A 112,789-nucleotide genomic window follows, 5' to 3' on the forward strand; every position below is an offset into this window, starting at 1 on the left:
CACCACGCGTGCAGTGACTTTCGCCTCACCGTCGGCACGGGTGGCGCGCCGGGCCTGGTCGGCAGTGGCCGACAGCTTGACGATCACTACTTCGCGGCGCGGGTTGATATAGATTTTCTGACCGAAGCGCCCGCTGGCCTCGACAGAGCCGTCGCCATCGTTTTTCTGATACCAGTAGTTGCGATAAGCGTAGCCCGGGCGGCCGGGGGCAAGGTTGCCTTGGGCGAACGACGCCGGGTCAGCGGGCTGGAACGTGCTGCGCACCGCTTGGTTGAAACTGTCACCCTTGACGTCACGGGCCAGCTCACGGCGCACCCGTTCAGCGAAGCGCGCCGTGTCGCGCAGGTTGCAGCTGATACCGCCGCTGGCCATCTCGGTACCGAGCGGGTCGACTTGCACATAGGCATCGTCCTGGGCGAAGCGTGACCAGATACGTTGTTCAACCAGTTGCGCCCAGTTCAGCCCGGTGATGCGCCGCAGTGCCCAGGCCAACGCTTCGGGTGAGCCGTTCTGGTAGAAAAACAGCGGTTTGGCGCCTGAGTCGGGCGCCTTTCGTGCGTGCTGGAGGAAACTGTAGATATCCCCCGGCATGCCTTCGGCGCGAGGTATGAGCCCCGTGGCGGCAAACAGCCCCAGGTCCGGCGGCATCTGCGGCGGGTACTCCACCGCCACCTGCATGTCCAGGTTGGCCTGCACCGTCGCCTCGCCAAATGGCGTGCCGCTGAGTTCCGGCACGTAATGCGCCAATGTACGTTGCGGGTCCAGCGTGCCTTCGGCGATCAGTTGGGCGGCGATCAGGCCAGTCACGGACTTGGTCATCGAGGCCCAGATATGCGGCTGCCCGGGTTGGAAACCCTCCAGATAACGCTCGTACACCACCTGGCCACGGTGCAGCACGATGAGCCCGTCGGTGCTGGTCTGTTGCAGGTAGCTCGCCAACGTCAGGGGCTGCTCGCCGGCAGTGAACGCCACCTGGTCAAGCGCCAGCTCGGTGCCTGTCGGCAAGGCCAGCGGCGTGGACGCGCGGCCGATGCCCCGGGTCGGCGAAACCTCGCGGGCGTGGCGCATGGACCAGCGCAGGAACGGGGGCTGGAACGCGTTGGCCTGGTTCACGCGCAACTGCGGTGCAGGGGGAAACCCTTGCATCACGCCCTGCTCTGCCGGTGCGCTGCTGGCCACGCCCGGGGCAAGTGTACCGGCCAGCATCAAAGCGATGGCCGGCAGGTTGGCCGGTGATGGGTGTATGCTGCGTTTGGACATAGTCTTGCCTCCTTGAGTGGTCTAGAAGTTGGCGCCCACGCTCACGGCCACGTAGTCGCGGTCGCCGCGGGTGCCGTAATCGCCATCGAGATAATCGGTATAGGCAAGGCTTGCCCAGTACTTGCTGGCCAGCGCCACGTCCACGCCCAGGCTGATCGAGCGCGAGCCTTCATTGAAGCCCGACCCATCGGCAGGCGAATAGCCTTTCACGTCGTGGGACCAGGCCAGGTTAGGGCGGATGTCCAGGCCCGGGACCAGGTTCTGGTAGCTCCAGGTCGCCCGCAGCCGGTAGCCCCAGGAAAACGGCGTGACGAACCCTTCGCCGTTGCAGTCCGCAGGGCTTTTCGAGATCGCCTGGCAGAGGCTGTTATCGGCCAGCTCACCATTGCCGTAGGCCCCCGAGCGACCATAACGCGGCCCGAAACGCCCCTCGAGCCCGCCCACATAGGTTGCGCCCACCTCCCCCATCAGCAGCAGCTGGTTGGCGCCCATCACCTGGCTGAACGCCTGCATCGCCGACACTTGGGCCTGGGTCACTTCCTTGCGTCGATACCCGTCGAACAAGGTGTCGTCGGTGGGTGGGCGCAGGCCTTCGGCGTTGAGCGGGCTGCGGCCCGGGGCGTTGAGCAGCGACTGCAGCACATCGTTACCGTTGAGTTGCACCGGCTGGTTGGGGCGGTGGCTCAACTCCCCCTGCACGGCGGTGCCGTTGTGCAGGGTGGTGGCGAAGGTGATGCCGTAGAGCCGGATATCCTCGGGGTACTGCGCCAGGTACTGCGAGGTTCCCATGCGCAGGGCGCCGGCCAGGGACTGCCCGCTGCTCGACGCCAGGAAGGCACCGCAGCCAGACAGTGGCACGCCAACCGTGCTGCACAGGTCCCTGGCAAAACCGGTATTGGCGTAGTAGCGGCTGCTGACTGTGCCCAGGTAGGGAGAGCGGCTGTGGTAGTTGGCCGCGAACAGGCCAAACTCGGTATCCAGCGATTGCACATACCAGTGCAAGGCAAACCCCCATTGGCCTCCATTGCGCGCATCCTGGTCGGCCCCACGCGGCACGCGCACGCCCTCATCGGTGAGTGTCACACCCAGGGACGCCAGCGCTTGGGAAACACCCGGGTTGGCGACCATCTGCCCACCCACGTCCAGGCCTTGGCAGCCCTCGGGCATGAAGTCGTTGTTGGAGAAGAAGGTCGCACAGTTGTCCAACCGGGTCTGCTCCCAGTCCAGTTGGTAGAAGGCGTCGAATGACAGGGCCTGGTTGAGGTTCTGCGTGACATACAGAAGGTTGACCGGCGCCAGCGCGTCTTTGACCTCTGAGCCTGGCCGGCGCAACGCGGCCTGATTGAACGGGCTGATCACGTTCAGGCCACCCTGGATGAACAGGCTTTCGCCCCAGTTCACGACCTGTTTGCCCAGGCGCACCGAGCCGGGCTCGCCGTCGATGTCGTAGAGGGCATAGGCAAAGGCATCGAGCAGTTCCGCTGCGGCAGTTTTAGCCGATGCCTGGCGGTTGTGGTCGTCGATGTCGACTGCACGCTGGCTATGGTCGCGTTGCACCGTGTCATACCAGTAGGTGCCGCGCAGAAACACCCCAACGTTGTCCCGGTGCAGTTCCAGGTCATGGGTTGCTTTGAAAATGGCCGAGAACACATCACCCGAGCGGTAGTTCCGCCGCCCGTCATTACTGTTGGCGGCCTGCAACTGCTGCTTGTCGGGGTTGGCTGTGCTGACGGCAGTGCCGAACGACAGCGCCGTGTCGAACCGCCCTTCGAGCGGGCCGGCCTGGAACTGCAAGGCAGCCGCCGGGGCGGCTAGCAGGCAGCATAGCGCCGCCAGCGGCGCTTGGCGCCGGCAGATACGGATGTATTCGCTCACTCTTAACCTCTTGTTGTTTTATTCGAGAGTGAAAGGTGGGGTAGCACAGATGAACTGCCGGTCGCCGAGGCAGGCGGTACCGGTAATCTGGATTATCGGGGCAGTGAACGCGGGCTCACAAATAGCGTCTTCGGATCAGTGCCATGCCAGATTGTTATGGCCTGGGCGGGGCTTGAGAGAGGCGTTCGGGGCTGCCCGGGTTTATGGGGCGGCGCGAATCGAGCACCGCCCCGCAGGTGACCTCACACCGCCAACAGTTCCAAGGCCCTGCGCACCTTGCCTGGTATGGCAACCGCACGCTGCTCACGACGATCGACGAATACATGGGTGAAACGCCCGGCCGCGCACGCTTGAGGTTCCCCCTCGACGAAGACGGCCAGCGCGTAGTGCACCGAACTGTTGCCTATCCCCGTGACCGCGATACCCACTTCAATGCGCTGCGGAAAGGCGACCGCGGCGAAGTAGTCGCAAGCAGACCCGGCCACATAGGCCACCACCGGGTCGCGGTGAATATCCAGACCGGCATGCTCGATCAGCCAGGTGTTCACCGCGCTGTCGAAAAAACCGTAGTAGACGACATTGTTCACATGCCCATACAGGTCGTTGTCGTGCCAGCGCGTGGTGATCGGCTGGAAGTGGCGATAGGCGCCGCGTAGCGGGCGTTCCCTGGCCATGATCAGAACGCCGCCTGGTAAAGTTCGACGGCATCGGCAAGGGTGACCTTGCGCGGGTTGTTCACCAGCAGGCGCTGTTGTTGCAGCGCTTCTTCAGCAAGCTGTTGCAAACTGTGCCGGGGCACGCCGACATCCCGCAACCGGCTCGGCAAGCCGCAGCGAGGTGCCAATTGCTCCAGCTCGGCAATGAACTGGCTGCACAACTCATGGGGCCCGCCAGGCACCAGCCGCTCGCCCAACAAGGCCGGCGCCAGCGCCGCGTAGTCGGCGAATGCCTCGCTACGGTTGAAGCGCATGACATGCGGCAGGACCAAGGCATTGGCCAGCCCGTGCGGTACGTGAAAGCGCGCCCCCAGCGGGTAGGCCAAGGCGTGCACCGCAGCGACCGGTGCGTTGGCGAACGCCTGGCCGGCCAGGCAAGCCCCCAGCAGCATGGCCTGACGGGCCTGCAGATTACCGCCGTTGTGGACTGCCTGGTCGAGGTTGCCTGCCAGCAGTGTCAAGGCTTCGCGGGCCAGCAGGCTGGACAGTGGGTTGCGCTTGAACTTGCTGGTGCTGGCTTCGATGGCATGCACCATCGCATCGATGCCCGTGGCGGCCGTGATCGCAGGTGGCAGGCCCAGCGTGCGCTCGGCATCGAGCAGCGCCAGGTCTGGCAGCAGCAGCGGTGAAATCACCGCCATCTTGGCGCACTCGCCGGTGGTGATGACGGCAATGGGCGTGACCTCCGAGCCGGTACCCGCAGTGGTCGGGACCTGGATCAGGGGCAGGCGCTGGCCCTTGGCCTGGTCAATGCCATACACCGCCTCCAGGGTCTGGTCGCACCCTGGGTGGGCCAGCAGCGCGACCAGCTTGGCGACATCCATGGAGCTGCCGCCACCGAAACCGACGATCAGCTCGGCACCGATATGCCGGGCACGGCCGACCGCAGCCAGCACGCAGGCATGGCTGGGGTCGGCGCTGACATCACTGAAGATCGCCGCACTCAGGTTCGCCCGGGTGAAGCCAGGCAGGATGTCGTCAAGCATCCCCAGGCTGACCAGACCGGGGTCGGTAACGATCAGCACGCGGCGCACGCCGCGTTGCTGACACAACTGGGCCAGGCGACCCGCAGCGCCCGGTTCGCAGAGCAGGTGAGCGGTCGTGGCAAAACTGAATGGCTGCATGTTCAGGGTCCTTTTGTTCTTGTGGGTGAACGGCGCAGCGCTCAGAAGGCGAAGTGCGCTTCATTCAGGCTCATCAGGCACTGCGCGCCGCCACGCAAAGCCTCACAGTGGGCACTTGCGCGCGGCAGGATGCGCCGCCAGTAAAAGTCCGCTGCGTGCAATTTGGCCTGATAGAAAGCGCTGTCGCCGCTGCCGGCGGCCAGTGCCGCACGGGCCCGCTCGGCCGCCCGCAGCCACAGCGCAGCCAGCAGCACATAGCCTGAATAGGCAAGAAAATCGACCGACACCGCGCCAATTTCCTGGGGGTCGCAGCGGCAGGCATCGAGCACCTCGGCGCTCAGGTTGCGCCACTCCTGCAGGCGCAGGGTCACCGCCTCGGCCATCGCTGCCAGGTCATCTGCGCGGCACGCGTGCGCCGCCTCCAGCAGGTCATCGATCAACAGGCGCAGCTGTTCGCCACCATCGGCCAGCACCTTGCGTCGCACGAGGTCCAGGGCCTGAATGCCATTGGTGCCCTCATACAGCTGGGTGATGCGGCTGTCGCGCATCAACTGCTCCATGCCCCACTCGCGAATGTAACCATGGCCGCCATACAGCTGCACGCCCAGGCTGGCGACCTCCTGGCCGACATCGGTGAGGAAGGCCTTGACCACCGGAATCAGCAGCGCTGCCCGACGCCCGGCGGCAGCCTGCACTTCAGGCTGCGCCGCACCCTGCTCCAGGTCGAGCGCCTGTGCAGCATAGGCCGCCAGCATCCGGCAACCCTCGCTGAGGGTCTTCTGGGTCAGCAGCATGCGCCGCACATCAGGGTGGCAGATGATCGGGTCGGCACTGCGCTCGGGCGCCACCGGGCCGGCCAGGCTACGCGACTGCAAGCGCTCGCGGGCGTAGGTCAGGCCGCCCTGGAAGGCAGCTTCGGCAATGCCCAGCCCCTGCAGCCCCACCTGAAAGCGCGCATCGTTCATCATGGTGAACATGCACGCCAGGCCCTGGTTGGCTTCACCCACCAGCCAGCCGCGGGCGCCGTCGAAGTTCATCACGCAGGTGGCTGCCCCCTTGATGCCCATCTTGTGTTCAAGGGCACCGCAGCCCAAGGCGTTGGGCACCCCCGGCCCACCGTCGGCCGCGCACTCGAACTTGGGCACCAGGAACAGGCTGATGCCGCGCACACCGGCCGGCGCATCGGGCAGGCGCGCCAGCACCAGGTGGATGATGTTGTCGGTCAGGTCCTGGTCGCCGCCACTGATGAAGATCTTGCTGCCACTGATGCGATAGCTGCCATCGCCTTGCGGCTCGGCCCGGGTACGCAACAGCGCCAGGTCGGTGCCAGCCTGCGGTTCGGTCAGGCACATGGTGCCGGCCCACTCGCCGCTGACCAGCTTGCCCAGGTAGTCGCGTTTGAGCGCCGGGCTGCCATGGCGATGCAGCGCCAGCACAGCGCCTTCGGTGAGGCCCGAATAGATGCGAAACGACAGCGAGGCGCCCATCAGCATTTCGTGGAAACAGGCTGCGACCATCTGCGGCAGGCCCTGGCCATCGTGCTCGGTCGGGCCAGTCATGCCGCCCCAGCCCTGCTCGACATACAGCCGGTAGGCCTGGCGGAAGCCTTCGGGGGTCAGCACCTGCCCCTGTTCCAGGCGGCAGCCCTGCTCGTCGCCCTGGCGATTGAGCGGGGCCACCACCTCGCTGGCAAAGCGAGCGCCCTGTTCAAGGATGCCATCGATGGTTTCACGGTCCAGACCGTTGCCCAGGCGGGCGCAATGTTGCGCCACATCGAACACCTCATGCAGGACGAACTGCATGTCACGCAGGGGGGCTCGGTAGTTCATACGCGGCCCTCATTCACGTCAGCCAACTGTTTGCCAGCTGCCGCCAGCCGCATCAGAAGACCCGCCGGGCGCCAGTGTTCGCCAAACAGGCCTTGCAGCCGCTCCAGCCTCGCCAGCAGCAGCCCCAGCCCTTGCCGATCGGCCCAGGACATCGGCCCGCCCGTCTCTGCCGGGAAGCCATAGCCATGCAAGTAGACCCGGTCGATGTCCTGGCTGCTGCTGGCTATGCCCTGCTCGAGAATCTTCGCCCCTTCATTGACCAGCGCCAGCAGGCAGCGCTCACGGATTTCCTCATCGTCGATCGGACGCCGACGCACACCCAGGTCCTGAGCGACCTTGAGCACCAAGGCATCCACTTCGGGGTCATGCACGGCTTCGCGGCTGCCGGGTGCGTACCGGTAATAGCCCTGGCCAACCTTCTGCCCGAAGCGACCGAGCGCGCACAGGGCATTGTCGACCTGGACCAACGGGGCATCCATCCCCTGCCCGGCCAATTGACGTGCGCGCCACTCCAGGTCGATGCCTACCACGTCGTACATGCGGAACGGCCCCATGGCAAAGCCGAACCCCTGCAGCGCCTCGTCCACCTGCCGCGGCGTGGCACCCTCGAGCAGCAACTGGCGGGCCTCGGCGACATAGGTGCGCAACATGCGGTTGCCAATGAAACCGGGGCAGTTCCCAGCGACCACCACCTCCTTGCCGATGCGCTGGCCCAGCGCCACGGCCGCCTCCAGCACTGTGGGCGCGGTGCACTTCCCGCGCACCACCTCCAGCAGCTTCATCACATGCGCCGGGCTGAAAAAGTGCAGCCCCAACACCTGTTCAGGCCGCCCGGTGACGGCGGCGATGGCATCGATGTCCAGCGCCGAGGTATTGCTGGCCAGGATCGCTTCAGGCTTGAGTGTGCTGTCCAGGGTGCGGAAGATCTCTTGCTTGAGCGCCAGGTTTTCGTACACCGCCTCGATCACCAGGTCGGCCTCGGCCAGCTCGGTGTAAGCCGTGACCTGCCGCACGCGAGCCAGGCAGGCATCGGCCTGGGCCTGGTCGATGCGGCCTTTGGCGACCTGCTGCGCCCACGTCTGCGCAAGCATGGCCAGGCCTGCCTCGGTGGCGCTGGGGTCGTTGTCCAGCCACAGCACAGGCAGCCCGGCACGGGCCAGGCTGATGACGATGCCGCGGCCCATGGTGCCGGCGCCGATCACTGCAGCCTGCTGAACGTTATAGGAAGTACTCACGGGTGACACTCCTGATTCGGTGTAAAGGCATTGCCCCCACCCTAGTCAGGCGCCTACTATTTTTGAAATTCTAATTTTCCATCCCATGTATTTTTCGCATGAATATAGCCAACTTCGATCTCAACTTGCTGCGTGTGCTGGACATGCTGCTGCGTGAACAGAACGTGTCACGTGCTGCCGAGCGCCTGGCGTTGACCCAGCCGACGGTGAGCAACGCCCTGGCGCGTCTACGGGACATTCTCGGTGACCCGCTGCTGGTGCGGGTCGGCCGACGCATGCGCCCAACCCCCCGCGCCCTGGCCCTGGAAGGGCCAATTCGCGCGGCCCTGCAGCAGATCGAGCAGACCCTCGGCGCTGGCGACAGCTTCGACCCAGGCCGCAGCCACCGGCAACTGCGCATCGCCCTGACCGACTTCGCCGAACAATTGTGCATGCCCAGGTTGCTCGCCACCTTGCAAACCCAGGCGCCGCATCTGCGTGTGGACGTGCTGCACCTGGCACCCAACCTGCCGGCCGAAGCCCTCGACCGTGGCGAACTCGACCTGGTGCTGGGGCGCTTCGACGATGTGCCGGCGCGCTACGAGCGCCGCCACTGGCGCAGCGAAACCCTGCACGTGGCGGTGCGCCAGGGGCATCCAGAGGTCGATGGCGCGCTCGACCTGCAAGCCTTCCTGGGCTTGCGTCACCTCTGGGTGCACGGCGGCCAGACCCGGGGCATGGTCGACCAGTGGCTGGCCGAACAGGGCCTTGCGCGGCGCATCGCCTATACCACGCCCAATTACCTGCAGGCCGCTCACCTGGCGGCCAGCTCCGACCTGTGCGTGGTCTTGCCCACCGCACTGGCCCGCCATTTCGCCCAGCTACTGCCCTTGCAGGTCTTTGACCTGCCCTTCGCCCTGGAGCCCTTCGAGCTGGAACTGGTGTACCTTGCCCATCGTCAGCACGACCCGGCACTGGCCTGGCTGGTCGCGCGCATCATGGACATTCGCGCCGGCTGAGCCATCGCATTCAGGTATGGCCACCCATGCGAGAGTGGTATTGGTTCGCTGGCAATCGATGTCCTTAGAGTGGTGGCCCCCATAACAACAAGGACCACCCCTATGCGCCTACGCTACCTGCCCACCCTGCTGGCCCTCGCCCTGCCCTCTGCGGTGCTGGCCCAGGCACCGGCCAAGGATGCCACCGAGCTGACGCGCCAAAGCAACCAGCAGTGGCTGCAGCGCCTGCCCTTCGAGAACCGGGCAGACTTCGACAACGCCCGCCGCGGCCTGCTGGAAAGTGCCGACCAGGCGGTGCTCAATGCCGATGGCAAGACGGTCTGGGACCTGCAGCGCTACGCCTTCCTCAAGGGCGAGGCGCCGGCGACGGTCAACCCCAGCCTGTGGCGCATCGCCCAACTCAATACCATCGCCGGGCTGTTCAAGGTTACCGACCGCATCTACCAGATACGCGGCATGGACCTGGCCAACATGACCTTGATCGAAGGCGAACAGGGGCTGATCGTGATGGACCCGCTGCTGTCGGTGGAAACCGCCCGGGCCGGGCTGGCCATGTACTTCAGGCATCGCCCGCAGCGGCCGGTGGTGGCAGTGATCTACACCCACCCACACGTCGACCATTTTGGCGGCGTGCGCGGGGTGATCGATGAGGCCGACGTAAAGGCCGGCAAGGTTCAGGTCATCGCCCCTCAAGGCTTCTTCGAACATGCCATCAGCGAGAATGTACTGGCCGGGCCGGCGATGAAGCGCCGGGCACAGTACATGTATGGTGCGCCACTGCCACGCAGCGCCCGCGGGCAGGTTGACGCGGGCCTCGGCAAGGGCGTGCCGGCCAATGCCACAGTCAGCCTCATCGCCCCGACACGGCTGATCGAAAAGCCGTTCGAAACCCTGCGCATCGACGGCGTGGATATCGAGTTCCAGCTGACGCCCGGCACCGAAGCACCGGCCGAGATGAACCTGTGGTTCCCGGCGTTCAAAGCCCTGTGCATGGCAGAAAACGCCTCCCATGTGCAGCACAACATCCTCACCCTGCGTGGCGCGCAGGTGCGCGATGCCAAGGTCTGGGCGCACTACCTGGACCAGTCGCTGCTGCGTTACGGCGACAAGGCCGAGGTGGTGTTCGCCCAGCACCATTGGCCGACCTGGGGCGGCGCGGCGATCCGTGAATACCTGGCCGATCAGCGCGACATGTACGCCTTCCTCGACAGCCAGACGCTGCGCCTGCTCAACCGCGGCCTCACCCCTACCGAGATCGCCGCCGAACTGACCTCGCTGCCCCCCCGCCTGGCCAACAAATGGTACAGCCGTGACTACTACGGCTCGCTCAGCCACAACGTGCGGGCGGTGTACCAGCGCTACATGGGCTTCTACGACGGCAACCCGGCGACCCTCAACCCCTTGCCGCCGAGCGATGCAGGCCAGCGCTACGTGGCGGCGCTGGGCGGCAGCGAGCGGGTGCTGACGCTGGCGCGTGAGGCGTACGACAAGGGTGACTACCGCTGGGTGGCGGAGCTCACCCGGCACCTGGTGTTCGCCCAAGCCGACAACAGCGCTGCACGTGACCTGCAAGCCGATGCCCTGGAGCAACTGGGTTACCAGAGCGAGAACGCCACCTGGCGCAACGCCTACCTGACCGGTGCGCAGGAGCTGCGCAACGGCGTCGCGGCCGGTGCCAGCAAAGGCGGCAGCGCCGACGACTTGGTACGCGCACTGACCCCATCGCTGTTCTTCGACTACCTGGGTGTGCGCGTCGATGCCGCCAAGGCGGCTGAGCAGGACCTGACCATCAACTGGCGCTTCACCGACATCGATGAAGACTACGCCCTGACCCTGCGCAATGGCGTGCTGACTCACCGCGACCATGCACAGCACGCCCAAGCGGATGTGCAGATCAACATGAGCAAGGCCACCCTGGACCGCATCGCACTCAAGCAGACCGGTTTTCTCAAGGAAGCCAAGACGGGTGATATCGACATCAGCGGTGAGCGGGTGAAGTTCATGCAGTTCATGGCTGGGCTGGATGAGCCGGACGGGCGCTTCAATATCGTCACGCCCTGAGCCTGCAACGGCGCCGTGCTAAGCAGTGCGGCGCAACCACACGCCCAGCACCAACCCGGCCACCAGTAACGCAGCCAGCGGCACGGTGCGCACTGCAGCCCACCCCCGCTCGCTGCGCAACATGGCCAGGCCCCGGCGGTAGATGGCGCGTTCGCGGGCCCTGCCCAGTAGCGCCAACGACAGTGCCGCGCCGGCCACAGCCACCAGGCCGCCGCGCCAGGCCAGGCAAGCCAGTACCAGTAAAGCCAACTGGGTTCGCCGCCAGGCCAACACCGTACGCTCGGCCTGCAGCCCGGTATCGACCGGGCCGTCAGCCATGCCAACGTCCCCATAACAGCGGTATCAGTGCCGCGCAGGCCAGCGCGCAGGCCACGCTCAACAGCGGTACCAAGCGTGGCAGCGGCAATGGCGCAGCGCGGCGCAGGGCACGTTCCACCACCAGCCAGCGCCAACCAGCCCCCAGGCTTACCAGCAGGCTCGCCAGCAGCAACGCGAACTCCATGGCCAGGCGCCCGGATTGCGGCCAGGCATGCGCGGCAAAGGTTTCCAGGGCAATAGCACCGCCCAGCAATGCCAGGGCGGTGCGCAGCCAGGCCAGAAAGGTGCGTTCATTGGCCAGGGTGAAGCGCGGGTCAGGTGGCTTGCCAGGCCCCAGCAACCAGCGCTCCCAGGCGCTGTAATGGTGATCGGAACTCATCGGCTGTCCTGTGTGTGGCCCTGGGCGCTCAACGCAGCCCTTGGCTGCGCAGTGCCCCGGGCGAGAAGTACGAAGCGCTGGTGCGCAGGTCGAAGGTGAAGGGTTTGGGTTGCTCGTTGGTCAGGCCAGACAGCTGGTAACGCCCGTTGCGCAGGTCGTAGATCACCTCCATGGCGTTGACCAATGCCTGCCCGGTGACGTGGTAGTAACTGTGCGCCTGGGCCGTGCGCCACAGCCGCCCCTGGTGGTCGAAGAAGTCGGCTTCGACGATGGCCCAGCTGTCCTCGTCCAGGTAATAGCGGCGGCTGGCATAGATATGCTCGGCCCCGGGCTTGAGGGTACCGACCAGCTCCCATACCCGGTGCAATTCGTAGCGGGTTGGCTGCGGGTTGACGTGGCCCGGGCCGACCAGCGCGGTGTAGCTCAGCTGTGGCGAAGCCAGGCGATAACTGTTGTAGGGTACGTGCAGGGTTTTCTTGCCGATCAGGGTCCAGTGGTAAAGGTCCGGGGCACCGTTGAACATGTCGCGGCTGTCGGCGGTGCGCAGCCCGGCAGTCCCTGGGGTGATGCTGTCATAGGCCACGGCAGGCGCGCGCCGTACGCGTCGCTGGCTGCTGCTGTACAACCACGACAGGCGTGGCTGGGCGACCTGGTCGAGGGTTTCGTGCAGCACCAAGGCGTCACCTGCCAGGCGCGATGGCGCGGTCATGCGGTAGCTCAGGTAATACAGTACGTTGCTTGCCTGGCCGCCTGGCAGCACATCGGGCCGGGCGAAGGTTTGCTGCGCGCTGAACATGACGAAGCGACCATCACGACGCGGGGTGATGCTGTCCGAGGCCAGGCTGTAACTGCCGTTGCGTGGCCGCGTCAGGTGGTTCCACAGAACCTGCAGGCCATTGCGTGGCAGCGGAAACGCCAGTACTCCGGCAAAGCCCTGCACGCCATTGCCGTCATTGACCAGATGGGCGCTGGCGGCGTTGTGCCGGGCCCACTCGCTGACCCGAGCCGGCACCGCGACACTGCGGTGCGAGGGGTATACCGGCAGGCGAAAAGAGTCGGGAAAACGCTCGAGCAGCGCCACCTGGCCTGTCGTGAGCTGCTCGCGATAGCGCCGGTAGTTCTGCGCGGTGATGGTGTACAGCGGCTGCTCATCGGCGTAGGGGTCAAGCGGCGTGCCGTTGACCGCCAGTGAGACCTGCCCCGGTTGCAGCCCCCCGTTCCAGGCCGGTATGCGGCCATCACTGCTGGGTGCACGCTCGGCACCCACGGGTGTCAGTTGCGGGGGCAGTGGCGTAGCGCCAAGGGGGAGGGCCAGCAGGCTGGCATTGACGAGCAGGATACTTCGCAGCAGGGCGACAGCTTTCATGGGGTTGGCCTCTTGTTGTTGTTGGCTGACCTGGCCGTGCGGGCTTGCTTTGGCACGCCCCTTCCGGGTGATACTAGGAGCCACGCTTCGAACCCCACAAATAACGTGTTCGGATACGTGCCATATCAGTTCGGCATACCCTTGGAACCGCTGCGATGACCCTCAAACAGCTCCGCTACCTGATCGCAATCGTCGAAGCCGGCAGCTTTTCCTCGGCCGCGCGTCGTGCCTACATCGCCCAGCCGGCGCTGAGCAGGCAGATCGGCCTGCTGGAGAGTGAACTGGAAATGCAACTGCTCGACCGCCAGCACGACGGCATCGTCCTGACCGACGCCGGTCGGCAGCTTTACGAGGTGGCCCGCCAGGTGGTGCAGAAGCTCGATTCGGTGAAGGACGAGCTCAAATCGAGCCGCGGTGACCCCAAGGGCCACGTCGCCATTTCCATTCCCGCCACCGCCGCAGACATGCTGCTGCCAGAAATCATCAAGCGTGCCGAGCAGCGCTTTCCCGGCGTGACCCTGACCGTGTGGGACGGCCTGAGCCGCAACGGTGGCCAAGCCATCGAACTGGGCAAGGTCGACTTCGGCGTGGTGCCCAATGCCGAGGAGCTGGAGCATGTCGAGGCCGAGCCGATCTTCACCGAGGCGCTGTACTGGGTCGGCCCTTCAGCCGCTGGCGTCGCCGATACCATCACCCTGGCCGAAGCCGCCGCCACGCGGCTGGTGCTGCCACCAAGGGCACTGCACCTGCGCCGGCGCATCGAACAGGCGGCCATGGAAGCCGGCGTGCCATTGGCGGCCGCCTACGAGCAGCAGTCGGCCCCCGGCATCGCCAGCCTGGTCCGCGCAGGGCTGGCGGCGACCATCAGCAACTGGCCGCCGCTGTGCGAGCTGCTCGAACCGACCCAGGCGCGGCTCATCGTCGAGCCACGTATCAGCCGCACCATTGCCTTGGCGCACTCACGGCACAAGCCCCTGTCGTTTGCCGCCGGTTGCTTGCACGACCTGGTGCGCGGGCTGCTGATCGAGCTGGTACTCGGCGGCCGCTGGCGTGGTGAGCTGATCGGCGGCGATGACGCGCCGCTCGGGTCGGTGCCGGGGGTTCAGCTGGCTGTCTGAGAGCGCGCCGGCACGCCACGCGCCACCGCACGCGGTTCAGCCAAGCGCTTCAGGGTGCGCTGCGGGTTCAGGCTCACCAGGCCCACCAGCCCCGCCACGACCAGTACTGCGCCACACACCAGAAAGCCCTGGGCATACCCTGCGGGATGCGCGGCACCTGCGCCCTGCACCAGCAACCCGGTTACCACCGGCGCAGCCAGCCCGGCCAGCGAAGCGATACCGTTACCGATGGCAAGCACCCCGCCGCGCTGGGCCGTCGGGGTGAACTCGGCGAGCATGGCCGGCCCGACGGAGTACATCACCAGCGCCAGGCCACCGCTGAAGGTCAGTGCGCCAACCCGCACAGCGGTGCTCAGGCCTGGCAGCATCAGCGACGCGGACAGCAGCCCGGCAAGCACCAGGCACAGCGAGACGAACACGCCGCGCGCCACGCGCGAAGATACGCCACGGCGCATCAGGCGTTGGGACAACCAGGCCATGAACAGGCTCAACGGCGTGGTCACCACCACGAACATCACAAAGATCCGCCCGGTCTGCAACGGGTCTATGCCCAGGCCGACCTGCAGATAACTGGGCACCCAGGTCAGCGTCAGGGCCAGTGACCAGTTGGCGGCGAAGTGGCAAAGGTAGTTGCCCATCACGCTGGGGTCGCCCAGCAGCTTGCGGTACGGTATTGCCGGCTCATCGCTCTTGAGCTGGCTGGCACGCAGGCGCTCAAGGGTGCCCTCCTGCCCCAGCCGCCACCACAGCAGGCACCACACTACGCCGATCAATGAAAGGACGATGAAGTTGGTGCGCCAGCCATAGTGCAGGCTGACCCAGGGGATCATCGCGCCGGCCACCAGCAGCCCCATGGCGCTACCGGCATGCAGCAACGCCACAGGCAGGTTGCGACGGTCATTGGGAAACCACTTGTACAGCGCATGGGTGGCGACCGGCGATGCCGGGCCCTCACCGATGCCCAGCAACACGCGGCAGGCAACGATGGCCCACAGTGAAGTGGCGAACAGCATCGGCAACTGGATCACCGCCCAGAACAGGCCCATGCCCAATAGCAGCGTGCGGGTGGGGCGCCGGTTGGCCATGAAGCCGCCCACCACGGCGGACAAGGCGAAGAACCAATGCAAAGCGCCGCCAATCAGCCCGAACTCGGTTGCGGTCAGGCCCAGCTCGGCGCTCATCGGCACCGCAACCAGGCCAATCACCACCTTGTCGAGAAAATTGACCAGCATCAGCATGGCCAGCAGTACGGCCACCATCCAGGCGGTCCGTGGGTTGGGCAGGGAAGCATCCACAGTCATGGCGATTACTCTTGTTATTGTTGTGGAATGTAACAAAAGGCCGCCTTGGTGGCGGCCTGAGGGTCACGCGGGCATCAGCACGCCTTTGGCGATGGTGTTGCGCTGAATTTCACTGGTTCCGGTCAGGATGCGCATCATTCGGGTGGCACGGAAAATCCATTCCACCGGGTGGCCCTGCATCAACCCGGCACCGCCATGCACCTGCACGGCCTTGTCGGCAATGCGGAATGCAGCCTCCGAGACGAACAGCTTGCACATCGGCGCCTGGGTACGGATATCGCCGCCGGCATCGTTCACCTGCGCCGTGGCGTAGACCATGCTGCGTGCTGCATGCAGCTCGGTAGCCATGTCGGCGATCATGTGGTTGACCGCCTGGAACATGGCGATCGGCTGGCCGAACTGCTTGCGGCTACGGGCATGCTCGATCGACAGGTTCAGGGCCAGGCCGGCCATGCCCAGCAAGGTCGGGCAATGCAGCAGCCGGTTGAGGGTAATGCGCCCCATGGCCAGCTTGAAGCCCTGGCCCTGCTCGCCAATCAGGTTGGCCGCTGGCACGCGCACGTCATCCAGCACGATGTCGCCGTGGGCCCCGCCACCGGACATCACCGCATAGTCGCTTTCGACACGCACGCCCGGGGCCTTGAGGTCGACGAAGAACGCCGAAATACCCTGCGCGCCCTGCCCGGGCACGGTCACGGCCAGCAACACCGCCAGGTCCGCGTACGTGGCACCCGAGATGTAGCGCTTGCTGCCGCTCAGCACGTAGTGATCACCGTCGCGGCGCGCCTGGGTACGGATTGCAGTGGCGTCTGAACCCGCCTCGGCCTCGGTCAGGGCGAAGCACACGGCTTTCTCGGCACGGCACACTGGCTGCAGGAAATGCTCCACCTGATAGGGGCTGGCCACTTTGAGCAGGTGGCCCACCCGCGGCGGCCCGGACAGCTCGCCCAGTACGTGCGGGGCGAGCATCGAACCGGTCAGCACCGTGGCTTCTTTCACGGCGCACAGGTCAGCCACGCTCAAACCTGCACCGCCCATGGCTTCGGGCAGCATGAGGGTGTAAAGGCCCTGCTCGCTGGAGCGCTTCCATACTTCCCGCAAGACCGCCTGAGGATGTGGGCGCGCCCAATCCAGCTGCATCTGCTGCTCCAGCGGGCGAACCTGGTCGCGGACGAACCCTTCGATGGCTTCAATGATCTGCGCAGCTTTTGCACTTGGTTGATACATGGTCATGCTCCCTGTTCAGATACGACGATCGCTGTGTTGCCAGTAGGCTTCCCGGACCAGGCGGCGGACCACCTTGCCATTGGGGTTCTTCGGCAGTTCGGTGACGAAATCCACGCCTCGCGGCTTCTTGAAACCGGCCAGTGCACGGCCGCAGCGCTCGATGAGCTGGGCGGCGTCAAGCTGCGCGCCGGGCTTGAGCACCACCACAGCACGCACCGCTTCACCCCACTGCTCATCCGGCACACCGACCACTGCCGCCTCGAACACTTCTGGAAAGCCGTAGATCACCTGCTCCACTTCGCTGGGGTATACATTGAAGCCCCCGGAAATGATCATTTCCTTCTTGCGGTCGACGATGAACACGTAACCCTGCGCATCGACCGTGGCCAGGTCGCCGGTCAGGTAATAGCCGTCGCGCATGACTTCGGCGGTGAGCGCGGGCGCGCGCCAGTAGCCCTGCATGATGTCCGGGCCCTTGACCACGATTTCGCCGATCTCGCCCGGCACCACATCCTCGAATGCGTCGTTCACCACACGCAGGTCGGTCTCGAAATAGCAGCGCCCGCAAGAGGCCAGGCGTTGGTAGTTGCCGTCCTCGACCAGGTGGTCCTGCTCGGTCAGTACCGTGACCAGCGAGCAGGTTTCGCCGGCGCCATAACCTTGCACCAGAATCGGCCCGAACAGTTCGATGGCCTTCTTCACCAGGGTCGGCGCCATGGGCGCAGCGCCATACATGACCAGCCTGAGGCTGGACAGGTCGAAGCGCTCGACGTCGGGGTAATTGACCAGGCGGTTGATCATCGCCGGCACCAGGAACAACCGCGTCACCCGCTCACGTTCGATGGTCTCCAGCAACAGGCGATCGTCGTAGCGGTCGAGCAGCAGGTTGCAGGCGCCTACCGCCAGCAGCGGCATGATCTGCATGCCGCTGGCATGGGTGATCGGCCCCACATGGGCCATCACATCATCAGGGCCAGAGCGCCGCGTGGGGCTGGCGATGCTCTTGCGGACCAGCGCCTTGCGGTTGCCAAACGACAACATGGCCGCCTTGAGTACCCCGGAGCTACCGGAGGTGTAATGCAGCACTGCCAGGGCGTCGTCGGCAGGGTCAAGGCTGCACGGTGCCTCGCTGCCGCGCTCAAGCAGCGCGGCGTAACCCAGGTCACCGCCCTCGCCCTCCAGCGCGATCACCTGGCGCAACATCGGCAAAGCCTCGCGCCGTTCGGCCAGCGCCTGGGCGAAGGTGGCATCGGTGATCAGCGCAACGCTGCAGGAGTCTTCCAGTACCCGTACCACTTCATCCAGCGACAACCGCGCGTTGATCGGCACCTTGACCATCGCTGCCTTGTACAGCGCCACCTCTGCCTCTACCAGTTCCACGCGGTTGGCAGCGAGGATCGCCACATGTTCACCGCTGGCCACGCCCAGTGCGCCCAGCCCCGAGGCCAGGCGGTTGCTGCGCCGTTCCAGCTGGGCATAGGTCAGGCGCGTCTGGCTGTCCGCCACGGCAGTGTGGTCCGGCCAGTAGCGGGCACTGCGGGTAATGATCTTTCCAAGGTTCACGTTGTTGTTCTCGTCGACAGGAAGACATCGACGATGCTAAACACCCAGGCGTGGGCGGATGTAATACCAGTTTCCGATGCCGGCCATAACGAATTTGGCTGGGGTCATACAGCTGCCTGCAACCGTCGCCACAATGCACCCTGCACTGACGGGCTACAGGCCAGATTCACCAAATGGCGATGTCATAGGTCAGGTACAGGCGGTTGCTGTCCCGACCGCGGGAAAAGTCAGACCTGTAGACATAGTTGCGCAGCCGTATCCCAAGCCCTTTGAGCGCCCCGCCCTGCACCACATACGCAAGCTCGGCGTCACGCTCCCATTCACTCAGGCCCTGCGCCCCGGAGCGGCCGTTGTCCCCGCTCAGGTAGCGCGTCATGAAGGTCAGCCCGGGCACCCCTGCGGCGGCAAAGTTGTAGGCATAGCTTGCCATCCAGGTCTTTTCTTCTTCCTCGATGAACTTGCCGATGCCAACGTTGCTGAACGAATACACCGTTGCGCCACTGATGTACGGCAGCCCGGCTTCACCGTCCAGCACCTGGTACCCCGCGCCGAAGGTGTGCCCTGAATGGGCGTAGGACACTTGCGCACTGAACAGGTCGTTGTCGATGCTGCCGCCGTATGCGGCGCCGCTGTCACGGCTGGCGAAATACCGCAGGTCGGTGGTCAGTACCCCGCCGGCCAGCGCAAGGTCATGCACCAGGCCGGCGAAGTCCTGGCGGTAGAAGTGTTCGAGCTGACCGTGGAAGTAGCTCAAGCGCACGTGCTTGCTGAGCGCGTAGTCGGCGCCGGCGAAGTTGAAATCGCCCGACTCGGCGCCGCCATCACCGTCCAGGTACAAGCCGGTACTGTCGGACGAGTCGCGTTGTTTGAACCGGTCCAGATGCCCGGCGGTGAGTGTCAGCCGCTCGATGTCGGTGCTGGTCAGCTGTGTGCCCTGGTAGGTCTGCGGCAGTACTCGGGCATCGTTGTAGACCAATACCGGCGTCTTGGGCAGCAAGGTACCGTGCTTGACCACCGTACGGCCCAGGCGAGCCTTGGCCGTCACCCCGGCACTGGCGAATTCCTGGGCAGCGCGACCGTCGTCATGCACCGGCAACAGGCCCGTACCGCTGCGGCCACGGCCGGAGTCCAGCCTGACTCCCAACAGCCCCATGGCGTCGAGCCCCAGGCCCAGCGTGCCTTGGGTAAAGCCTGACTGATAGTCGAGCAGAAAACCCTGCGCCCACTCGGTTCGCTCGCTTTTGGCGGTGGCGGCGGCGCGGGCGCTCATGCCCTGTTCGTCGCGGAAATTTTCGTTGAAGTAAACGTTGCGCAGTTGCAGTTTGAGCGTGCCGTCATCGACGAATCCAGCAGCGCCGGCAACAGGCAGGCCGCCGCAGAGCAGGCCACAGGCGGCCGCCGCACGCAGAGCAGTTGGGGACATGGTCGGTACTCTGTTGTTGTTTTTGAATGAGTTGAAAGCGGGCGCCCGGCGGCGCCCTGGGCGGTTCAGACGAAGAAGGACAAGGCCCCGGTGGCCAGGGCCAGGGCGGTGATCACCAGGGAGGTGAGCACCGCCCATTTGACGGTGGCTTTCTGGAAATCGCCGATATCGCGGTCGACCATACCCACCAGCAGCAGGGTCGAGGCCACCAGCGGGCTCATCAGGTGCACAGGCTGGCCGAGCACCGATGCGCGGGCGATCTCTACCGGGTCGATGCCGTAGGCGGCCGCCGCGTTGGCCAGGATCGGGACCACGCCAAAGTAGTAGGCATCATTGGACAGCACGAACGTCAGCGGCATGCTGGTGATCGCCACCACCAGCGGGAACCAGTGGCCCCAGGACTGCGGAATCCAGTCCACCAGTGTCTGCGCCAGCGCATCGACCATTTTCGTGCCGGAGAAGATGCCGGCGAAAATCCCTGCGGCAAACACCAGCAGCACGACCGTCATGGCGTTGCCGGAGTGGGCCAGGATGCGCTCTTTCTGCACCTCCAGTTGCGGGTAGTTGATCATCAAGGCAGCAACGAAACCGATCATGAACAGGATCGCTGCGTGCATCACGCCCAGGACCAGCGCGACCATTACCGCTACCACCAGCAGCAGGTTCACGTAGGCAAGCCGCGGACGCTTGTGCGGCGTGTCTTCGAGAATCGCCTTGATGTAGCAATTGCCGCCACCAGACTCGAGCTTGATGTTGCCGATGCGTTTGCGTTCGGCACGGCCCAGCAGAAACGCAGTGAAGACCACCCAGGCAGCCCCACCGATCATGGTGGGCAACATCGGGATGAAGTACTCGGTCGCATCGAGCCCCAGCGCCGCGATGGCCCGCGTCGCCGGGCCGCCCCAAGGGCTCAGGCCGCTCATGATGCTCAGTGAAAGCATCGCCACCGTTGCCAGGATCATCGGGTTCATGCCGATGCGCTTGTACAGCGGCAACATGGCTGCGCAGGTGATCATGTAGGTGGTGGTGCCATCACCATCGAGCGCCACCAGCAGCGAAAGCAGTGCAGTGCCGATGGCGATCTTGATCGGGTCGCCATTGACGCGTTTGAGAATCTTGCGGATCAGCGGGTCGAACAGCCCTGCGTCGATCATCAGGCCAAAGAACAGAATGGCGAACAGCAACAAGGCAGCCGACGGGGCAACCATCTTCAGGCCGTCGAGCATCATCTTGCCGGTGGTCGGCGCAAAACCGCCGATCACGGCGAAAACGATGGGGACTACGGTGAGCGCAACGATCGGCGACAGGCGTTTGCTCATGATGAGGTAGGTGAATGTCACCACCATGATCAAGCCAAGCAATGCAAGCATGTTTGGGTTCTCTTGTTTTTATTCTAAGGCGTGGCCATCTGGCGCGCAGACGGCCCCCTGCCCCACTCGGCATCACAGTGATGCTGAGCGGAGTCCAAGTCAACGAAGGGGGTTAAGGGTGACGATCAGCCGTGACGACGGGGCTCTGCAGGCCAGCTGGACACCCTTGGCGTACCCTGCTCGGCGAGCGGCTCAGGCTCACCGTTCAGGGTGCGCATCAAGGTCTCCCGCTCACAGGCATTTTCCGAAAGCGAGACCACCACGGTGGCCACGGCATTGCTGGCCAGGCTGGTCAGGGCACGCGCCTCGGACATGAAACGATCGACGCCAATCAGCAGCGCCAAGCCAGCCAAGGGGATGTCGTGGATGACGGTCAGGGTCGAGGCCAGGGCCACGAAGCCACTCCCGGTGACACCGGCAGCGCCCTTGGAAGACAGCAGCATGATGGCGAGCATGGTGATGGTCTGGCCCAAGGTCAGATCGATGTTGCACGCCTGGGCGATGAAGATGGCCGCCAGCGACAGGTAGATCGCCGTGCCGTCCAGGTTGAAGGAGTACCCGGTGGGCAGCACCAGCCCCACCACACCTTTTTTGCAGCCCAGTGCTTCCAGTTTCTCCAACATGCGCGGCAACACCGGCTCGGTGGAAGAAGTACCCAGCACCACCAGAAACTCCTCACGGAAATAACGCAGCAGTTTCCACAGGCTGAAACCGTGCGCCCGGCAGATGCCACCCAACACGACGATGACGAAGAAGGCACAGGCGATGTACAAGGTGCCGACCAGTTTCGCCAGGGCGCCAAGGGAGCTGATTCCGTACTGGCCTACGGTAAAGGCCAGTGCACCGAACGCACCGATCGGCGCGAAGCGCATCAGGTAGCCGAAAATGCGAAACACCATGGTCGACGCGGATTCGAGCACATCCAGCACCGGCTTGCCCTTTTCACCCATCGACGACAGGGCAAAACCGCTGAGTACCGCGATGAACAGCACTGGCAGCACTTCGCCTTTGTTGAATGCGCCGATGAAGGTATCGGGAATGATGTGCATGAAAAAGTCGACCACACTCAGTTTCGCCGCAGACGCAGCATACTGGCTCAGCCCCTCGGTGCTGAGGGTGGCGGGGTCAATGTTCATGCCCTCGCCAGGCCGAAAGAGGTAGACCGCCGCAAGGCCGATGATCAGGCTGACCACGGTCAAGCCCAGGAACAGCAGCAACGTCTTGCTCATCAAGCGCCCCAGCGAACGCTTGTCGGTCATGCCGGCGATCCCGGTGACGATGGTGCAGAACACCACAGGCGCGATCATCATCTTGATCAGCTTGATGAAGGCATCGCCCAGCGGTTTGAGCGCAACCGCCTGTTGCGCCCAGAAATGCCCGACCACCACGCCCAGCAGGACGGCGCAGAGAATCTGGAAGTACAGTGATTTTGCGATCTTCATGAGGCATCACCCATTGTTGAAATTGTGCGGATGCGCTTGTGTTGCCTGGGTCACCACGGTTTGACGCTTGGCAGGTTTCAACCCGCCATGCGCTGAAAACCAGGGGCGTATACAAATCCGGAGAACAGCCGGCGGGCGGTGCGAACCACCGAGGCCTGAATGGTCTGGCCATCCGGGCCACCGCGCGAAAGCGCGACATCGATACCGCCGCTGGGATGTTCCAGGCGTACTTCGGTGAGTGCTTGGGCAGCATCACCGAGCATGTCCATCACGACGGTGCCTGGGCTGACGCAGGCAGTTGCCAGCCCGATGGATCCTGTGATGGCCAGCGCCCGGTGGCAATTGTGCGGCATGAAATACCTTACCTGCAGGGTACCGTCATAGCGCGGCGCAGAGATCAACACGGGCTTGGGGATCACCATGTTGCTGACGTCGCCCAGGCCCATGGCCTTGCCCGCTTTCAGGCGCAGGGCTTCCAGGCGCTGCAGCAGGTGCGTGTTCGCATCCAGTTGCGCGGGGGTTTCCGAACCTGTCACGCCCATTTGCGCGGCATCGACGATCATCATCGGCATGGCCATGTCGATGCAGGTGACAGGGATACCGTCGATCACATCCTTGGCCTGCCCGGTAGGGAACAGCTTGCCCGTCTTGCTACCCACGGCATCGAGGAATGTCAGGTGCACCGGGGCGGCAGTCCCCGGTACGCCGTCGATCGCCGTACGCCCTTCGTAGCGCACGATGCCGCCGGGGGTCTCCACCAGCGAATTGACGAACGTGTGGGTATTGAGGTTGCGGATACGCACCAGGGTCTTACCGTCATTGCCCTTGACCAGCCCTTGCTCGATGGCGAAAGGGCCCACGGCACACAGCATGTTGCCGCAGTTGGGGGCGGTATCGACGCGGCGCTGGGCAACCATCACTTGCACGAACAGGTAGTCGACGTCGGCGTCGGCATGCAGCGAAGGGCTGATGATGGCCACCTTGCTGGTCTGCGGGCTGCCACCGCCAATGCCGTCGATCTCCAGCTCGTGACCGGAGCCCATCAGGTTGATCAGCAGCTCGTCGCGCTCGACCACATTGGCTGGCAGATCCCACGCATGAAAGAACGGGCCTTTGGAGGTACCGCCGCGCATGAGCACACAAGGAATTCGTTGCATGACTACTGACTCTTGTTGATCAATTGGGGAAATTGATGTTCTGGACACAAGAGTGACAAAGTTTGATAAATCGATCCAATGCAAATATCGTAGCCATTGTTGCGTTTGACAAAACAATAAAGCGGTGAATTCCCTTAGGAAAACGTCATGGAATATGAGCTGCAAGACATTAGATCTTTCGTGAAAATCGCCGAACTTGGCAGCTTCCACGAGGCGGCTGAGGTGCTGCACCTGTCACAACCGGCGTTGAGCCGGCGGATAAAAAAGCTCGAAGAGGGCCTGGGAACGCCCTTGCTCGAACGGACCACCCGCCGCGTGAGCCTGACCACGGTCGGTCGCGACTTTCTGCCCAAGGCCAGGCGTCTGCTGGACGATTTCGAAGATTCGATCCTGAGCATTCGTGAACTTGCCGAGCGCCAGACCGGCCAAGTGACCCTGGCCTGCATCCCGACCGCTGCGTTTTACTTCCTGCCCTCGGTGATTCGGGACTACAACGAGCAGTACCCGAAAATCCGTATTCGGCTGCTGGACCTCAGTGCCAACGAGGGGCTGGAGGCGGTGCTGCGCGGTGAAGCCGATTTCGGTATCAACATGATGAGCGGCCAGCATCCGGATATCGAGTTCGTGTCGCTGGTGCAGGAGCGTTTCGTGCTGGCGTGCCGGCGCGATCACGAGCTGGCCGATCGCGCGTCGGTCACCTGGACAGAGCTTGCCGATTACAGGCTCATCGGCGTCGGGCGCCTGAGCGGCAATCGCATGTTGCTGGACCATGCGCTGTCCGGCCTCAGCTGGCGGCCGAAGTGGTTCTATGAGGTGCAGCACCTTTCCACCTCGTTGGGCATGGTCGAAGCGGGGCTGGGGGTGTCGGCCATGCCAAGCCTGGCCATGCCGGCTGCCGACCATCCGACGTTGGTGAGTGTTCCGCTGATGGAACCCGAGGTGACGCGTACGCTCGGGCTGGTGTATCGGCGTGGGGCCTCGCTTTCACCTGCGGCAGAAAAGTTCGTTTCCATTCTGCTGGAGAAATGGCCGAATCGCTGAGTAAGCTGCCCGTGAACGTCTCTGCGGCCGTGTGGGTCTGCAGATGGCGTCGTAATGATTGGAGTCACCCCAGGTTGCGAAAACAAGGGATGATAAGGAGTGCAAGATCGGCGCCACGCTGAACGTGCTCGGTTGATCTGCAACTTCCGGTAAACTGCGCTGCGCCAAGGAAATTCACAGGACATGGAATGCCCCTCTCTCCCGCTTCATCCCTGGCCAGACGCCGCCTGTATAGGGTGCGCTGGCTACAGACTGCCGCCCTGGCACATTTGCTGGTTGGCCTGGGCCTGACCTGGGCAGGGCACACCCCCCTGCTGAACGATTACCAACTGAATATCGAACAGGCTTTCTGGGGCCAGGCGGCACCTACGCCCGCGCGCAGCCAACAAGTCTGGTGGCTGGCCCTGTTCGGCGCCACCCTGCAAAGCTACTCGCTTTACATGCTCGGCCTTATCCACTTGGGTGATCGCCTTCGCAGCCACCTGGCATGGGCCTGGTTGATCGCCGGCATCGCGCTGTGGGCACCACAGGATGCGTTGGTTTCACTGCAGGCGGGTATCTGGTCGCACCTGCTGGTCGACGGGGTCGCCGTGCTTGTGCTGATTCCTCCATTGCTCTGGCTGTACCGCCATGACCGCTCAGTTTCCATAGTAAAAGGACTTGAACGTGGCTGAATTACCTCTTCTGCACTGGGCCATCACCCTGCTGCTGTTTCAAGGTTTTCTCGGGGCGCTCGATACGCTCTACCACCATGAGCTGACCGTCGCCCTGCCCCAGCGCCACAGCGCGCGTCTGGAGCTGACGATTCACGCTGTGCGCTCGTGTTTTTACGGTGTGCTGTTCTTGGGCATCGCACATGTTGCCTTCCAGGGACTGTGGGCGATCGTGGTGGCGGTTCTGTTTGCGCTGGAAATCGGCTTGACCCTGTGGGATTTCGTGGTCGAGGATCGTAGCCGCAAGTTGCCGGCGGTAGAGCGCATCATGCATACGGTACTGGCTATCAACGCGGGTGCGTTTTTCGCCCTGTATGGCACACAGTTGCTGGAGTGGTCGCGCCTCCCCAGCGGCCTGGCGGCGATCGACCTTGGTTGGCAAGGCTGGTTACTCACCCTGTTCGCCGTTGGGGTCACGGCATCGGGTATTCGGGATGGCCTGGCGGCGCTTCGCATGCAGCGCAAGGGGCTGCCGCCCAACCCGTTTGCAGGGACTGCTTACAAGCAGGTGCTGGTCACCGGTGGCACTGGCTTCATCGGCGAAGCGCTGGTCAGCCAACTGCTGGACGCCGGCCACACCGTCACCGTGCTGGCCCGAGACCCGCTGCGTGCTGCCTACCTGTTCGACGGCCGGGCCCGCTGCGTGCGCGAGCTGGGCAAGCTCGGCTACGGTGAACGCTACGATGTGGTCATCAACCTGGCCGGCGCACCGGTCGCAGGGCCGCGCTGGTCGGCACGGCGCCAGGCGCAACTGCTCGCAAGCCGGGTCGCCACCACCGAGGCGCTGCTGGACTGGCTGAAACATGCCGTGCACAAGCCGACCGTCTGGATTCAGGCATCGGCCATTGGTTATTACGGTGTGCGCGATGGCAGCGAACTGCTGGATGAAACCGCCAGCAAAGGTAGAGGGTTCATGGCCGAATTATGTGCCCGCTGGGAGGCCGCAGCTCGGCCCGCCGCCGCGATGAGCGTGCGCCAGGTTGTGCTACGCCTGGGCGTCGTGTTCGGCCCAGGTGGCGCTCTGCCGGCGCTACTGATGCCGTTGCGTCTGGGCTTTGGCGGACGCATGGGGGATGGTCGACAGGTCATGAGCTGGGTGCACCGCGACGATGTACTGCAGGTCATGGCTCGGGCCATGGACGACCCTTCACTGAGCGGCACCTACAACCTGGTCGCGCCCGAGCCCGTCAGCCAGGCCCAGTTCGTCGAGGCTGCCGGGGCACTGCTAAAGCGCCCGGTATGGCTGAACATTCCCGCAGCGCCGGTCCGCCTGTTCGCCGGTGAAATGGCTGAGTTGTTCTTCGATGGCCAGCGTGTTCAGCCAACCCGGCTGCAACAAGCCGGCCACTGCTTCAAGTACCCAACCCTGGCCAGCGCGCTGCGTGACCTGGCCTGAGGAGCAGCGATGAACAAGCCTTTGATGTACCTGCTGGCTGGTAATGGCAGTGCCGCTGACTGGTGGGAAGATACGCTTCCACATTTTCGCCATTACCGAGTGCAAGCACTCGAGCTTCCTGGCTTTGGCGACAACCCCCAGCCGCCGTGCACGGATCTGTCAGGCTATGCCCAGGCGCTGCTAGAGATGACCGAGCCTGGTCACGGGATCATGGCGGTGGGTGTGAATGCACTTGTCGTGCTGCATGCCCTACAACAGCGGCCAGGACACTTTTCCCGCAGCGTGCTGCTGGCGCCGGTGGGCGCTTTCCTGTGGCAGCGTCGCCTACCGGCACTCATGTCGCCACTGCCGCTGCGTAAGGCCATCCACTGGCTGCTCAGCCACAAGCCACACTGGTTCGCCGACAAGTTTTCCCGCCAGCGCTGGAGCGCTGCACACTATCGCCGCATGGGTGCCGGATATGCCCGCTGCCGAGCCTTCATACCCTACTGGGATCAACTGCGCGCCGATACCGCGCTGACGCTGCTGGAGTGGATCAGCGATCCCATCGAACTGGTCTGGGGGGACCAAGACCAGTTGCTCGGCACCGCCCAGGCAGCGGCCTGGTCTGCGATTCTGGCCCGCGCCGACTTGCGCATCAGCGTGCAACCAGGTTGGGGGCATTACCCTTGGATCGATACACCTGGCCAATTCGCGGCCTGGCTCGAATCAGGAACACAGGGTTTTGTCGCTCACACCAAGGGCGGCCGCTTGCGCCTGGCGGAACTCGCGGGGCAACCGGTGCCGCAGGCACTGACAATCACGCATGAGGCCGACCCGCGCCTTGCGCAGTTGCTCGCCAGTTCACCTTCCATGACCTGGGCTGTACGCTCTTCCAGCTATGACGAAGATCAGGCCGACGCTGCCAATGCTGGCCTTAGCACCACCTACTTGCGCGTGCCGCCCAGTGAAGTCGCGGCCCGAGTACAGAAGTTGCGTATGGCGGGTGTCGAAGAGGTTGTGGTGCAGCATTTCGTCAGCCCCAAAGTGTCGGGTATCGCATTCGTCCGCAACCTTGCGGTGGAGGTGGAGTGGGTCGAGGGGCATTTGGAATCGCTCGCCGATGGCCAAGCCACGCCCGAGCGGGCAATACTTTCGCGCCTCGGGCCGGCCTGGGAAAGCGGTCAATTCCAGAATAAGCACGGGCTCGCAGCCAATGCACTTTGGGATTTCCTGCAAGGCGTGCTCAAGGTATTTCACTATGTGCCTGGAGATATCGAGTGGGCCTGGGACGGCAAGCAGCTCTGGCTGCTGCAGTATCGCCCGATCAGTGAGCATGGATGGCGCAGGCACCTGACAGCGGCGAACATTTCCGAAATACTGCCGCCACAGCCCAGCTACTTCGTCGAATATGCCCAACGCCGCGCGGCTGCCAGTATCCCGGCGATAATGGCACGGTGGGACAGCCGCACGCTGGAAGACAATGAACCGTTTACCGCTGTTTTCAACGGTGCTTCCTATATCAACAATGACCTGTTTCTGGCTCGCTTGGCCGACTGGGGCGTATCGGCCAAAAATTATGCTGGCGAGGTTGGCGGGGCCACGCCAGCCTTGCCGTGGCGACCCGTACGCCTGTTGCGGTCGTTGCCGATGTTCTGGCGCATGCAGCGCGCCGCACGCGGACATCTGCAAACCTTGGACGCAGGTCTGCGACGCTTCGATGACGAACTGTCGCAACTGACAGCAGAGGGCGCCGATGGCCAGCAACTGGCGAACTGGTTCAGTCGCTTTTATGTGTTTGTCGTACAAGGCAACCTGTGCATCGCCACCGCGTTGGCCTGTAGCGGCGGCGCGCTGCTTGGTCGCCCCCCCACCGCCTACGACGACCTGCGCAACAGCCCGCATCGCCTGCCTTGGGAAACCGACCCGGGTACTGCACGCCCATGTCATGCCGAACTGCCCCTGCAGCCGCTGCCACACTGGCCCACGCCCATCACCATTGCCCACCGCCTGGGGCTTCCGGGTTTACGGGGCTACTACCTGCAAGTGCGCGAGTGGTATCGCGATAACCTGATGCGTATCTTCTCGCGCGTACACCATGCAATGCCTCAAGCCGATCGAGCGCACTGGTTCGCCCCCCATCCAGAGGTGCGCGACCGCTCGGGCAGCTTCTGGCAAGACGGCCGTGAAGGTCTTGAGCAAGCGATGGGGTTCATGATTTATCCCGGCCGCGTGCAGGGCATTCTCGGCCAGGACATTCTGCTTGAGGACAGCCTCGACCCTGGGCGCCATGCCCACTACGAGAAGGCTGGCGCGGTGATCGCGAGGATGGGGGGGCGGTTGTCCCACGGTTCCACGCTTTTGCGAGAGTTGCGCAAGCCATCGGCAATACTGCCTCAGCTTGACAATGAATGGCTGGGCCGTGAGGTCATTTATTGCGACGGAGAGCTACGGCTCGTGGACGTTGCCAGTAACGTCGGTGGGCGGCCCAGCCAATGAATGTCACTCGCTAGCGCTGCAGTTACCGACTGATGGGGGTGGCCCGATCGCTTGCCACCCACAGCAGCAGTGAGAAGCCCACCGCCAGCACTGCAATCAGCGCGCCCACCCAGCCCAGCGCAGCCAGCCCCAGTTGCTCGATGGTGAAGCCGCCAATCACAGCGCCCAACCCGATGCCCGCGTTCGCCGCCGAGACATTCAATGTGCCGGCCAGGGCCTGCGCTTTGGCGCCTGCGATCATCACGCGTACCTGGCAAACAGGGAACAACGCGGTATACGCAATACCCCACGCGGCCAAGGCCACCACCAGTAACCACCGCGTATCGACCGCAGGCGGTGCGCCTGCCATGCCGGCGCCCAGCACCGTCAGCAGCACGATGGTCGCGCCAAGCGGGCTGCGGTCGACCAGCCGCCCGCCGATGGCGTTGCCGATCATGCCCACCGCACCGAAGCCCATCAGCCACCAGCCGACCTGCGCGCTGGGCACGTGGGCAAGGCGCTCGAGCATGTCGGCCAGGTAGGTGTAGGCGCTGAACATCGCAGTGAACACCACCACAGAGAGCGCGACATGGAAGATGAATTTCGGGTCCCGCAGGATGATCGTCTGGCGTTCGCCGCCCGCCCTTTTGGGCGCCTCCGGCAGCTGTGGCAGGCACACCCACATCAGCAGCGCGATGATCAGGCAAAGGCCCGAGATCAGCCAGAAGGTGCCCCGCCAGCCGAGCGCATCGGCTGCCAGGGTGCCCAGCGGAATGCCGAACACGAACGCCGCCGTGATGCCCAGATAGACCCGCGCTACGGCCTTGCCTTCGTTGCCTTTACCCGCCAGCTGGCCTGCCGATTCACTGGCGGTGCCCCAGAACACCGGAAGCGTGGCAGCAGCCAGGATGCGCGACAAGGCCATGGTCCAGAAATCCGTAGCGACCGCCGACAGCGCATTGGATGCGGCGAAGATGATCAGCACCCCGAGAAACACCTTTTTGCGGTCCCAGTGGGATATGGCAGCGGTGAGAAACGGCCCGACCAGCATCACGGTAAAGGCGAAAACGGTGACCAACTGACCCGCTTTCGGCACAGAAATACCCAGATCACGGGCGAGCCCGGGCAAGATGCCGAGAATGATGAATTCGGTGGTCAGCACAGCGAACGCCGCCATCGTAAGGATCAGAATGCTGGTGCCTGCACGGGCATCTGCTGCCCCCGACAGGGACGCAGGGTTGGCATGCATGAGCGACTACTCCAGAAAAGGAAATTGGAGCAGGAGGGTATCCTGGAATAAAATTATCGTCTTTGGTATTTAAGAAAGGCCATTTGAGAAATTTATTCAACAATTGGAGGCGTCTTTGCTCAATGAACAACGCTTGAAGGGCATTGCGGTCTTCATTTGCGTGGCAGAGGCCGGAAGCTTCACTGCTGCGGCCGAACGCATAAGCCTGACCACCTCCGCCGTCAGCAAAAGCGTGACCCGGCTGGAGCAACGCCTGAACATGAAGCTCTTCGCACGCACCACACGGCGCTTGGCGCTGACCGATGCGGGAGCCAATTACTACCAGACCTGCAAGCAGATCCTGGCCAGCCTGGAAGAGGCCGAAATGCAGATGCACAGTGCCCAGGTCGAGCCCTGTGGCCGGGTGCGCATCGACCTGCCTGCTTCTTACGGCAAACTGCGGGTACTGCCCTTGCTCATCGAGCTGATTGCCGAGCATGAGCTGCTGATGCCACATATCACGCTCACAGACCGCTTCCTCGACCCCATCGAGCATGACATTGACATCCTGGTCCGCATTGGCGGGCCGCACATCTGGCCCCAAGGTGTAGAGCGGCGGCTGATTGGCGTGCAGCAGCACATCTTTTGCGCCGCACCGGGTTATCTGCAACGCCGGGGCGTGCCTGAAACGGAACGGGACCTCCATGAGCACGGTTGCGTGCTTTATGGCAGGACCGACGGCGGTGTGTATCCGCTGCACTTCCCAGGTGCCCATGCCAGCGACAGCGAGCAGCGCGTGGTCTCGGGCCGTATTGCCATCGGCAACGCAGAAGGCCAGCTTGCCATGGTGCTGGCCGGGCTGGGGGTGGCCCAGTTGCCCTCCTGGCTGGTGCAGGAGCATCTTGACGCGGGCTCGCTGGTCCAGATCCTGCCGCAGCTGAGCACCACCGGCCTGCCTATCAACGTCGCATGGCTGAAAAGCCGGCAGTCGCTTCCCAAAGTAGCCGCATTGGTCGATGCCATGTGCACCAGGCTGAGCGAGCAAGCAACAGCCAACGCCGGCTAGCGGGATTGCTCAGCGCTTTGCTTCCCTGGTGCAGGCTGGGTGGTCGAAAGCTCCAACGCCCCCCTGAGCAAGGCATTGAGCATCGCGCCGGCATCACCACCCTGCCCCTCCAGCAGGCGCAGTGGAATACCCTTGAGCGCAGTCGCCGATTCGGCCAGGCCATCGCCGAGCAGCGCCAATGGGCAGGCAATATCCATCTGCAAGGCGCGCAGACGATCTGCCAGGCCACGGCTCACAGGGGGCTGCACCAGCAGCACCAGCGCGGCAGGCGCAATGGCTGCACACAACAGGGGCAACTCCTCCAGTGGTTGGTCGCTGCTGAGCACCTCGATCCGCTGCTGCTCACCGCTCATCAGCAAGCCGTGGCACAGCAGTTCAAACTCAGCGCTGCCACCGGTGCCGGCCAACAGCACGCGAGGGGCGGCGGCCTGGTTCAACTGCAGACGTAGCAGCAAACGGGCGCGCAGAAAGGCATCGAGAAACAGCCACTGGCTACGCTGGCCGTATGTGCTGCCTGACTGTAATGTGCGCCACACAGGCATCAGTATGTCGAGCAGCACCGTGGATTTGGGAAACAGTGTGAACAGCTGGCCATGAATGGCTTCTAGCGCCTGGCCATCGAACGCCAGGGTTGCGCGGAGCACGGCAGCGCGCCACGTGGCATAGCCATCGGCAGCCGGTTCAACCGTTTGCTCATAGGCGTCTCGCCGCCTGGCCAGCATTTCGCTGACTTTGCTGATCGGTAGCCCGCTGGCGGTCCAGCGCAGTATGTCGCGGATGTGCTGCACATCCTGTGCGGTGTACAGCCGGTGACCACCCTCGGTACGCTGCGGCTGGATCAGGCCATGACGGCGCTCCCAGGCACGCAAGGTCACCGGGTTGACCCCGGTCAGGCTGACAACGTCACGCATTGGCAACAGGTCGGTGAAGGTCGCTTCGTTCATTGCGGCGGATCATCAGGGCGGTTACACATACTAAACCTATAGCTGCATGCAGGCTAAGCTGCGCATAAGCATACGCAACCACTTCAAGGAGGCCCCATGATCGACGCAAAACTCCTGCAATTGATGGTCGAGGCGTCCAACGACGGCATCGTCATTGCCGAGCAGGAAGGAAACGACAGCATCCTCATCTACGTCAACCCCGCCTTCGAGCGCCTGACCGGCTACGCGGCCGATGACATTCTCTACCAGGATTGCCGCTTCCTGCAGGGGCAGGACCATGATCAAGAGGCGCTGGACGCCATTCGCCAGGCCATCCGGGACGGGCGCCCGTGCTGCCAGGTGCTGCGCAATTACCGCAAGGATGGCAGCCTGTTCTGGAATGAACTGTCGATTTCGCCAATACGCAACGAGGCCGATCAATTGACGTATTACATTGGCATACAGCGTGATGTCACGGCCCAGGTGTTTGCCGAGGAAAGGGTACGAGAGCTGGAAGCAGAGGTGGCGCAATTGCGCCGGCAACTGGATGAAAGGGACATCTGACACGCCCATGCAAAACTGTACAAAAATATGACCCTGTATAGCTTTATACGGCGGGATCGACTATACCTGTACAAGAAACCATTTTTGTACAGGGCCGCGCATGTCAAGCTACCTGCAAACCTTCGCCGAACGCTTTGCCAGCCTCGATGCGAACAACCTCGACCGCTTGGGTGACTTGTACAGCGAAGATGTCACCTTCCGCGACCCCTTGCACAAGATCGACGGGCTGAGCGACCTGCGCGCGTACTTTGCAGAGCTCTACGCCAACACCCAGGAGGTGCACTACACCTTCGAGGGTACCGACGAAGTCCAACCCGGCCACGGCTACATTCGCTGGACGCTGAACTTCCGCCACCCACGCCTGGCCAACGGGCGCCTGATCAGTTTGCAGGGTTGCAGCCACCTGCGCTGGCATGAACGCGTGCACTTTCATCAAGACTACTTCGACGCCGGTGCACTGCTTTATGAGCATGTACCGGTGATGGGCAGCGCTGTGCGTTGGCTCAAGGGGCGGCTGGCATGAGCCGCTGTTGGCTGACGGGCGCCAGCAGCGGCATCGGCGCTGCGCTGGCGCAACAGCTGCTTGAGCAGGGGCATCAGGTGGCGCTGGGTGGCCGGCAAGCGGAAAAACTGGCGCCGTTGGCCGCCCAGTACCCCCAGCAGACGCTGCAGGCCATCGGCGATATCAGTGACCCTCGACAGGTCGCTGATGTTGCCGCGCACATCGAGCGCAACTGGGGCGCGCTCGACCTGGTAATCCTCAATGCAGGCACCTGTGAATACCTGGAGCCAGGCCATTTCGACCCAGAGCTGGTCGAGCGCGTGGTGCGCACCAACCTGCTCGGCGTCAGTCACTGCCTGCAGGCTGCCCTGCCCTTGCTGCGCCGTGGTCGACGCCCGCACCTGGTGGTGATCGGCAGCTCGGTATCCTGGCTGGCGCTGCCCCGTGCCGGGGCCTATGGCGCCTCCAAAGCGGCCGTGCGCTACCTGATCGAGTCCCTGCGCATCGATCTGGTCAACGAGGGCATCGATGTCACGCTGGTCAGCCCTGGCTTTGTCGATACGCCATTGACCCGCCGCAATGACTTCCCCATGCCCCAGATCTGGAGTGCAGAACGCGCCGCCAGGCACATTGCCGAGCGCATACCCAAGCGCCCGCTGGAAATCAACTTCCCCGGTGTCTTCACTGTGGTACTGCGCCTGCTGGGCGCAATGCCGGTGCGCTGGCGACTGAAGCTAGGCCAGCGCCTGGCACGTAAGCAACAGGACTGAAACAGACATGCGCATCGCAATCATCGGCAGCGGTATTGCCGGCCTCACCTGTGCCTATCTGCTGTCTCGGCGGCATGAAGTCACTGTATTCGAGGCCGCCGACTGGATCGGTGGCCACACCCATACCGTCGATGTCCAATGGGGTGGCCGGCAATACGCTGTGGACACCGGTTTTATCGTGTTCAACGACTGGACCTACCCGCATTTCATCCGCCTGCTCGACCAGCTCAAGGTTGCCTCCAGGCCCACTGAAATGAGCTTTTCGGTGCATGACCCGCGCAGCGGCTTCGAATACAACGGCCATGACCTGAACACGCTGTTCGCCCAGCGCAGCAACCTGCTATCGCCAGGCTTCTGGGGCATGCTGCGCGATATCCTGCGCTTCAACCGCAAGGCCATTGCCGACCTGGACAGCCAACGTATCGACGAGGCCACCACCCTGGGCGGCTACCTGCAGACGCAGGGCTATGGCCAGCGTTTCATCGACCACTACATCGTGCCAATGGGCTCGGCGATCTGGTCGATGTCACGCGCTGACATGCTCAGTTTTCCGCTGCAGTTCTTCGTGCGTTTTTGCCGTAACCACGGCCTTCTCTCGGTGAGCAACCGCCCGCAGTGGCGGGTGATCGAAGGTGGCTCGCGCAGCTACCTGGCGCCGTTGTGCAAACCCTTTGCCGAGCGCATCCGCCTCAACTGCCCTGTTGACCGCGTCAGCCGTGATGCAGGTGGCGTGACCGTGTTCAGCGCGGCCGGTAGCGAACGCTTCGACAACGTGGTGTTCGCCTGCCACAGCGATCAGGCGTTGGCCTTGCTGGAGGCGCCGAGTGCCGATGAGCGTGCAGTGCTCGGCGCCATCACCTACGCCAGCAACGATGTGGTGCTGCATACCGACACCCGGCTGCTGCCCACCCGACGCAAAGCCTGGGCCAGCTGGAACTACCGCCTTGGCGGGCCGCAACAGGCACCGGCTGCGCTGACCTACGCGATGAACATCCTGCAAGGTATCGAAGCGCCGGTGACCTTCTGCGTGAGCCTGAACCAGACCGCGCTGGTGGACCCGACGCAGATCCTCGCTCGCTTCAACTACGCGCACCCGCAGTACAGTCTTGTCGCCCTCGCCGCCCAGGCCCGGCAGGCTGAACTGCAGGGCCGCCAGCACAGCTACTTCTGCGGCGCCTACTGGGCCAACGGCTTCCACGAGGACGGTGTGGTCAGCGCCTTGAAAGTGGCCGAGTGTTTTGGGGAAGCGTTGTGATCAGCAGCCTGTGCCACGGCTGGGTCAGCCATCGGCGCCTGACCCCGCGCCAGCATGCCTTTCGCTATCGGATCGGCATGTTCTACCTGGACCTGGATGAGCAAACCCACCTGCTCAGCCTAAGCCGCTGGCTGGGGCGGTCGCGACTGGCGCCGCTGAGCTGGCGCGAGAGCGATTACCTGCCAGCGCTGACCGGCAATGGCACGCCACTGGCCCAGGCCGCTCGGCAATTGGTTGGCCAGGCGACCGGGCAAACGCCAGAAGGCGCCGTACACCTGCTGACCCAGCCGCGCTGCTGGGGCCTTTCGTTCAACCCGGTGAGTGTCTACTTCTGCCACGACCAGGCGGGCCAGTTGCAAGCCATCCTGCTGGAGGTGCGCAACACGCCATGGCGCGAGCGCTTTCATTACGTATTGCCGGTGCAGGATGGCCTGTCTACCGGGTTTTCCGTGGCCAAGGCGTTTCATGTGTCGCCGTTCATGCCCCTGGACATGGAGTACCGCCTGCGTTTCTTGCTCGATGCGCGGCGCGTGCACGTGCACATGGAGAACTGGCGCGAAGGGCAAAAGGTGTTCGATGCCGACCTGGCGCTGCAGCGCGGGCCGCTGGATCGCACCGCCCTGCACCGCCACATCCTGAATTTCCCCTGGATGAGCCTGCGTACCGTAGCGGCCATCTACTGGCAGGCCTTGCAGCTACTGCTCAAGCGCACGCCCGTCCACGACCATAGCGCCAGCCTGGGCAACCTGAGCCTGGGCCAAGCCGCCTCCAAGGAGTTAGATGATGACCGAGCCCACCCTGAGCGTTAGCAAGTCCACCGGCCTGACACCGCTGCTTGGCAACCTGGCCAGGACCGCCGTGCTGGCCCAGTTGCGCGGCTTGGCCCACGGCAGTTTGCGGGTCATCTGCAATGATCGTCAGTGGACCTTCGGTGAAGCCGGCAGCGCCCTGCAAGCCGAGGTCGAGATCGTTGACGAGGCCGCCTGGAGCCTGGTCGCCAGTAACGGCTCGATCGGCGCAGGGGAAGGCTATATCCATGGCTACTGGCGCACCCCCGACCTGGCCGCAGTCACCCGTTTGTTCGTCGCCAACCTTGAGGTGCTCGATGCCATGGAGGGCGGGCTGGCACGCCTGGCACGCCCGGCCCTGCACCTGCTGCACCGGCTCAACCGCAACAGCCGACGCGGTGCGCGGCGCAACATCCTGGCCCATTACGACCTGGGCAACGCCTTGTTCGAACGCCTGCTCGACCCAACCATGATGTACTCGGCGGCGCAGTTCGAGAGCGCCGAGCAAACCCTGGAGCAGGCGCAACTGAACAAGCTTGAACGCATCTGCCAGAAGCTCGAACTCAAACCTCACGAACACCTGCTGGAAATCGGTACCGGCTGGGGCAGCCTGGCTATCCATGCTGCCACCCGGTATGGCTGCCGCGTCACCACCACGACGCTGTCCGAGGCGCAGTACGCCCATACCCAGCAGCGGGTGCAAGCGCTGGGCCTCACGCAACAGATCACGGTACTGCGCGAGGACTACCGCGACCTGAGCGGGCGCTTCGACAAGCTGGTTTCGATCGAGATGATAGAAGCCGTCGGCCACCGGTACCTGCCCACCTATTTCCGCCAGTGTGCCGCCCTGCTCAAAGAGGATGGCCTGATGCTGCTGCAGGCCATCACCATTCGCGACCAACGATACGCCCAGGCGCGGCGCTCGGTGGACTTCATTCAGCGCTACATATTCCCGGGCGGTGCGCTGCCATCCTTGAGCGTGCTGCTGGACACCGCCAGCCGCAAGACCGGGTTGAACCTGGTGCATATGGAGGACTTTGGCCAGGACTATGCCCGCACCTTGCGCCACTGGCGCGATAACCTGCGCCAGGCGCGCACGGCACTCAAGGAGCTGGGTTACGACGAAACCTTCCAGCGCCTGTGGGAGTTCTACCTGTGTTACTGCCAGGGCGGTTTCGAGGAGCGTGCCATCGGCGTGGCGCAGTTGTTGTGGGCCGCGCCAAAGGCCCGTCGGGCGCCTTTGTCAGGTGCCTGAACATGTCCCGTACCTGGCTTATCGCCAACGCCGTAGGGTTGCAGGCTGGCTGGTGGGTGTGTGTACTCGGCGCCCACACGCCCTGGCTGCTTGCGCTGGTACCGTTGGGCCTGGCGCTGCACTTGGGTTATTGCCATGAGCGGCGGGCAGAAGTGCGTGCGCTGCTGGCGGTAGGGTTTGCAGGTTGCCTGCTGGACAGCATCCTGGGGGCACTGGGGGTATTCGCGTTTGCCCAGTGGCCCCTGCCCGGCTGGTTGGCCCTGATGTGGCTGGTGTTGGCCAGTGGTTTACGCCACAGCTTGGCCTGGGCTACCCACCCGCTCTGGCTTGGGGCGCTGCTGGGACTGTTCGGTGGGCCGTTGGCCTACCTGGCCGGGGCGCGGCTGGCCGGTGTGGAACTGCCGATGGGGCCCATGCCTACCGCCCTGCTGCTGGCAGGGGTCTGGGCGGTGGCATTTCCGATGATGCTACGCCTGGCAAGAGCAACCTGAGTCACGGCACAGCCGTTGGCAGGCGGCGGAAGAACAAGGTGATCTGCCCAACCTCCACACCCAGCTTGCGCATGCTCGAGCGGTTGATCAGGGTGTCCTCATCCATCAGGTACATCCAGTCATCGATGTCCATTTCCCAATGCCGACCGTCGACCGGCAGGTCCAGGCGGTAGCGCCAGTGCAGAGCATTGCCCGCAACCTCGCCGCGGGCTTCGCCGATCACGTCACCCGCACGCCCGCGCCAGCGCCCGGGGCCGTCCGGGGTCAGGGTCCAGGTGCGTTGCTGACGCGTACCGTCGCTGTACACGAAGTGCTCGTCAAGAATCAGCCGGTCCCCTTCGCGGCGGCTGTCGATGCGCACATCGAAACGTTTGACCACCTCCCCCGAGCGATTCTGGAAGATACCCCAAGCCTGCACCGGCCCGGAAAAGAATTTGACCAGATCCAGTGCGGGTTTTTCACGGGCGTAATGGTCGACTTCGACATTGCCGCAGCTGGCCAGCAGCAGGCAGCCGACCAGTAGCAAAATTCTTCGCATGTTCAATCTCCTGGTTCATTACCGGCCAGGCCGAGCAGGCGCTGGCGCAATTGGGGGTCACGGGCACGCGGGTCCAGCCAGATAGCAAAAAATGCCCGGGCAAATACCGGGTCGGCGATTTCGCGACGCAGTTGGCCATTGACATAGAACCGGCAGCCCTGCCCCGGCAGGTACACCCCGGTGATGCGCGTGCCCGGGCGCACATCGACGAACGCCCCATTCATCGCTTGCGCCCAACGCTCAAGCGTGGCCTCGGCCAGGGGACGGTCGCTCAAGCGCTGCATTTCATCGAGACTGGCCTGCACCAGCGTCTCGCGTGACAGCCCCCGGTGGTAGAGAAGTTCCAGGGCAAACGGCTCACTCCAGCCCTGCGGCGAGCCGGCGCTCCACAAACGGGCGGTATAGACACGCAGGCCAAACCAGGTGAACTCACCGCTGCCCACGCTGCGTGCGTCGGGCACCGCTGGCCGCCAGTCCGCCAGGGCGGGTGGCAAGACGGTAAGCGCCATGGTAAGCACGAACAGATTCAGGGCTGAGATAGAGCTGCGCATGGCCATACTCTGAAGACCGTGATACCCAAATATTGTACAAGTATATTTTCATGTACAACTTTATGCAGAGATATCGGTTTTCCCACGCTAAATAATGACGGACGGCGACTGTTCGGTTATCGAACGCTAGAGCATTCTCTGGCATTGACGGTCCTTGTTTCACTGCTCACCATGCCCCGGCCTTGCGAGTGCTCCCTGCCTTGAGCCAAACCCGCGGGCTAGAAGCATCCAGCAACTCATTACAATTTCAAGAAACAGGTACATCGGCCATGCCTCCTATTCCCCCTGCTTCCATGGGCAGCAAGATTCGCGACGCCTTCGCTGTCGGCAAGACGCGCTGGGGCATGCTTGCCCTGGTGTTCTTCGCCACCACACTCAATTACATCGACCGCGCCGCCCTCGGCATCATGCAGCCCATGCTGGCCAAGGACATGAGCTGGACGGCGATGGACTACGCCAACATCAACTTCTGGTTCCAGGTGGGTTACGCCATCGGCTTTTTGCTGCAGGGCCGGCTGATCGACAAAATCGGCGTAAAACGCGCATTCTTCATGGCGGTACTGCTCTGGAGCCTGGCCACCGGGGCCCATGGCTTGGCCACATCGGCCGCTGGCTTCATGGTCTGCCGCTTCATCCTCGGCCTGACCGAGGCCGCCAACTACCCGGCCTGTGTGAAGACCACCCGGCTGTGGTTCCCCGCAGGTGAAAGAGCCATCGCCACCGGGCTGTTCAACGCCGGCACCAACGTTGGCGCGATGGTCACCCCGGCGCTGCTGCCAGTGATCCTGGCTGCCTGGGGCTGGCAGGCGGCCTTTATCGTCATGGGCTGCCTGGGGCTGGTCTGGGTGGTGTTCTGGGGCTTGAAATACTTCAACCCCGAAGAGCACCCCACCGTGCGCCAGAGCGAGCTGGAGTACATTCAGCGCGAGGCCGAGCCTGAGGCGGTACGTGTGCCCTTCAGCCGTATCATGCGCATGCGCGGTACCTGGGCCTTTGCCGTGGCGTTCGCGATCACCGCACCGGTGTTCTGGTTCTACCTGTACTGGCTGCCACCTTTTCTCAACCAGCAGTACAACCTGGGCATCAGCGTGACCCAGATGGGCATCCCGCTGATCCTGATCTGGCTAACGGCCGACTTCGGCAGCATTGGCGGCGGCATCCTTTCATCCTGGCTCATAGGCCGTGGCGTACGCGCCATACGGGCCCGCCTGATATCGATGCTGATCTTCGCCTGCACCATGATCAGCGTGATCTTCGCTGCCAACGCCAGTGGCCTGTGGGTAGCGGTGCTCGCCATTGCCGTGGCGGTCGGCGCGCACCAGGCCTGGACGGCGAACATCTGGAGCCTGCTGATGGATTACACGCCCAAGCACCTGATAAGCACGGTGTTCGGCTTTGGCAGCATGTGTGCGGCCATCGGCGGCATGTTCATGACGCAGATCGTCGGCACGGTGCTGACTGTTACCAATAACAACTACGCCGTGCTGTTCACCATGATCCCGGCGATGTACTTCATTGCACTGGTGTGGTTGTACTTCATGGCACCGCGCAAGGTGGAAGCGGCGTAAGGGGCAGTTGCGTTCTTCTGGCAGGGCCTGCCGGCAGAGACCGTCAGTCAAGCGACTGGGGGCCGGGCTGCCGGCGAATGGGGCGCATCGCGCCCCCGCCTTGAATCAGCCTTCGGTCGCTTCACGCTTCATGCGTGCGCGGCGGGCCAGGATGTTGAGCACTTCGATCGCCGTCGAGAAGGCCATTGCCGCATACACATACCCTTTGGGCACATGGGCACCGAAACCTTCAGCGATCAAGGTCATGCCGATCATGATCAGGAAGCCCAAGGCCAACATGACGACGGTCGGGTTGTCGTTGATGAAGTTCGCCAACGGGTCAGCGGCCACCATCATCACGATCACGGCAGTGACCACGGCAATGATCATGATCGGCAGGTGCTCGGTCATGCCCACAGCGGTGATGATGCTGTCAACCGAGAACACGATGTCCAGCAACAGGATCTGGAAGATCGCGGCAGCGAAGCCCAGGGTGACTGTGGAGGACACCTTGGCTTCTTCCTTGGCGCCGTGCGGGTCGACGTTCTCATGGATTTCCTTGGTCGCTTTCCACAGCAGGAACAGGCCACCGACAATCAGGATCACGTCCTTCCAGGAGAAGGCATTACCGAACACTTCGAACACCGGGTCGGTCAACTGAACGATCCACGCCACCGTGCTGAGCAGCGCCAAGCGCATGACCAAGGCCATGCTGATACCGATCCGGCGTGCCTTGGAGCGGTATTCGACCGGCAACTTGTTGGTCAGGATCGAGATGAAGATCAGGTTATCGATGCCCAGTACCACTTCCATCGCCACCAGCGTGGCAAGTGCTACCCAGGCGGTGGGGCTTGCAGCGAGTTCCAGCAAATATTCCATTTTTCAGTCCTGCAACGTTTCTGGGTCAGATGTCCTGGGTTTTGTCTTGCTGGTCAGCGGCCTTGGGCTGCTGCCCTTCGGTGCCGATAGCGTCGCTCAACGCCTGCTGCGCCGCCTCGTTGGTGTCATCGATGGCCTGCTTGGCCGACTTGGCGGCCTGGTCGAGCATCTGCTGGGCAGATTTCTCGGCCTGGTCGCAGCCTGCCAGGCTCATCAGTGCCAAGGCTAGCACCAAGGGTGTGCCAATGGATTTGAATTGCAGCATGGGGTCCTCGCTTGTCGATATACCGGCGGCGCGCAATACGCCTGATGGCGTCGAATTCTAAAGATGACGATACATCAGGAAAATTCGTATTTTCACCGGGTATACTTCGGTTTTAACGAATCGGGAATCCAGTGATGCTCAACTATCGACAGCTTCACTATTTCTGGGCCGTGGCCAAGACCGGCAGCATCGCCCGCGCCAGTGAGCAACTGAACCTGACCCCGCAGACCATCAGCGGTCAGATCAGCCTGTTCGAGCAAACCTATGGCCTGGAACTGTTCCAGCGGGTTGGGCGGCAGCTGGAACTGACCGAAACCGGTCGCCAGACCTTGGCCTACGCCGAACAGATGTTCCAGATCGGCAGTGAGCTGGAGGCGATGTTGCGAGCGGGCCCGCAGGAGCAGATCCTGTTCCGTGTGGGGGTGGCTGACGTGGTGCCCAAGTCCATCGTCTATCGCCTGCTCGCGCCCACCATGGAGCTGGACGACGTGTTGCGCATCAACTGCCGTGAGGACAAACTCGAACGTTTGCTGGCCGACCTGGCGATCCAGCGCCTGGACCTGGTGATCTCTGACAGCCCGATGCCCAGCCACCTGGATATCAAGGGTTACAGCCAGAAGCTCGGGGAGTGCGGCTTGAGCTTCTTCGCTACAAAAGCGTTGGCCCAACGCCACGCTGGCGTCTTTCCTGGCTGCCTGCACGATGCACCCTTGCTGATCCCGGGCCAGGAGACAGTGGTGCGCAGCCGGCTGCTGCGCTGGCTTGGCGAGCAGCAGGTGCAGCCGCGGATAATCGGCGAATTCGACGACAGCGCCTTGATGCAGGCGTTCGGCCAGTCCGGCAGCGGTATCTTCGTGGCGCCCAGTGTGATTGCCGAGGAAGTGTGCCGCCAGTACGGGGTGGAACTGATCGGGCAGACCGAAGCGGTGCACGAGTCGTTCTACGCTATTTCAGTCGAGCGCAAGGTCAAGCACCCCGGCATCGTGGCCATTACCGAGGGGGCGCGCCGAGAGCTATTCCACTGGTGAGCGAAGAGGCCGGGACGACCCTACCAAGGTCTATGGTAAAGTCACGCCCTTTCAAGATACCGAGATAGCGCAGCACATGTCCCCCTTCCTCAGCCTCCTCAACCGCACCAGCCTGGTGACCCAGATCGTCATCGGCCTTATCGCCGGTATTGTCCTGGCCTTGCTTGCGCCAGCCATCGCCCTCGACCTGGGCTTTCTCGGCAAGGTGTTCGTCAGCGCCCTGAAAGCAGTCGCACCGGTGCTTGTGTTCATCCTGGTGATGGCCTCGATCGCCAACCATCGCCATGGCCAGGAAACCCACATCCGCCCGATTCTCTGGCTGTACGTGCTAGGCACTTTCTCCGCGTCAGTGGTGGCCGTTGTTGCCAGCATGCTGTTCCCTTCGCAGCTTGCGCTAAGCAACGGCGATGTCACCCTGAGCGCGCCTGGCGGCATTGGTGAAGTGCTGCAAAACCTGGTATTGAGCGCCGTCGACAACCCGATCAATGCCCTGCTCAATGCCAATTTCATTGGTGTGCTGACCTGGGCCATTGGTTTGGGCGTGGCCCTGCGCCATGCCGGGACAACCACCCGAACCGTAGTCGAGGACCTGTCCAACGGCGTAACCCTGATCGTGCGTGTGGTCATCCGCTTCGCCCCACTGGGCATCTTCGGCCTGGTCAGCTCGACACTCGCTCAGTCTGGCCTCGACGCCCTGCTTGGCTACCTGCACCTCCTGGCGGTGCTGATTGGCTGCATGCTGTTCGTGGCACTGGTGATGAACCCGCTGATCGTGTTCTGGAAGATCCGTCGCAATCCTTACCCATTGACGCTGCTGTGCCTGCGCGAGAGTGGGATCACGGCGTTCTTCACCCGCAGCTCAGCGGCGAACATTCCGGTCAACATGGCACTGTCCGAGCGCCTGGGGCTGCATGAAGACACCTATTCGGTATCCATCCCGCTGGGTGCGACCATCAACATGGCGGGCGCGGCCATCACGATCACCGTGCTGACCCTGGCAGCGGTGCACACGCTGGGCATCCCGGTCGACCTGCCTACCGCCGTGCTGCTGAGCATGGTGGCGGCGGTCTGCGCCTGTGGTGCGTCTGGCGTGGCCGGCGGTTCGTTGCTGCTGATCCCGCTGGCATGCAGCCTGTTCGGCATTCCCAGCGAGATTGCCATGCAGGTGGTGGCTGTGGGCTTCATCATTGGCGTGCTGCAGGACTCGGCCGAGACTGCACTGAATTCTTCGACCGATGTGCTGTTCACTGCGGCGGCCTGCCAGGCGCAAGAGCGCCGCAGCGCCTGAGACACGTGGGGCCGCATGGCGGCCCTTTCGCTGCAAAGCAGGCTCCCATAGCAGCCCCCAAGTGATTGCTTAAGCCAGGCGCTTTACCTACGCTAGTGGCCTTTTCCTCGCAATGAGAGTTGGCCATGTCAGAACATCAAACCGCAGACGAAGGCCGCTTCAGCAGTATCGAGATCCGCATTCTCGGCGCGCTGATCGAAAAACAGGCCACCAGCCCTGAAAGTTACCCACTGACCCTCAATGCCCTGGTGCTGGCCTGCAACCAGAAGACCAGCCGTGAGCCGGTGATGAACCTGACCCAGGGCCAGGTCGGCTTGGCGCTGCGTGCCCTGGAAGGCCAAGGCATGACCCGTCTGCAGATGGGTAGCCGCGCAGACCGTTGGGAGCAGCGGGTGGACAAGGCACTGGAGCTGGTACCGGCCCAGTTGATACTGATGGGCCTGATGTTTCTGCGTGGGCCGCAAACGCTCAACGAACTGCTGACGCGCAGCAACCGCCTGCACGACTTCGACGACACCGAGCAGATCCAGCACCAGCTCGAGCGCCTGATCTCGCGTGGTTTGGCGCTGCACCTGCCACGCCAGGCCGGGCAGCGCGAAGACCGCTATACCCATGCGCTGGGGAATCCGGCCGAAATCGAGGCGATTCTTGCGGCTCGCCAGCAGGAAGGCGGGGCGCGCAACAGTGGCGCCAATGTGTCGGAAGAAAGGATCGAAGCCCTGGAGGCACGAATTGCCGCGCTGGAGGCGCGCCTGGCCGAGCTTGAAGGCTAAGCCACTCAGTGTTCCGGTTCGGGGAAGTTGCGGCAGCTTTTGCGCTCGGCCATTTCCCGGTCACTGGGGCGCTGGTCGACGAACACGGTACGGCCGTCTGCGTAGATCTCCAGGTAACCCCAGTGCAGGTCCTGCTCCTGCTGCCCGGGCTGGGGTGGCACTAGCCACCAGGGTTCACGGCTGATCAGGGTCATGGCTAACAATTCCGGAGGGTGTCGGCACTAAGCATAGACACCCCCCGGTTGTCAGCGTTACGCCGGCGCCGAGGCGCGGATCAGGTGATCGAAGGCCGCCAACGATGCCTTGGCACCCTCGCCCACTGCAATGACGATCTGCTTGTACGGCACGGTGGTCACGTCCCCGGCTGCGAAGACGCCCGGGATGCTGGTAGCACCTTTGGCATCGACAATGATCTCGCCACGCGGCGACAGCTCGACCGTCCCCTTGAGCCAATCGGTGTTGGGCAACAGGCCGATCTGCACGAAGATACCTTCCAGCGCCAGGTCATGCAGCTCGTCGCTGGTGCGGTCCTTGTAGCGCAGGCCGGTCACCTTCTCGCCATTGCCCAGCACTTCGGTGGTCAGCGCGCTGGTGATCACCTTGACGTTCGGCAGGCTGTGCAGCTTACGCTGCAGCACGGCGTCGGCACGCAGCTGGCTGTCGAACTCGATCAACGTCACCTGGGCGACGATACCTGCCAGGTCGATCGCTGCTTCAACGCCGGAGTTGCCGCCGCCGATCACCGCCACACGCTTGCCCTTGAACAGCGGGCCGTCACAGTGCGGGCAGTAAGCCACGCCACGGGCGCGGTACTGCTGCTCACCCGGCACGTTCATTTCGCGCCAGCGGGCGCCCGTGGCGAGGATCACGGTCTTGGCTTTGAGCGAGGCGCCGCCGGCAAGGCGCACTTCGTGCAGGCCACCGTCGGTGGCAGGAATGAGTGCTTCACCGCGCTGAAGGTTCATGATGTCGACATCGTACTGCTTGACGTGCTCTTCCAGTGCAGTCGCCAGTTTCGGCCCCTCGGTTTCCTGCACGGAAATGAAGTTCTCGATGGCCATGGTATCGAGCACCTGGCCGCCGAAACGCTCGGCAGCGACACCGGTACGGATACCCTTGCGTGCTGCGTAGATGGCGGCGGCAGCGCCGGCGGGGCCACCACCGACCACCAGCACGTCGAAAGCGTCCTTGGCGTTGATCTTCTCGGCCTGACGGGCGCCGGAACTGGTGTCGATCTTGCCGAGGATCTCTTCCAGGCCCATGCGGCCCTGGCCGAACACTTCACCGTTCAGGTAGATGCTGGGCACGGCCATGATCTTGCGTGACTCGACTTCGTCCTGGAACAGCGCGCCGTCAATGGCCACGTGGCGTACGTTGGGGTTGAGCACCGCCATCAGGTTCAGCGCCTGGACCACGTCGGGGCAGTTCTGGCACGACAGCGAGAAGTAGGTCTCGAAGGTGAACTCGCCCTCCAGGGCCTGGATCTGCTCGATCACTTCGGCACTGGCCTTGGAGGGGTGGCCGCCGACTTGCAGCAGCGCCAGCACCAGGGAGGTGAATTCGTGGCCCATGGGGATGCCGGCAAAACGCAGGCTGATGTCGGCACCCGGGCGGTTGAGCGAGAACGACGGGCGACGGGCATCGGTACCGTCCGCGCTCAAGGTAATGAGGTTCGACAGACTGGCAATTTCCACCAGCAGGTCGTGCAGTTCGCGGGACTTCGCGCCGTCGTCGAGGGATGCAACGATCTCGATCGGCTGGGTGACCCGCTCCAGGTAGGTTTTCAGTTGCGATTTAAGCGTGGCGTCCAACATACGGGCGATTCCTTTTTCAATCTTCGGATACAAAAACGCCCAGGCAATAGCGCCCGGGCGTTTGGCGGGGCAGTGAGTACTTCAGCTTTGGCGGCTGCTCACCGCCCACGACTGGCGCACGGTCTTAGATCTTGCCGACCAGGTCCAGGGATGGCGCGAGGGTAGCTTCGCCTTCTTTCCACTTGGCTGGGCAGACTTCGCCTGGGTGAGCGGCGATGTACTGGGCAGCCTTGACCTTGCGCAGCAGCTCGCTGGCGTCGCGGCCTACGCCACCGTCGTTGATTTCGACGATCTTGATCTGGCCTTCCGGGTTGATCACGAAGGTACCGCGATCGGCCATGCCGGCTTCTTCGATCAGCACGTCGAAGTTGCGCGAAATGACGTGGGTCGGGTCACCGATCAGCGGGTACTTGATCTTGCTGATGGTGTCGGAAGTGTCGTGCCAGGCTTTGTGGGTGAAGTGGGTGTCGGTGGACACGCCGTAGATTTCCACGCCCAGCTTCTGGAACTCGGCGTAGTTGTCAGCAAGGTCACCCAGCTCGGTCGGGCAGACGAAGGTGAAATCGGCCGGGTAGAAGAACACGACAGACCACTTGCCCTTCAGGTCGGCTTCGCTGACCTGAACGAATTCGCCGTTGTGGAAGGCGGTGGCGTTGAACGGTTTGACCTGGCTGTTGATGATTGGCATGAGAGACGCTCCTTCATGGGGTTGGAATCAGTTGATGGAGAGAATCCTAACCGCTGGTCGCCATGAAGGCTCATTGGCAAACCTCATGCTTGCGATTGGTTTTGGCTATAAGCGAGGTTTATTAATAGAAGGGATTGGGCTGAGCAAAGGATTGCGCCCGCTTGTGCGGCCCTCTCCGGCAAGCCGACTGCCATTGCTAGGCGCCGGCTTCAGGGCTGGGCATACCCGGGAAGCCGGCTTGCGGGTTTCAGGGGGAGTGAGGTTCAGCGCGTAACGGTGCGCATGGTGACGAACTCTTCCGCCGCCGTCGGGTGCACGCCAATGGTCTCGTCGAACTGCTGCTTGGTAGCGCCAGCCTTCAGGGCAATACCCAAGCCCTGGATGATCTCGCCAGCCTCAGGGCCGACCATGTGGCAGCCCAGCACCTTGTCGGTTTCGGCGTCCACCACCAGTTTCATCAGGGTCTTTTCCTGGATGTCGGTGAGGGTCAGTTTCATGGCGCGGAAGCGGCTTTCGAAGACCTGCACCTTGTGCCCGGCTTCCAGTGCCTGCTCTTCAGTCAGGCCCACGGTACCGATCGGCGGCTGGCTGAACACTGCGGTGGGGATGTTCTGGTAATCCACCGGGCGGTACTGCTCGGGTTTGAACAGGCGCCGTGCCACGGCCATGCCTTCGGCCAGGGCGACCGGGGTGAGCTGCACGCGGCCGATCACATCGCCGATGGCCAGGATCGTCGGAGCGGTGGTCTGGTACTGCTCGTCCACACGGATGTAACCGCGGCCGTCCAGCTCCACACCGGTGTTTTCCAGGCCCAGATTGTCGAGCATCGGGCGTCGGCCGGTGGCGTAGAACACGCAATCGGTGACCAGTTCACGGCCATCCTTGAGGGTGGCCTTGAGGCTGCCGTCTTCAAGCTGCTCGATGCGCTGGATATCGGCATTGAACTGTAAGTCCATGCCGCGTTTTTCCAGCTCTTCCTTCAAATGGGTACGCACCGAACCGTCGAAACCGCGCAGGAACATGTCGCCGCGATAGAGCAACGTGGTGGCAGCGCCCAGCCCTTGGAAAATGCCGGCGAACTCGACCGCAATGTAGCCGCCGCCCACCACCAGCACCCGGCGTGGCAGCGCTTTGAGGTAAAACGCCTCGTTGGAGGTGATGGCCAGTTCCTTGCCCGGAATGTCCGGTACCTGGGGCCAGCCACCCGTCGCGATAAGGATGTGCCCGGCGCTGTAGCGCTGGCCTTGCACTTCCACTTCGTTGGCGCCGGTGATGCGCGCATGGCCTTGCAGCAGCGTCACGCCGCTGTTGACCAGCAGGTTGCGATAGATGCCGTTGAGGCGTTCGATTTCGCGATTTTTGTTGGCGATGAGGGTACCCCAGTCGAAGTGGCCCTCCTCCAAGGTCCAGCCGTAGCCGGCAGCCTGCTCCAGTTCATCCGCGACGTGGGCGCCATACACCAGCAGCTTCTTGGGCACACAACCAACGTTGACGCAGGTACCACCCAGGTAGCGGCTCTCGGCTACCGCCACTTTTGCGCCAAAGCCCGCTGCGAAGCGCGCCGCGCGCACACCACCGGACCCGGCACCAATCACGAACAGATCAAAATCGTAGGCCATGTATTCAGTCTCCTTGGCTGGCGTTCAGCATACCGCCGTTGGCCGCCACAAACAAAAAAGCCACCCAGCCGGGTAATGCACGGCAGTCAGCATTTTCAGGGCCGCTGTGCGGCTCCAAATCGCTTGACTGTAGTGCATTACCCCGAAGGGTGGCTCGTAGACCCGCGGTGGCTTATCAGTAAGCCTTGCCGGTCTTGTAGTAGTTCTCGAAGCAGAAGTTGGTCGCGTCGATGTAACCTTCGGCGCCGCCGCAGTCGAAACGCTGGCCCTTGAACTTGTAGGCGATCACGCAGCCGTTCTGCGCCTGCTGCATCAGTGCGTCAGTGATCTGGATCTCGCCGCCTTTGCCCGGTGGGGTGTTGCGGATGATATCGAAGATATCCGGGGTCAGGATGTAGCGGCCGATGATCGCCAGGTTCGACGGAGCGTCTTCCGGGGCAGGCTTCTCGACCATGTTGGTCACACGGAAGATGTCGTCGCGGATCATGTCGCCGGCAATCACGCCGTACTTGTTGGTTTCCTGCGGATCGACTTCCTGGATGGCGATGATCGAGCAGCGGAACTGGTTATACAGCTTCACCATCTGGGTCAGTACGCCGTCACCTTCCGGGTTGACGCACAGGTCATCGGCCAGCACCACGGCAAACGGTTCGTCACCGATCAGCGGCTGGCCGGTGAGGATGGCATGGCCCAGGCCTTTCATTTCGGTCTGGCGGGTGTAGGAGAACGAGCACTCGTTGAGCAGGCGACGGATGCCGACCAGGTATTTTTCCTTGTCGGTGCCCTTGATCTGGTTTTCCAGCTCGTAGCTGATGTCGAAGTGGTCTTCCAGGGCGCGCTTACCGCGGCCTGTGACAATGGAAATCTCGTTCAGGCCAGCGTCCAGGGCCTCTTCAACGCCATACTGGATCAGTGGCTTGTTGACCACTGGCAGCATTTCCTTGGGCATGGCTTTGGTAGCAGGCAGGAAGCGAGTGCCGTAACCGGCTGCCGGGAACAAGCATTTCTTGATCATAAACGTCCTTAAACAAAGGCGGAGCCTGTGGAATTCGGCGCAGTCTAATCAGGCGGCAGTCACCTTACAATGCCCCGCCTGGGGCCGACCGATGCCATGATAGAGATAACCCAGTGTAGATAGTTCCAGGGGATCGTAAATATTACGACCATCAAATATCACTGGCATGCGCATCAGCCCGCGCACTCGGCTGAAATCCGGTTGGCGGAACTGCTTCCATTCAGTCACCAGGGCCAGTGCATCGGCACCTTCCACGCAGGCGTAAGGGTCCTCGGTCAGCTTCAGTTGACCACTGGCCAGCGCCTGCGCATAGCGCTCGGCAACCCCGGCCAGCGCTACCGGATCGCAGGCCTGCACGCGTGTGCCTGCGGCCAGCAACGCATCGAGCAGCACCAGGCTGGGTGCCTCGCGCAGGTCATCGGTGCCCGGTTTGAAGGCCAGCCCCCATACCGCCACGGTACGCCCGCGTAGCACACCACCGAAATGCTGCTGCAGGGCGGTGAACAACAGGTTTTTTTGCTGATCGTTGCGGGCCTGTACTGCCCGCAGGATGGCAGGCTGATAACCTTGCTGCTCGGCTGTGCGCAGCAACGCACGGATGTCCTTCGGGAAGCACGATCCCCCATAGCCACAGCCGGCGTAGATGAAATGGCTGCCGATGCGCCGGTCGCTGCCAATGCCGTGGCGCACCTGCTCGATGTCCACGCCCAGGTGGGCGCACAGCCCGGCCAGTTCGTTGATGAACGATATCTTGGTGGCCAGGAAGGCGTTGGCGGCGTACTTGCTGAACTCGGCCGCACGCGGGGACATCACCAGGATACGTTCGCGGTTGCGCACAAAGGGCGCGTAGAGGCGTTGCAAGCACTGCCGTGCTGTCTCGTTGTCCGTGCCTATGATGATGCGGTCCGGGCGCATGAAATCGTCGACGGCGCTGCCTTCCTTGAGAAACTCCGGGTTGCTCGCCACCTCGACGGTAAAACCGGCGCTGCGCTCGCGCAGGCCCTGCATCACCTGCCGGGCCACGCGCTCTGCGGTGCCGACCGGCACGGTCGACTTGTTGACCACCAGGCAACTGCGCGGCAAATGGCGGCCAAGGCTGTCGGCCACGGCCAGGACGTGCTGCAGGTCGGCCGAGCCGTCCTCCAGGCTGGGCGTACCCACGGCGATGAACACCACCTGCGCCGTGGCCAGCGACGGCTGCCACTGGTCGCTGAAGCTCAGCAGCCCTTGCTCCATGCCCGCTTGCAGCAGTGCCTGCAACCCCGGTTCGTGGATCGGACACTGGCCCTGCCGTAGCTGTGCCAGGCGGTGCGGGTCACGCTCCAGGCACACCACCCGGTTGCCCATCCCGGCGAAACAGGCTGCCGTCACCAACCCTACATACCCTGCCCCGATCACACAGAGGTCCATGGCCGCGCTCCTTGAGTGAGATAGCGGACATTGCTACCGCCCGGGGGTTGCAAAGCGGTGACGGCGCCATGACAGAACAGTGCGGCCAACGGTGAGCGCGTCAGCTACCGGTGCCCTGCCCGATCAGCACCCCGTCGACCTTCTGCCCATACAGGTTGACGCCGTCGTTGGCATGGAACTTCAGCCGGGTCTTCTCGATAGAGCCCTCCACCAGCCGAGGGTCCTGCGGCCGTTCGTGGCGGTTGACCCAGGCTGCCACATCCCACGCCTGCTGATCACTCAGGCTGCCTGGCCGGCCCAGCGGCATGTTGTGCTTGATGAAGGAAGCCGCCGTATTGATCCGGTGCATGCCGGCGCCCCAGTTGTAGGAATCCTTGCCCCACAACGGCGGCATCACGTATTCGTCGGCCACCTTCTGCCCTTCGCCGTTGTCCCCGTGGCAGATGGCGCACTGCTCGCGGTAAACCTGCTGACCGCGCTTGAAGTCATAGCCACCCTTGGGTTGCGGTACTTCAGGGTACCCGCGCCCGGCGATCTCCACCCCTGTAGGGGCTTTGGTAGCCAACCAGTAGGCATAGACCGACAGCGCGGTCATCTGCGGGCTGTCGGCGGCCGGTGGCTTGCCGTTCATGCTGAACTGGAAGCAGCCTTGGATACGCTCGGCGAAGGTGTTGACCTTGTCATTTTTCTTGCGATATGCCGGATACATAGGGTAGGCACCCCACATCGGCGCAGAGTGCGCCAAGCGGCCTTGGTCCAGGTGGCAGTTGCTGCAGTTCATGCCGTTACCCACCGCCTCAGGCATCAGTCGGCGGGTGTCGACGAACAGCGCATGGCCCTCGCGCACCCTGTTGCCGAAAGCGTTGTCGGGCAGTTCACGCTCAGCGGGAGGCGCAAACTGCGCTGAGCCCTTGGCAGCAGTAACGTTCAACTGCGACTGGTCTTCCATGGCGATGGGCGCCGCAACTGCATGCCCCATGGCCGACAGCAGCAACGCTGGCATCAGTGCTTTCTTGGCTTTCTTGGCTGTCATGGCTTGACCTCCTGGCTGGCAGGGTTGGCAAAGAATGCTGCGATTGCCTGGACCTCTTGGTCGGTCAGGGCCTTGGCCACGCCGACCATCAGCTGATTGGGGTCGTTGCTGCGGCTGCCATCGCGCCAGCCATTGAGTTGCGCCGCCAGGTAGCTGGCAGGCTGACCTGCCAGGGGCGGAAAGTGCTCGCCCACACCACTGCCACCAGGGCCATGGCATTGCACGCAACCGGGAATGTTACGGCTCCAGTCACCGTAAAGCGCCAGGCGGGTGGTGGGGTCGTTAGCGATCTGCTGGCGGCGCACACCTGGGGCCTGCTCGCCTGGCAGGCTGGCCAGGTAGCTGCTGACAGCCGTGATCTCATCCTCGGTCAAGGCCTTGGCCAGCGGCTCCATCACCGCTTGTTTGCGGCTGCCGGCACGCCAGTCATGCAACTGTTTGCTCAGGTAACCTGCCGGCAGGCCGGCCAGGCGTGGGAAGCCAGCGGTGGCTATGCCCTTGCCGTCAGGGCCATGGCAGCCCAGGCAAGCCATGGCGGCGGGGTTGGCGCCACCCTGGGTGAAGATCTTCTGGCCATCGGCGGCGTGCGCCATGGGCCAGGCCACGATCAGCAGGCTGCCGATCAGGACTCGACTCAACGGGGTCATCACGAATCTCCATTTCTTTTGTTATAAGCTTAGGCTTAAAACACATAAGCAAATGGATACTAGCCCCGCCTGGGAACTGCCAACAACGGCAACACGACCAGCACATGGCAATTGGCCTTGTTAACCGCGTTTTACTTGAGCCAGATCAACCGCCAGAGATGCACTTGGTCGCCGCGGTGCGCACATCCCCCAGACGCAGTGGGAAGTTGTTCAAGCGTTCATGCAGCTTGATGCTGCTGCCGCTGCCACGTTCATCGATATCCACCAGTGCCGCTGGCCCGGCGCCGGCCGTCAGCTTTTGCGGCACGATCAAGCGCAGGCCATCGCCGCGCTGCTCTTCGACCAACGGATCACGGGTGTTCGCCAGCTCCTTCTTGACACAGTCGGCATACTCGCGGGGCGTCTTGCCAGAGATCACATCCATCGTTTCGTGCGACTGCTCCAGCTCGGCAACGCTGACACAACCACCCAGCGTCAGGGACAACGCCGCCACCATCCACTTCATTTGGCATACCTCAGCTATCAGGAATGCATCAGACCACGGCCAGGCACTTTTGCTCCGTGCTTTGGCAGATTTATCTAGCCCCACGCCATCCGGCGCGCCAGCCAATCCCGACATCGTGGTATCGTTCGCGTTTGCTGAACCCGACTTTGCGGAGCACCCCATGAAATTCGTACACCAGCGCGAGCATCTGAACGAGGACGACATCGTCGTCATCGAGTGCTCTCAACGCTGCAACATCCGCCTGATGAACGACGCCAACTTCCGCAGCTTCAAAAACGGCGGCCGACACACCTACCACGGCGGCCACTTCGAGCGGTTCCCGGCCAAGATCACGGTACCTAGCACCGGTTTCTGGAACATCACCATCGACACCGTGACCACGCGCCCGATCTCGGTAACGCGCAAGCCAACCTTGTCCCACAAGATCAAGATCATCCGTCGTTCGTCGTCCAAACTCAGATAAGACCGCCATGAACCAGAACATCAAGTACGTCATCAAATACAAGCTCGACGGCGAACGCCGCTGGGACTTCGCCGTCATGTCCGATGCCTCGCACGAGCAGGCACTGGAAGCCCTGCGCAAGATCCACGGCGACGACGCCGACAAGATCAGCGAGATCCACGTCAGCAAGGCCCTGTAAAAACCGCTGGGAAAACCGCTGGGAGAACTGCATGAGCAACTGGCCCGACCGTCGTATTCTCGATCTGCTGGGCATCGAGTTGCCCATTCTCCAGGCGCCCATGGCCGGCGCCAGCGGCTCGGCTCTGGCCATCGCCGTGGCCAACGCCGGGGGCCTGGGCGCCCTGCCCTGCGCCATGCTTACCGGCGAGCAGGTGCGCGACGAGATCGCAGCCTTTCGCAGCGCTTGCCCGAGCGCCCCGCTGAACCTGAATTTCTTCTGCCACCAGCCGCCAGCCCCTGACGTCGACCGCGACAAGCGCTGGAAGCTGGCACTCAAGCCGTACTACACCGAACTGGGCGCCGACTTCGAGGCTCCCACCCCGGTGTCCAACCGCGCCCCCTTTGACGAGCACAGCTGCCAGTGGGTCGAACAACTGCGCCCGGAGGTGGTGAGCTTCCACTTCGGCCTGCCCGACGCTGCGCTGCTGCAGCGTGTGAAAGCAACCGGCGCCAAGGTGCTGTCCAGCGCCACTACGGTGGAAGAAGCGCTGTGGTTGGAGGCCAAGGGTTGCGACGCGATCATTGCCATGGGCAGTGAAGCCGGTGGCCATCGCGGCATGTTCCTCAGTGAAGACATCAACAGCCAGATCGGCACCTTCGCCCTGGTGCCGCAGGTTGCCGATGCAGTCGGGGTGCCGGTGATCGCCGCTGGCGGCATCGCTGACCCTCGTGGCCTGGTTGCCGCGCTGGCCCTGGGGGCCAGCGCCGTGCAAATCGGCACGGCCTACCTGTTCTGCCCGCAGGCCAAGGTGTCTGCAGCCCACCGGCGCGCGCTGGACAGTGCTTCGGCCAGCGACACGGCCCTGACCAACCTGTTCACCGGGCGCCCGGCACGCGGCATCAACAACCGCGTCATGCGCGAACTGGGGCCGATGAGTGAACTGGCGCCACGCTTCCCCCTGGCTGGCGGCGCGCTGATGCCGTTGCGGGCAATCACCGATCCACAAGGCAACAGCGACTTCAGCAACTTGTGGGCAGGGCAAGCGTTGCGGCTGGGCAAAGCGATGCCGGCTGAACAGCTGACCCGGGAAATTGCAGAGAGGGCGTTGACGCTGATTGGCCGTTAGCCACTGACCTGGGGTGCCGCCCCTGAAGGGATTGCGCCAATTTCAGCTATCAAGCCAGGCAGCACCTTCCGGCTTCAGGGCTATCGCTATATAGTTACCGCTATAACGACAACCTGCACTCCTAAGGAGCTGTTTTCATGCGTACACGCTTGCCCCTCCTGGCCGCCACTGCCCTCGCCTGCATCCTATACGTCAACAGCGCCTGGGCCGACGAGGTGCAGGTTGCGGTCGCTGCAAACTTCACCGCGCCGATCCAGGCCATCGCCAAGGACTTCGAGAAAGACACCGGCCACAAGCTGATCGCTGCCTACGGCGCCACCGGGCAGTTCTACGCACAGATCAAGAACGGCGCGCCGTTCGAGGTGTTCCTCGCCGCCGATGACAGCACCCCGGCCAAGCTGGAGCAGGAAAAGGACATCGTCCCCGGCTCGCGCTTCACCTACGCCATTGGTACGTTGGCCCTGTGGTCGGCCAAGGACGGCTACGTTGACGCCCAAGGTGAGGTATTGAAGAAAAACCAGTACAAGCACCTGTCCATCGCCAACCCGAAAACGGCGCCCTACGGCCTGGCCGCCACGCAAGTACTGGCCAAGCTTGGCTTGGCTCAAGCCACCCAGGGTAAGATCGTCGAAGGCCAGAACATCACTCAAGCCTTCCAGTTCGTCTCCACCGGCAATGCCGAGCTGGGTTTCGTCGCCCTGTCGCAGATCTACAAGGACGGCAAAGTCACCCGTGGTTCGGCCTGGGTCGTACCGTCCGAGCTGCACGACCCTATCCGCCAGGACGCCGTCATTCTCAACAAGGGCAAAGACAACCCGGCGGCCAAGGCACTGGTTGAATACCTCAAAGGCCCCAAAGCCACTGCGATCATCAAGTCTTATGGTTATGAACGCTGATGCCACTGGACGCCAGTGACCTGGGTGCCATCTGGCTGACCGTCAAGCTGGCCAGCCTGACCACCCTGATCTTGCTGCTCATCGGCACGCCCATCGCCTGGTGGCTGGCGCGTACGCGCTCTTGGCTGCGCGGGCCCGTGGGCGCAGTGGTGGCGCTGCCGCTGGTGCTGCCGCCGACAGTGATCGGGTTTTACCTGCTGATCGCCCTCGGCCCGCATGGCTGGATAGGCCAGGCCACCGAGGCGCTGGGCCTGGGCAGCGTGGTGTTCAGTTTCACTGGCCTGGTGATCGGCTCGACGGTGTACTCCCTGCCGTTCGTGGTGCAACCGCTGCAGAACGCCTTCGCTGCCATCGGCCAGCGCCCGCTGGAAGTCGCCGCGACCTTGCGCGCCAGCCCGTGGGACACCTTCGTACATGTGGTGCTGCCGCTGGCACGGCCTGGTTTCATCACCGCCAGCATCCTTGGTTTTGCCCACACCGTAGGCGAGTTTGGTGTGGTGCTGATGATTGGCGGCAACATCCCTGACAAGACCCGCGTGGTCTCGGTGCAGATCTTCGATCACGTCGAGGCCATGGAATACACGCAAGCCCACTGGCTGGCCGGTGCCATGCTGGTGTTCTCGTTCCTGGTGCTGCTCCTGCTGTACGCAGGGCGCCGAGGCAAGCCTGGCTGGAGCTGAAATGAGCGGATCGATTGTGGCGCGCATCAAGCTTGCGCGTGACGACTTCACCTTGGATGTCGACCTGCAACTGCCAGGGCGCGGCATCAGCGCCCTGTTCGGCCATTCCGGCTCGGGCAAAACCTCGTGCCTGCGCTGCCTGGCCGGCCTGGAAAGGGCCGCGAGCGCCTATATCGAGGTCAATGGTGAAGTCTGGGAAGACAGTGCGCGCAACTACTTCCAGGCGCCCCACCTGCGGCCGGTCGGCTACGTGTTTCAGGAGGCCAGCCTGTTCCCGCATTTGTCGGTGCGCGGCAACCTGGCGTTCGGCTGGCGGCGAATTGCACCAGGCGAGCGCAAGGTCAACCTCGACCAGGCCTGCCAACTGCTGGGCATCGGCCATCTGCTCGAGCGCAGGCCGGCAACCCTGTCGGGCGGCGAGGCTCAGCGTGTGGGTATCGCCCGGGCGCTGCTCAGCAGCCCGCGCCTGTTATTGATGGATGAGCCCCTGGCCGCACTGGACGGGCCGCGCAAGCGCGAGATCCTGCCCTACCTGGAGCGCCTGCACGATGAACTGGACGTTCCCGTGATCTACGTCAGCCATGCCCAGGACGAAGTGGCGCGGCTGGCCGACCACCTGGTGCTGCTGGAGCAAGGCAGGGCAACGGCCAGCGGCCCGATTGGGCAAACCCTCGCGCGCCTGGACCTGTCGCTGGCCCAGGGCGACGATGCCGGCGCGGTATTAGAGGGCGTGGTGGTTGACCACGACGCCCATTACGGCTTGCTCGACCTGCGCCTGCCTGGCAGTGAAGCGCCGTTGCTGCGCATTGCCTACCCGGCGCACGAAACGGGCAGCACCTTGCGGGTCAAGATTCAGGCCCGCGACGTCAGCCTGACGCTATCGCCAGATGGCGCCTCCAGCATCCTTAACCGGCTGGCCGTGCGGGTGCGTGACGTGCACCCGGCAGACAACCCGGCGCATGTGCTCGTCAGCCTGGATGCCGGCGGCAATGCCCTGCTGGCGCGCATCACCCGCTTCTCGGCGGACCAGCTCGGCCTGCATCCGGGGCAGGCGTTGATCGCGCAAATAAAGTCGGTAGCGCTATTGGGCTGAGCATCACTCGCGCGGCCGCTGTCCATTGATCAGTGACCTGATCGAGGCCTGCCGCCCATGCTTGACTGCACCTTACCCGCCAGCCTGCATTACGTTGACGATAGCCAGCCCGGCCTGAGCCGGCGCCGCTGGCGCGACCGTTTCATCTACCTCGATGCCCAAGGCCAGCGGGTGCGCGACAGCGAAACCCTGGCGCGCATCGCCGCCCTGGTGATCCCGCCAGCCTACACCGACGTGTGGATTTGCGCCGACCCGCAAGGCCACCTGCAAGCCACAGGGCGCGATGCGCGTGGCCGCAAGCAATACCGCTACCACGCCCAGTGGCGTGAGCTGCGCGATCAACACAAATATGGACGCATGCTGGCCTTCGCCCAGGCATTGCCCAAGCTTCGCGCACAGCTGGAGACCCACCTGGCGCGCCCGGGGCTGGACCGGGAGAAGGTAATGGCACTGGTGGTCAGCCTGCTGGACCACACACTGATTCGCATCGGCAATCAGCGCTATTTGCGCGACAACAAATCCTACGGCCTGACCACGCTGCGCAACCGCCATGTGAAGGTCGAGGGCAGCACCATCCGCTTCCAGTTCCGCGGCAAGCGCGGCGTGGAACACAATGTCACCCTGCGCGACCGACGCCTGGCCAACCTGCTCAAACGTTGCATGGAGCTGCCGGGCCAAGCGCTGTTCCAGTACCTGGACGAAGAAGGCCAGCGGCACAGCATTGGGTCGAGTGAGATCAACCAGTTCCTGCAGCAACTGACCGGTGCCGATTTCACTGCCAAGGATTACCGCACCTGGGCAGGTAGCAGCCTGGCGCTGAGCCTGCTCAGGCCGCTGGCCTGGGAGCCGGAAAGCGAGGCCAAGCGCCAGGTTGCGAGTATCGTCAAGCAGGTGGCCGCGCGCCTGGGCAACACGCCGGCCGTATGCAGGCGCTGCTATATCCACCCTGCCGTGCTGGAGCATTACGCGTTGGGACGCCTGGCAGAGCTTCCTGGCCGCCGCGTGCGCAAGGGCCTTGATCCCGAAGAAGTGGCATTGCTGTTGTTTCTGCAGGCACTGGAGCAAGCACAAGCCAATTGAACGAGCCTATACCTGTAATCATGCAGAGAAATTTCCCATTAAGGCCGAAGCGCCCTATCCTTGCCACCGAGCACCTTCGCCGGACGCTTACCCGCGTTTCACCACGGCACCTGCAACTAAAGACACACAACAGAATTTGCTTTACGGGGAATTAATATCCGCCGAAAGCGTCTTTAATGAGAAGGAAGAGGGACAGGCTCCCACCACTGCGGCACTTGCCGGGTGGATTTCGATACCACCAAGGAGAACTACATGCTGATACTCACCCGTAAGGTTGGCGAAAGCATCGTCATCAACGATGACATCAAAGTCACCATTCTGGGCGTCAAGGGGATGCAGGTGAGGATTGGCATTGATGCACCAAAAGATGTCCAGGTGCACCGTGAAGAAATCTTCAAGCGTATCCAGGCCGGTAGCCCGGCGCCGGAAAAGCACGACGATTAACACTGATTGCGACACTTCAAGCCGCACGGACGCGCTTGATCGATTGCGTACCTACCGCAGCCCGAGCCTCAGGCGCCAAGCAGCTCGCGCACTTTGGCGATCAACTTGTCCACGTCGAACGGTTTGTCGAACGCCGCAGCGAACAGCTCCGGGCGTCCTTGGCTGGCCTGCGCGCCACTCATCAGGATCACAGGGAGGTCGGGCAACTGCAGCTCTTTGCGAATAGCCAGCACCAGCTCTTCGCCGTTGAGCACCGGCATCATGTAGTCGGTGATCACCAGATCCACGCGTTTTTCCTGTAACGCTTCCAGGGCCTTGCGCCCATTGCTCGCCTTTTCTACCAGAAAGCCTTCGTCCTCCAGGGCAAAGCCCAGGATATCGGCGATCAGGTATTCGTCATCGACGATCAGAATAGTGTTCATCCGCCGCCCTTCACCCGCTGCCTTGGGGCACGGGCGTACCCGAGAGCACACCGGATGCGCCCTCGAAAGCCTTGTGCAGGTGAATGCCCTGCGGGCCGATATGCAACTCATGCAGCGCAGGGTCGTGATGGCTGTCGCGCACCTTGAGCACTGACAACATGCGCCGCAGTTGCGAATCCAGTTCGACAAAACGCATCAATAACAGGTTATCGACGATGCTCGACAGGTCGGGAGCCGGGGCGGTGATTTCCGCGCCAAACAGGTCGCGCATCTCCCAGGTGAGCATGACGCTGACATCGCGTGCGCGCAGCTCGCCAGTCAAGGCGCGGAAAAACGCATTGAGCCGTGCCGGATCAGTCGCCAGGCGGCTGAATGCGCCCAGGCTGTCGATCAGCACACGCTTGCTACCCTGCTGCTGGACTTGTTCCAACAGGCGGGCACCGACCTGGTCGAGCAAGCCCTCGGTCGTCGGTTGCCAGCTCAGTTGCAAAGCACCTTGCCGCTCCAGCGCGTCGAAGTCGTAACCCAAGGAAGCGGCCTTCAGGCGTACCCTGGCAGGTGTTTCATAGAAGCCGAAATGCAGCGCAGGGCTTTCGGCGGTTGCTGCGCCAAGAAAGGCCAGGCCCAGCGACGTCTTGCCTGCACCGGAGGGGCCCATCAACAAACTCACCGAACCACTGGCCAGCCCGCCGCCCAACATTTCATCCAGCGCGGTTACGCCCGAGGTCACCTGGCTCAGCGTGGCCGAACCCAGCTGGCTGGGGTGGCTGTACAGCGCTTCCAGGCGCGGGTAAACATGGATCCCGTCCTCGTCGATCAGGCATTCATGGCGCCCGGACAGTGCCCCGCTACCCCGCGTCTTGCGCAGTTGCACATGGCGCACGGCGCGGCTACCCAGCAACTGTTCCCCCAGTTCGATCACGCCATCGACCATGGTGTGCTCGGGGCTGCCTTCATCGAGCCGGGCACTGGTCAGCAGCAGCACGGTACAGCCGGCAAAAGCGGCATGCCCCTGCAGTTCAGAAACGAACTTCTTGGTATCCAGTGTGGTTTCCGCGCGGACCCTGGCATTGAGCAGGCCGTCGACGATCAGCAGGCTGGCTTGCTGCCGGGCAATTTCCTGGCGGAGCAATTTGACCACCGCATCGAGCCCCTCCTTTTCGAGGGTATCGAAGGCACTGACGAACTGGATCTGGTCACCGATCAGCGCCGAGTCGAAGAACCCCATGGTCGCCAGATACTGAAAAAGCCGTTCATGGGACTCGCTGAGCAGGGTGGCAACCAACACTCGTCCACCCGTGCGTACATGACCACATGCCAACTGGTTGGCGAGGATGGTCTTGCCCGCGCCAGGTGGGCCCTGAACGATGTAGGAGCCGCCTGCGACCAGGCCGCCCTTGAGCAAGGCATCGAGCCCTTCGATCCCCGTCAACAGCCGCTTGAGTGCCTGAACCATGGGAGTTACCTGTGGGATTGAGGGGCCGCAGCGTGCTCCGACGCCGGCAGGTAGAGGCGCATGCAGGTGCCCTTGCCGACCGTACTTTGCACAGAGATTGCGCCGTTGCTTTGCTTGGCAAAGCCGTAGGCCTGACTGAGCCCGAGACCTGTACCCTTGCCAAAAGGCTTGGTGGTGAAAAATGGCTCGAAGATGCGTGGCAGCACGTGGGAGTCGATGCCAGCACCGGAGTCGCGCACTTCAAAGCACACGAACGTGCCGTGCAGCCCGTCTACTTCGCCCGTGAGCTCGACCGCATCAAGCGCAATACAGATCGTGCCGCGCTCACCGACGGCATCGCGGGCATTGAACAGCAAATTGAGCAGTACCATCTGCAACTGCCCGGCATCCACCTCGATCACAGGCAGGTCAGGTTGCAGGTGCTCTTGCAGTTCGATATCGCTCGGCAAGGCGTGCTCCAGCAAACTGCGCGTGGAAGCCAGTACCGTAGCGGGCGCCACCACCGTGACATCCATCTGCCGATGCCTGGCGAACGTCAGCAGTTGCTGCGTCAGCTCGGTACCACGCTGGCCTGCATCCAGGATGTGCTCCAGCATACGCTGCACACGCACCGGGTCCGGGCTGTTCAGTGCCAGCTTGGCCGAACTCATGATGATGGTGAGCAGGTTGTTGAAGTCGTGCGCCAATCCGCCCGTCAATTGGCCCAGCGCCTCGAGCTTTTGCGCCTGGAACAGCTGGGCACGCATGGCGTCCAGTTGCAGTGCCGATTCGCGCCGGTCGGTAATATCGCGCGTGACCTTGGCTAGGCCAATGATCTGTCCCAGATCATCGCGGATCACATCGAGGGCGGCCAACGCCCAGAATTGCGTACCGTCCTTGCGTACCCGCCAGCCCTCATCTTGCGCCACGCCCAGCTCGAGGGCTTGCTTGAGCAGATAGTCAGGGCGCCCTTCAGCGCGGTCTTGGGGTGTGAAGAACAGCGAGAAATGCCGGCCTATCACCTCGTCGGCACGGTAGCCCTTGATCCGTTCAGCGCCGGCATTCCACGACACCACGTGGCCAGAAGGGTCGAGCATGTAGATGGCATAGTCCACCACAGCCTGCACCAGCTGCTCGTAGCGGTTGGCGGTCATTGCAGGTGGGGCGATGCAGTCGGCTGAAACCATGCAAACTCCACTGGCACAGCGGTTGGGCGGTAATGAGTGCGGCCAGCGTAGCCTCAGGCATGGGCGGACGATGCACCCGTTAGCACGATGATGGCTGGCTAAGTACGCAGACGCTGCACTTATTGGATCCAGTAAGGAACGGCACAGTGGCCTAATGACAGCGAGGTGTCAATCGCCTGTGCAAATGCCACCCACTCCTTTGATCATAGGCGCTATGGTTGACTCAACTATAACAATGGGTTATAAAGCGCGCCTGATTACCAGCGCCTCTGCTCAGAGGCGTGCCGGTTTCAAGCGTGCGAGTGTGGTGGAATTGGTATACACAGCAGACTTAAAATCTGTCGGCGTGAGCCTTGCGGGTTCGAGTCCCGCCACTCGCACCATATTCCTCGAAAAGGCGCCCTTACGGTGATGCCCGTCAGTCAAGCGACGTGCTGCATAGCAGTCCTGACAACGCCAACTGACCGACATTAGCCATACGGCGCCTTTTTGCTGCCCGGCGGCAATTCGCCATGCAACTGCTAGAGTGGAGTTTGTCTGCACCCACTGGAACGCTACCATGCGCTACTCCCTGCTTGCTGGTCAACGCGACGTGATCATCCTGGTCGCCCGTGTGCTGTTGATGATCCTCTTCGTCATTTCCGGCTGGGCGAAGCTGACCGGCTTCGAGGGCACGGTCGGCTACATGACGTCGCTGGGGGCCCCCGCGCCCATGGTTGCCGCAGCGGTCGCCGTGATCATGGAATTCTTCGTCGCCATCATCCTGATCCTCGGCTTCTATACCCGTCCGCTAGCCTTGCTGTTCGCCCTGTTCGTACTGGGCACCGCGCTGTTGGGGCACCCGTTCTGGAATATGGTCGACCCTGAACGTGCCGCCAACATGACCCAGTTCCTGAAGAACCTCAGCATCGTTGGCGGTTTGCTGTTGCTGGCGGTGAGCGGCCCCGGGCGATTCTCGCTGGACGGGCGCTGAGTCAGTCGTCCAGGTCATCGTGCCAGGCTGGATGGTCGCGCTCGTCATCATCGAGGTCATCGAGGTCATCCAGCAGCGCATCATCCTCTTCGACCTCATCCTCGGCCCCCTGCGCATCCGCCTCAGGTTCAAAGCTGTCGTAGAGAAATTCGTGGTCGAGCAGGTGATCGTGTTCAGGCTCGTGCAGGTCGTCTTCGTCGCGCATGGTCGCTCCCGGAAAAATGGCACGCCTGTATAGGCGCATCTGCAGCCATGGTCAATGGAGGGTGGGTTAATACTGACTTAACCGGTTGCCCCCATCCTACAGGCTCTCCCTTCAAACGTGACTTGCCCGCCAGCATGGCGGGCTTTTTTCTCCCTGCGCCTCATCAGTGAAACCCGTCTTCGATGGAACTTCCCCCCTGCCTGCCAGGCTCGCAAACCTTGCAGGACTCGGAATTTTCAAGGAGAAATTTCATGGCCGTATACATCGACAATCTGATCATCACCACCCCGGTGCCGAAATCGCCCTCCAACCCGGTTGCCCTGGAGGTCACTGGCGCACAGGCCTTGGCCACCCTGACCAGCGTTATTGCCCGCCAGAGTGACGGCTCGATACGCATGACCGCCCCGACCAAGGGCGCGGCCAGCAAGAGTACTCACCGCACACGCTGCGAATGGAAAGAAGCCGTGTACTGGTCACTGGGCAGTGCCGCCCGCCACCGCAATCACCAGACCATGACCCTGGAGAAGGTCAATCTGGCGCAAAAGGTGGTCATTGCCCAATTGCATGTCAAAGATAACAACAGCCCACCAATCAAGGTGTTCTGGAACAAAGGCAAAATCACTGCAGGCTTTCGCTCAGACTTTAACCAGGCGACGTCTGTCAACAGCACTGTGTTGGCCGAAGTGCCGCTGGGTGTGCGTCTCGATGTGAGTATCGAGGTTATCGAAGACGGTGCTTGCAAGATCAGCGCGAACTGCAATGGCCGCAGTGGCACTGCGGTCGGGCTGCAACTGGGACCTTCCTGGGCAACGCAGACGCTGAATTTTCACGGCGGGGTCTACAACCAAGTGGACTTCAGCGATGACACGCCGGCAGAGGATGCTTCGGTGTGTGTGATCAGCGCACTTGAGCTGAGCCATGAGTAAGCCAGGCTTTGCAGCCCTTTGGTCATCTTTTTGTACTACTCAGTACATTTCATGGGTAAAATTCGCTCCCCACTTGGAATTGCCCTACAAACCTACGATCTGGTTATGGAGTGTATTGAGACGATGCAAACGGATTCAAATCGCCTGATGACCGCTCTGGAGCGCAAAATGCTGCTTGAGAGTTTCAGCATCAGTGCTACCCGGATTGAGGAGCAGTTGAAGTACATCGTTTGCGGGCAATCCACATCAGCCGAGCTAGAGCGACTGCTTGGCCCGTATGAAAACTGCGAGAGCCGGGGGGAGCTGAGATTGCTTCGGTGGGCGTTTGTCTACACAGAAGAGGGCCTGGGCCTGAGCGACCCTCAAGTGCTCACGGTGGCCATCGACGCAAAGGGCTGTGTCACTGATTTTGCCCTCGTGTAGCGCCAGACCTTAAGGACTCATTCACGAACGCCCTGACGCTCTGAATGCTATCTACTTCTCAATCGCGGGTTCAAATTATTGCTCGCGCCTCTCAGCTGGGGCGCCTTCAGAACCCTGAGATTCTGGGCATCGGCGAACTCCATCCAGTAATCGAACGCCTCACGGTGGCTGCGGCAGGTATCGTACCAATCGATGCTATCGATTTGCCCATAGGCGATCTTGGTCATCGTATCAGCCGTCAACTCGCTGAGCCTTTTGAGCGCTTGGTACGCATGATACTGGCGCTCTTGATTATCAGTGTCCATGAGAATTCACCCGCAAGTCCATGTTTCTTATCAGTACTACTTACACCGACTAGCACACCTGTCAGGTGTTTCTTACTGCTGGTGAAAACCCGACGAACGTATCACCTCTCCCCCCGCTGAACTCATTCTTAGCTGCCAAGATAAGCGCGAAAACGGGAGGCCTTAACCAGTCTTAGAGCGCTCCGACTGATCAATCTCTCCGGCCGCGATCCGGCGGGCACGCCCCACACCCCAGGCCAGCGCTCTGGTCATGGATTCACCGGGACGTGAATCGAATGCCTCCTCATGAAGGGCCATGCCGCCTGAGGCATACACCCCGATGAACATCTGCGTGTTACCTGTGCGCGACAGTCGTACCTGCACATCTATGAATGTTCCGTCATCGAGTCTTTCGTCATGAGTCCTACTGTGAAGCGTCGGGTCAGCCCAAGCCCAGAAAACTTCACCGCGTATCCTCATGGCGCTCTCCTAATACTTTGGTCTTATTCGGATGGTGTATTGCCACCATAGCCAAAGCCCGGCGCTAAGCAACCGAGTACCACCGGTTTGTGATTTGAATCGGACAATCGGTTGTAATCGTCTCCCCGCCATTCACTGCCGTGATATGGCGGGCACGGCGCATCAGGCATAGACCGTGCGATCGACCTGGGCATGGAGGCGCTCATGCCTTGGCACAGCGTCACCTGCCACCTGCTCAAATGGGGTCGGCATCGACTGCATCACCATCGAACGGGCGAAGACGGTTTGCAAACCGATACAAGAACGGCCTATAGCCCCCAGTCGCTTCGAGCGCCTCACGCTACCTCTTCACGCTCAAACAGTGCCCACAGCCGAGCAGACTCGGCGAACTCCAGCATCTCGACGAGTTGGTCTGCATCAACGTCGCTGCGCCGGTGCGCGGCAATCGCGAGTTCAGCAAGCACAGCTGCTCGACCATCGGGATCGGCCACCAGAGCCGATTGGTCATTGAGTTCGGCCAACCAAGCCGATGGCAGCCTCAACATTTGACCGTCCACAACTGGTCGATCCGCGTCGTATAGGATTGGCTCATCATCTCCCTCCTCATTGCCCAGTCCGGTGTCGCCGGCACACTGGCGGCGCGCATCGTCCCCCTCCCCCAGCGCTCGTTGATGCCATCCATCACCTGCATCAACCGGTCACATGCCACCGATTGCTTCAGCGCAAACAAGTCCCCTGAAAACTCACCTGATTGCCGCAGGTCCATCAGCAGCACCTCTGCCTTGCTGTAGCGAAAACCGGGCCTGAAGATACGGCCAACCGCTTCTGTGGCTAATCGGGTCATCAACAGCGTGTCGCAGGTAGGGTATGGAAGTTCAACCAAAGCCCCCTGTGCGTGGTGCGCCTCATCCGGGTTGAACATGCCGGTGCGGATGCTGACGCGCATGCGCTTGCACACCGAACCCTGGGCCCGAAGCTTTTCTGCAGCCCGACCGACGTAGGTGGCCACCGCCTGCTTGATGGGCGCCAGCTCAGTCAGCCGCTTGCCGAACATCCGACTGCAGCAAATTTCCTGCTTCGGCGGCTCAGCCTCGTCCAACTCCAGGCAAGGCGTGCCAGCCAGCTCGCGGGCAGTTTTCTCCACCACCACACTGAATTTCTGTCGCAGCGTCCAGGCGTCAGCCTTGGCCAGATCCATCGCCGTGTGAATGCCCATCGCTTCAAGGTGGGCAGTCATACGGCGGCCCACTCCCCACACCTCTTTCACCTTGGTATTGCGTAGCACCCAATCGCGCTTGAACGGCTCGGTAATATCGACCACCCCGCCAGTCTGGGCTTGCAAGCGCTTGGCCATGTGATTGGCGAGCTTGGCCAAGGTCTTTGTGCCGGCGATCCCAACCCCCACTGGTATGCCGGTGCACTGGAAGACCCTGGACCTGAGCTTTCGCCCGAACTGGGTCAGGTTTTCCTGGATACCGGACAGATCAGCGAAGCACTCGTCGATGCTGTAGATCTCGGCGGCAGGCACCATCGACTCGATCAGGGACATGACGCGCTCGCTCATGTCGCCGTAGAGCGCGTAATTACTGCTAAAGGCCATGATGCCGTGCCGACGCAGCTTGTCCTTGGCCTGAAAGTACGGCTCGCCCATCTTCACGAATGGCTTGGCGTCGTATGACCTGGCGATCACGCACCCATCATTGTTGCTCAACACAACGATCGGGGTCTTGGCCAGGTCGGGCCGGAATACTCGCTCGCAGCTCGCGTAAAACGAGTTGCAATCGATGAGTGCGAAAACTTGGTCACTGCGCATGGTCGCGAACGCTGTAACGCACAACGCCCCATATGACCAGATCATCGCCCTCCATGATGTACCGCGGCGGATACGCCGGGTTTTCCGACTTGAGGATCACCACGCCGTCGCGACGATGCAGGCGCTTGCAGACCGGCTCGCTGTTTACCGCGGCAATGACCACGTCGCCGTGCTCGGCCTCCCGGCCGCGATCTACGATGACAATGTCGCCGGAGTAAATCCCCGCCCCTTGCATGCTGTCGCCCTCCACTTTCACCAGATACACATGGGGTGCGCGGAGGTCGAACAGCTCATCAAGGGAGATATGGCCTTCCAGATGGTCCGCTGCCGGGGATGGAAATCCGGCCGGCACATGAAATGAATAGAGCGGTAGCGGCTCGGTAGTGCCAGATGGCGTACCCAAAATTGTGATGGTCATAATGGTGAGCCTGATGAATACTGTATGTGTATACAGTAAATCCGGCATCGGCCGCTCGGTCAATCCTGAGCGATGAAAATTCTGACGGGCGAGAGGTGGGCAATGTGCGGACGGTACTCGATCTACGAATCGATGGATCACTACCTGCGCCAGCTATCGCTGGACCTGGTCGTGATAAATGGCTATGACCACGAGCCAATAAGCCGTTACAACGTGGCGCCCTCCACCCGCGTCGAGGTCATACGCCAGGTAGACGGGGGGCTGAGCGTGGACCGGGTGAAGTGGGGGTGGTCGCCATTTTGGGCGAAGGGGAAGCGCCCCGACCCGATCAATGCTCGTGCTGAGACGGTCGTGACGGGGAAGTTCTTCAGAGACCTGTGGCCCGCCGGTAGAGCCCTGGCGCCAGCGAACGGGTGGTTCGAGTGGATACCCGACCCAGCAGAGCCAAAGCGAAAACAACCGATGTACATCACGAGCGTGGATGGCGCCCCGCTTTACTTCGCTGCGCTCGCTGAAGTGCACCAGGGCACTGAGCCGGACGAGCGCGACGGGTTCGTGATCGTCACGGCGGCGGCAGACCAGGGGCTGATCGACATCCATGACAGAAAGCCCTTGGTGCTGACGCCAGAGACCGCTCTAGAATGGCTGGCCCCTACCACGTCGCCTGAGCGCGCTGCGGCGATCGTGAAGACAGGATGCCGCCTGGCTGAGGATTTCAGGTGGTACCCGGTGGGCAAGGCCGTGGGGAATGTACGTAATCAAAGCGCTGAATTGATACGGCCGATTCGGTGAAGAGGCGGCACATCCTTTGCGCGGGCTTTAGCTGTCGCGCGAAGGTGGTGGTCGGCTACTGTCTGAAACAGCGACTAGCAGACCTTGGTCAGTTTACCGAGGCACTGCTGGAACGGCGAAAGCTGCACGGTGTGCACAACTCATGCCTCACCACCATGACTCAAGCCTGCGGAAACGATAGGGTTTTCTAACGCCCAAAGAAAAACCCCGCAGACGTTAATCTGCGGGGCTTTCGAATGTGGAGGCCGAGGTCGGAATCGAACCGGCGTAGACGGATTTGCAATCCGGAGCATAACCACTTTGCTACTCGGCCTCAAAGTTCGGATCTAGTTGCTTACGCTTCTATCTCCTTGAAACGTAGAACCTTTTTCAAAGTTTGCTGCGTTTCGATGGGCGCCATTATGTCTGCATTCATTCAACCTTGCAACCCCCTGAACAGAAAAAATATTCAAGAGGTTCAAGGTGTTAGCGCAAGCGGCCAAGTTTGCTCCACAACCCTACCACGGCGTTCTCCACCGCACCGCTCGCCGCCATGCCGATTCGCTCCTGAAGGCTTTTGCGTTCGGCATAGTGCACATGGAACAGGTTGGCGTTGCGAGCGCGCTCGCTGAGGTACTCGTCGCTGGTCTGCAACTGGTCCACCAGCTTGCGATTCAGCGCGGCGACACCCAGCCAGACTTCGCCGGTGGCCACTTCGTCGATGTGCAACTGCGGGCGATAGCGGGCGACGAAATCCTTGAAGAGCTGGTGGGTAATGTCCAGGTCTTCCTGGAACTTCTCGCGCCCCTTCTCGGTGTTCTCGCCGAACACGGTCAGGGTGCGCTTGTACTCACCGGCAGTCAGCACTTCGAAATCGATATTGTGCTTCTTCAGCAGGCGGTTGACGTTGGGCAACTGCGCCACCACGCCGATCGAACCGAGCACGGCAAACGGCGCGCTGACGATTTTCTCGCCGATACAGGCCATCATGTAACCACCGCTGGCGGCCACCTTGTCGATGCACACGGTCAGCGGGATGCCGGCCTGGCGGATGCGCGCCAGCTGCGAGGCTGCAAGGCCGTAGCTGTGCACCAGGCCACCACCGCTTTCCAGGCGCAGTACCACCTCGTCACGCGGCGTGGCGAGGGTCAGCAGTGCCGTGATTTCGTTGCGCAGGCTCTCGGTGGCGGACGCCTTGATGTCGCCATCGAAGTCGAGCACGAACACCCGGCCTTTCTCTTCGACCTTGCCTTTTTTCTGCTGTTTTTCCGCTTTGGCCTGCTGCTTGCGCAGGGCCTTGAGCTGGGCCTTGTCGAGCAGGCCGGATTCCAGCCGCTCGCGCAACTCTTTGTAGAACTCGTTCAGGCGGGTAACCTGCAACTGCCCGCCAGCCTTGCGCCGCCCCTTGCCGCGCAAGCCGGCGATGGCAGACAGCACCACCAGGATGGCAATCACCAGGGTGGCGGTTTTAGCGAGAAAGCTTGCGTATTCGGCAAGAAACTCCACGTTGACTCCTTATGAACCTGCGCCTGTACGGCGCGAAACTTTAGCAAGCATACCGGTGCGCCCGTGGCGCTGCCAGCTGCGGTAAACGCTGGCAACACAGTTCAAACGACCTTTTCAAACGCTTGTATGTTTTTTCGTTGACAGCCCGTGTGGCGCATCCTAACCTCGCAGCAACCTTCAAGCGGCCGGATACCTTCGTGGGCAACCTCTACCTCATCCGACATGGCCAAGCCTCATTCGGCGCAGACGACTATGACGTGCTGTCGCCGGTGGGCGTGCGGCAAAGCCAGGCACTGGGTGAGCACCTTGCCCGGCTGGACCTGCGCCTGGACCGATGCGTGGCGGGTGACCTGCGCCGCCAGCAAGACACTGCGCGGCTGGCGCTGGAGGCGTTGCACGCCAATGGCTGCGCAGTGCCCGCCATTGAGACCGACCCTGCGTTCAATGAGTTCGATGCCGACGGTGTTATCCGTGCCCTGCTGCCCGGCTTGCTGGCCGAAGAGCCACAGGCCCTGCACATCCTGCGCAATGGCGCGCAGAACCGCAGCGAATTCCAGCGCCTGTTCGCCGTGATGGTGCAGCGCTGGCACGACGGCGAACAGGCCGACGACGGCCTGGAAACCTGGCAAGCGTTCACCACGCGAGTCCAGGGTGGTTTGCAACGTGTGCTGGACAGCGCCGGCAGTGGCGACAACATCGCGGTGTTCACCTCAGGAGGCACCATTGCCGCCCTGCTTCACCTGACTACTGGAATTACCCCCAGCCAGGCCTTCTCGCTGAACTGGCAGATCATCAACACGTCGCTCAGCCAGCTGAAGTTCCGCGGCCGCGACGTGGCACTGGCTTCCTTCAACAACCAGGCCCACGTGCAGTTGTTGAAGGTGCCGGAGCTCATTACCTACAGATGAGCCCGGCTTGTTGTGTCCCGATCAGGGACGTAAATCACTCAATAAGGAATACGCCATGACCTCCGTAGCTGATGCCGTGAAAAAGATGCAAGAGAAGTTCAATCCGTCTGCAGCCGAAGGCCTGGACCTGGTGTTCGGCTTCGACATCACCGACGAAGACAAGAAATACGCCCTGATCGTCAAGGACGGTACCTGCGACCTGCAGGAAGGCGAGAACCCGAACGCCAACTGCACCTTGGTGATGGACAGCGACACCCTCAAGGGCATCGTCAGCGGCGAGACCGACGGCATGCAGGCGTTCATGAGCGGCAAGCTTCGCGTTGAAGGCGACATGATGCTGTCGATGAAACTCAGCGAGCTGTTCCCTTCCTGAGTGATGGGCGCACCGCGCGAGACGAAAACCGAAGCCAGACCGGCTTCGGTTTTTTTTTGCCCGCCGTGGCGTATTCGGTGCAGTGATCGGCCGGCAACACGCAAACCTATAGGGCACCTGGCACGCTTGTTCCAATGCCTCAAGGCCATTAGATTAGCCAATAATCCTTGCAATCGATAATAAGGTAAACGCATGACGCTCACCGATCAGTCCACTCAGGTACGCCCCGGCGAAGAACTCGACGCGGCCGTCATCGATCCTTACCTGAAGGCCAACATCGCCGGCCTTGAGGGCACACCACGCATCAGCCAGTTCCCCGGGGGAGCCTCCAACCTGACCTATCTGGTGGCTTACCCAGGCCGTGAGTTCGTGCTGCGGCGCCCGCCTTTTGGCCAGAAAGCCAAGTCGGCCCACGACATGGGCCGTGAGTTCCGTATCCTCAACCAGCTCAACAGCGGCTTTCCTTATTGCCCCAAGGCCTACGCCCACTGCACCGATGAAACGGTGATCGGTGCCGAGTTCTATGTGATGGAGCGGGTGAACGGCATCATCCTGCGTTCGGACATTCCCGCCGAACTGAACCTGGATGCCAGCCGTACCGAGGCCCTCTGCAAAAGCTTCATCGACCGCCTGGTAGAGCTGCATCAAGTCGACTACCAGGCCTGCGGCCTCGCCGACCTGGGCAAACCTGAGGGCTATGTGCAGCGCCAGATCGAAGGCTGGACCAGCCGCTACGAAAAAGCCCTGACACCCGATGCGCCGCGCTGGGAGCAGGTCATTGCCTGGCTGCGCGAAAAGATGCCGGCCGACCACCCTCGCCCAGGCATCGTGCACAACGACTACCGCTTCGACAACGTGATCCTCGATGCCGAAAACCCCATGCGCATCATTGGCGTACTGGACTGGGAGATGGCCACGATCGGCGACCCACTGATGGACTTGGGCAACAGCCTGGCCTACTGGATCGAGGCGAGCGACCCGGCGCCGGTGCAACTGATGCGGCGCCAGCCGAGCAATGCCCAGGGCATGCTGACCCGCCGCCAGTTCGTCGATTACTACGCCGAGCGTGCGGGCATCCGCCTGGACAACTTCGATTACTACTATTGCTATGGCCTGTTCCGCCTGGCAGGCATCGTGCAGCAGATCTACTACCGCTTCTACCACGGCCAGACCCAGGACAAGCGCTTCGCCCAGTTCATTCACATGAACCGGCTGCTGGAGCAGATGAGCCTGCAGGTAATAGCCAAGTCCACGCTCTGACGACAGACAACAAGGAAAACAGCATGTCCAAGACCCACCTGTTCGACCTCGATGGCAAGATCGCTTTCGTCTCCGGCGCCAGCCGCGGCATTGGCGAGGCCATCGCGCACCTGCTGGCCCAGCAAGGTGCTCACGTGATCGTTTCCAGCCGCAAGCTCGAGGGCTGCCAGCAGGTGGCCGATGCGATCATCGCGGCAGGCGGCAAGGCCACCGCAGTGGCCTGCCACATCGGCGAACTGGAACAGATCCAGCAGGTTTTCGCCGGTATCCGCGAACAGTTCGGCCGCCTGGACGTGCTGGTCAACAACGCCGCCACCAACCCGCAGTTCTGCAACGTGCTGGACACCGACGCGGGCGCCTTCCAGAAGACCGTCGACGTCAATATCCGTGGCTATTTCTTCATGTCCGTCGAAGCCGGCAAGCTGATGCGTGAAAACGGCGGCGGCAGCATCATCAACGTGGCGTCGATCAATGGGATTTCGCCGGGGCATTTCCAGGGGATCTACTCGGTGACCAAGGCTGCGGTGATCAACATGACCAAGGTCTTCGCCAAGGAGTGCGCGCAGTTCGGCATCCGCTGCAATGCCTTGCTGCCTGGCCTGACCGACACAAAGTTCGCCTCGGCGCTGGTGAAAAACGACGCCATCCTCAACGCCGCACTGCAGAAAATTCCGCTCAAACGCGTGGCCGACCCCAAGGAAATGGCCGGCGCCGTGCTGTACCTGGCCAGCGATGCCTCCAGTTACACCACCGGTACAGCGCTTAATGTCGACGGAGGCTACCTGTCCTGATCAGGCCTTGATCGCCTGCAGGGTGTAACTCAGCGGCAAGCGCTCAGGCCCCAGGCGCAGGCGCCATTCGCCGTCGGCGCCTTTGTCCATCTGGCCGGGTAACGCCTCCCAGGGGATGCTCTGGTGCTCGACCAGTGACGTCAGTTGCAGCCCTTGCGCCAGCAGGGCACTGACGACTTCGCCCAGACCATGGTTCCACTCATGGGTTTCGGTCTGGGTGAGGCGTTGATCGCTGTCGACGTAAGTCTGGTCGCTGTGCCAAACCGTCGGCGCTTCGTGCTCGAAGTAGGAATATTCCAGTTGCAGCCGGTCCTGATGGTCTTCATTGACGGCCATCAGCACCGGGTGGCCATCGCGCAGAAACAGCCGACCGCCAGGTTTGAGCAAGGCCGCCACTGCCCGGGCCCAAGGCTCGATGCGCGGTAGCCAGCACAATGCACCGATTCCGGTGTAGACCAGGTCGAAGGTGCCTGCCTGCAGTACCTGATCGGCCTCATAGACATCGGCTTCTACGTAGTCGATGGCTGTGTTGCAACGCCCGGCAAGGCGCCGCGCCTGCATCAGCGAGGCTGCCGAATAATCCAGCCCGCACACCAGCGCGCCCAAGCGCGCCAGCGACAAGGTGTCGGTGCCGATATGGCATTGCAGGTGAGCGGTGCGCAGGCCCTGAATATCGCCAAGGCGTGGCAGGTCGAAGCGTACGGTCTGGGAAAGGTGCGCCGGCTGCTGGACCAGCTGCTCGACCTCGTAGTCCTTCGAGGCAGCATGCAGCGGCGCGCGCTCATCCCAGCTGGCGCGGTTGAGTTGATGTGATCGGTCCATGCTGTACGTCCTTGTCGTTTGAGTTGCGGCCATCGGCACCTTGCCAAGCGTGCCCACGCAGGCGCCGGCAAAGCCCCTAATCCTGCAAGCGTTACAGGCAGGTAGTCGCCGCCGCCCGCCGCTGCAGGGCCACGCCGTCATTCTTCTGCGCGTAGTAATCCACCCGCGTGCCGCCCGCTTGAGGATAGACATCCACGAACGACTCCGCTTCGCGGGTATACACCGTCAGCCCACCTTGCTTGCGCGGCTGCAGATAGCCGCTGGCGTCGTCCCCGAACACATCCTCTTTCTGCCAACTGAACTGGATGCACTGGGCCACCAACTCCGGCGCCTTTTGCGAATCGAGCTGTGCAGTCGGCTTGCCAGCACGGGCCGTATCCATGGTCGCTGAAGCACAACCGACCAATACCAGCGCCGCAGCCATCGGCAGAATTGCTCGCATGTTCCATCCTCGGGACAAAAAGAAGGCGACTCTAGCACTGCGCAGCATCGCGAGTGAATTGTCGGATGGGGGCTGTTGTCGCAGATAAGGCATGCCATCTCAGGAGATTGAAATGAAAGTCCCTCGCCTTTTGCCTTCGCTGCTACTCGCCACCCTGCCCTGCCTGCCAATGATGGCGTCAGCCGCACCCTCGGCTCAAGAGAGCGTTACCGCACCAGAAACCCATAACCGCGAACTCAAAGTGGGCGACAAGGCCCCCGACCAGTACAAGCGCGACGAAGCAGCTGTGGCCGACTGGAAAGCCAAGGGCCTGCCAGCACCGGAGAAGGAAAGCCACTGGGTACGCATGGGCGACCACTATGTGCTGGTGCAGATCACCAACGGCGTGGTGCTGGCCATCCACCCGGCGTCCTGACTCAACTGGCAGCGGTCAACGCCGCCATGTACACCGTGTTGCGCCCGGCTGCCTTGGCCTGATACAGCGCCGCGTCAGCCTGGGCAAGCAGGCTCGCGGTAGTGTCGTGCGGGCCAGGCACGCCGCACCACAGCCCCACACTGAAGCGCAGCGTGATTTGGTCCCCGGCGAAGTGCGCCGGGCTGAGGGCAATGGCCTCCCTCAGGCCCTGCAGAGCTGCCATCGCGCCATTACGATCGGCTTGCGGCAACAGTAGCAGGAACTCCTCCCCCCCATAGCGGCCCAGACTGTCGCGGTGACGCAGGCGCTGCTCCAACTGCCGAACGCAATGGCATAACACCTCGTCCCCGGCCAGGTGCCCGTACAGGTCATTGATACGCTTGAAATGGTCGAGGTCGATCATCGCCACGGCCAAGCTGCTGCGCTCGCCACGGGCGCGGTCCAGCTCGACGGCAAAGCGCTCGAGAATCGCCCGACGGTTATAGGTGCCCGTCAGTACATCGCGCAAGGCCAGGTGCTTCAACCGCGATTCGCTGCGTTCCTTGGCCATCAGCACCAGGCCAATGGAGTACATCATCACCGTTACCGTACCGATAGCGACGGAAATGCTCTGCTTGAGGTTACTGCTGTCGTAGCGCATTTCCACGGCAGTGCCATTGATCACTGCCACCGCCCGCATGCCCAGCCCTACCAGGCTGACAAGGGCGCCAATCTGAAGCAACAGGTGCGCCCTGCCCGGCCGCTCCACGTGGCGCCGCACCCAGTACAGGATCAGCGTGCACTGCAGCATCAGCACCAGCGTCGCCAGCAGCATGCGCGGCTCCACGGTGTCGAGCAGCAGCATCAGGCCCACCAACATGCAGACGGGAATGATGAAGACCTGCCGCCAGGGCACAGCCTGCTCGCGCACGCGAAACAGGCTGGCCGAATAGAAAGCCAGGGCCAATGAAAGCAGGCTGTTACCCACCCCATAGCTGAGCCACAGCGGGGCGTGACCATAGACGGTGTAGCAAACGTAGGCCAACGCATGGGCGAGCAAGCCGCAAGCGGTAAGCCACTGGTTGTCGTGGCGATTGGACCGGCCGACCAGCAACAGGCAGAACGCCAGGATGGTCGCGACCAGTGCAACGGCGGCGAACAGCGTGGGTGTATGGGCGATCATCATGATTCACCGTGTGGCAGATGGCCGTCTTCTTTGCGGCCTGTGCGCAAGTCTAAGCGCCCAGCCACAGCCGAGCCATGACCGAGCGGGACAGAACAGCTGCCGGCAAGCACGCCATTGATCGTCACCGCAGCAAAAAATTGTCCGCTCAGGAAACCAAACGGATCGATCACAGTCTCAGCATGTGCCCCGTAAACCTAAGCGGATCAAGGACCTATATCGTGATGACCCGCCTTGCAAGTTTTTCTCTGATCGCCACTTTTCTATTGGTTGCCGGCTGCCACCATCATCACTACCACGATGACGAGGGTGGATGGCGCGATGGCGACCGTGATCACCGTCACCATCAGCGGCATGACCGAGACGATGATGATCGCCGCTACCGTGACCGCAACTACCGCTGACACTACTTTGCACCCCATTCTTAACCTGATGAATTTCCGAGGCTCCCTATCATGCGTCTGACTTTGCCTTCCCTTGCCCTTGGCCTGATGCTGTGCCAAGGCGCTTTCGCCGGTGACGGTACTGCCGCCATTGGCGGTGGCCTGGGTGGCGTCCTGGGTAATGTCGTCGGCCAACAGCTCGGTGGCAGCACGGGTGCAGCTGTCGGCGCAGGCCTTGGCGGCGCCGCGGGCAGCGCGGTGGCTGCGCGCAAAGGCAATCGCACCGAAGCCGCCATCGGCGGCGGCCTGGGCTCGGCGGGCGGTTCGCTGTTGGGCGGCAAGGTCGGCGGCTCGACCGGCTCGACCATCGGCGCCGGCCTGGGCGGCGCGGCAGGTGGCGCCATTGGCAACCACCTGGGTGACAACAACGGCAAGAAGCATCGCCGGCACCGTCACTGATTCAGCACAGCCTTTGCGGGGCCGGCTTGCCGGCTCCTGCTTTCCGGGCCTCATCGTTCCCGCAAGCTCCAGCGCCTGAACCAGGCAGCCCCCTCCACGCTGACCCTCATCAACACCCTCTTCACCACAAGCTGCCACACTGAATGCTACTGTCTTTCGTGCCCCCTTGAGTGAAGGAACACCCCCGCCCCATGAACCAGGAACTGCTCTGGGTCCTCGGCCTGCTGGCTGTCGTCATCGTGCTCTTCGTCATCAACCGACCACGCATGGACGTCGTCGCGCTGATGGTGATTCTCGCCCTGCCCCTGTCGGGCATCCTCACCGTGCAGCAGGCCTTGGCCGGCTTCAGCGACCCCAACGTGGTATTGATCGCAGCCTTGTTCGTGATCGGCGAAGGGCTGGTGCGGACCGGCATCGCTTACCGCATCGGCGAATGGATGAGCGACCGGGCCGGCAATAGCGAGGCACGCCTGCTGGTGTTGCTGATGGTATCGGTGGCCGGGCTGGGCTCGGTGATGAGTTCGACCGGCGTGGTCGCGATCTTTATCCCGGTGGTGTTGAGCATCGCCGCACGCCTGCAGATTTCGCCCAGCCGCCTGATGATGCCGCTGAGCTTTGCAGGCCTGATCAGCGGCATGCTCAGCCTGGTGGCCACACCGCCCAACGTGGTGGTGCACAGCGAGCTGGTGCGCCACGGCGAGCAAGGTTTCAGCTTCTTCAGCTTCACGCCCTTCGGCCTGGTGGTGCTGGTGCTGGGGATCGGCTACATGCTGCTGACACGCCACTGGCTCAATGGCGAAATACGCAAGGACGGCCGAGTGGAAAGCCGCCGCACCCTGCTCGACCTGGTGCTGGACTACAAGCTCAACGGCCGGGAGCGGCGCCTGCGTATTCGCCCGCGCTCCCCGCTGATCGGCCATACCCTCGGGGAGTTGGAGCTGCGCACCCGGCATGGCGCCAACGTGATCGGCATCGAACGCCAGCACAAATTCACCACCAGGGTGATCGCCGCCGATTCGAGCACCGTCCTGCAGCAGGGTGATGTGCTGCTGCTCGACCTGTTCGCCAATCGCGACGACCTGCGCAACCTGTGCCAGACCATGCAGCTGGAACCGTTGCACTTCAAGGCCGCGTATTTCATCGACCAGTCCCAGGAGCTGGGCATGGCCGAAGTGTCCCTGCCGCCCGGCTCGCAACTGGTGGGTAAAAGTATCCTGAGCCTCGCCTTTCGTACCCGCTACGGCCTTAACGTGGTGGGCTTGCGCCGTGAGCAGAAGGCGATCGACGAGCGCCTGGTAGAAGAGCCCCTGCGTCTGGGCGACACGCTGCTGGTTGTCGGCCCGTGGAAGGCGGTGCGCCAGTTGCAAAGCCAGCCAAAGGACTTCCTGGTACTGAGCTTGCCTGCCGAAATCGACCAAGTGGCACCGGCCCGTACCCGGGCACCCTATGCCCTGATCAGCCTGGCGGTGATGGTCGGGCTGATGGTCAGCGGCGTGGTACCCAATGTGATCGCCGCGTTGATCGGCTGCCTATTGATGGGGGCCGGGCGTTGCATCGATATGAACAGCGCCTACCGCGCCGTTCACTGGCCAAGCCTGATATTGATCGTCGGCATGCTGCCCTTCGCCCAGGCACTGCAGCAGACCGGGGGCATCGACCTGGCAGTGGGCGGGCTGGTCAGCCTGTTGGGCGACGCCGGGCCGATCGCCATGCTCGTCTGCCTGTTCATGGTCACAGCGGTGATCGGCCTGTTCATCTCCAATACGGCGACCGCAGTACTGATGGCACCCGTGGCGATCAGCACCGCGGCCCAGCTCGGCCTGTCGCCGTATCCGTTCGCCATGATCGTGGCCCTGGCCGCATCGGCGGCGTTCATGACCCCGGTTTCCTCGCCGGTGAATACCCTGGTGCTCGGCCCGGGCCAGTACCGCTTCGGCGACTTCGTCAAGGTTGGTGTGCCCTTCACTGTGCTGGTGATGCTGGTAGCGGTGGTAATGGTGCCGTGGTTCTACGGTCTATGAAGCGAGAGGTTATTGGCCGTTATCCTGCGCGATCGCGGCAGATTGACATGAAGCGGCCGCTGGAAACACACTGACACGTTATTGCTCCAGGTGCCCTAGGCCGTTGCCCTGGATTTCGTCTCCGCTTGTCGGTCGAGCCTATGGTTTATTCAGCCAAATCGCGCGTGTTGCCCTATGTCGCTCTGTTCGGCCTGACCTTCGCCCTGGCCCTGGGCGGTATTCTGGCGCGGCCGATCGAGTCCTTGTCGTTGTTCTGGCCCGTCAATGCGGTACTGACCGGCGTGCTCTTGCGCTACCCGCGCCAGGCCACCCTGCTGGGGTTCACCTTGGTCTGGCTGGGCATGGTCGCCGCCGACCTGGCCTGCGGCAGCGCCTGGCCGCCAGCGCTGTGGCTCAACCTGTGCAACCTGAGCGTCATAGTGACCGTGTGGCTACTGCTATCACGCTTGCCGCGCCTGCACCGGCGCATGCGCAGCCCGCGTGGGGTGCTCAGTGTATTCGGCGCCTGCGCGGCCGGTGCGACGGTGGCGGCGAGCCTGGCCTGTGCCATGGCTACACCCTGGTTCGAGCAATCGGTGCGCGCCACCTGGCTGGCCTGGTTCAGCGAACAATTCTCGACGGCGGTGCTGCTCCTGCCGGTACTACTGACGGCACCCTCCACACGGGCACTGGTGCGCAGCAGCGCCCAGGCGGTAGCCATGGCACCTTTATTGGTGCTGCTGGCCTCGCTGGCCTTCAGCATCGCCTTCGGCGGGCCAGGCGCGATTGCCTTTCCGATCGCGGCACTGCTGTGGTGTGCATGGACCTACTCACCGTTTCTGGTTTCGCTGCTGACCCTGATTGCCGGGAGCACGCTGATCGTCGCGGTGGCGCAGAACCTGATGCACTTCAGCGTGCCGCAAAGCGAGCTTGGGGTCACCACACTGATGTCGGCTCGCCTGGGCATCGCCATGCTGATCCTCGGGCCACTGGTGGTCGCCTGTGTCAGCCAGACCAATCGCAGCCTGCTCGCGCGCCTGGCGCATCAGGCCACCATCGATCACCTGACCGGCGCGCTGACCCGCAGCGCCTTCAGCCGCCGCGCCAACGCCCTGCTCGACAGCCGGCAAAAACATGCACAGGCGCTACCGCTGACCTTGATGATGCTCGATATCGACCATTTCAAGTCGATCAACGACCGCCACGGCCACGGCGTGGGCGATCAAGTGCTTCGCCTGTTCGCCCGGACCCTGCAAGACCAGTTGCACGGTGGCGAGCTGCTGGCGCGCATGGGCGGTGAGGAGTTTGTGGTACTGCTGCCAGGCCTGGCACCGGAGCGCGCCAGCTTCACCGCCGAACGCCTGCGCAGAGCAGTCCAGGACCTGCACCTGGCACAGGGCGACGGGCGCCTGCAGATCACCGTCAGTATCGGCCTGGACGGCTGCGCCGGGCACGAGCCGGCGCCGAACCTGGACGACCTGCTGGCCCGTGCGGACCAGGCGCTGTACCGCGCCAAGGCCTACGGCCGCAATCGTGTCGAAGTGGCGAAGGCGCAGCGCCAGGTGATTTGACTCAGCCTATCAGCAAGTCCCAGGACAGCTTGGCGATCAGCACGCACAGCAAGACCAGGAACAGCCCGCGCACAAAGCCTGCGCCCTTGCGCACGGCCAGCCAGGTCCCGGTCAGCGCTCCAAGCACGTTGCATGCGGCCATGGGCAAAGCAATGGCATACAGCACATTGCCCGAGGGCACGAAGAACACCAGCGCCGCGAGGTTGGTGGCGATGTTGACCACCTTGGCCGATGCCGAAGCGTGCAGGAAGTCCAACGCGAAAAAGCGAATGAACAGGAAGATCAGGAAGCTGCCGGTACCCGGCCCGAACAGGCCGTCGTAGAAACCGATGGCGCCACCGATCAGTACCGCCAGGCATTGCTCCTTGCGGCCGATCTTTGCCGGCGCGTGCAAGGTGCCGAAATCTTTCTTGCAAAAGGTGTAGATCGCCATCAGCACGATCAGCACCAGCACGGCTGGGCGCATCACGCTGGGCGGCACCAGCGACACCGTGGCGGCCCCTGCAAACGACATGATGAACGCACTGAGCGCCGCCGGCACGATCAACCCCCAGTCCAGGGTGACCTTGCGAATGAACGAGCGCGCTGCGAACGCCGTGCCGCATACCGATGCCAGTTTGTTGCTGCCCAGCAAGGCCGCAGGTTGCGCCGTGGGCAGTACATTGAACAGTGCCGGAATCTGAATGAGCCCACCACCTCCGACCGCAGCATCGATGAGGCCGGCGGCAAAAGCGAACAGGGAAAGTACGGCGATATCCATGATGGCGCGGGTTCCAGGCAGTGAAAGCAGACTGCAAGGCTAATCAAAACGGCGCGCCTGTGTTGAAATGCCATATTGCGAAAACTGCAACCAGGAGACACCCATGGCATTGGACATGCTGCGCGAAATCCAGGCGTTCGTCAGCGTCGCGCACAAACGCAGCTTCGTCGCCGCTGCGCGCGCCCTGGGCCGCTCGCCCAGCGCCGTTACACGGGCGGTGCAGGCCCTGGAAGACAACACAGGGTGCAAGTTGCTCAACCGCAACGCCAACGCGGTGACCCTGACCGATGCCGGCGAGCGACTACTCCCTCATGCCGAGCGCTTGCTTGATGTGCAACGTGATGCCACGGATGAATTGGCCGCACTCAGTGGCAGCGCCCAAGGCTGGATCCGCTTCGGCGTGCCGCAACTGCTTGGCGAACACGTGCTGCCGGCTGTGCTGGCGGCGTTTTCCCAGCGCCACCCACAGGTAACGCTGGACGTGCACTACCGTGACGAGGCGCTCGACCCATTGCTGGGCAAGCTTGATTTCGTGGTGCGCGGCGCGTTTCCACAATCAAGCGAGCTGATCGGTTATCCACTGTGGCGCTACCAGCGCCATCTGTATGCCAGCCCGGACTACCTGGCGCGCCATGGCATGCCCAAGCGGCCAGAGGATCTGGCTGACCATTCGCTGATCCTGCATACCGCCCCGCGCATTCTCAAGGCCTGGCACTTTTCCCGCGACGGCCGAATTACCAGCCTGCGCCCCCATCCAAGGCTGCGACTGAGCTCAGGCGATGCGGTCTATCACAGTACGCTGGCCGGTGCCGGCATTGCCCGCCTGGCCGACTGGGTGGGCGAAGCACAAGTCAGCGCCGGCCGTTTGGTACGTGTTTGCGCTGATTACCGGCTGACATCCAGTACCGGCCAAGACCCGCAAATGCACGCCGTGTATCCTGCCGGCGAGTTGCCAGCGCGGGTCCGTGAGCTGCTGCTGGCACTGCGCGAGGCAGGCAATGGGGGCAGCCGGCAGGCACGCTGACATCTGTTCAAAATCTGCTCAATTCAACAGAAGCCGCAAACGGCTTGGCTTACAGCATTTTATCCACAGACCTACCCACGTTTTTTGTGGACAGATTTCCCCGCGTAAAGAAGGACTTATCGCACGCGCAGTAGTGCTGCATTCGCCGCCTTGACCAGTTCGATCCACTCAACCGCACTGATCACGCCAGATTGTTCCAGCGCATCGGCACTGCGCAACGCCTGGTCGTATTCGTTTTCTTCGAGAATACCTGCGGCCAGGAAACGGCTACGCCACTCCAGCAGCGCTGAAGGGTCCTTCTTGCATTCCATCTATCTATCGACTCCAAGGTAAAAGGCCGGCCCACTGCCGCGACTCATTATGACGCGAGCGGGAGAGTACACGAGGCCTTTTCACTTGAGAATGACTTGCAGCTACCGCCAGTCTAACGGTATACCAAGGACCACTGGCGTGACGGCACGACGCGGGCCCGCGCGAGAAAATAGCCGGGCCGCAGGGAACGGTGTCAGCCGGGGGGGATGGTGCCCAGCAGGCCTATCAAAAGGGTCAGCAGCAGAAAACCACCCAGAAACAGCGCGAGCTTGCCCATCAGAACCTCTTCAATGTGATAGCGGGAATGAAGGCATTGTCGGCGCAGAGCTGATATGGATACAGAGTCAGGTCGGATGAAAAAAAGCGTATCAGATGCGCTCGCGGTCACCGCGACGCAGATACGCGCCCGGTCGACCGTGATCGCCAAGGTGGCAGTGGGTTCGTAGGCGTTCACAAGAGCGAGTTCGACCTGCCCGCCCCCGCACAATTGCAACTTTAAGTTTCAGCGCATGACTGGCCAGCCTGCCAACACCATCGTGCCTACTTGAACGGCTTGGTCATCGCCGGCTCAGCAATTACGGGCATCCGCCGCACGTCTGATCTACACGAATAGAAACAGCCCCTCGTTAATTTGTAGGAAGTTTTCCCCTCGGCTGTAGGCCGCATCTTGCTGCTGAGTATGTGCTGTATGAAACCTCAGTTTCCGTTGCGATATCGAACTGCTAGGGTCCATTTTTCCTACAACGGCACGGAAGCCTTCAGCATGAGGGAAACATGGACCAGTTCAATACTTCTGGCCTGGGTCTGCAAAAATGCCTGCTCGCATTACGCAAGGAGCGGGATCTTCTGAAAGCACAGGGCAAAGATGAGGAGGCGCAACGGCTTACACGTAAAATCGCGGGGATGGAGGCGACGCTGGCAGGGATGCCCCTGGAGATGAGGCCGGTGACACTGCAGTAGCGTACCTGTCCGTTTGCCAATGATCGCTCGTCACCACTGCGGGCTGGATATCGAGCGCCGCCCGCGCGGCGCTCGATACTTGAGTGGGTGGCGGACAGCTTCGGCCGCGTGGCCATCGACCCCTAGCTTTTGGCGCAGATGGCGCTGGAGACCCCAGCACTAAAAATCCACTTTGCCCCGCCCCGCCTTGACATTGCTCCGCCTGGCTTTGCCTTCCAGGCGACGGGTCTTCGAACCAAGGGTCGGCTTGGTGGGACGGCGTTTCTTCTCGGTCTTGCCGGCATTGATGATCAACTCGGCAAGGCGCGCCAGTGCGTCAGCACGGTTCTGCTCCTGTGTGCGGTACTGCTGCCCTTTGATGATCAACACCCCCTCGCTGGTGATGCGGCTGTCACGCAGCGCCAGCAACCGTTCTTTGTAGAACTCGGGTAACGAAGAGGCCGGGATGTCAAAGCGCAGGTGCACGGCGCTGGATACCTTGTTGACATTCTGCCCACCCGCGCCCTGCGCGCGGATGTAAGTCAGTTCGATTTCGGCATCCGGTATCTGTACGTTGTTGGAGATGGTCAGCATGATCAGGCCCTTGCAATTGCCCCCGATTATCGCAGGGTTCTCGCGAGAAGAAATGAGTGAATAGTCCTTCTGCATCATCTCCCCTGTCACACTCGGATTAACGAATGCCGGCGGGGCATGAGGACTGTGGGGGCGACATTGAATTTTCGTTGCCTGGAACAGCTAGGATCCACCGCCAGCAACCCGTCGCTGGCCAAGCGGTCCACCAATGTCGCTTCCTCACGCACATAGTCGGCCACCTCGTTCTATGGGGAACGAACACACCACCTATAGACAGGGGCCAGCGGCTCGTAGCGTCATTCCAATACAGCGGGTACACCACCACTCCACCTTGTGCCTCTTCCAGGAACCGCTCAGTGTCGGGTAGCAAGCCGGCCAGATCAGGCTCCAGAGTGACGCATAAAGCGATTCGCTTCGTTGAACGGTGGCACCCCTGGCGTAGGCACAAAAATTCAGCGCCTACTCGCTCTTCCGTTTGCATGAACTCCCTCTTTATAAACCTGCCTGCGTGCTAGCCCCCAGCTTGGGCGACTGTTGCAATAGCCCTCGTGGCAACTGGAAAACTTTATGAAGTGAAGTACCTCGGCCAACCTTATTGAATAAAAGTAATATCGCTCCGGCTTGAGACTGATTAACCAGCCTCGCCGCTAAGCACGGTGATAGCGCAAAGCAACTGATCGGCAATTTCAGGCATAAGAAAGAAGACCCTGAATTTTTTGCTCAGCGATAATCACAGTACAAAAGCTGCAACCGTTTTCAACAGAACCACGGTGCGCACAATACGTATTGTCCATCGACCGCGCCTACCTGCAAATTGAATGTTCCCAACCCTTATAATCATCATAGTCAATCACGATAACTTCTTTTTCAGGTTTCAGACAAAAGCGCCTGGAAAAACCAGAAACCGAGCTGTATGGATCTGAATAGCGAGCATTTATAAATACTTCGTAGACGGCCCCAGCGCTTAGCGCTTCTGCATCTTTTTCGCTGATCGCATCATTAGGGAGAACCCCATAACTCAGGCACTCCGAACTAAGCGCCGACTATTTTGTGCTGAAGTTTTTGAAGGCTCCAGGCTCAATCAATATGGGTAATTATTCCGACTCGTTATGGTTGTGCGAGGATGTTCTTGGTGAATTTATTAATGATCCGCGATTGGCGATTCATTTGCCGTAGTTCGGTTATTTGCTCGTCCATTTTTTTGATGGCATGTCTAAGTGACGTGCGTGTCTGGATACCCAAGTTGATGCTGCCATACATGTGTCATTTCGTGGATAAACCACCACTTAAGCCTAGTCCTTTCGATCGAGAAGTCTTCTTTGAAGTCCGCAGGATGAAAATATATATGACCATTAGGCGCGATGGCCATTTCCTTGGGATGAAATGCAAAATATTTGTTATTATAGACCCTTACAGACCCATAATTTATTGAGTCCCTGAATAGCAGTCTGGCGAGCCCAACTTCACCTTCGGTCAATGGTCTATAGCCTTTCTCGACCGTGACATGTTTCTCAGATTGCCCAAATCCTTCTTTAGATGTATGGACACCATTCAAATCCACCGAAAGCAAAACTTCTTCTGTATGTCCATCGCCGCAACATGGACTAAGATCCTCTACAAATATCTCAATTTTTTCAAAACCGATAGGTTCTGAACTCTTAATTCTCTCCGTGCATCCTGCATCATCGGTACAGCCGGAAACGATACGCCCATCCGCCAGTGTAATTATGTATTTACTACCGGCAGGCAGCATTTCACCCTCAGAGGTCAGCCTGATTTTTTCATCAAACAGCCTACACTGACACATCCAGCCCAAACCGTGCCGATCAAGTATCTCGCACCCGCTAATAGCTCCATTAAAATCTGCACCTACAATAGATTGGCCACTACTGGTTTGGAAGGACAGCTTGTCAAACTCAGTTCCAAACGACTGCTTGAATTTATTAATCACATCGAAATATGTAGCGCAGTGACTACCACGTTGTTCACTCATCTAGTATCCCCTCTGATCAACGAGAGCCTTTGGTTCTCACATGGAAACGTCATGCGCCTGTGCCATCTTCGGTATCTGCTGCAACAACCCACGAGGTAACCGAAAACCTTTGAACGGTTCCTGAGTAATGGGGTTGAATGCTTTTTCAGCGTTGAGCCTGTAGCGCATCACGCCATCGCCGGCCCTGAAGCTCAGGTCCACGCTGGCCGCCGTGCGTCCATTGAGCGAGCCACGGCTGAGCAAGCGGAACATCGACCAGGGGCCACGGTATTCAAGGCTGCTGCTGTTGCCGTTCTGCCTCAGCAAGGTCAGGTTGCTGCGCACCTGCTGCCCCAGGGTGTTAGGCCAGACGATGCCGGTGATTTGGCTCGGGCCATGGGTGTAGGCAATCAGTTGGCCGTCCAGGTCCAGCAAACTTGTACGCTGATTGGCACTCAGGCCCAACGGCTCGATGCTGAACTGCACGCTCAGGTTGCCGCGCTGATCGAAGAAGGTCTCACGGATACGGTCTGCCCGTTCCAGCTGTTCGATCACATCGCTACGGATCAGTGAATTCCCCTGATGGCCCGCTTGCAGGCTTTCGAGGTTTTCCTGCAGGAAGACCTTCAGGTATTGATCATGGAATCGCTGAAGCCGACCCTTCGGGCCAAAGAATGCCTCGAAGTCGTCCAAGGAGGCATCGGGCGCCCGCACCACGAAGGGGTAGCGCCCGGCCAGGCGCTGCTGGAAGAAGCTATAGACCTCAGCGTCCCAGCGCCGCTCCAACTCACGCAGGGCTTCGACATTCAGCACTCGCGCCGTTTGATCGGCGACCTTCCGGACCTGATGGTTGATGGGTTCCGGCAAGCCAGTAGCCACCCGCTGCAGGGTGCCTATCGGGTCCTGCCCCGTCATCGAGAATCGCTGATGCACGGCCTGCAGCGCCGCCTTGCCTCTGTCAGGGCTATCCTGCACCGACTTGGCATAGTCGTGCACGGCCGCGATCGCACCGAGGGTCTCATCGTAATAGCTGGGTTTCTCACCGGCTGCTTGCAGCATGGCACCCAGCCCAGCAAAGGCCCGTTGAATAGCCAATGCCTGTTGCTGCTCAGGTTTGCTATTTGCAGGCAGCAACGCTTCGGCTTGCGCAAGAGACTCTGCGCCCACGGCCGATGAAAGCGACGTATTGTCCTTCACAGCATCCAATAGCCGATGCAGGGGCGCCGCAGGCCCGGTCAGTTGCTGCAGGATCGCGACCCCATGATCCAGATCACGGAAGTCAGCCACCGCGAAGGCATTCAAGGCACGCCGCCAGCTGTCAATGAAATCGGCGCTGTACAAGTTACGCAGCCGTTCGCCTAGCGCCTCCCGGTCGGCATCCGAGTAATCAAGCTGACCGCGCTCACCCAGCGCCCACTGGTCGATCATCGCCATTTCCGCAAACCGCTGACTACGGGGTTCGAAGTACTCTTTGAAGCCTTTGGCGGTGAGCATGGGTGCTATCAGTACCCCCTCACCCTGCCCGGCGCGAGACGACAGCTGATACACCACATCGAACGCTGGCCCCACCTGATGACGCAGATCCAAGCCAACATGCAGCTGTTCCCCAGCCTGCTGTTTCAGGCTCGCATAGACTCGCTCTGGCAGGGGAATCTGGCGCAGCGTCTGCTGCACCTCGGCAATGCGCTGGCTGTACTGCGGCAGATCGGTATCGGCATAGGCCAAGGCATAGTTGAGGTGCCGCATCAGGTCGCGTTGCAGTTGCCCCTGGCCGGGATACTTCTGTTGCCACTGATGGGCGAACCAGTCCTCGACCCATTCGGGCCGGCGGTTCTGGCGGTCCTCCAGCATTCGATAAACACGAAGAGCAGCCATTTGCTGTTCACTGCCAGGTGGTGCAGCGTCCATTGCATCGATCACGCCACTTGCCAGGGCGGGCAAGAAACGCTTGGAAAGCAACGCCAGGTAGGCCTCATCGACGCGGGGGCCGATGGCGCGCCCCTGGTACAAACCAAGATCGGAAATACCCGGCCACGCATCACGGTAGTTGCCAAACACCGACACGGCATCGCGAATCTGGTCCAGGGGCTCCAACAGGTTGCGCCCGGAGGGGTCCAGACGCTGGTCCACTTGGTGATGGCTGTACTCACTGCTCTTGGCAAGCACGTTGGCGGCCTTGGCGCCATTGATGTCAAAGTAGCGCTGCCAACTGGCGATGGCGACGCAGAAGGCAAGCCCGCCTACTGCAGAACCCACCCACAGCAACCGCCGTTTGCTGCGTGCCACTTTGATGTTGTCTCCGGCAAGCCCGGCTTCCTGGTAGATGACACGCCGGAAGGCATGCTGAATGAAATAGACCAGCGCCGGCCCCTGCGACTTGCCCTCACGCAGCGGAAAGTCGGTGTTGTAGGGCTGCGCCGCCTCACGCACGAACGCGTTGAGCATGTCGCCCTGCTGCACGACCGAGGACCAGTAAACACCGCGTACCAGAGCCGGGGTGGTGAAGCGGTCACTCGCGAGGGCTTCTTTCAAGAAGCCAAGCAGTATCGGACGCAACCCGATCAGCTGCCCATGCAGTGTGAACAGACGCGAGCGCTGTGCTGCACCGTTCAGGACGTCCAGCCGTTCGACCACCTGTTCGAACAGATCGTTGATCAACCGACGGTAGTGTTCACCATATTCCTCCAGCCAATCGTCGAACGTGCCGGCAGCCTCCAGCTTGAACGTGAAGCCCAGCATTTTTTCCCGTGTGGCGGCAGGCAGCGCGGCGTATAGCTGGTCAAAACCGTCCAGCAGGTCGAATTTGGTCAGCACCACATACACTGGCAGGCGCGATCCCAACTGATTGCTTACCTCATACAACCGCGCGCGCAAGACATGCGCCAGTGCAACACGGTGCTCAGGTGCCCCCTGCAGCAGAGCAGGCAGGTCGACAACCAGCAAGAGGCCGTTGAGGGCTCTTTGGCTTCGGTTACGCACCAGCCAGCCCAACAGGTGTTCCCACAACCTGGCCGAGGTTGCAGGGGGTGGGTTCGATGTTTTCGATGCTTCGGACAACCCCGCCAACGCCCCCTGACGAATGAAGGCGCCCGGAGGGTCGATGATCACGGCGTCGTCACTGACCCACCAGCCTATCGGGTGTGCCAGTGCTTGCGCCTGTCGGCCCCGAGCTTGTGCTTTGTCGATACGGGTCAGGGAAAAGCTTTGTTCAGTACGGTCGATAAAACTGGTCTTGCCGGCCTGTTCGTCACCCACCACCAGATACCAGGGCAGCCGATACAACGCACGTCGGCCACCGGCGTTGTCCAGATAACGCGCCAGCCCTTGGTCTAATGCCTTTTCTTGTGCCTGAACGAAGGGCAATACATCGTCCAGCTCAGCGGCCACCGCCTGCTGGCGCTGCGCCTGCAGGCGGCGCGAACGCCCGTGCAAGACCACCAGCCAGCAGAGCAGCGGCACCAACACAAGCGTCAGGCTAGCCAGCGCGCGATGCGCCACGCTCGCCAGCGGCTGCTGCTCGCGCCAGGTCCATTGCGGGCCGAGCCACCAGATCGCAGCCAGTAGCAAGACGGCGCCCAGCCCAAGCAGCAGCGGCATGGCCAGGCCGACACCCGTCAGCAGCGGCAGGCCCCAACGTTTAAGATGCTTCCACACTCGACTCATCGTGACTCCCGTTTCTTGTTGCAATCAGCCCGCGAGGGATGGTGGATGCATACTGCTGAAGGCGTTGAAACACCTCAGGCTCCCAGGCGCTGGCGGAGGTTTCCTGCATCGTTCGAGCAACGCCTGCGCACAAATCCTGGGCCAGCCAGGACACACCCCGGGCAGCCAACAGATCAGCCGCGATCACGGTGGTATGGCAGCGCTCACGCAAACTACGGAAGTCCGCCTGCATTCCCTGCAGCCTGAGCAATACCGCTTCAACGCCGCTAGTTTCCAGCTGGCAGGCCAGTTCCTCTCGAAGCGTTGCGAATTCCTGAGAAGCCGCGCCCGAATCGGACTGCCCTTGTGCACCCCGGAGCCACGCCAGACATTGGTCGTCGACAAATACCCTGCCGTCGCTGAAGCACAGCTGCTGCAGCGCAGGTATGCGCTGCACGAACCGCGCACTCGCTGCGCGGATAGCCTCAGCCACCTCGCTCATCGCCAGGCGCGTGGCAGCGCTCGCTGCGAGAAAACTGCCACGTATCCAGTAGGGACTGGCCGTCACGCTCTTTTCGATCCGCTGGAGGATGGCCACGTCAACTGCAGTGCCGGCGATGGCATCTTCATAGTCCCCGGCGATCTCCTGCGGCACCGCCATCAGCTCAGTGCGATGGCCGTGCCTGGTTTCAGGCGCCGTCTGGATGTGGGCCCACAAGCCGAAACGACGCAACTGGTAGCCAGCAGGATCGTAGGGGTCCTGCTGGTTGATCAGCTCCGCCATGGTGAGCATGGCTCTTCGTGATTCACGCTCGTTGGCGAACGACACACGGGACATTGGCGTGGCGATGACCTCGGCCAACGACGCAGACTTGCTGCCTTTTGCAGGGGGCTTTTCCGTGGGGGCCTCAGTGAGCCCGTTAGCAAGCTCCATGTGCTTGCGTAGTAACCGATCCAGCTCGCTCAGGGCCGCTTCTTCGAGCTGCGCTGCATCGCGCTGCTGTTGCAGCCTTTGCAGTGCGCCCTGAGCCGCCGCCGCGTGCGCGGGGCTGAAGGTCAAGCGATCCAGGCGCGGTAATGCCTCGGCCAAGCGGATCAGTGTCAGGGCAACCAGCTTACGCTTACCGAGAAACCCTTTAGGGCCCGGTTTAGGATGTGCACTTTCCCAATAGGCTTCGACCATGCCGGCCAACAAGGCCAGGGTAAAACCCCAGTGCTCCCAGCATCGGCTACGTAGCCAAGCGACACTCAGGTGCGCGACGATGCGATAGTGCTTGCACGCTTGGCCCAAGTACTGGCGGGACGCTTCTTCGATGAATGCCCAATCGATGGAAGGCTCCTGCAGCCCACCCAGCTTGACCATCTCCTGGTCAATGGCCTGGTAGGTTTCGTCCTCCACGTCGAACAGGCCGGCAGGGTTCTGTGCGTCGATGGGGGCAAGCAGCCGGGCAATGTTCTGTGCGGTGACCTCTGCTACCAGCGACATGCTTTGCGCGCCTCATCGATGAGTGGGTCCAGCCCATGGGCATCGAAAAGCAGCCCGTCAACGGCCGGGCTATCGCTCTGGACCTGAATGCGATAGGCCTTTATCAGCTTTTTGATCTGCTCGATGGCCGGCAAGCCTCTGCCAGCGTCAAGCACCTGGCCGTTTTCCGTCACTTGCCAGAGGGTAGGGACAGTTGAACCCCGCTCGCCCTGCAACTGCACGTTCACCCGACTGGCCTCGATGGGTTGTGCTGTAACCAGTTGCAACCTGGAAATGTTTTGCACGCAGCTGATGACCAGGTAGGTATGCGGAGCGACCGAAGCAATCGCCGGCGCCGAGATCATCAGCCCATCATCTTCAGCCTTGAGGCGAAACGTCAGGTCCTCTGGGGGCCGCCCCACCTCGTTGGTCAACACACGACGCAACGTGGGCGAGTCTTGCTCCGGCGCGGACCATTGCACAGGCACAAGATGAGCAGGCGTTCCGGCCGATCTATCGAAACAGGCCAAACGCTCCAAATTGGAAACGATGCGCCGACAATCCTGATCGGAATACACGGACATCGATAGAAAGCTGAGCACCAGTGCAAGACTTACTATGTAAGAATTTTTACCAGCCATCGCAAGTAACTCCCTTTCAACAACACACACTCCTTGATCACCATCGAATCCAAATAACCATCAGGCACTTCAGAATCCGGAAATCGACAACAGCCTAGCTGATAAAATTCCTGTGCGACAAACAAATATTTTTTAACACTTTTGCACTCGACCAAACATGCAAACCAAGCGCATGTTTTTTTGGGCAACCCATACAGCCCGCCAGCTTGTTTAAAACCGTTGTTTTTTGTTTATACCGCAGACCAACATCAGGGAAATTTCCTACAAAACATACTGACGCACACCACATAACTTTTACGCACGCCCACAATTAAAAAGGGAGATATTCGGCGATGGCAAAAGCCACAGGGTCAGTTGCACCTAAAGAACGCATCAACATCAAATACGTACCCGCTACTGGCGATGAACAGGCCGAAGTAGAGCTGCCGCATAAGATGCTGGTGCTTGGTGATTTCGGGTTGAAAGATGCCCGCGCCTTGGAGGACCGCTCGGTCATGCGCATCGATAAACACTCCTTCAACAATGTGTTGAACGATGCCGATGTCAACCTGGTGATGTCCGTGCCGTCCGTGCTCAGCACGGCCCCCGACGCAGAGCTCGCGGTCAGCCTGCGGTTCAAGTCCATCAACGATTTCGGGCCCGACAGCATCGCGCGACAGGTACCGGAGCTGAACAAGCTGCTGGAGCTTCGCGAAGCGTTGGTCGCCCTGAAAGGCCCCCTGGGCAACGTGCCCACGTTCCGCAAGCAACTGCAGCACCTGCTGAATGACGAGCAAGCGCGCAAACAACTGGCCCAGGAACTGGACTTGGTGCTTGAAGCGCCGAAAGAAGACTGAGACAACGGAGCGTCCCTATGCCAAAGCAAAACAACACGACTGTCGCGGTTGAAACAACGACCGAAACGCTGAGCAACGCCACCCTGCTCGACCAGATCATGGCAGAAACCAAATTGGTTCCCAGCCAAGAGGGTTATCAAGTCGCTCGCCAAGGCGTGTCTGCCTTTATTACCGAAATCCTTAAAAGTCATGACCCAGATCAACTCATCAACAAACACCGGGTCGATCAGATGATTGCGGAGCTGGATCGAGTACTCAGCAAGCAGATGGATGCCATCCTGCATGAACCCGAGTTCCAGCAACTTGAATCCGCCTGGCGAAGCCTCAAGCTTTTGGTCGACCGAACAGACTTTCGCGAGAACATCAAGCTTGAAGTTTTGCACGTCAGCAAAGGTGATCTGCTCGACGACTTCGAGAACTCAGCCGACATCACCTGCAGTGGCATCTACAAACATGTCTACACCGCAGGTTATGGCCAGTTTGGCGGTGAACCGATTGCCGCGATGGTCGGCAACTACAACTTCGGCCCCTCCTCTCCAGATATCAAACTGCTGAGTTACATGGCCTCGGTGGGCGCCATGGCACACGCCCCATTTCTCGCGGCGCCGTCTCCTGAGTTCTTCAATCTCAGCAGCTTCGAAGAGCTGCCAAACCTCAAGGAGGTCAAGGACATTTTCGCCGGCCCACGGCATGCCAAGTGGCGTGCCTTCCGTGAAAGCGAGGATGCCCGGCATGTTGGGCTGACCGGCCCACGCTTCATGCTCCGCTCGGCCTATCATCCGCAGGAAAATCCGGTCCAGAGCTATCACTACCGCGAGGACATCGACGGGCAGCACGACAACTACCTGTGGGGCAACTCCGCCTTTCTGCTGGCCAGTTGCATCAACGACAGCTTCGCCCGCTACCGCTGGTGCCCGAACATCATCGGCCCACAATCGGGTGGTGCAGTCGAGGACCTGCCGGTGCACCTCTATGAGTCCTTAGGCCAGCTTCAGGCCAAGATCCCTACCGAAGTGTTGATTTCCGACCGCAAGGAGTTCGAGCTGGCCGAAGAAGGCTTCATCGCCCTGACCATGCGCAAGGACAGCGACAACGCCGCGTTCTTCTCAGCCAACTCGGTGCAAAAACCAAAGAACTTCCCCAAGACCCCGGAAGGCCTGCGAGCGCAGACCAACTACAAGCTCGGCACCCAGCTGCCCTACCTGTTCATCGTCAACCGGCTGGCTCACTACATCAAGGTGCTGCAACGCGAACAGATCGGCAGCTGGAAAGAGCGCAAGGACCTTGAGTCCGAGCTGAACAAATGGATCAAGCAATACGTCGCCGACCAGGAAAACCCGTCTGCCGATGTGCGCAGCCGTCGCCCGTTACGTGCTGCAAAGGTCGAAGTTTCGGACGTTGCCGGTGAACCGGGTTGGTACCAGGTTTCTCTCGCCGTACGACCGCACTTCAAGTACATGGGAGCGAATTTCGAAATCTCCCTGGTTGGCCGGCTTGATACCCAATGAGTGGATTTTTCGATGATTTGGTGACGAACCCGTTCGCAGGCCGGGCGCTGTCCAGGCAAGAAAACGCTACCCAGAAGTTCGCCGCCATCAAGCGCCACCTCGAAACGTTGCTCAACGCTCGCCAGGGTTGCTCACAAAGCAGCCCTGAGCTGGGCCTGCATGACTTCAACCGGCACGACGCAAGCAGCGGCGACCTCCTGAAGCAAGTGAGCGCAGACATCCGCCGCACCATTGAGCGCTTCGAGCCGCGCGTGCACGTGCGAACGCTCAAGGCAGTACCCGATTGTCATGCCCCCTTGGAGCTGCATTTCCGGCTGGACTGCCACGTGCAGGTCAACAACCACACCGAGCAGCTGCAACTGGAGCTGCTGGTCAACGGCCATAACCGCCACACCCGCGTGAGGTGACCCATGTCACTCAAGGATCGATTCAGCGAAGAGTTGCGTTATCTCCATGAACTGGGGAACGATTTCGCTCAGGACAACCCACAACTTGCCCGGCTGCTCGGCAAGGGTGGTAGCGACCCGGATGTCGAACGCCTGATGGAAGCCTTTGCCTTCCTGACCGCCAAGCTGCGGTTGAAGCTGGAGGACGACCTGCCGGAGCTGACGCACCCGATGCTGCAGTTGCTTTGGCCCAACTACCTGCGGCCTCTGCCGAGCGCCACGATCATCCAGTTCACCCCACGCAAGCAAGCGCTCAGCCAGTCGCAGCGTATTCCCAAGGGCTCGCGGTTGTTCTCCAAACCCGTGGATGGCGTGCACTGCGAGTTTCGGACCTGTACGGCGGTGGACATCCATCCGTTCGAGATCGAAGCGGTGAGTGCTACGCAGACGCTCGACAGTTCGGTGGTTCGGCTCGACCTGCGAACCTTGGTCGATCGGCCGTTGAACACCTTGGGCTGCGCCAGTCTCGATTTTCATTTGAGCGGTGATACGCAAACGGCCCGCACCCTCTATCTGTGGATTGCTCACTACCTCAAACATGTCGCGGTGACAGTCGACGGCGAGGTCCGCCGGCTGCCGGCCAGCAGCATCGTCCTCCCAGGGTTCAGCCCGGATGAAGCCTTGCTGCCGTACCCACCGAACGTGTTCGACGGCTACCGGATTTTGCAGGAGTACTTCATCTTTCCCGAGCGTTTCCACTTTTTCAGCGTTGCCGGCCTGGAGAAGGTCTGGCCCGCTGAGGCGGCTCAGGAGGTCTGCCTTGAATTTCACTTCACCCGGCAGTTGCCTGATTCGCTGCGGGTCGGCAGGGCAGACTTCAGCCTGTTCTGCACCCCCGCGGTAAACCTGTTCAGCCACAGCGCCGAGCCCATCGACCTGTCCCAACGGTTCGCCCAGGCTGAGCTTACGCCCCGAGGTGAGGAGCGCCACGCGTATGAAATATTCAGCGTCGATCGGGTCATCAGCACCCGCACGACAACAGACGGCAGCGCCGGCGAACACCTGCGAACCTTCCGAGCCTTCGAGTCGTTCGCCCATGAAATCGAGCACGTGCAGGGGCGCACAGCGCTGTATTACCGCTACATCATGGAACCGTCCCTGCGGGACGATAGCGTCACCCACCGTATCGCATTCGTACGCGCAGACGCCAACGCCTACATCGGCGAACTGGAAACAGCCTCCATCGACCTGACCTGCACCAACCGAGATCTGCCGCGGGCGTTGGCGGTCAATGACATCAATGTGATTTCCGAGATCACGCCTCCCCTGGCCACCTACACCAACCTCTGTGCTCCAAGCCGCCCCTGTCGGCCGGTGCTGGACGGCCAGTTGCAATGGGCCCTGATCTCCAACATGTCGCTGAACTACCTGTCGCTGCTCTCGGCCGAGCCGTTGAAAGCGGTCATCAATGCCTACGACTTCGCCGCCCTGCATGACATCCAGCAAACCCGTTCCACCCGCAAACGCCTGGACGGCATCCAGGATGTGCACACAGCCCCCCTGGACTGGCTGATCAAGGGCCAGCCCATTCGCGGCCTGCGTACACGGCTGAAACTGGACCAAAGCGCATTCCTCTGCGAAGGCGACCTGTATCTGTTCGGTTGCGTGCTCGCGCACTTCTTCGCCCTGTACGCCAGCATCAATTCCTTCCACCAACTGGAAGTGATCAACACCACCAACAACGAGCACTACACATGGCCAATCCAGACCGGCAAGCAACCGCTGATCTAGCCGACAAACTGCTCGCCGAGGCGCACCAGTACAACTTCTTCCAGTTGCTGGAGCGCCTGCACGGTTTGCACGGGGACAACCTGGAACCACGCTGGCCCGAACCGGCCACACGGCGGCGCGTGCGGCTTGCGAGCGACCCGCGGCTGACCTTTCCGGTGGCCGACGTGTACAAGGCCGAACGCATGCCAGACGCAGGAGACCGCTATCGCGTGTGCACCACCTTCATGGGGTTGCACGGCACTGACTCGCCCTTGCCAACCTATTACTTGGAAGAAGTGTCGTACGAGCATGCCCACGGCATCGGTGTGCGGCCGGCCTTCTTCGACTTTTTCAATCACTACCTGCTGAGCCTGTTGTACCGCATCTGGCGCAAGTACCGCTATTACATCCGCTTCCAGCCGGGTGCTACCGATGGCTTCTCGCAGTACATCTTTGCCCTGCTCGGGTTGAACGACAAACAGCTGCGCGGCCACACCGCCCTGCCCTGGAGCCGGCTGCTCAGCTTCGCTGGGGTCATTGCCAGCCGCAGCCGTGCACCGGGTACCGTTGCCGGCATCATTGCCCACTGTTTCGACTTGCAGCAGGTGCAGATCCGCGAATTCGAAACGCGCTCGGTCCTCACTGAGGCCAAGCAGCTGGTACGCCTTGGCCGCAGCAACGGCGAGCTTGGCAACTCCTTCATGGTCGGCAGCCGCACGCGAACCCGCAGCAGCAAGTTCACCATCGTGATCAGCGAGCTGGACCAGGAACAGTTGCGTGACTTTTTGCCCAGCGGCCTCAATTTCAATCGCTTGCGTGCACTGATCGATTTCCTGTTGCGCGACGGGCTGGCCTATGACTTGGAGCTGCGGATAAAGCGCAACGCGCTGTCATCCTTCTGCCTGCACCGCAGCCAAGGCGCCTATCTGGGCTGGACCAGCTTTGTCGATGACCGCCACGGCCAGATCAGCCCTGTGGTGCGGTTCCGGGGGCGCTCATGAGCACATTGACCTTGAGCATCACCAACCTTGATCAGCTGCAACACAACGTCACCGCCCGCCATCAGTTCGACTGCGCGGGCGGCACCATCGGCAGCGCCGGGTGCACTTGGCTGATCAATGATCGTGAGCAGACCGTTGCACCGGTCCATTGCGAGATTCGCTGGATCGAGGGCAGCTTCTGCGTAATCGACCGCTGTCAGCGTACCTACCTGAATGACAGCCGCGAGAACTTGGGGCCACTCGCCCCCAGGCGTCTGGTTGAGGGTGACCAACTGGGGGTTGGTGCCTATCGCCTGCACGTTCAATTTTTACAGGCCGATTCACATTCCCTGGAGGAGCTGTTCAGTTCTAAACAGAACCTCCTTGACCGCTGGTTGCTAGAGGCCCCAGGCACCGCCTGGCAAACCGATTCAGGCGCCGCGCAGGTTGCCGCCGATATCTGCTCGGCCTTCGCGCCAGGTATCGGCAACGACCCCTTGACGGCGCTGGATACAGCGACAAGCCCTGCCAACGAGCCCCCGCTGGACCATTTGATTGCAGGAGATCGCCCATGATGCGTCATTCACTCGTGGCCGGCCTGCTGGTTGCGCTGCTCGGACTTTCGGGGTGCACCTCCCTGAGCAAAATCGGCCAAGTGGTGATGGACCCCTCGGTACCCGTCGGGCCACCCAATGAACACCCCACTCAAGTCGCGTTCAGCATCAATGCCAGCCCAACACTCAATGGCAATCCGCACAGCCTTGAAGTGGTATCCGAGTTGGAGCCTGTGATCGAGCCCAGCCCATATGCCGTTAGCCTGAGCGCCGGTGACCCTTACGTGCTGACCGAAAAAGTCGGGGCCTTGCATGAGTACCTGCAGGAACACTTCCCCGCCCTGTCGCCCGTCGACATGCCACTGGACGATGGCGACGATCCAGCGCGCTCCCCCCTGGAAGAAAGTACCCCCGGCAGCTACGAGGATCCGACCGTAGCCCTGACCTTGCCTCGCACCACCACCGTGGCTGCCGAGCCCATCGCTACGCCCATGGCCATCAAAATCCTGCAACTTCGCGACGACTCGCTCATCCGCAACAGCGTGTACGAACTGCTGGACAAGGACCCTGCCAAGGCGCTGCGAAGCACCTACATACGCGATGACGATTACTTGCTGCGCCCTGGCCAGTTCAAGTTCATCCCCTTTACGCCCATCGAGCCGGAGACACGCTTCGTTGCGGTGATCGCCGACTACCGGAACCAGGAAAACGCCACCTGGAGCCAGGTACTGCGCATTGCGCCCCGCGGCCACCAGATCATCTTGTCGGTATTGCTCAACGACACGCAGGTCCTGCTCAAGGAGGAGGACTGATGGTACCTGCAGCCGTGCATTTCTCGCTTACTCACGCTGACATGGAGCGCTCATGAGTTCACGTAACCCCGTCCTGTGGCCTGAGGGCCTGTTCGTCAAACCGCAGCATTTCCAACAGGCTTGCCGTGCCGCCGAAGCGGCGTTGCATCAACGTCTTGGTAGCCTGAACGCCGCCTTCTACGGCTTCAGCGAGCTGCAGTTGAACGATGAATACCTGAGCCTGGGCAAGGTCGCCATCACCCGTGCACGAGGCATCATGCCGGACGGCACAGTATTCGATATCCCCGCAGACCTGCCACCACCCCCACCGCTGGAAATCGAGGACGACGGCGCCAACGACAGCGAGATCTACCTGTGCCTGCCGCTGCGTACCGAAGGTGGCCGGGAGGTGAGCTGGCCCGACAATGCCGCCAACTTCCGTTACCGTGCCCACGCAGAGGAAATCAAGGACACCCACAGCGCCGACGGAGACTTGGTGCAAGTGGACCTGGCGGTGCCGAATCTACAGCTCAAACGCAAGGCCGAAGACAGCAGCGCTTATACACGGTTGGCTTTGGCCCGCATTCTGGAACGCCGCCCCGATGGCAGCCTGCAGCTGGATGAGGGGTTCTACCCCACCAGCGTTTCGGTGCGTGCGGTGCCAGCGCTGCAGCGTTTCCTTGAAGAAATCACCAACTCCCTTCGCGAACGTGCGCGCAGCCTGGCCGCCCGCATTGGCGCCTCAGGGCAGTCCGGTATCGCCGATATTCGCGACTTCAACCTATTGCAAGCCATGAACCGCTGGTGGCCGTGCTTCCAGCATCTGGCTCGGCAAGGGCAGACCCACCCCGAGCAGCTCTACCTGTGCATGAGCCAGGCCTGCGGTGAGTTCGTGACCTTTACCGACGAGAGCCGGCTGCCGCAGGAATATCCCGCCTATCACCATACCGCGCTACGCACCTCCTTCAAGCCGCTGGAAGAGACGCTACGCCGGGCACTGAGCACAGTCTTGCAACCACGCGCCGTTTCGCTGCCATTGGAGACGCTGGAGTACGGCGTTTTGACAGCCGCGTTGGAGGACCGCCGACTGATCGATGGGGCCACGTTCATCCTTGCAGTGCGCGCCGATCTGCCACCCCAGGCGTTGCGCCAGATGTTCATCCAGAAAGCCAAGATCACTTCACTCGAGGCACTGGAGGAGTTGGTGCAGTTGCAACTGCCCGGCATTCCCTTGAACACCTTGCCGGTGGCGCCTCGCGACCTGCCCTTCCATGCAGGCTTCAGCTACTTCGAACTGGATCGACGTGCCCCTGCCTGGGCGTGCATGAAAACAGCCAATGGGTTCGGGATTCATATTGCAGGGGACTTCCCTGGGCTAGAGCTGCAGTTCTGGGCGATTAGGAGTGAATGAGATGAAAAATGACACTCACAACAGTCAGGGTCACGATAAAAAGTTCTTCGGGGCGATAGAGAATGCTGATAGCGGGGCGAATACATCGCCTGCCGATCCTCAATCAGAACAACAGGCCCAGCCTGCTTCTGAAGGCTACCCCGCCGACCCGGAATTTCAACTGCGCGGTGGTTACGTAAACCTGATGCTGGACGCCGCCGCCCCCTTGTTTGGCCTGGTGATACGCCTGCGCACCTTGGATGCGTTGCCCAACATCCAGGAGGTGCACCAGCAGGTAAGCAACACGATCGTCAATATTCGCGAGGAGCTACGCCAGCACGGCTACGAGCCCGCTCAGTTGCTGGCGTACTCCTACGGCCTTTGCCTGTTCATTGATGAAGCGGTCATGGAAAGGCCCTGGGGTAAAAACAGTTGCTGGAGCCAGGAACCGCTGCTGAGCATCTTCCATGACGAAACCTGGGGTGGGGAGAAATTCTTCACCGTGCTGTCGCGCTTGATGCAGGAACCCAAGCGCTACCAGGACGTGTTGGAGTTCATGTACTTCGTGCTGTGCCTTGGCCTGAAGGGCAAATACGCCATCGCGCCGAAAGGCGAAGAGTCACTGAACGGGCTTATTCACCAGCTCCACGGGATCATCCGGGAACTGCGCGGCCCCGTGCCGGAATCGGTCTGCGACCCCTACACCAACGTGGCCCCACGCAACTTCCGCATGAACCGGCAATGGCCGTGGTGGAGCCCGTTAGTGATTTCCGCGATCGCCATGGCGGTGGCCTACGGCATCTACAGCTACCGGCTGCACTTGATAACCACCGAAGTGCTGGAGTCGCTCAACAGCATTTTGCAGCAGTGAACAGCCGACAACCGACGCAACTGAATTCAACGGATTGACGAGGCGATTTGCTTCGTTGACAAGCCCATCGTTCCCGATGGCCACGCCACCCGGAGTGCGCGTGCTTTTTCCACATGGACGCAGGAGAGACTGCCATGCCAACACCCGCCTACATCAAGATAACTGGTCAAACTCAAGGCAACATCACCGCCGGCGCCTTCACCGCTGACTCCGTCGGTAACGTTTTCCAAGAAGGCCATGAAGATGAAATTCTGGTTCAGGAAATCAAGCATGAAGTGACCACGCCCACCAATCCACAGAATGGTCAACCCAGCGGGCAACGCGTACATAAGCCACTTATGTTCACAAGTTCGCTCAACAAGGCCACGCCGCTCATGTATGCAGCGCTGGTCACAGGTGAAAGGCTGCCGACCGTTGAAATCAATTGGTACCGCACCTCTATGGAAGGCAAACAAGAGCACTTCTTCAGCACCACGCTCATAGACGCAACCATTGTCAGCATCAACACCGTCCTCCCCCACGCTGAAAACAAGGTGAACGAGAACTACACGCAACTGGTCGAGGTTGCGATGACTTATCGGAAGATCGTCTGGGATCACACCGTAGCGGGTACCAGTGGCTCTGATGATTGGCGAGCACCCGTCGCCTGATATTCATGAATGCTCCGGGCGGGTTCACCTGCCCGGGCTTTGTGTCACCTCAGACGGCGGACAAGGATTGCTTATGCCTAGCCAATCTGACTTGCGTTACAGCTTCCAGCCTCTAATTGGCAAAGCTGAATTCGAAGTGGTGTCGTTCGAGCTTCGAGAAGGGATCAGCATCCCCTTCGAGTTGGACCTGAAATTGGTCAGTTTCGAAAACGATATCGACTTTGGCCACCTGCTCGACCAACCCGTGCTCTTCACCATCTGGGAAGGCGAACGCCCAGTGCGCTACGTGCACGGCCTGGTCAGCCGTTTCAGCCAGGCGGAAAGTGGCTTCTATCGCACCTACTATGACGCACTGATCGAGCCCCAGCTGGCCCGTGCCAACCTGCGTTCGAACTGGCGCATCTTCCAGCAGAAGACCGTGCCGCAGATTCTTGAATTGATGCTCCAGCGCCAGGGCATCAACCAATACCAAGTGCGCGCCAGCATGGACCATCAGGTCCGCGAATTCTGCGTCCAGGCCGGTGAGACGGACTTGGCGTTCATCGCCCGCCTGGCGGCCGAAGAGGGCTTCGTCTACCGCTTCGCGCACAGTGAAAAGCTGCACAAACTGATCATCACCGATCGGCTGCAGTCCCTGGGCCAGATCAGCCATGGCGCCATCAAAACCGACGATGAAGATGAAGGGTTCTACGATGACGACGAGCCTATAGACCCTAACCGCGTGCTGTACCACACCAACAGCGGTGGTGACCAAACCAAACCCTGCCTGCGCCGCTTGCGCTACAGCGAGCAGGTGCGTACTGCCCGCCAAGTGCAGCGCGACTACACCTTTACCAACCCGGCCTACCGCCAGGAGCACAGAGCCGCCGGGCCCTTCCTGGAGCATCAGTCCAGAGAGTACGAATACTTCGATTACCCAGGCCGCTATAAACGCGATGCCGTGGGCAAACCGTTCACTGAAAACCGCATCACTGCGCTGCGCCATGATGTCCGTATTGCCGAGGTCCAGGGCGATGACGTGCGCCTGCAACCGGGCCTCAGTTTCACCCTGACCGGTCACCCACGTGACGACCTCAATACGCATTGGCGGGTGAACACCGTTATCCATAAAGGCCACCAGTTCACCAGCCTGCAGGAAGAAGCCGCCGGCGCCGATGCAAGCACGCGCTACGAGCAGACCGCAGTGCTGGTCCCCGGCAGAACCGAGTGGCGCCCTGCCCCATTGGCAAAACCGCGAATCGACGGGCCGCACATGGCGACCGTCGTCGGCCCACCGGGCGAAGAAATCTACTGCGATCAATGGGGCCGGGTAAAAGTCAGTTTCCCCTGGGACCGCGAAAGCCAGAACAACGAGTTCAGTTCGTGCTGGCTGCGAGTATCTCAAGGCTGGGCGGGTGGCAGTTGGGGCTCGATGGCCATCCCTCGGATCGGCCAGGACGTGATCGTGCAGTACGTCAACGGTGACCCCGACCAGCCGATGATCACCGGGCGCACCTACTGCGGTGATCAGCTGCCGCCTTATGACCTGCCCGATCACAAGACGCGGATGACCATCAAGAGCCAGACACATAAGGGCGATGGTTTCAATGAGCTGCGTTTCGAGGATGAACTGGGCCGGCAGGAGGTATTCATCCATGCCGAAAAGGACCAGAACAACGTCGTCAAAAACAACGAGACCACCTTCGTCGGCAATGACCGCAGCGAACGCGTGGACCACAACGAAACCCTCTCCATTGGTGACCACCGCACTGAAGACGTTGGCAAGAACGAAACAATCAGCATCGGCGCCAACCGCAGCGTGACCATCGGCGCCAACAAGACTGAAACCATCAGTCTCGCCAAGGCGGAAACCATCGGTTTGGCCAAGGCCCTGACCATCGGGGCGGGCTACCAAGTGAGTGTCGGTGCGGGCATGAACACGACAGTTGGGCTCAGCCAGAGCGAACAGGTGGGGATACATAAGTCGGTGATAGTCGGCAACACGTTCAACATCACCGCTGGTGACGAACTGAGCATCACCGTGGGTAAGTCCACGCTAGTGATGAAGTCCGACGGCACCGTGCTGATCAACGGCAGCAACTTTGACTTCAGTGCCACAGGGCCTGTGCAAATCAACGGCAAGGATGTCGATATCAACTGAAGGGGTAACCCAAGATGAAGTTTCGCAACCTGACGCCCTTTGACGTCATGTGCTTCAGTGCGCTCGCGCCTGACGGCCAGGAACATCCGGTCATCGCAATGAAGGTTGGCTATCGCCTTGAACCGGTTGAAGATCAGGCAGGCCGGTATCGCGCTATCGTCATCGATAAAGACCCGCTACCGCTATGTAAAGCCGACACCTACTATGGCGAACCCGGTATCGGCTCTGTGCTCGAGGAAAGCGACCTAGCGCCCTTCAAACCCCGCTGCGATGTCATCGTAGTCGGCCACTCACATGCGCCTGCAGGTCGTCCGGCACACACTTGGGAGGCTGGGATACGCGTCACATCCACCCGCCCCAACATCGAGCTCTCTGATCCAGCGCCGCCAAAGCGTGCACCGGGTGTTCGCCTCACCGCCGCCGAATTGCAAGAGCATCAGGCCAACATCTTGGACGTGCGGCGACGTAATAGAGAACAGCGCACGCCGCAGCTGTTATTGGACAAAACACTTCGCTTCACCGGCCCGCGTGAGTTTCGCCATGGGCTACTGGGATGGCATTTGTCCGAACCAGAACTCGCCACCCGCGTTCCACTGCGCTGGGAATGGGCTTTTGGGGGGGCGAGCCAAATCGCCAACCCACAATTTGGGCGCGCACCCGATGCTCCCGAGTTTCTTCTCAACGAAGTCTGCTTTAGCAACCCATTAGGCCGGGGATGGCTAGAGCACCACCATGGAAAGCTGCATTACGAGCTGACGGGCGACTTCCTTGAGCGCTTGCCGGCCGCCCAAATAGAACATCTGGACGATCCCATTGAACGCCTCGTTCGCACACGGCACCCGGCGGGCCCGCTGGATGCATCAGCTATGGCCGATGTGGCAAATGGGTATGGCTACACGCCCGCAGGCTTTGGCGTCGTCGGCCGCGCCTGGTCACCACGTCTGGCTCTCGCCGGCACCTATGATCAAACCTGGCAAGACAACCACTGGCCGGGTCTGCCGCAAGACTTCGACTTCGCTTACTGGAACGGTGCCCCCTCCGATCAACAGATCCCTCACCCAGCGCCCAACGCGCGCATCACGCTGTTCAATCTGACCGATCCATCATTGAGCGCTGACGGACGCTGTGACATCCAGTTACCTGGGCACAGACCTTTCGTACTCATGCGTATGACCAACGGTGTGATGCTCCCGCTGCCCATGCTCACCGACACGCTACGCATCGATACCGATGCCATGACGCTGTCAATGACCCACCGCATCAGCCTGCCCGGATCGCTCGATATACGTGTGCTCGAAGCACGGTTTGAGAGCAACCCTGACGCTCCGATCATCCGGCGGGCAAAACGCGGCAATAGGGAGCAGGTGTGACATGGCCGACAACGTAATGGCCCGCCAACAAGGCAAATGGACAGTCGTCAGCATCGCGCCCGATGTTTGCAAAACGCCCATGGGTAGCAGCATTCCACCCGTGCCCTACCCCGTTACCGCAGAGCTCGATACCAGCACCGGGGTTGCCCAGAGCGTACGCGCCAATGGCCATCCGGTTGTGATCTACAAACGTAGCTTTACACCCAATACCATCGGCGACGCAGCCGGCAAGGCGAAAGGTATAAAGAGCGGCACTGTAGAGGGCAAGTGTCACCCACTGGAGCACAGCAGTTCCGTGCGTGCCGAGGGGCGTCATTTGGTTCGTCATGGCGACTTGTTCTGGATGAATGGGAGCTGATGCCATGACGGATCAGCCCGTGCAACTGGACACGCTTCATGTCCAGGTCCAGGAGGTAGCACTACGCAAGCTGCCAGGCGGCCCAGACAGGATGTTCATACAGACTGACGGCACCAGTAAGGTGTTGGTCGACTTTGCAGATGGGGTCAGCGAATGGGGCGAGGCCCTTCAGCTTGACGAAGAACGATATGAAGCACTGCGCAAGGAGGCATTTCAGAGAGAACTTGCTGACCTGCAGGACATACCCACCTACACTGAACTCTACCCTCCCGCAGGCCGCGGTGGCGCTATCACCTCGCCCAATGGCAACACGCTGGGGCGCGTGAACGGTGAAACGCCTGCAATGGGTAAGGCTGCGAACGACGCCAATGCTGAGGTGGAAAGCGAGACGCCCGCGGAAGGGGTAACGGGCGAACAGGTGCTGGACGGTATTCAGTTAGGGCTGGATATTGTTGGCTTGATTCCGGTGGTGGGCGAGATCGCCGATGTCGCTAACGCCGGCATCAGCCTATCGCGCGGGGACTATGCGGGTGCCGCATTGTCGCTGCTTTCGGCTATTCCCTTTGCGGGTTACACAGGCACGGCAGGAAAAATAAGAAGACATGGCGCCAAGGCAGTGGTGGAGGCGTCGGTCAAGACTTCCAAGGAGGCTGTTGAGCGAACGGCGAGAGGAGCAGCGCAGAAGCGAGCCAGGGAGGCACCTGCACGTAAACAGGCGTCAGGCGGAAAGGTACGGCCGAAGAAACTGCAAAAGAAAAAACCAGACTGTTTCGATCCTCGGCAGTCAGACGCCTACAAGAAGATGAGCGAGGCAGACAAGAAAGGGTATCTCAAAGAGTATGCTCGCCAGATCAAACGGCAGGAGGATTCAATTAACAGCATGTCGGCAAAAGAATTCTCTGATGCAAGGAGAATATTCAACGAAACCAAGCAAAAAACTGGAAATTCCGGCCGGAATCCTTTAGCAGAAAAAGCGCAGCGCGATTACCGAAGTGACAGACGTAAAGAAATCGAAAAGAGCATATACGAAAGCAAAAGAAACAAGGGCTTAGAGCCTAAAGTGGCGAAAGCTGAAGCTAAAAAAGAGAGCGGCGCTATCATGGAAAGACTAGCCGCTCTACACGAGCCCGATATGATCGCGGGAGGTTGGGCCAAACCTGACCCCAAAGGGTTAGGAGACAAACGTATAAACAGCGCTATTGGTGGAAGTTGGGGACATAAGGCAAGAATTGAGACAATCGAACGCGCGGCAGAAAGAGCCATAAAGCAGGGCAAAGGTATGGACAGTATGAATGTAGAGCTAACCATTTGCCCTCCAGACAAAAGAAGGAAATAATTTATGCGAGATTTAGATTTTGCTGAGTTCATCGAGTGCTTTGGAGAAGCCATTCAACAAACCCACGTTCCAGAAGCAAGCATTGCGAAATGGAAGGATACACTTCCTCCTCTATTAATCCAATACTGGCAAGATGAGGGGTGGGCAGGATATGGAAACGGAATTTTTTGGACTGTTAACCCTGACGATTACGAACATCTTAAAGACGTCTGGCTGAAAGATACACCGATGGAATTTCTTGATAGATTCCACGTCATAGCCAGAAGCGCTTTCGGAAACCTATACTTATGCGGCGAAAAAACCGGGCATAGTGCATCAGTTATCTGTAACAACAATGAGATACTTGCATTAAAAAGCCGCCTAAAACCTAAAGAGCTGGCAAATCAAAACATGACGATACAATCACTATTTGGAACCAGCGAACCCGACGACTATGATAACACCGATTCAAACGGCAAACCTTTATTTGAGCGCGCACTTAAGAAATACGGCCCACTTGCCGTCGACGAAATGTACGGCTTCGAACACGCCCTTGTGGCAGGAGGGAAGCCCAGCTTGGAAAATCTTCGTAAAGTAAAGCTCGACCCTCACTTGCTAATTCTACGTGATCTCGACACTCCGAAACTACCCCTCTCCAATACAGACCTAGAAAAACTGATGAAATAATCCAACTTTATTCGATAGGAATATCCCTATGAAACGACCATTAGACGAAATAAGGATCAGACAGCATAGACATCGCATCAGCACAGGAAGTAGAACCTGAACTAAAATCAAACCACACACAGCTATCATTACAGCCTTGTTTTACCATTGAGACCACGGGCAATCTAACTACATTTAATGTAAGCGGCCGGGGAAAAACCTACCGACCCCTTGTATTCCAGGCATACAGCATTCAAACAATGCTTAGCCTTTAAGCATCTTAGGAAGTCAGGATTAAGAATGTTACTCACCATGGAACAAATTGAGTCTGAACTCAGAACGAAGTTTGAGCCTTTCGGCAGCGACATGAATGACCTTATCCTTAAACGCCGCACATCGCCCCGCAAAAATATAAACATACTGGAAAACTCGATCAGCGCAAAGATCCCAAGCGATTTTTTGATGTTCATCCAAGAGTACGACATGAACAATTTTACGCTTGGACCTATATCATTCGGCACACAAAAAGATTATATTGAGCAACTCATAGAAATCAATACAGATAATGAATTTAGTCGCTGGTGGACAGGAAATCTAAGACCAAGTAACACCATTGCCATTGCAACCTCCGACCCTTATACAATATTGCTAAATACGGAAAATGGGAAAATTTCTGCTATCACTAGCGAATCAAAAATGTCTGACTGGAAAACAATCGCCTGTAATTTTGAAGCATTTGCAAGAGGAGTCGGAACTATTTTCCTAAAACAAGGAAACGCTTCAGAAATAATACCTGCGGTACACGCAGAGAACGGTGAGTTCTGGGAAGAGCTTTTATCATGAATAGGTGCCGTCCGCAGTAATACCTGAACATCTGCGACGAACCTATCTTGCAATCAGCTGTATACGCGTCTCGTCGCTTGGGCGACGGTAGCCATAACACCGTCATCGGGCGGCACTTATTGCACCTGCTCGACCAGAAGCGTGGGCATCCTCTGCCGCCCCCAACAACGGCCAAAGCCCAGCCAGGAATTGGGAGTCATGAGCCACTGGGGCAGTGATGGAGACGAGTACCGGTTCGAGTACAACCTGGAAGCCGGTGAAACCCTCGTCACGGACAATCTCGGCCGCCTTGATCACTACTTCTGGGGCCCATTGTAAGACGGTCTATAAACACATCGATCCGCTCGGCAACTGTTGGCAAGAAGATACTTTGGCCGGCCAACTGCTGAATAGCATCGACCCACTAGGAGGCGAATGGCGCTACAGCTACGATGATATCGGCCGCCTGATTGGACCCGAGATCCCCTCGGTCGCAACGAGCACATCAAATATTTGCGACACTGGGCATTGCCGGTCCGGGTCACGGATACAGCCGGGCGAACTCAGCAGTACGGCTAACATTCAACCACTGGCAAAACATGGCTTCAGAAATTTTAGCAAAGATTCAGCGATCCTAGAAACGTTAGAAATGGTGGAGCAGTCCCTGATACTAGACTTAGCAATCGCCCAACACATTGTGGATAGACGTATGAAAAACATCATAATGAAATTATGGGAACAGGAGCTACTTCCAATAAAGGATGCCATCTACTTCTCCAGCGGAGAGGCTTGCTCGTGTAAAATTGCCACTTACCCATCGCCCAGTATAAAAATCGGAGAAAAATTCAGCCTGGAAGACTTTCATGCAACACATAAATGCGATGTTTGCCACATTGATATTCTCAAGGAAATCCCGCTTACTAATGGAGGCTATTGCTGCGTAGGTGAGGGAAGCTACGGACCCGAAGGATTTATTGCTTACTTGGACAAAGAAAAAGAACTTATCTGGGTAATTTATTCAGAGTCATCAAACCCTTTCATAGACGTCACCCAAGTCAACGACAAAACAATAAGCACTAGATCCACCACAGACATTAAAATTACCATTGACCTGGAAAACCCCCAAACCCTTGATTTTATTCAACAGCGATGCGACCAAGAAGGCGGGCTTACTCCTCTGCAAAAGAAACATTTGAAATACATAAAGCAAGAGCCACAGTGGTTTATCTAGTAGCTCGTAAATCCGGACAGAGAAATGACAAGCCTGACTCCATTTTTCGCATGGTCGGGCGCTGCAAAAAACACAATGGCGACAACGATAAAAATCTAACTAGTAACTTCTTTACCTATTTCGTCCAAATTCGTAAAGCACAACGACTCGCCAGCCCATTTCGGGGCATGTATAAAATGCCCCAAACGAACGATCGCCAACCGCCATGACGTCGAGCGTGACGCAATCGGCCGTCTTATCAGCAAGCGCACTGAAGATGGCACCACCGACTACGACTGCGACGCCGCCGACAACCTGCTGTCCATCACCTTCACGGACAACCAGGGTGAGAAGCGGCAGCTTGAATACACTTACGATCCTAACGGGTGCAGACGCTGGTCCCGCCCGACTAGCGCGAACTCAACCACCTGTACTATGACAGCGAGAGATATAATTCCAGCAAGAGCGCCGCTTGTAGTACCTAAAGATGGCGGGATTAGAACCGCTTACCCGATATCGGAGTGAGTTTAAATGAAAATTAAGATCTCAATCAAATCGTCAAATTTTGAAAACTTTACTCTCCGTAGCTACAACCCAGAGGAAGATGATGTTCGATCCATATTAATAGACATATGCCAATTTATTGAAAACCAGATAGACTTCAAGATTTCCGGATTCGGACAGGATAATTGGCCAGTGGACAGCGGAATTGATCTAGCCGTCTTCCTTGAGCAACTTCCGGACGCAATAAAGGCGGTAAAACAAAAAAAGAATCTAGCTCTAGACTTTTATGAGCAAGGCATTGAAAGACATTTGAAATTTTCTGCCCCAGACATTAACGGCATGCATCAGATCGCCTGCACTAGCTACACCAGTTGGAAACCCGACCCTGAAGTCGAAGAAACCCACAACTCCGAGCTATTGGAAATGCTATATATTACCAAAGAAACCTTTATTAAAATCCTCACAGAACTACCACCAAACATAATTAATCATCCATGGATCGTGGAATGGAAGAATAATTAAAACACCCGAGGCATGGAATCTCATCTTGAGGATTTCTCCACGACAGCAGGGATATGCGCAGCAACGGTCTGTCCGGCATGGGCTGTAGTGTTCCATAGAGGTTGAGTTGGGTCGCGTCTAACATCCACACGGCGGAGAACTATGGATCAACATCCACAACGACGAACCGACTGGAACTGGGACGCCTCAATGCCGGTGATGCCTTCGTCAATGTCGTGGACGGCTTGGCCTTCTTTCAGCTGGAGGACGGTCAGACCGTTGCCGAAGATATCCATGACGGGCTCTATCAGGTTTTCGATACTGACCCACTGAATCCCAAACGCTCACGCCTGATCAGGCTCGGCGACCGCAATCTCTATTGCCTCGACCTGCTGTACAACGAACAAGGGCGCCTGATAGCCCTCTATGACAAGTACGGTCAAACGGTCGTGCAGCTTCATTATGACGCCAGGCATTTCTGGCGGGTCAGAGACATATCGCGGGTTTTCCTGAAGGGCGGCGGAACACCGACTGTAGAACACAGCGAACTGCTGGTTAGCTATCGCTACACTGACAGCGGGCAACTGCATGAGGTACTGGATGCTACGGGGCAACGGATCCGCCGCTTCACTTACACTCCCGAGTGCTACCTCAACAATCATCAACGGGCCAGCGGTGCTGTCCGCGAGTATGAATGGGCCCGCTTAGCCAGTCCTGAAGTAGGCCCTGCTCCCAAGCGTCTGAACGGGACGCCTTACCGCTTGCCTCTACTGCTGGAGCCTCAGCCCGATCACGAGTGGCGGGTGATTCGACACTGGGGCAGCGATGGAGAAGAGTAACGGTTCGACTACAACCTGGAAGCCGGTGAAACCCTCGTCACGGACAATCTCGGCCGTCGTGATCACTACTATTGGGGGCCATTGTACGAGGTCTATAAACACATCGATCCACTCGGCAATTGCTGGCAAGAAGATACCGTCGCCGGCCAACTGCTGAATAGCATCGACCCACTAGGAGGCGAATGGCGCGACAGCTATTTGGCGGTCCGGGTCACCGATACAACCGGACGCACTCAGCAATACGGCTACGACAACCACGACATAGCGTTCCAACCGACTCTAGTTGCTCGCCAGGTACTGCATCGCCTTACACCGCACGCTGGGGCTGGCCATGCTCTTTTCGATCAACTGGGTAGGCTTGTCGGCTGTGACCGGCGCGGGTTCACAACGATCCACAGCCGTAGACCTTGCGCACATGTTTGAGCACACGTCAGCAGAGGCTGGGCGCAGCTGATGTCCCTGGTTTGACCGTGGCTTTGACTGAAACGAAAAAAAGACGCCTAAGCGTCTTTTTTCGATGACTTACAGACTTCGATCGAACTCTGTAGATCTATAACTGGAGCGGGAAACGAGACTCGAACTCGCGACCCCGACCTTGGCAAGGTCGTGCTCTACCAACTGAGCTATTCCCGCGTCGTGATGGGTGCCATTCTAGCGATATCTAAAACGGCGTCAACCCCTTGATTCAAAAAAGTTTTATTTTTGTTCCGAACCTTCACGCAGGTGTGGCCAGGCGGCCAGCAGGTAGTGGGCCATCGACCACAGCGTCAGCGCCGCAGCAACCAACAGCAACCCGT

Annotated in this window: 113 protein-coding genes, 3 tRNA genes and 1 pseudogene (2 of these 117 cut by a window edge); 62 read left to right on the plus strand and 55 right to left on the minus strand. The window is 61.1% G+C overall.

All coding sequences use genetic code 11. The annotated features are described in order from the left end of the window. The 6 genes from JNA92_RS14245 to JNA92_RS14270 form a co-directional block, all read right to left on the minus strand. On the minus strand, positions 1–1,260 hold the 5' portion of the coding sequence (locus JNA92_RS14245) for a serine hydrolase domain-containing protein (protein WP_241805290.1). Its footprint begins 60 nt before the window's first position; the window shows 1,260 of its 1,320 coding nt (coding positions 1–1,260); the start codon lies at positions 1,258–1,260; its stop codon lies off the left edge, out of view. A 21-nt stretch (positions 1,261–1,281) separates the two neighbouring features. Then, on the minus strand, positions 1,282–3,135 hold the full coding sequence (locus tag JNA92_RS14250; RefSeq protein ID WP_241805291.1) for a DUF1302 domain-containing protein: 1,854 nt from the start codon (positions 3,133–3,135) through the stop codon (positions 1,282–1,284). A gap of 242 nt (positions 3,136–3,377) precedes the next feature. Further along, positions 3,378–3,809 carry an acyl-CoA thioesterase gene (locus JNA92_RS14255; RefSeq protein WP_241805292.1) on the minus strand — a complete coding sequence of 144 codons (432 nt, stop codon included), beginning with the start codon at positions 3,807–3,809 and terminating at the stop codon, positions 3,378–3,380. 2 nt (positions 3,810–3,811) lie between these two features. Further along, entirely contained in the window at positions 3,812–4,975 is a 1,164-nt protein-coding gene (locus JNA92_RS14260) for an iron-containing alcohol dehydrogenase (RefSeq protein ID WP_241805293.1), read from the minus strand. A gap of 41 nt (positions 4,976–5,016) precedes the next feature. Then, positions 5,017–6,804, minus strand: a complete 1,788-nt coding sequence (locus JNA92_RS14265) for an acyl-CoA dehydrogenase C-terminal domain-containing protein (protein WP_241805294.1) — start codon at positions 6,802–6,804, stop codon at positions 5,017–5,019. Next, a complete protein-coding gene (locus JNA92_RS14270; protein ID WP_241805295.1) occupies positions 6,801–8,039 on the minus strand; it encodes a 3-hydroxyacyl-CoA dehydrogenase NAD-binding domain-containing protein in 1,239 nt (412 codons plus the stop codon). The genes JNA92_RS14265 and JNA92_RS14270 overlap by 4 nt, the downstream gene beginning before the upstream one ends. 98 nt (positions 8,040–8,137) lie before the next feature. On the opposite strand from JNA92_RS14270, the gene JNA92_RS14275 reads away from it, so the two are divergent. Both JNA92_RS14275 and JNA92_RS14280 read left to right on the plus strand, forming a co-directional pair. Beyond that, positions 8,138–9,037, plus strand: coding sequence for a LysR family transcriptional regulator (locus tag JNA92_RS14275; RefSeq protein WP_241805296.1), 900 nt, complete (start codon positions 8,138–8,140; stop codon positions 9,035–9,037). A 102-nt stretch (positions 9,038–9,139) separates the two neighbouring features. Further along, positions 9,140–11,098: an alkyl/aryl-sulfatase gene (locus JNA92_RS14280; protein ID WP_241805297.1), complete on the plus strand. Its 1,959-nt coding sequence runs from the start codon at positions 9,140–9,142 to the stop codon at positions 11,096–11,098. Between the two features lie 18 nt (positions 11,099–11,116). On the opposite strand, the gene JNA92_RS14285 is transcribed toward JNA92_RS14280, so the two are convergent. From JNA92_RS14285 to JNA92_RS14295, 3 genes are read right to left on the minus strand one after another with little or no spacing between them, the layout of a single operon-like run. Further along, a complete protein-coding gene (locus JNA92_RS14285) occupies positions 11,117–11,416 on the minus strand; it encodes a DUF202 domain-containing protein (RefSeq protein ID WP_241805298.1) in 300 nt (99 codons plus the stop codon). Next, entirely contained in the window at positions 11,409–11,795 is a 387-nt protein-coding gene (locus JNA92_RS14290; protein ID WP_241805299.1) for a YidH family protein, read from the minus strand. The genes JNA92_RS14285 and JNA92_RS14290 overlap by 8 nt, the downstream gene beginning before the upstream one ends. Before the next feature lie 28 nt (positions 11,796–11,823). Beyond that, positions 11,824–13,161, minus strand: a complete 1,338-nt coding sequence (locus tag JNA92_RS14295; RefSeq protein ID WP_241805300.1) for a DUF1329 domain-containing protein — start codon at positions 13,159–13,161, stop codon at positions 11,824–11,826. Positions 13,162–13,316: 155 nt separating this feature from the next. On the opposite strand from JNA92_RS14295, the gene JNA92_RS14300 reads away from it, so the two are divergent. After that, complete coding sequence (locus tag JNA92_RS14300; RefSeq protein ID WP_241805301.1) at positions 13,317–14,279, plus strand: LysR family transcriptional regulator; 963 nt, start codon at positions 13,317–13,319, stop codon at positions 14,277–14,279. Here the strand turns inward: JNA92_RS14300 and JNA92_RS14305 are convergent. The 7 genes from JNA92_RS14305 to JNA92_RS14335 all read right to left on the minus strand — a co-directional run bounded on the left by JNA92_RS14305 (position 14,264) and on the right by JNA92_RS14335 (position 23,762). Beyond that, positions 14,264–15,538: an MFS transporter gene (locus JNA92_RS14305; protein ID WP_241805449.1), complete on the minus strand. Its 1,275-nt coding sequence runs from the start codon at positions 15,536–15,538 to the stop codon at positions 14,264–14,266. The two genes, JNA92_RS14300 and JNA92_RS14305, sit on opposite strands and share 16 nt — an antisense overlap. A 105-nt stretch (positions 15,539–15,643) precedes the next feature. Then, a complete protein-coding gene (locus JNA92_RS14310; RefSeq protein ID WP_241805302.1) occupies positions 15,644–16,807 on the minus strand; it encodes an acyl-CoA dehydrogenase family protein in 1,164 nt (387 codons plus the stop codon). Between the two features lie 15 nt (positions 16,808–16,822). Further along, a complete protein-coding gene (locus tag JNA92_RS14315; protein ID WP_241805303.1) occupies positions 16,823–18,370 on the minus strand; it encodes an AMP-binding protein in 1,548 nt (515 codons plus the stop codon). A gap of 166 nt (positions 18,371–18,536) precedes the next feature. Then, entirely contained in the window at positions 18,537–19,793 is a 1,257-nt protein-coding gene (locus JNA92_RS14320) for an OprD family porin (protein WP_241805304.1), read from the minus strand. Between the two features lie 65 nt (positions 19,794–19,858). Next, the gene (locus JNA92_RS14325) at positions 19,859–21,163 is read right to left on the minus strand and encodes a CitMHS family transporter (protein ID WP_241805305.1); all 1,305 of its coding nucleotides are present in this window, start codon (positions 21,161–21,163) and stop codon (positions 19,859–19,861) included. Positions 21,164–21,288: 125 nt separating this feature from the next. Continuing rightward, positions 21,289–22,605 carry a dicarboxylate/amino acid:cation symporter gene (locus tag JNA92_RS14330; protein WP_241805306.1) on the minus strand — a complete coding sequence of 439 codons (1,317 nt, stop codon included), beginning with the start codon at positions 22,603–22,605 and terminating at the stop codon, positions 21,289–21,291. A 77-nt stretch (positions 22,606–22,682) separates the two neighbouring features. Further along, a complete protein-coding gene (locus JNA92_RS14335) occupies positions 22,683–23,762 on the minus strand; it encodes a 4-oxalomesaconate tautomerase (RefSeq protein WP_241805307.1) in 1,080 nt (359 codons plus the stop codon). A 147-nt stretch (positions 23,763–23,909) separates the two neighbouring features. Here JNA92_RS14335 and JNA92_RS14340 point away from each other — a divergent pair, with 147 nt between their 5' ends. The 4 genes from JNA92_RS14340 (at position 23,910) to JNA92_RS14355 (ending at position 29,390) form a co-directional block, all read left to right on the plus strand. Beyond that, positions 23,910–24,803, plus strand: coding sequence for a LysR family transcriptional regulator (locus tag JNA92_RS14340; protein WP_241805308.1), 894 nt, complete (start codon positions 23,910–23,912; stop codon positions 24,801–24,803). A 188-nt stretch (positions 24,804–24,991) separates the two neighbouring features. Next, positions 24,992–25,477: a cell division protein gene (locus JNA92_RS14345; protein ID WP_241805309.1), complete on the plus strand. Its 486-nt coding sequence runs from the start codon at positions 24,992–24,994 to the stop codon at positions 25,475–25,477. Then, positions 25,470–26,912: a TIGR01777 family oxidoreductase gene (locus JNA92_RS14350; RefSeq protein ID WP_241805310.1), complete on the plus strand. Its 1,443-nt coding sequence runs from the start codon at positions 25,470–25,472 to the stop codon at positions 26,910–26,912. The genes JNA92_RS14345 and JNA92_RS14350 overlap by 8 nt, the downstream gene beginning before the upstream one ends. Before the next feature lie 9 nt (positions 26,913–26,921). Further along, positions 26,922–29,390 (plus strand): alpha/beta fold hydrolase, encoded by a 2,469-nt coding sequence (locus tag JNA92_RS14355; protein ID WP_241805311.1) that lies wholly within the window; start codon positions 26,922–26,924, stop codon positions 29,388–29,390. A gap of 22 nt (positions 29,391–29,412) precedes the next feature. Here JNA92_RS14355 and JNA92_RS14360 read toward each other — a convergent pair whose 3' ends face one another. After that, positions 29,413–30,618 (minus strand): MFS transporter, encoded by a 1,206-nt coding sequence (locus JNA92_RS14360; protein WP_241805312.1) that lies wholly within the window; start codon positions 30,616–30,618, stop codon positions 29,413–29,415. A 115-nt stretch (positions 30,619–30,733) separates the two neighbouring features. On the opposite strand from JNA92_RS14360, the gene JNA92_RS14365 reads away from it, so the two are divergent. After that, positions 30,734–31,663, plus strand: coding sequence for a LysR family transcriptional regulator (locus JNA92_RS14365; RefSeq protein ID WP_241805313.1), 930 nt, complete (start codon positions 30,734–30,736; stop codon positions 31,661–31,663). Here the strand turns inward: JNA92_RS14365 and JNA92_RS14370 are convergent. Next, positions 31,660–32,607, minus strand: a complete 948-nt coding sequence (locus JNA92_RS14370) for a MerR family transcriptional regulator (protein WP_241805314.1) — start codon at positions 32,605–32,607, stop codon at positions 31,660–31,662. The genes JNA92_RS14365 and JNA92_RS14370 overlap by 4 nt on opposite strands. Before the next feature lie 96 nt (positions 32,608–32,703). On the opposite strand from JNA92_RS14370, the gene JNA92_RS14375 reads away from it, so the two are divergent. From JNA92_RS14375 to JNA92_RS14405, 7 genes are all read left to right on the plus strand, one after another. Further along, positions 32,704–33,150, plus strand: coding sequence for a PAS domain S-box protein (locus JNA92_RS14375; protein ID WP_241805315.1), 447 nt, complete (start codon positions 32,704–32,706; stop codon positions 33,148–33,150). Between the two features lie 100 nt (positions 33,151–33,250). Beyond that, entirely contained in the window at positions 33,251–33,673 is a 423-nt protein-coding gene (locus JNA92_RS14380; RefSeq protein ID WP_241805316.1) for a nuclear transport factor 2 family protein, read from the plus strand. Beyond that, positions 33,670–34,422 carry an SDR family NAD(P)-dependent oxidoreductase gene (locus tag JNA92_RS14385; protein ID WP_241805317.1) on the plus strand — a complete coding sequence of 251 codons (753 nt, stop codon included), beginning with the start codon at positions 33,670–33,672 and terminating at the stop codon, positions 34,420–34,422. Before JNA92_RS14380 ends, JNA92_RS14385 begins: the two co-directional genes overlap by 4 nt. Before the next feature lie 7 nt (positions 34,423–34,429). After that, a complete protein-coding gene (locus tag JNA92_RS14390; protein ID WP_241805318.1) occupies positions 34,430–35,677 on the plus strand; it encodes an NAD(P)/FAD-dependent oxidoreductase in 1,248 nt (415 codons plus the stop codon). Then, complete coding sequence (locus JNA92_RS14395; protein WP_241805319.1) at positions 35,674–36,486, plus strand: DUF1365 domain-containing protein; 813 nt, start codon at positions 35,674–35,676, stop codon at positions 36,484–36,486. The genes JNA92_RS14390 and JNA92_RS14395 overlap by 4 nt, the downstream gene beginning before the upstream one ends. Beyond that, positions 36,461–37,720 carry an SAM-dependent methyltransferase gene (locus JNA92_RS14400; RefSeq protein ID WP_241805320.1) on the plus strand — a complete coding sequence of 420 codons (1,260 nt, stop codon included), beginning with the start codon at positions 36,461–36,463 and terminating at the stop codon, positions 37,718–37,720. Before JNA92_RS14395 ends, JNA92_RS14400 begins: the two co-directional genes overlap by 26 nt. A 2-nt stretch (positions 37,721–37,722) precedes the next feature. Next, the gene (locus JNA92_RS14405; RefSeq protein WP_241805321.1) at positions 37,723–38,211 is read left to right on the plus strand and encodes a DUF2878 domain-containing protein; all 489 of its coding nucleotides are present in this window, start codon (positions 37,723–37,725) and stop codon (positions 38,209–38,211) included. Between the two features lies 1 nt (position 38,212). Here JNA92_RS14405 and JNA92_RS14410 read toward each other — a convergent pair whose 3' ends face one another. Both JNA92_RS14410 and JNA92_RS14415 read right to left on the minus strand, forming a co-directional pair. Beyond that, positions 38,213–38,749, minus strand: coding sequence for a DUF3833 domain-containing protein (locus JNA92_RS14410; RefSeq protein WP_241805322.1), 537 nt, complete (start codon positions 38,747–38,749; stop codon positions 38,213–38,215). Between the two features lie 2 nt (positions 38,750–38,751). Beyond that, positions 38,752–39,258, minus strand: a complete 507-nt coding sequence (locus JNA92_RS14415) for a chalcone isomerase family protein (RefSeq protein ID WP_241805450.1) — start codon at positions 39,256–39,258, stop codon at positions 38,752–38,754. A 311-nt stretch (positions 39,259–39,569) separates the two neighbouring features. On the opposite strand from JNA92_RS14415, the gene JNA92_RS14420 reads away from it, so the two are divergent. After that, complete coding sequence (locus JNA92_RS14420; RefSeq protein ID WP_241805323.1) at positions 39,570–40,868, plus strand: MFS transporter; 1,299 nt, start codon at positions 39,570–39,572, stop codon at positions 40,866–40,868. A gap of 105 nt (positions 40,869–40,973) precedes the next feature. On the opposite strand, the gene JNA92_RS14425 is transcribed toward JNA92_RS14420, so the two are convergent. Together JNA92_RS14425 and JNA92_RS14430 are read right to left on the minus strand one after the other, a co-directional pair. Next, positions 40,974–41,726, minus strand: a complete 753-nt coding sequence (locus JNA92_RS14425; RefSeq protein WP_241805324.1) for a TerC family protein — start codon at positions 41,724–41,726, stop codon at positions 40,974–40,976. Positions 41,727–41,751: 25 nt separating this feature from the next. Beyond that, the gene (locus JNA92_RS14430) at positions 41,752–41,991 is read right to left on the minus strand and encodes a hypothetical protein (RefSeq protein ID WP_241805325.1); all 240 of its coding nucleotides are present in this window, start codon (positions 41,989–41,991) and stop codon (positions 41,752–41,754) included. A 134-nt stretch (positions 41,992–42,125) separates the two neighbouring features. Between JNA92_RS14430 and nhaR the strand changes: the two genes are divergently transcribed. From nhaR to JNA92_RS14445, 3 genes are all read left to right on the plus strand, one after another. Continuing rightward, complete coding sequence (nhaR, locus tag JNA92_RS14435; RefSeq protein WP_241805326.1) at positions 42,126–43,019, plus strand: transcriptional activator NhaR; 894 nt, start codon at positions 42,126–42,128, stop codon at positions 43,017–43,019. Between the two features lie 76 nt (positions 43,020–43,095). Next, on the plus strand, positions 43,096–44,307 hold the full coding sequence (gene sstT, locus JNA92_RS14440) for a serine/threonine transporter SstT (RefSeq protein WP_241805327.1): 1,212 nt from the start codon (positions 43,096–43,098) through the stop codon (positions 44,305–44,307). Between the two features lie 125 nt (positions 44,308–44,432). Next, a complete protein-coding gene (locus JNA92_RS14445; protein WP_241805328.1) occupies positions 44,433–45,080 on the plus strand; it encodes a YceH family protein in 648 nt (215 codons plus the stop codon). Between the two features lie 5 nt (positions 45,081–45,085). On the opposite strand, the gene JNA92_RS14450 is transcribed toward JNA92_RS14445, so the two are convergent. The 9 genes from JNA92_RS14450 to JNA92_RS14490 form a co-directional block, all read right to left on the minus strand. Continuing rightward, positions 45,086–45,274: a hypothetical protein gene (locus JNA92_RS14450; protein ID WP_012315031.1), complete on the minus strand. Its 189-nt coding sequence runs from the start codon at positions 45,272–45,274 to the stop codon at positions 45,086–45,088. Between the two features lie 57 nt (positions 45,275–45,331). Next, entirely contained in the window at positions 45,332–46,894 is a 1,563-nt protein-coding gene (gene ahpF, locus JNA92_RS14455; protein ID WP_241805329.1) for an alkyl hydroperoxide reductase subunit F, read from the minus strand. Positions 46,895–47,018: 124 nt separating this feature from the next. Continuing rightward, entirely contained in the window at positions 47,019–47,582 is a 564-nt protein-coding gene (gene ahpC / locus JNA92_RS14460; RefSeq protein WP_012315033.1) for an alkyl hydroperoxide reductase subunit C, read from the minus strand. A 263-nt stretch (positions 47,583–47,845) separates the two neighbouring features. Further along, on the minus strand, positions 47,846–49,201 hold the full coding sequence (gene gorA, locus JNA92_RS14465; protein WP_241805330.1) for a glutathione-disulfide reductase: 1,356 nt from the start codon (positions 49,199–49,201) through the stop codon (positions 47,846–47,848). Between the two features lie 175 nt (positions 49,202–49,376). After that, complete coding sequence (galU, locus tag JNA92_RS14470; protein ID WP_012315035.1) at positions 49,377–50,216, minus strand: UTP--glucose-1-phosphate uridylyltransferase GalU; 840 nt, start codon at positions 50,214–50,216, stop codon at positions 49,377–49,379. A gap of 48 nt (positions 50,217–50,264) precedes the next feature. Further along, on the minus strand, positions 50,265–51,626 hold the full coding sequence (locus tag JNA92_RS14475) for a UDP-glucose dehydrogenase family protein (RefSeq protein WP_241805331.1): 1,362 nt from the start codon (positions 51,624–51,626) through the stop codon (positions 50,265–50,267). A gap of 100 nt (positions 51,627–51,726) precedes the next feature. After that, on the minus strand, positions 51,727–52,659 hold the full coding sequence (locus JNA92_RS14480; RefSeq protein ID WP_241805332.1) for a c-type cytochrome: 933 nt from the start codon (positions 52,657–52,659) through the stop codon (positions 51,727–51,729). Next, the gene (locus JNA92_RS14485; RefSeq protein WP_241805333.1) at positions 52,656–53,306 is read right to left on the minus strand and encodes a c-type cytochrome; all 651 of its coding nucleotides are present in this window, start codon (positions 53,304–53,306) and stop codon (positions 52,656–52,658) included. The genes JNA92_RS14480 and JNA92_RS14485 overlap by 4 nt, the downstream gene beginning before the upstream one ends. Positions 53,307–53,451: 145 nt before the next feature. After that, positions 53,452–53,811, minus strand: a complete 360-nt coding sequence (locus JNA92_RS14490) for a hypothetical protein (RefSeq protein WP_241805334.1) — start codon at positions 53,809–53,811, stop codon at positions 53,452–53,454. Positions 53,812–53,971: 160 nt separating this feature from the next. On the opposite strand from JNA92_RS14490, the gene JNA92_RS14495 reads away from it, so the two are divergent. From JNA92_RS14495 to csrA, 8 genes are all read left to right on the plus strand, one after another. Next, positions 53,972–54,274, plus strand: coding sequence for a DUF1883 domain-containing protein (locus JNA92_RS14495; protein WP_241805335.1), 303 nt, complete (start codon positions 53,972–53,974; stop codon positions 54,272–54,274). Positions 54,275–54,281: 7 nt separating this feature from the next. Continuing rightward, positions 54,282–54,452, plus strand: coding sequence for a hypothetical protein (locus tag JNA92_RS14500; RefSeq protein ID WP_241805336.1), 171 nt, complete (start codon positions 54,282–54,284; stop codon positions 54,450–54,452). A 31-nt stretch (positions 54,453–54,483) separates the two neighbouring features. After that, positions 54,484–55,560: an NAD(P)H-dependent flavin oxidoreductase gene (locus tag JNA92_RS14505; protein ID WP_241805337.1), complete on the plus strand. Its 1,077-nt coding sequence runs from the start codon at positions 54,484–54,486 to the stop codon at positions 55,558–55,560. Positions 55,561–55,697: 137 nt separating this feature from the next. Continuing rightward, positions 55,698–56,456, plus strand: a complete 759-nt coding sequence (modA, locus tag JNA92_RS14510) for a molybdate ABC transporter substrate-binding protein (RefSeq protein ID WP_241805338.1) — start codon at positions 55,698–55,700, stop codon at positions 56,454–56,456. Further along, the gene (modB, locus tag JNA92_RS14515) at positions 56,456–57,136 is read left to right on the plus strand and encodes a molybdate ABC transporter permease subunit (protein WP_241805339.1); all 681 of its coding nucleotides are present in this window, start codon (positions 56,456–56,458) and stop codon (positions 57,134–57,136) included. The genes modA and modB overlap by 1 nt, the downstream gene beginning before the upstream one ends. A gap of 1 nt (position 57,137) precedes the next feature. Further along, complete coding sequence (gene modC / locus JNA92_RS14520; protein ID WP_241805340.1) at positions 57,138–58,229, plus strand: molybdenum ABC transporter ATP-binding protein; 1,092 nt, start codon at positions 57,138–57,140, stop codon at positions 58,227–58,229. Between the two features lie 57 nt (positions 58,230–58,286). Next, complete coding sequence (locus JNA92_RS14525) at positions 58,287–59,309, plus strand: DNA topoisomerase IB (protein ID WP_241805341.1); 1,023 nt, start codon at positions 58,287–58,289, stop codon at positions 59,307–59,309. A gap of 252 nt (positions 59,310–59,561) precedes the next feature. After that, positions 59,562–59,753, plus strand: coding sequence for a carbon storage regulator CsrA (gene csrA / locus JNA92_RS14530; RefSeq protein WP_241805342.1), 192 nt, complete (start codon positions 59,562–59,564; stop codon positions 59,751–59,753). A gap of 68 nt (positions 59,754–59,821) precedes the next feature. Here the strand turns inward: csrA and JNA92_RS14535 are convergent, their stop codons facing one another. From JNA92_RS14535 to JNA92_RS14545, 3 genes are read right to left on the minus strand one after another with little or no spacing between them, the layout of a single operon-like run. Then, positions 59,822–60,175, minus strand: a complete 354-nt coding sequence (locus tag JNA92_RS14535; RefSeq protein ID WP_012315048.1) for a response regulator — start codon at positions 60,173–60,175, stop codon at positions 59,822–59,824. Positions 60,176–60,185: 10 nt separating this feature from the next. Further along, entirely contained in the window at positions 60,186–61,631 is a 1,446-nt protein-coding gene (locus JNA92_RS14540) for an ATPase domain-containing protein (RefSeq protein WP_241805343.1), read from the minus strand. Positions 61,632–61,636: 5 nt separating this feature from the next. After that, entirely contained in the window at positions 61,637–62,797 is a 1,161-nt protein-coding gene (locus tag JNA92_RS14545) for a two-component system sensor histidine kinase NtrB (protein ID WP_241805344.1), read from the minus strand. 298 nt (positions 62,798–63,095) lie between these two features. Here JNA92_RS14545 and JNA92_RS14550 point away from each other — a divergent pair. Continuing rightward, positions 63,096–63,180, plus strand: a tRNA-Leu gene (locus tag JNA92_RS14550). Between the two features lie 176 nt (positions 63,181–63,356). Next, the gene (locus JNA92_RS14555; protein WP_241805345.1) at positions 63,357–63,770 is read left to right on the plus strand and encodes a DoxX family protein; all 414 of its coding nucleotides are present in this window, start codon (positions 63,357–63,359) and stop codon (positions 63,768–63,770) included. 1 nt (position 63,771) lies between these two features. On the opposite strand, the gene JNA92_RS14560 is transcribed toward JNA92_RS14555, so the two are convergent. Continuing rightward, positions 63,772–63,975, minus strand: coding sequence for a hypothetical protein (locus JNA92_RS14560; protein WP_241805346.1), 204 nt, complete (start codon positions 63,973–63,975; stop codon positions 63,772–63,774). 251 nt (positions 63,976–64,226) lie between these two features. Here JNA92_RS14560 and JNA92_RS14565 point away from each other — a divergent pair, with 251 nt between their 5' ends. Together JNA92_RS14565 and JNA92_RS14570 are read left to right on the plus strand one after the other, a co-directional pair. Next, entirely contained in the window at positions 64,227–64,901 is a 675-nt protein-coding gene (locus JNA92_RS14565; protein ID WP_241805347.1) for a polysaccharide lyase family 7 protein, read from the plus strand. Between the two features lie 51 nt (positions 64,902–64,952). Then, positions 64,953–65,324 carry a hypothetical protein gene (locus tag JNA92_RS14570; protein ID WP_241805348.1) on the plus strand — a complete coding sequence of 124 codons (372 nt, stop codon included), beginning with the start codon at positions 64,953–64,955 and terminating at the stop codon, positions 65,322–65,324. A 47-nt stretch (positions 65,325–65,371) separates the two neighbouring features. Here JNA92_RS14570 and JNA92_RS14575 read toward each other — a convergent pair whose 3' ends face one another. The 5 genes from JNA92_RS14575 to JNA92_RS14595 form a co-directional block, all read right to left on the minus strand. Beyond that, positions 65,372–65,629, minus strand: coding sequence for a hypothetical protein (locus JNA92_RS14575; protein ID WP_241805349.1), 258 nt, complete (start codon positions 65,627–65,629; stop codon positions 65,372–65,374). 162 nt (positions 65,630–65,791) lie between these two features. Further along, on the minus strand, positions 65,792–66,088 hold the full coding sequence (locus JNA92_RS14580) for a hypothetical protein (protein WP_241805350.1): 297 nt from the start codon (positions 66,086–66,088) through the stop codon (positions 65,792–65,794). Between the two features lie 335 nt (positions 66,089–66,423). Further along, on the minus strand, positions 66,424–66,633 hold the full coding sequence (locus JNA92_RS14585; RefSeq protein WP_241805351.1) for a hypothetical protein: 210 nt from the start codon (positions 66,631–66,633) through the stop codon (positions 66,424–66,426). Further along, positions 66,627–67,901, minus strand: a complete 1,275-nt coding sequence (gene umuC / locus JNA92_RS14590) for a translesion error-prone DNA polymerase V subunit UmuC (RefSeq protein ID WP_241805352.1) — start codon at positions 67,899–67,901, stop codon at positions 66,627–66,629. Before umuC ends, JNA92_RS14585 begins: the two co-directional genes overlap by 7 nt. Continuing rightward, positions 67,891–68,319 carry a LexA family protein gene (locus tag JNA92_RS14595; protein ID WP_241805353.1) on the minus strand — a complete coding sequence of 143 codons (429 nt, stop codon included), beginning with the start codon at positions 68,317–68,319 and terminating at the stop codon, positions 67,891–67,893. Before JNA92_RS14595 ends, umuC begins: the two co-directional genes overlap by 11 nt. A gap of 102 nt (positions 68,320–68,421) precedes the next feature. Here JNA92_RS14595 and JNA92_RS14600 point away from each other — a divergent pair, with 102 nt between their 5' ends. Continuing rightward, entirely contained in the window at positions 68,422–69,111 is a 690-nt protein-coding gene (locus tag JNA92_RS14600; protein ID WP_241805451.1) for an SOS response-associated peptidase family protein, read from the plus strand. 239 nt (positions 69,112–69,350) lie between these two features. Here the strand turns inward: JNA92_RS14600 and JNA92_RS14605 are convergent. Together JNA92_RS14605 and sohB are read right to left on the minus strand one after the other, a co-directional pair. Further along, positions 69,351–69,424: transfer RNA gene (locus JNA92_RS14605), tRNA-Cys, on the minus strand. 152 nt (positions 69,425–69,576) lie between these two features. After that, on the minus strand, positions 69,577–70,596 hold the full coding sequence (gene sohB / locus JNA92_RS14610) for a protease SohB (protein WP_241805354.1): 1,020 nt from the start codon (positions 70,594–70,596) through the stop codon (positions 69,577–69,579). Positions 70,597–70,793: 197 nt separating this feature from the next. Here sohB and JNA92_RS14615 point away from each other — a divergent pair, with 197 nt between their 5' ends. From JNA92_RS14615 to JNA92_RS14630, 4 genes are all read left to right on the plus strand, one after another. Then, positions 70,794–71,504 carry a histidine phosphatase family protein gene (locus tag JNA92_RS14615; RefSeq protein ID WP_241805355.1) on the plus strand — a complete coding sequence of 237 codons (711 nt, stop codon included), beginning with the start codon at positions 70,794–70,796 and terminating at the stop codon, positions 71,502–71,504. Positions 71,505–71,559: 55 nt separating this feature from the next. Next, a complete protein-coding gene (locus tag JNA92_RS14620) occupies positions 71,560–71,877 on the plus strand; it encodes an SCP2 sterol-binding domain-containing protein (RefSeq protein ID WP_241805356.1) in 318 nt (105 codons plus the stop codon). Positions 71,878–72,069: 192 nt separating this feature from the next. Next, positions 72,070–73,137, plus strand: coding sequence for a phosphotransferase family protein (locus tag JNA92_RS14625; RefSeq protein ID WP_241805357.1), 1,068 nt, complete (start codon positions 72,070–72,072; stop codon positions 73,135–73,137). Positions 73,138–73,160: 23 nt separating this feature from the next. Then, positions 73,161–73,928, plus strand: coding sequence for an SDR family oxidoreductase (locus tag JNA92_RS14630; RefSeq protein ID WP_241805358.1), 768 nt, complete (start codon positions 73,161–73,163; stop codon positions 73,926–73,928). Here the strand turns inward: JNA92_RS14630 and JNA92_RS14635 are convergent, their stop codons facing one another. Continuing rightward, a complete protein-coding gene (locus JNA92_RS14635; protein ID WP_241805359.1) occupies positions 73,929–74,750 on the minus strand; it encodes a class I SAM-dependent methyltransferase in 822 nt (273 codons plus the stop codon). 91 nt (positions 74,751–74,841) lie between these two features. Next, positions 74,842–75,192 (minus strand): hypothetical protein, encoded by a 351-nt coding sequence (locus JNA92_RS14640; protein ID WP_241805360.1) that lies wholly within the window; start codon positions 75,190–75,192, stop codon positions 74,842–74,844. Between the two features lie 112 nt (positions 75,193–75,304). On the opposite strand from JNA92_RS14640, the gene JNA92_RS14645 reads away from it, so the two are divergent. After that, positions 75,305–75,607, plus strand: coding sequence for an RcnB family protein (locus JNA92_RS14645; protein ID WP_241805361.1), 303 nt, complete (start codon positions 75,305–75,307; stop codon positions 75,605–75,607). Between the two features lies 1 nt (position 75,608). On the opposite strand, the gene JNA92_RS14650 is transcribed toward JNA92_RS14645, so the two are convergent. Next, a complete protein-coding gene (locus JNA92_RS14650) occupies positions 75,609–76,769 on the minus strand; it encodes a GGDEF domain-containing protein (protein WP_241805452.1) in 1,161 nt (386 codons plus the stop codon). Between the two features lie 224 nt (positions 76,770–76,993). Between JNA92_RS14650 and JNA92_RS14655 the strand changes: the two genes are divergently transcribed. From JNA92_RS14655 to JNA92_RS14670, 4 genes are all read left to right on the plus strand, one after another. After that, positions 76,994–77,173, plus strand: coding sequence for a hypothetical protein (locus tag JNA92_RS14655; RefSeq protein ID WP_241805453.1), 180 nt, complete (start codon positions 76,994–76,996; stop codon positions 77,171–77,173). Positions 77,174–77,224: 51 nt separating this feature from the next. Then, a complete protein-coding gene (locus JNA92_RS14660) occupies positions 77,225–77,611 on the plus strand; it encodes a glycine zipper domain-containing protein (protein WP_241805362.1) in 387 nt (128 codons plus the stop codon). A gap of 191 nt (positions 77,612–77,802) precedes the next feature. Continuing rightward, positions 77,803–79,632, plus strand: coding sequence for an SLC13 family permease (locus JNA92_RS14665; protein WP_241805363.1), 1,830 nt, complete (start codon positions 77,803–77,805; stop codon positions 79,630–79,632). 125 nt (positions 79,633–79,757) lie between these two features. Then, a complete protein-coding gene (locus JNA92_RS14670) occupies positions 79,758–81,182 on the plus strand; it encodes a GGDEF domain-containing protein (RefSeq protein WP_241805364.1) in 1,425 nt (474 codons plus the stop codon). Position 81,183: 1 nt separating this feature from the next. Here the strand turns inward: JNA92_RS14670 and JNA92_RS14675 are convergent, their stop codons facing one another. Next, complete coding sequence (locus JNA92_RS14675; protein WP_241805454.1) at positions 81,184–81,945, minus strand: sulfite exporter TauE/SafE family protein; 762 nt, start codon at positions 81,943–81,945, stop codon at positions 81,184–81,186. 100 nt (positions 81,946–82,045) lie between these two features. Between JNA92_RS14675 and JNA92_RS14680 the strand changes: the two genes are divergently transcribed. After that, positions 82,046–82,966 carry a LysR family transcriptional regulator gene (locus JNA92_RS14680; RefSeq protein ID WP_241805365.1) on the plus strand — a complete coding sequence of 307 codons (921 nt, stop codon included), beginning with the start codon at positions 82,046–82,048 and terminating at the stop codon, positions 82,964–82,966. Positions 82,967–83,082: 116 nt separating this feature from the next. Here JNA92_RS14680 and JNA92_RS14685 read toward each other — a convergent pair whose 3' ends face one another. Together JNA92_RS14685 and JNA92_RS14690 are read right to left on the minus strand one after the other, a co-directional pair. After that, positions 83,083–83,277 (minus strand): hypothetical protein, encoded by a 195-nt coding sequence (locus JNA92_RS14685; RefSeq protein ID WP_196996614.1) that lies wholly within the window; start codon positions 83,275–83,277, stop codon positions 83,083–83,085. A gap of 194 nt (positions 83,278–83,471) precedes the next feature. Continuing rightward, on the minus strand, positions 83,472–83,732 hold the full coding sequence (locus tag JNA92_RS14690; protein WP_241805366.1) for a hypothetical protein: 261 nt from the start codon (positions 83,730–83,732) through the stop codon (positions 83,472–83,474). Positions 83,733–84,052: 320 nt separating this feature from the next. Here JNA92_RS14690 and JNA92_RS14695 point away from each other — a divergent pair, with 320 nt between their 5' ends. Further along, entirely contained in the window at positions 84,053–84,238 is a 186-nt protein-coding gene (locus JNA92_RS14695; protein ID WP_241805367.1) for a hypothetical protein, read from the plus strand. Between the two features lie 159 nt (positions 84,239–84,397). Here the strand turns inward: JNA92_RS14695 and arfB are convergent, their stop codons facing one another. The 5 genes and pseudogenes from arfB to vasI all read right to left on the minus strand — a co-directional run bounded on the left by arfB (position 84,398) and on the right by vasI (position 92,561). Then, the gene (arfB, locus tag JNA92_RS14700) at positions 84,398–84,811 is read right to left on the minus strand and encodes an alternative ribosome rescue aminoacyl-tRNA hydrolase ArfB (RefSeq protein ID WP_241805368.1); all 414 of its coding nucleotides are present in this window, start codon (positions 84,809–84,811) and stop codon (positions 84,398–84,400) included. A gap of 1,213 nt (positions 84,812–86,024) precedes the next feature. Next, entirely contained in the window at positions 86,025–86,804 is a 780-nt protein-coding gene (locus JNA92_RS14705; RefSeq protein ID WP_241805369.1) for a hypothetical protein, read from the minus strand. A 36-nt stretch (positions 86,805–86,840) separates the two neighbouring features. Then, positions 86,841–90,446, minus strand: coding sequence for a type VI secretion system membrane subunit TssM (gene tssM / locus JNA92_RS14710; RefSeq protein WP_241805370.1), 3,606 nt, complete (start codon positions 90,444–90,446; stop codon positions 86,841–86,843). After that, positions 90,443–91,911 (minus strand): annotated as a pseudogene (tssA, locus tag JNA92_RS14715) (type VI secretion system protein TssA). The gene tssM and the pseudogene tssA overlap by 4 nt, the downstream one beginning before the upstream one ends. Beyond that, positions 91,899–92,561 carry a type VI secretion system-associated protein VasI gene (gene vasI / locus JNA92_RS14720; RefSeq protein WP_431312463.1) on the minus strand — a complete coding sequence of 221 codons (663 nt, stop codon included), beginning with the start codon at positions 92,559–92,561 and terminating at the stop codon, positions 91,899–91,901. Before vasI ends, tssA begins: the two are co-directional and overlap by 13 nt. 302 nt (positions 92,562–92,863) lie before the next feature. Between vasI and tssB the strand changes: the two genes are divergently transcribed. From tssB to JNA92_RS14820, 19 genes are all read left to right on the plus strand, one after another. Next, entirely contained in the window at positions 92,864–93,367 is a 504-nt protein-coding gene (gene tssB, locus JNA92_RS14725) for a type VI secretion system contractile sheath small subunit (protein ID WP_241805372.1), read from the plus strand. A gap of 17 nt (positions 93,368–93,384) precedes the next feature. Next, positions 93,385–94,875 carry a type VI secretion system contractile sheath large subunit gene (gene tssC, locus JNA92_RS14730; RefSeq protein WP_241805373.1) on the plus strand — a complete coding sequence of 497 codons (1,491 nt, stop codon included), beginning with the start codon at positions 93,385–93,387 and terminating at the stop codon, positions 94,873–94,875. Then, positions 94,872–95,282 carry a type VI secretion system baseplate subunit TssE gene (tssE, locus tag JNA92_RS14735; RefSeq protein ID WP_241805374.1) on the plus strand — a complete coding sequence of 137 codons (411 nt, stop codon included), beginning with the start codon at positions 94,872–94,874 and terminating at the stop codon, positions 95,280–95,282. The genes tssC and tssE overlap by 4 nt, the downstream gene beginning before the upstream one ends. Before the next feature lie 3 nt (positions 95,283–95,285). Then, the gene (tssF, locus tag JNA92_RS14740) at positions 95,286–97,052 is read left to right on the plus strand and encodes a type VI secretion system baseplate subunit TssF (protein ID WP_241805375.1); all 1,767 of its coding nucleotides are present in this window, start codon (positions 95,286–95,288) and stop codon (positions 97,050–97,052) included. After that, positions 97,016–98,032 carry a type VI secretion system baseplate subunit TssG gene (gene tssG, locus JNA92_RS14745; protein ID WP_241805376.1) on the plus strand — a complete coding sequence of 339 codons (1,017 nt, stop codon included), beginning with the start codon at positions 97,016–97,018 and terminating at the stop codon, positions 98,030–98,032. Before tssF ends, tssG begins: the two co-directional genes overlap by 37 nt. Then, a complete protein-coding gene (locus tag JNA92_RS14750) occupies positions 98,029–98,586 on the plus strand; it encodes an FHA domain-containing protein (RefSeq protein ID WP_241805377.1) in 558 nt (185 codons plus the stop codon). Before tssG ends, JNA92_RS14750 begins: the two co-directional genes overlap by 4 nt. Beyond that, complete coding sequence (gene tssJ / locus JNA92_RS14755) at positions 98,583–99,377, plus strand: type VI secretion system lipoprotein TssJ (protein WP_241805378.1); 795 nt, start codon at positions 98,583–98,585, stop codon at positions 99,375–99,377. The genes JNA92_RS14750 and tssJ overlap by 4 nt, the downstream gene beginning before the upstream one ends. Positions 99,378–99,429: 52 nt before the next feature. Beyond that, entirely contained in the window at positions 99,430–100,767 is a 1,338-nt protein-coding gene (tssK, locus tag JNA92_RS14760) for a type VI secretion system baseplate subunit TssK (RefSeq protein ID WP_241805379.1), read from the plus strand. A 1-nt stretch (position 100,768) separates the two neighbouring features. After that, positions 100,769–101,617 carry a type IVB secretion system protein IcmH/DotU gene (gene icmH, locus JNA92_RS14765; protein ID WP_241805380.1) on the plus strand — a complete coding sequence of 283 codons (849 nt, stop codon included), beginning with the start codon at positions 100,769–100,771 and terminating at the stop codon, positions 101,615–101,617. 134 nt (positions 101,618–101,751) lie between these two features. After that, complete coding sequence (locus JNA92_RS14770; protein WP_241805381.1) at positions 101,752–102,267, plus strand: Hcp family type VI secretion system effector; 516 nt, start codon at positions 101,752–101,754, stop codon at positions 102,265–102,267. Between the two features lie 73 nt (positions 102,268–102,340). Next, positions 102,341–104,407, plus strand: coding sequence for a type VI secretion system Vgr family protein (locus JNA92_RS14775; RefSeq protein WP_241805382.1), 2,067 nt, complete (start codon positions 102,341–102,343; stop codon positions 104,405–104,407). 14 nt (positions 104,408–104,421) lie between these two features. Continuing rightward, positions 104,422–105,777: a DUF2169 family type VI secretion system accessory protein gene (locus JNA92_RS14780; RefSeq protein WP_241805383.1), complete on the plus strand. Its 1,356-nt coding sequence runs from the start codon at positions 104,422–104,424 to the stop codon at positions 105,775–105,777. A 1-nt stretch (position 105,778) separates the two neighbouring features. Continuing rightward, positions 105,779–106,135, plus strand: coding sequence for a DUF4150 domain-containing protein (locus JNA92_RS14785; RefSeq protein WP_241805384.1), 357 nt, complete (start codon positions 105,779–105,781; stop codon positions 106,133–106,135). 4 nt (positions 106,136–106,139) lie between these two features. Continuing rightward, on the plus strand, positions 106,140–107,471 hold the full coding sequence (locus JNA92_RS14790; RefSeq protein WP_241805385.1) for a polymorphic toxin type 15 domain-containing protein: 1,332 nt from the start codon (positions 106,140–106,142) through the stop codon (positions 107,469–107,471). Positions 107,472–107,474: 3 nt separating this feature from the next. Next, the gene (locus tag JNA92_RS14795) at positions 107,475–108,137 is read left to right on the plus strand and encodes a GAD-like domain-containing protein (protein WP_241805386.1); all 663 of its coding nucleotides are present in this window, start codon (positions 107,475–107,477) and stop codon (positions 108,135–108,137) included. A 279-nt stretch (positions 108,138–108,416) separates the two neighbouring features. Continuing rightward, entirely contained in the window at positions 108,417–108,959 is a 543-nt protein-coding gene (locus JNA92_RS14800) for a hypothetical protein (protein ID WP_241805387.1), read from the plus strand. Positions 108,960–109,176: 217 nt separating this feature from the next. Then, positions 109,177–110,169 (plus strand): RHS repeat domain-containing protein, encoded by a 993-nt coding sequence (locus JNA92_RS14805; RefSeq protein ID WP_241805388.1) that lies wholly within the window; start codon positions 109,177–109,179, stop codon positions 110,167–110,169. 510 nt (positions 110,170–110,679) lie between these two features. Further along, positions 110,680–111,174, plus strand: a complete 495-nt coding sequence (locus JNA92_RS14815) for a hypothetical protein (protein ID WP_241805389.1) — start codon at positions 110,680–110,682, stop codon at positions 111,172–111,174. 101 nt (positions 111,175–111,275) lie between these two features. Continuing rightward, positions 111,276–111,992 (plus strand): hypothetical protein, encoded by a 717-nt coding sequence (locus JNA92_RS14820; protein ID WP_241805390.1) that lies wholly within the window; start codon positions 111,276–111,278, stop codon positions 111,990–111,992. Between the two features lie 557 nt (positions 111,993–112,549). Here the strand turns inward: JNA92_RS14820 and JNA92_RS14825 are convergent. Together JNA92_RS14825 and pgsA are read right to left on the minus strand one after the other, a co-directional pair. Beyond that, a tRNA-Gly gene (locus JNA92_RS14825) sits at positions 112,550–112,625 on the minus strand. A 63-nt stretch (positions 112,626–112,688) separates the two neighbouring features. After that, positions 112,689–112,789: the end of a CDP-diacylglycerol--glycerol-3-phosphate 3-phosphatidyltransferase gene (gene pgsA, locus JNA92_RS14830; protein ID WP_174142233.1), read on the minus strand. The gene runs 460 nt beyond the window's last position; only the last 101 of its 561 coding nucleotides appear in the window; its start codon lies off the right edge, out of view; its stop codon occupies positions 112,689–112,691.

This window comes from Pseudomonas putida (assembly GCF_022627325.1).
Classification (GTDB): Bacteria; Pseudomonadota; Gammaproteobacteria; order Pseudomonadales; family Pseudomonadaceae; genus Aquipseudomonas; species Aquipseudomonas putida_X.

Coding starts and splice junctions, on each gene's coding strand:
- JNA92_RS14255 (WP_241805292.1), bottom strand. CDS start 3,809: ATGGCCAGGGAACGCCCGCTACGCGGCGCCTATCGCCACTTCCAGCCG.
- JNA92_RS14260 (WP_241805293.1), bottom strand. CDS start 4,975: ATGCAGCCATTCAGTTTTGCCACGACCGCTCACCTGCTCTGCGAACCG.
- JNA92_RS14265 (WP_241805294.1), bottom strand. CDS start 6,804: ATGAACTACCGAGCCCCCCTGCGTGACATGCAGTTCGTCCTGCATGAG.
- JNA92_RS14275 (WP_241805296.1), top strand. CDS start 8,138: ATGAATATAGCCAACTTCGATCTCAACTTGCTGCGTGTGCTGGACATG.
- JNA92_RS14280 (WP_241805297.1), top strand. CDS start 9,140: ATGCGCCTACGCTACCTGCCCACCCTGCTGGCCCTCGCCCTGCCCTCT.
- JNA92_RS14285 (WP_241805298.1), bottom strand. CDS start 11,416: ATGGCTGACGGCCCGGTCGATACCGGGCTGCAGGCCGAGCGTACGGTG.
- JNA92_RS14290 (WP_241805299.1), bottom strand. CDS start 11,795: ATGAGTTCCGATCACCATTACAGCGCCTGGGAGCGCTGGTTGCTGGGG.
- JNA92_RS14295 (WP_241805300.1), bottom strand. CDS start 13,161: ATGAAAGCTGTCGCCCTGCTGCGAAGTATCCTGCTCGTCAATGCCAGC.
- JNA92_RS14300 (WP_241805301.1), top strand. CDS start 13,317: ATGACCCTCAAACAGCTCCGCTACCTGATCGCAATCGTCGAAGCCGGC.
- JNA92_RS14305 (WP_241805449.1), bottom strand. CDS start 15,538: ATGGTGGCCGTACTGCTGGCCATGCTGATGCTGGTCAATTTTCTCGAC.
- JNA92_RS14310 (WP_241805302.1), bottom strand. CDS start 16,807: ATGTATCAACCAAGTGCAAAAGCTGCGCAGATCATTGAAGCCATCGAA.
- JNA92_RS14320 (WP_241805304.1), bottom strand. CDS start 19,793: ATGTCCCCAACTGCTCTGCGTGCGGCGGCCGCCTGTGGCCTGCTCTGC.
- JNA92_RS14325 (WP_241805305.1), bottom strand. CDS start 21,163: ATGCTTGCATTGCTTGGCTTGATCATGGTGGTGACATTCACCTACCTC.
- JNA92_RS14330 (WP_241805306.1), bottom strand. CDS start 22,605: ATGAAGATCGCAAAATCACTGTACTTCCAGATTCTCTGCGCCGTCCTG.
- JNA92_RS14335 (WP_241805307.1), bottom strand. CDS start 23,762: ATGCAACGAATTCCTTGTGTGCTCATGCGCGGCGGTACCTCCAAAGGC.
- JNA92_RS14340 (WP_241805308.1), top strand. CDS start 23,910: ATGGAATATGAGCTGCAAGACATTAGATCTTTCGTGAAAATCGCCGAA.
- JNA92_RS14345 (WP_241805309.1), top strand. CDS start 24,992: ATGCCCCTCTCTCCCGCTTCATCCCTGGCCAGACGCCGCCTGTATAGG.
- JNA92_RS14355 (WP_241805311.1), top strand. CDS start 26,922: ATGAACAAGCCTTTGATGTACCTGCTGGCTGGTAATGGCAGTGCCGCT.
- JNA92_RS14360 (WP_241805312.1), bottom strand. CDS start 30,618: ATGCATGCCAACCCTGCGTCCCTGTCGGGGGCAGCAGATGCCCGTGCA.
- JNA92_RS14370 (WP_241805314.1), bottom strand. CDS start 32,607: ATGAACGAAGCGACCTTCACCGACCTGTTGCCAATGCGTGACGTTGTC.
- JNA92_RS14375 (WP_241805315.1), top strand. CDS start 32,704: ATGATCGACGCAAAACTCCTGCAATTGATGGTCGAGGCGTCCAACGAC.
- JNA92_RS14380 (WP_241805316.1), top strand. CDS start 33,251: ATGTCAAGCTACCTGCAAACCTTCGCCGAACGCTTTGCCAGCCTCGAT.
- JNA92_RS14385 (WP_241805317.1), top strand. CDS start 33,670: ATGAGCCGCTGTTGGCTGACGGGCGCCAGCAGCGGCATCGGCGCTGCG.
- JNA92_RS14390 (WP_241805318.1), top strand. CDS start 34,430: ATGCGCATCGCAATCATCGGCAGCGGTATTGCCGGCCTCACCTGTGCC.
- JNA92_RS14400 (WP_241805320.1), top strand. CDS start 36,461: ATGACCGAGCCCACCCTGAGCGTTAGCAAGTCCACCGGCCTGACACCG.
- JNA92_RS14405 (WP_241805321.1), top strand. CDS start 37,723: ATGTCCCGTACCTGGCTTATCGCCAACGCCGTAGGGTTGCAGGCTGGC.
- JNA92_RS14410 (WP_241805322.1), bottom strand. CDS start 38,749: ATGCGAAGAATTTTGCTACTGGTCGGCTGCCTGCTGCTGGCCAGCTGC.
- JNA92_RS14415 (WP_241805450.1), bottom strand. CDS start 39,258: ATGGCGCTTACCGTCTTGCCACCCGCCCTGGCGGACTGGCGGCCAGCG.
- JNA92_RS14420 (WP_241805323.1), top strand. CDS start 39,570: ATGCCTCCTATTCCCCCTGCTTCCATGGGCAGCAAGATTCGCGACGCC.
- JNA92_RS14425 (WP_241805324.1), bottom strand. CDS start 41,726: ATGGAATATTTGCTGGAACTCGCTGCAAGCCCCACCGCCTGGGTAGCA.
- JNA92_RS14430 (WP_241805325.1), bottom strand. CDS start 41,991: ATGCTGCAATTCAAATCCATTGGCACACCCTTGGTGCTAGCCTTGGCA.
- nhaR (WP_241805326.1), top strand. CDS start 42,126: ATGCTCAACTATCGACAGCTTCACTATTTCTGGGCCGTGGCCAAGACC.
- sstT (WP_241805327.1), top strand. CDS start 43,096: ATGTCCCCCTTCCTCAGCCTCCTCAACCGCACCAGCCTGGTGACCCAG.
- JNA92_RS14445 (WP_241805328.1), top strand. CDS start 44,433: ATGTCAGAACATCAAACCGCAGACGAAGGCCGCTTCAGCAGTATCGAG.
- JNA92_RS14450 (WP_012315031.1), bottom strand. CDS start 45,274: ATGACCCTGATCAGCCGTGAACCCTGGTGGCTAGTGCCACCCCAGCCC.
- ahpF (WP_241805329.1), bottom strand. CDS start 46,894: ATGTTGGACGCCACGCTTAAATCGCAACTGAAAACCTACCTGGAGCGG.
- ahpC (WP_012315033.1), bottom strand. CDS start 47,582: ATGCCAATCATCAACAGCCAGGTCAAACCGTTCAACGCCACCGCCTTC.
- gorA (WP_241805330.1), bottom strand. CDS start 49,201: ATGGCCTACGATTTTGATCTGTTCGTGATTGGTGCCGGGTCCGGTGGT.
- galU (WP_012315035.1), bottom strand. CDS start 50,216: ATGATCAAGAAATGCTTGTTCCCGGCAGCCGGTTACGGCACTCGCTTC.
- JNA92_RS14475 (WP_241805331.1), bottom strand. CDS start 51,626: ATGGACCTCTGTGTGATCGGGGCAGGGTATGTAGGGTTGGTGACGGCA.
- JNA92_RS14480 (WP_241805332.1), bottom strand. CDS start 52,659: ATGACAGCCAAGAAAGCCAAGAAAGCACTGATGCCAGCGTTGCTGCTG.
- JNA92_RS14485 (WP_241805333.1), bottom strand. CDS start 53,306: ATGACCCCGTTGAGTCGAGTCCTGATCGGCAGCCTGCTGATCGTGGCC.
- JNA92_RS14490 (WP_241805334.1), bottom strand. CDS start 53,811: ATGAAGTGGATGGTGGCGGCGTTGTCCCTGACGCTGGGTGGTTGTGTC.
- JNA92_RS14495 (WP_241805335.1), top strand. CDS start 53,972: ATGAAATTCGTACACCAGCGCGAGCATCTGAACGAGGACGACATCGTC.
- JNA92_RS14500 (WP_241805336.1), top strand. CDS start 54,282: ATGAACCAGAACATCAAGTACGTCATCAAATACAAGCTCGACGGCGAA.
- JNA92_RS14505 (WP_241805337.1), top strand. CDS start 54,484: ATGAGCAACTGGCCCGACCGTCGTATTCTCGATCTGCTGGGCATCGAG.
- modA (WP_241805338.1), top strand. CDS start 55,698: ATGCGTACACGCTTGCCCCTCCTGGCCGCCACTGCCCTCGCCTGCATC.
- modB (WP_241805339.1), top strand. CDS start 56,456: ATGCCACTGGACGCCAGTGACCTGGGTGCCATCTGGCTGACCGTCAAG.
- modC (WP_241805340.1), top strand. CDS start 57,138: ATGAGCGGATCGATTGTGGCGCGCATCAAGCTTGCGCGTGACGACTTC.
- JNA92_RS14525 (WP_241805341.1), top strand. CDS start 58,287: ATGCTTGACTGCACCTTACCCGCCAGCCTGCATTACGTTGACGATAGC.
- csrA (WP_241805342.1), top strand. CDS start 59,562: ATGCTGATACTCACCCGTAAGGTTGGCGAAAGCATCGTCATCAACGAT.
- JNA92_RS14535 (WP_012315048.1), bottom strand. CDS start 60,175: ATGAACACTATTCTGATCGTCGATGACGAATACCTGATCGCCGATATC.
- JNA92_RS14540 (WP_241805343.1), bottom strand. CDS start 61,631: ATGGTTCAGGCACTCAAGCGGCTGTTGACGGGGATCGAAGGGCTCGAT.
- JNA92_RS14545 (WP_241805344.1), bottom strand. CDS start 62,797: ATGGTTTCAGCCGACTGCATCGCCCCACCTGCAATGACCGCCAACCGC.
- JNA92_RS14555 (WP_241805345.1), top strand. CDS start 63,357: ATGCGCTACTCCCTGCTTGCTGGTCAACGCGACGTGATCATCCTGGTC.
- JNA92_RS14560 (WP_241805346.1), bottom strand. CDS start 63,975: ATGCGCGACGAAGACGACCTGCACGAGCCTGAACACGATCACCTGCTC.
- JNA92_RS14565 (WP_241805347.1), top strand. CDS start 64,227: ATGGCCGTATACATCGACAATCTGATCATCACCACCCCGGTGCCGAAA.
- JNA92_RS14570 (WP_241805348.1), top strand. CDS start 64,953: ATGGGTAAAATTCGCTCCCCACTTGGAATTGCCCTACAAACCTACGAT.
- JNA92_RS14575 (WP_241805349.1), bottom strand. CDS start 65,629: ATGGACACTGATAATCAAGAGCGCCAGTATCATGCGTACCAAGCGCTC.
- JNA92_RS14580 (WP_241805350.1), bottom strand. CDS start 66,088: ATGAGGATACGCGGTGAAGTTTTCTGGGCTTGGGCTGACCCGACGCTT.
- JNA92_RS14585 (WP_241805351.1), bottom strand. CDS start 66,633: ATGTTGAGGCTGCCATCGGCTTGGTTGGCCGAACTCAATGACCAATCG.
- umuC (WP_241805352.1), bottom strand. CDS start 67,901: ATGCGCAGTGACCAAGTTTTCGCACTCATCGATTGCAACTCGTTTTAC.
- JNA92_RS14595 (WP_241805353.1), bottom strand. CDS start 68,319: ATGACCATCACAATTTTGGGTACGCCATCTGGCACTACCGAGCCGCTA.
- JNA92_RS14600 (WP_241805451.1), top strand. CDS start 68,422: ATGTGCGGACGGTACTCGATCTACGAATCGATGGATCACTACCTGCGC.
- JNA92_RS14620 (WP_241805356.1), top strand. CDS start 71,560: ATGACCTCCGTAGCTGATGCCGTGAAAAAGATGCAAGAGAAGTTCAAT.
- JNA92_RS14625 (WP_241805357.1), top strand. CDS start 72,070: ATGACGCTCACCGATCAGTCCACTCAGGTACGCCCCGGCGAAGAACTC.
- JNA92_RS14630 (WP_241805358.1), top strand. CDS start 73,161: ATGTCCAAGACCCACCTGTTCGACCTCGATGGCAAGATCGCTTTCGTC.
- JNA92_RS14635 (WP_241805359.1), bottom strand. CDS start 74,750: ATGGACCGATCACATCAACTCAACCGCGCCAGCTGGGATGAGCGCGCG.
- JNA92_RS14640 (WP_241805360.1), bottom strand. CDS start 75,192: ATGCGAGCAATTCTGCCGATGGCTGCGGCGCTGGTATTGGTCGGTTGT.
- JNA92_RS14645 (WP_241805361.1), top strand. CDS start 75,305: ATGAAAGTCCCTCGCCTTTTGCCTTCGCTGCTACTCGCCACCCTGCCC.
- JNA92_RS14650 (WP_241805452.1), bottom strand. CDS start 76,769: ATGATCGCCCATACACCCACGCTGTTCGCCGCCGTTGCACTGGTCGCG.
- JNA92_RS14655 (WP_241805453.1), top strand. CDS start 76,994: ATGACCCGCCTTGCAAGTTTTTCTCTGATCGCCACTTTTCTATTGGTT.
- JNA92_RS14660 (WP_241805362.1), top strand. CDS start 77,225: ATGCGTCTGACTTTGCCTTCCCTTGCCCTTGGCCTGATGCTGTGCCAA.
- JNA92_RS14665 (WP_241805363.1), top strand. CDS start 77,803: ATGAACCAGGAACTGCTCTGGGTCCTCGGCCTGCTGGCTGTCGTCATC.
- JNA92_RS14680 (WP_241805365.1), top strand. CDS start 82,046: ATGGCATTGGACATGCTGCGCGAAATCCAGGCGTTCGTCAGCGTCGCG.
- JNA92_RS14685 (WP_196996614.1), bottom strand. CDS start 83,277: ATGGAATGCAAGAAGGACCCTTCAGCGCTGCTGGAGTGGCGTAGCCGT.
- JNA92_RS14695 (WP_241805367.1), top strand. CDS start 84,053: ATGGACCAGTTCAATACTTCTGGCCTGGGTCTGCAAAAATGCCTGCTC.
- arfB (WP_241805368.1), bottom strand. CDS start 84,811: ATGCTGACCATCTCCAACAACGTACAGATACCGGATGCCGAAATCGAA.
- JNA92_RS14705 (WP_241805369.1), bottom strand. CDS start 86,804: ATGAGTGAACAACGTGGTAGTCACTGCGCTACATATTTCGATGTGATT.
- tssM (WP_241805370.1), bottom strand. CDS start 90,446: ATGAGTCGAGTGTGGAAGCATCTTAAACGTTGGGGCCTGCCGCTGCTG.
- tssB (WP_241805372.1), top strand. CDS start 92,864: ATGGCAAAAGCCACAGGGTCAGTTGCACCTAAAGAACGCATCAACATC.
- tssC (WP_241805373.1), top strand. CDS start 93,385: ATGCCAAAGCAAAACAACACGACTGTCGCGGTTGAAACAACGACCGAA.
- tssE (WP_241805374.1), top strand. CDS start 94,872: ATGAGTGGATTTTTCGATGATTTGGTGACGAACCCGTTCGCAGGCCGG.
- tssF (WP_241805375.1), top strand. CDS start 95,286: ATGTCACTCAAGGATCGATTCAGCGAAGAGTTGCGTTATCTCCATGAA.
- tssG (WP_241805376.1), top strand. CDS start 97,016: ATGGCCAATCCAGACCGGCAAGCAACCGCTGATCTAGCCGACAAACTG.
- JNA92_RS14750 (WP_241805377.1), top strand. CDS start 98,029: ATGAGCACATTGACCTTGAGCATCACCAACCTTGATCAGCTGCAACAC.
- tssJ (WP_241805378.1), top strand. CDS start 98,583: ATGATGCGTCATTCACTCGTGGCCGGCCTGCTGGTTGCGCTGCTCGGA.
- tssK (WP_241805379.1), top strand. CDS start 99,430: ATGAGTTCACGTAACCCCGTCCTGTGGCCTGAGGGCCTGTTCGTCAAA.
- icmH (WP_241805380.1), top strand. CDS start 100,769: ATGAAAAATGACACTCACAACAGTCAGGGTCACGATAAAAAGTTCTTC.
- JNA92_RS14770 (WP_241805381.1), top strand. CDS start 101,752: ATGCCAACACCCGCCTACATCAAGATAACTGGTCAAACTCAAGGCAAC.
- JNA92_RS14775 (WP_241805382.1), top strand. CDS start 102,341: ATGCCTAGCCAATCTGACTTGCGTTACAGCTTCCAGCCTCTAATTGGC.
- JNA92_RS14780 (WP_241805383.1), top strand. CDS start 104,422: ATGAAGTTTCGCAACCTGACGCCCTTTGACGTCATGTGCTTCAGTGCG.
- JNA92_RS14785 (WP_241805384.1), top strand. CDS start 105,779: ATGGCCGACAACGTAATGGCCCGCCAACAAGGCAAATGGACAGTCGTC.
- JNA92_RS14790 (WP_241805385.1), top strand. CDS start 106,140: ATGACGGATCAGCCCGTGCAACTGGACACGCTTCATGTCCAGGTCCAG.
- JNA92_RS14795 (WP_241805386.1), top strand. CDS start 107,475: ATGCGAGATTTAGATTTTGCTGAGTTCATCGAGTGCTTTGGAGAAGCC.
- JNA92_RS14800 (WP_241805387.1), top strand. CDS start 108,417: ATGTTACTCACCATGGAACAAATTGAGTCTGAACTCAGAACGAAGTTT.
- JNA92_RS14805 (WP_241805388.1), top strand. CDS start 109,177: ATGGAGACGAGTACCGGTTCGAGTACAACCTGGAAGCCGGTGAAACCC.
- JNA92_RS14815 (WP_241805389.1), top strand. CDS start 110,680: ATGAAAATTAAGATCTCAATCAAATCGTCAAATTTTGAAAACTTTACT.